At 70.9% G+C, this 115,343-nt stretch carries 103 protein-coding genes and 1 tRNA gene (1 of these 104 running past the window's edge); 68 read left to right on the top strand and 36 right to left on the bottom strand.

The window, feature by feature from the left end; genetic code table 11:
• Positions 1-1,974 carry the 3' portion of an endopeptidase La gene (gene lon, locus ABIA33_RS28970; protein WP_370085611.1) on the top strand. The gene continues 510 nt to the left of window position 1, outside the view, so 1,974 of the gene's 2,484 nt are visible here — the last part of the coding sequence; its start codon lies off the left edge, out of view; the stop codon is at positions 1,972-1,974.
• A gap of 152 nt (positions 1,975-2,126) precedes the next feature.
• A complete protein-coding gene (locus ABIA33_RS28965) occupies positions 2,127-3,584 on the top strand; it encodes an FtsW/RodA/SpoVE family cell cycle protein (RefSeq protein ID WP_370085610.1) in 1,458 nt (485 codons plus the stop codon).
• A gap of 41 nt (positions 3,585-3,625) precedes the next feature.
• On the opposite strand, the gene ABIA33_RS28960 is transcribed toward ABIA33_RS28965, so the two are convergent.
• Positions 3,626-4,882 carry a YncE family protein gene (locus ABIA33_RS28960; RefSeq protein ID WP_370085609.1) on the bottom strand — a complete coding sequence of 419 codons (1,257 nt, stop codon included), beginning with the start codon at positions 4,880-4,882 and terminating at the stop codon, positions 3,626-3,628.
• Complete coding sequence (locus tag ABIA33_RS28955) at positions 4,882-5,688, bottom strand: polysaccharide deacetylase family protein (RefSeq protein ID WP_370085608.1); 807 nt, start codon at positions 5,686-5,688, stop codon at positions 4,882-4,884. Before ABIA33_RS28955 ends, ABIA33_RS28960 begins: the two co-directional genes overlap by 1 nt.
• 121 nt (positions 5,689-5,809) lie before the next feature.
• On the opposite strand from ABIA33_RS28955, the gene ABIA33_RS28950 reads away from it, so the two are divergent.
• Positions 5,810-6,604 carry an enoyl-CoA hydratase/isomerase family protein gene (locus ABIA33_RS28950; RefSeq protein ID WP_370085607.1) on the top strand — a complete coding sequence of 265 codons (795 nt, stop codon included), beginning with the start codon at positions 5,810-5,812 and terminating at the stop codon, positions 6,602-6,604.
• Between the two features lie 141 nt (positions 6,605-6,745).
• Here ABIA33_RS28950 and xylA read toward each other — a convergent pair whose 3' ends face one another.
• Positions 6,746-7,915, bottom strand: coding sequence for a xylose isomerase (gene xylA, locus ABIA33_RS28945; RefSeq protein WP_370085606.1), 1,170 nt, complete (start codon positions 7,913-7,915; stop codon positions 6,746-6,748).
• A gap of 111 nt (positions 7,916-8,026) precedes the next feature.
• On the opposite strand from xylA, the gene xylB reads away from it, so the two are divergent.
• The 3 genes from xylB (at position 8,027) to ABIA33_RS28930 (ending at position 12,625) form a co-directional block, all read left to right on the top strand.
• Entirely contained in the window at positions 8,027-9,433 is a 1,407-nt protein-coding gene (gene xylB, locus ABIA33_RS28940; protein WP_370085605.1) for a xylulokinase, read from the top strand.
• Positions 9,434-9,474: 41 nt separating this feature from the next.
• Positions 9,475-10,656: an ROK family protein gene (locus tag ABIA33_RS28935; RefSeq protein ID WP_370085604.1), complete on the top strand. Its 1,182-nt coding sequence runs from the start codon at positions 9,475-9,477 to the stop codon at positions 10,654-10,656.
• 346 nt (positions 10,657-11,002) lie between these two features.
• Entirely contained in the window at positions 11,003-12,625 is a 1,623-nt protein-coding gene (locus ABIA33_RS28930) for an MFS transporter (protein ID WP_370085603.1), read from the top strand.
• A 113-nt stretch (positions 12,626-12,738) separates the two neighbouring features.
• Here ABIA33_RS28930 and ABIA33_RS28925 read toward each other — a convergent pair whose 3' ends face one another.
• Both ABIA33_RS28925 and ABIA33_RS28920 read right to left on the bottom strand, forming a co-directional pair.
• Positions 12,739-12,978: a hypothetical protein gene (locus ABIA33_RS28925; RefSeq protein ID WP_370085602.1), complete on the bottom strand. Its 240-nt coding sequence runs from the start codon at positions 12,976-12,978 to the stop codon at positions 12,739-12,741.
• Positions 12,979-13,003: 25 nt separating this feature from the next.
• Positions 13,004-14,173, bottom strand: a complete 1,170-nt coding sequence (locus ABIA33_RS28920) for an anion permease (protein ID WP_370085601.1) — start codon at positions 14,171-14,173, stop codon at positions 13,004-13,006.
• 312 nt (positions 14,174-14,485) lie between these two features.
• Here ABIA33_RS28920 and ABIA33_RS28915 point away from each other — a divergent pair, with 312 nt between their 5' ends.
• A complete protein-coding gene (locus ABIA33_RS28915) occupies positions 14,486-15,997 on the top strand; it encodes an NlpC/P60 family protein (RefSeq protein ID WP_370085600.1) in 1,512 nt (503 codons plus the stop codon).
• 49 nt (positions 15,998-16,046) lie between these two features.
• Here the strand turns inward: ABIA33_RS28915 and ABIA33_RS28910 are convergent, their stop codons facing one another.
• From ABIA33_RS28910 to ABIA33_RS28900, 3 genes are all read right to left on the bottom strand, one after another.
• The gene (locus tag ABIA33_RS28910) at positions 16,047-18,359 is read right to left on the bottom strand and encodes an FdhF/YdeP family oxidoreductase (RefSeq protein ID WP_370085599.1); all 2,313 of its coding nucleotides are present in this window, start codon (positions 18,357-18,359) and stop codon (positions 16,047-16,049) included.
• A 66-nt stretch (positions 18,360-18,425) separates the two neighbouring features.
• The gene (locus ABIA33_RS28905) at positions 18,426-19,139 is read right to left on the bottom strand and encodes an HAD family hydrolase (protein ID WP_370085598.1); all 714 of its coding nucleotides are present in this window, start codon (positions 19,137-19,139) and stop codon (positions 18,426-18,428) included.
• Between the two features lie 92 nt (positions 19,140-19,231).
• Complete coding sequence (locus ABIA33_RS28900; protein ID WP_370085597.1) at positions 19,232-19,594, bottom strand: PASTA domain-containing protein; 363 nt, start codon at positions 19,592-19,594, stop codon at positions 19,232-19,234.
• A gap of 578 nt (positions 19,595-20,172) precedes the next feature.
• Here ABIA33_RS28900 and ABIA33_RS28895 point away from each other — a divergent pair.
• From ABIA33_RS28895 to ABIA33_RS28855, 9 genes are all read left to right on the top strand, one after another.
• Complete coding sequence (locus tag ABIA33_RS28895; protein WP_370085624.1) at positions 20,173-20,370, top strand: hypothetical protein; 198 nt, start codon at positions 20,173-20,175, stop codon at positions 20,368-20,370.
• A 50-nt stretch (positions 20,371-20,420) separates the two neighbouring features.
• Complete coding sequence (locus ABIA33_RS28890; RefSeq protein WP_370085621.1) at positions 20,421-20,966, top strand: GNAT family N-acetyltransferase; 546 nt, start codon at positions 20,421-20,423, stop codon at positions 20,964-20,966.
• Positions 20,967-20,993: 27 nt separating this feature from the next.
• Positions 20,994-21,989 (top strand): amino acid ABC transporter permease, encoded by a 996-nt coding sequence (locus ABIA33_RS28885; RefSeq protein WP_370085596.1) that lies wholly within the window; start codon positions 20,994-20,996, stop codon positions 21,987-21,989.
• 65 nt (positions 21,990-22,054) lie between these two features.
• On the top strand, positions 22,055-22,807 hold the full coding sequence (locus tag ABIA33_RS28880; RefSeq protein ID WP_370085620.1) for an amino acid ABC transporter ATP-binding protein: 753 nt from the start codon (positions 22,055-22,057) through the stop codon (positions 22,805-22,807).
• Between the two features lie 122 nt (positions 22,808-22,929).
• Entirely contained in the window at positions 22,930-23,919 is a 990-nt protein-coding gene (locus tag ABIA33_RS28875) for an ABC transporter substrate-binding protein (RefSeq protein WP_370085595.1), read from the top strand.
• 329 nt (positions 23,920-24,248) lie between these two features.
• Complete coding sequence (locus tag ABIA33_RS28870) at positions 24,249-25,034, top strand: DUF1684 domain-containing protein (RefSeq protein ID WP_370085594.1); 786 nt, start codon at positions 24,249-24,251, stop codon at positions 25,032-25,034.
• A gap of 76 nt (positions 25,035-25,110) precedes the next feature.
• Positions 25,111-25,719, top strand: a complete 609-nt coding sequence (locus tag ABIA33_RS28865) for a GNAT family N-acetyltransferase (protein ID WP_370085593.1) — start codon at positions 25,111-25,113, stop codon at positions 25,717-25,719.
• Positions 25,720-25,778: 59 nt separating this feature from the next.
• Entirely contained in the window at positions 25,779-26,477 is a 699-nt protein-coding gene (locus ABIA33_RS28860) for a FadR/GntR family transcriptional regulator (protein WP_370085592.1), read from the top strand.
• Positions 26,478-26,623: 146 nt separating this feature from the next.
• On the top strand, positions 26,624-27,505 hold the full coding sequence (locus tag ABIA33_RS28855) for a fumarylacetoacetate hydrolase family protein (RefSeq protein WP_370085591.1): 882 nt from the start codon (positions 26,624-26,626) through the stop codon (positions 27,503-27,505).
• 152 nt (positions 27,506-27,657) lie between these two features.
• Here ABIA33_RS28855 and ABIA33_RS28850 read toward each other — a convergent pair whose 3' ends face one another.
• Positions 27,658-28,557, bottom strand: a complete 900-nt coding sequence (locus ABIA33_RS28850; protein WP_370085590.1) for a TetR/AcrR family transcriptional regulator — start codon at positions 28,555-28,557, stop codon at positions 27,658-27,660.
• Positions 28,558-28,789: 232 nt separating this feature from the next.
• Positions 28,790-29,701, bottom strand: a complete 912-nt coding sequence (locus ABIA33_RS28845) for a diiron oxygenase (protein ID WP_370085589.1) — start codon at positions 29,699-29,701, stop codon at positions 28,790-28,792.
• Between the two features lie 129 nt (positions 29,702-29,830).
• Between ABIA33_RS28845 and ABIA33_RS28840 the strand changes: the two genes are divergently transcribed.
• The 4 genes from ABIA33_RS28840 (at position 29,831) to ABIA33_RS28825 (ending at position 36,302) form a co-directional block, all read left to right on the top strand.
• Positions 29,831-30,571: a rhomboid-like protein gene (locus ABIA33_RS28840; RefSeq protein WP_370085588.1), complete on the top strand. Its 741-nt coding sequence runs from the start codon at positions 29,831-29,833 to the stop codon at positions 30,569-30,571.
• 4 nt (positions 30,572-30,575) lie between these two features.
• Complete coding sequence (locus tag ABIA33_RS28835) at positions 30,576-32,261, top strand: DUF885 domain-containing protein (RefSeq protein ID WP_370085587.1); 1,686 nt, start codon at positions 30,576-30,578, stop codon at positions 32,259-32,261.
• A 127-nt stretch (positions 32,262-32,388) separates the two neighbouring features.
• Positions 32,389-34,635: a DUF4139 domain-containing protein gene (locus tag ABIA33_RS28830; RefSeq protein WP_370085586.1), complete on the top strand. Its 2,247-nt coding sequence runs from the start codon at positions 32,389-32,391 to the stop codon at positions 34,633-34,635.
• Positions 34,636-34,637: 2 nt separating this feature from the next.
• Entirely contained in the window at positions 34,638-36,302 is a 1,665-nt protein-coding gene (locus ABIA33_RS28825; RefSeq protein WP_370085585.1) for a mucoidy inhibitor MuiA family protein, read from the top strand.
• A gap of 34 nt (positions 36,303-36,336) precedes the next feature.
• Here the strand turns inward: ABIA33_RS28825 and ABIA33_RS28820 are convergent, their stop codons facing one another.
• A complete protein-coding gene (locus tag ABIA33_RS28820; protein WP_370085583.1) occupies positions 36,337-36,732 on the bottom strand; it encodes a RidA family protein in 396 nt (131 codons plus the stop codon).
• 423 nt (positions 36,733-37,155) lie between these two features.
• Between ABIA33_RS28820 and ABIA33_RS28815 the strand changes: the two genes are divergently transcribed.
• The 3 genes from ABIA33_RS28815 (at position 37,156) to ABIA33_RS28805 (ending at position 41,322) form a co-directional block, all read left to right on the top strand.
• Positions 37,156-39,894 (top strand): ATP-binding protein, encoded by a 2,739-nt coding sequence (locus ABIA33_RS28815; RefSeq protein WP_370085619.1) that lies wholly within the window; start codon positions 37,156-37,158, stop codon positions 39,892-39,894.
• Positions 39,891-40,595 (top strand): response regulator, encoded by a 705-nt coding sequence (locus tag ABIA33_RS28810; RefSeq protein ID WP_370085582.1) that lies wholly within the window; start codon positions 39,891-39,893, stop codon positions 40,593-40,595. Before ABIA33_RS28815 ends, ABIA33_RS28810 begins: the two co-directional genes overlap by 4 nt.
• Before the next feature lie 604 nt (positions 40,596-41,199).
• The gene (locus ABIA33_RS28805) at positions 41,200-41,322 is read left to right on the top strand and encodes a hypothetical protein (protein ID WP_370085581.1); all 123 of its coding nucleotides are present in this window, start codon (positions 41,200-41,202) and stop codon (positions 41,320-41,322) included.
• 29 nt (positions 41,323-41,351) lie between these two features.
• Here the strand turns inward: ABIA33_RS28805 and ABIA33_RS28800 are convergent, their stop codons facing one another.
• From ABIA33_RS28800 to ABIA33_RS28790, 3 genes are all read right to left on the bottom strand, one after another.
• Positions 41,352-42,098, bottom strand: a complete 747-nt coding sequence (locus tag ABIA33_RS28800) for a protein phosphatase 2C domain-containing protein (RefSeq protein WP_370085580.1) — start codon at positions 42,096-42,098, stop codon at positions 41,352-41,354.
• A 12-nt stretch (positions 42,099-42,110) separates the two neighbouring features.
• Positions 42,111-42,257 carry a hypothetical protein gene (locus ABIA33_RS28795; RefSeq protein WP_370085623.1) on the bottom strand — a complete coding sequence of 49 codons (147 nt, stop codon included), beginning with the start codon at positions 42,255-42,257 and terminating at the stop codon, positions 42,111-42,113.
• A gap of 239 nt (positions 42,258-42,496) precedes the next feature.
• Positions 42,497-42,865: a VOC family protein gene (locus ABIA33_RS28790; RefSeq protein WP_370085579.1), complete on the bottom strand. Its 369-nt coding sequence runs from the start codon at positions 42,863-42,865 to the stop codon at positions 42,497-42,499.
• Positions 42,866-42,928: 63 nt separating this feature from the next.
• Between ABIA33_RS28790 and ABIA33_RS28785 the strand changes: the two genes are divergently transcribed.
• On the top strand, positions 42,929-43,387 hold the full coding sequence (locus ABIA33_RS28785; protein ID WP_370085577.1) for a MarR family winged helix-turn-helix transcriptional regulator: 459 nt from the start codon (positions 42,929-42,931) through the stop codon (positions 43,385-43,387).
• Positions 43,388-43,946: 559 nt separating this feature from the next.
• On the opposite strand, the gene ABIA33_RS28780 is transcribed toward ABIA33_RS28785, so the two are convergent.
• Positions 43,947-44,018: transfer RNA gene (locus ABIA33_RS28780), tRNA-Arg, on the bottom strand.
• 138 nt (positions 44,019-44,156) lie between these two features.
• On the opposite strand from ABIA33_RS28780, the gene ABIA33_RS28775 reads away from it, so the two are divergent.
• The 27 genes from ABIA33_RS28775 to murA all read left to right on the top strand — a co-directional run bounded on the left by ABIA33_RS28775 (position 44,157) and on the right by murA (position 73,282).
• A complete protein-coding gene (locus ABIA33_RS28775; protein WP_370085576.1) occupies positions 44,157-44,642 on the top strand; it encodes a PleD family two-component system response regulator in 486 nt (161 codons plus the stop codon).
• Between the two features lie 44 nt (positions 44,643-44,686).
• Entirely contained in the window at positions 44,687-46,348 is a 1,662-nt protein-coding gene (gene argS, locus ABIA33_RS28770) for an arginine--tRNA ligase (protein ID WP_370085575.1), read from the top strand.
• Between the two features lie 73 nt (positions 46,349-46,421).
• Positions 46,422-47,813, top strand: a complete 1,392-nt coding sequence (gene lysA, locus ABIA33_RS28765) for a diaminopimelate decarboxylase (RefSeq protein WP_370085574.1) — start codon at positions 46,422-46,424, stop codon at positions 47,811-47,813.
• 183 nt (positions 47,814-47,996) lie between these two features.
• On the top strand, positions 47,997-49,280 hold the full coding sequence (locus ABIA33_RS28760) for a homoserine dehydrogenase (RefSeq protein WP_370085573.1): 1,284 nt from the start codon (positions 47,997-47,999) through the stop codon (positions 49,278-49,280).
• A gap of 5 nt (positions 49,281-49,285) precedes the next feature.
• Complete coding sequence (thrC, locus tag ABIA33_RS28755; RefSeq protein ID WP_370085572.1) at positions 49,286-50,374, top strand: threonine synthase; 1,089 nt, start codon at positions 49,286-49,288, stop codon at positions 50,372-50,374.
• Positions 50,375-50,509: 135 nt separating this feature from the next.
• Positions 50,510-51,430, top strand: a complete 921-nt coding sequence (gene thrB, locus ABIA33_RS28750; RefSeq protein WP_370085571.1) for a homoserine kinase — start codon at positions 50,510-50,512, stop codon at positions 51,428-51,430.
• A gap of 522 nt (positions 51,431-51,952) precedes the next feature.
• Positions 51,953-54,166 (top strand): transcription termination factor Rho, encoded by a 2,214-nt coding sequence (gene rho / locus ABIA33_RS28745; RefSeq protein ID WP_370085570.1) that lies wholly within the window; start codon positions 51,953-51,955, stop codon positions 54,164-54,166.
• A 164-nt stretch (positions 54,167-54,330) separates the two neighbouring features.
• The gene (locus tag ABIA33_RS28740) at positions 54,331-55,464 is read left to right on the top strand and encodes an LCP family protein (protein ID WP_370085569.1); all 1,134 of its coding nucleotides are present in this window, start codon (positions 54,331-54,333) and stop codon (positions 55,462-55,464) included.
• A gap of 192 nt (positions 55,465-55,656) precedes the next feature.
• Positions 55,657-55,881 (top strand): 50S ribosomal protein L31, encoded by a 225-nt coding sequence (gene rpmE, locus ABIA33_RS28735; protein ID WP_370085568.1) that lies wholly within the window; start codon positions 55,657-55,659, stop codon positions 55,879-55,881.
• 161 nt (positions 55,882-56,042) lie between these two features.
• The gene (prfA, locus tag ABIA33_RS28730; protein ID WP_370085567.1) at positions 56,043-57,122 is read left to right on the top strand and encodes a peptide chain release factor 1; all 1,080 of its coding nucleotides are present in this window, start codon (positions 56,043-56,045) and stop codon (positions 57,120-57,122) included.
• 89 nt (positions 57,123-57,211) lie between these two features.
• On the top strand, positions 57,212-58,078 hold the full coding sequence (prmC, locus tag ABIA33_RS28725; RefSeq protein ID WP_370085565.1) for a peptide chain release factor N(5)-glutamine methyltransferase: 867 nt from the start codon (positions 57,212-57,214) through the stop codon (positions 58,076-58,078).
• Positions 58,079-58,121: 43 nt separating this feature from the next.
• The gene (locus tag ABIA33_RS28720; protein WP_370085564.1) at positions 58,122-58,769 is read left to right on the top strand and encodes an L-threonylcarbamoyladenylate synthase; all 648 of its coding nucleotides are present in this window, start codon (positions 58,122-58,124) and stop codon (positions 58,767-58,769) included.
• An 80-nt stretch (positions 58,770-58,849) separates the two neighbouring features.
• Entirely contained in the window at positions 58,850-59,548 is a 699-nt protein-coding gene (locus ABIA33_RS28715; protein WP_370085618.1) for a protein-tyrosine-phosphatase, read from the top strand.
• A gap of 86 nt (positions 59,549-59,634) precedes the next feature.
• The gene (glyA, locus tag ABIA33_RS28710; RefSeq protein ID WP_370085562.1) at positions 59,635-60,951 is read left to right on the top strand and encodes a serine hydroxymethyltransferase; all 1,317 of its coding nucleotides are present in this window, start codon (positions 59,635-59,637) and stop codon (positions 60,949-60,951) included.
• Positions 60,952-61,123: 172 nt separating this feature from the next.
• A complete protein-coding gene (locus tag ABIA33_RS28705) occupies positions 61,124-62,476 on the top strand; it encodes a glycosyltransferase family 4 protein (protein ID WP_370085561.1) in 1,353 nt (450 codons plus the stop codon).
• Positions 62,477-62,694: 218 nt separating this feature from the next.
• Complete coding sequence (locus ABIA33_RS28700) at positions 62,695-63,147, top strand: hypothetical protein (protein ID WP_370085560.1); 453 nt, start codon at positions 62,695-62,697, stop codon at positions 63,145-63,147.
• Positions 63,148-63,414: 267 nt separating this feature from the next.
• Complete coding sequence (gene atpB, locus ABIA33_RS28695; RefSeq protein WP_370085559.1) at positions 63,415-64,224, top strand: F0F1 ATP synthase subunit A; 810 nt, start codon at positions 63,415-63,417, stop codon at positions 64,222-64,224.
• A gap of 74 nt (positions 64,225-64,298) precedes the next feature.
• A complete protein-coding gene (atpE, locus tag ABIA33_RS28690) occupies positions 64,299-64,550 on the top strand; it encodes an ATP synthase F0 subunit C (protein WP_370085558.1) in 252 nt (83 codons plus the stop codon).
• 40 nt (positions 64,551-64,590) lie between these two features.
• A complete protein-coding gene (locus ABIA33_RS28685; protein WP_370085557.1) occupies positions 64,591-65,127 on the top strand; it encodes a F0F1 ATP synthase subunit B in 537 nt (178 codons plus the stop codon).
• Positions 65,124-65,939, top strand: a complete 816-nt coding sequence (locus ABIA33_RS28680; RefSeq protein ID WP_370085555.1) for a F0F1 ATP synthase subunit delta — start codon at positions 65,124-65,126, stop codon at positions 65,937-65,939. Before ABIA33_RS28685 ends, ABIA33_RS28680 begins: the two co-directional genes overlap by 4 nt.
• Before the next feature lie 158 nt (positions 65,940-66,097).
• Entirely contained in the window at positions 66,098-67,672 is a 1,575-nt protein-coding gene (gene atpA, locus ABIA33_RS28675) for a F0F1 ATP synthase subunit alpha (protein ID WP_370085554.1), read from the top strand.
• 28 nt (positions 67,673-67,700) lie between these two features.
• Complete coding sequence (locus ABIA33_RS28670; RefSeq protein WP_370085553.1) at positions 67,701-68,612, top strand: F0F1 ATP synthase subunit gamma; 912 nt, start codon at positions 67,701-67,703, stop codon at positions 68,610-68,612.
• A gap of 2 nt (positions 68,613-68,614) precedes the next feature.
• The gene (atpD, locus tag ABIA33_RS28665) at positions 68,615-70,060 is read left to right on the top strand and encodes a F0F1 ATP synthase subunit beta (RefSeq protein WP_370085552.1); all 1,446 of its coding nucleotides are present in this window, start codon (positions 68,615-68,617) and stop codon (positions 70,058-70,060) included.
• 164 nt (positions 70,061-70,224) lie between these two features.
• Positions 70,225-70,596, top strand: a complete 372-nt coding sequence (locus tag ABIA33_RS28660; RefSeq protein ID WP_370085551.1) for a F0F1 ATP synthase subunit epsilon — start codon at positions 70,225-70,227, stop codon at positions 70,594-70,596.
• Positions 70,597-70,795: 199 nt separating this feature from the next.
• Complete coding sequence (locus ABIA33_RS28655) at positions 70,796-71,317, top strand: DUF2550 domain-containing protein (protein ID WP_370085550.1); 522 nt, start codon at positions 70,796-70,798, stop codon at positions 71,315-71,317.
• A 15-nt stretch (positions 71,318-71,332) separates the two neighbouring features.
• Complete coding sequence (locus ABIA33_RS28650; RefSeq protein ID WP_370085549.1) at positions 71,333-71,905, top strand: cob(I)yrinic acid a,c-diamide adenosyltransferase; 573 nt, start codon at positions 71,333-71,335, stop codon at positions 71,903-71,905.
• A gap of 75 nt (positions 71,906-71,980) precedes the next feature.
• Positions 71,981-73,282, top strand: coding sequence for a UDP-N-acetylglucosamine 1-carboxyvinyltransferase (murA, locus tag ABIA33_RS28645; RefSeq protein ID WP_370085548.1), 1,302 nt, complete (start codon positions 71,981-71,983; stop codon positions 73,280-73,282).
• Between the two features lie 58 nt (positions 73,283-73,340).
• On the opposite strand, the gene ABIA33_RS28640 is transcribed toward murA, so the two are convergent.
• Entirely contained in the window at positions 73,341-73,667 is a 327-nt protein-coding gene (locus tag ABIA33_RS28640; RefSeq protein WP_370085547.1) for a hypothetical protein, read from the bottom strand.
• 180 nt (positions 73,668-73,847) lie between these two features.
• Between ABIA33_RS28640 and ABIA33_RS28635 the strand changes: the two genes are divergently transcribed.
• From ABIA33_RS28635 to ABIA33_RS28625, 3 genes are all read left to right on the top strand, one after another.
• Entirely contained in the window at positions 73,848-74,711 is an 864-nt protein-coding gene (locus ABIA33_RS28635; protein ID WP_370085546.1) for a 3-hydroxyacyl-CoA dehydrogenase family protein, read from the top strand.
• 224 nt (positions 74,712-74,935) lie between these two features.
• Entirely contained in the window at positions 74,936-75,271 is a 336-nt protein-coding gene (locus ABIA33_RS28630; protein ID WP_370085545.1) for an STAS domain-containing protein, read from the top strand.
• 202 nt (positions 75,272-75,473) lie between these two features.
• The gene (locus ABIA33_RS28625) at positions 75,474-78,092 is read left to right on the top strand and encodes an ATP-binding protein (RefSeq protein ID WP_370085544.1); all 2,619 of its coding nucleotides are present in this window, start codon (positions 75,474-75,476) and stop codon (positions 78,090-78,092) included.
• Between the two features lie 12 nt (positions 78,093-78,104).
• On the opposite strand, the gene nucS is transcribed toward ABIA33_RS28625, so the two are convergent.
• Positions 78,105-78,764 (bottom strand): endonuclease NucS, encoded by a 660-nt coding sequence (gene nucS / locus ABIA33_RS28620; RefSeq protein ID WP_370085543.1) that lies wholly within the window; start codon positions 78,762-78,764, stop codon positions 78,105-78,107.
• A 495-nt stretch (positions 78,765-79,259) separates the two neighbouring features.
• Between nucS and ABIA33_RS28615 the strand changes: the two genes are divergently transcribed.
• A complete protein-coding gene (locus ABIA33_RS28615) occupies positions 79,260-79,652 on the top strand; it encodes an SCO5389 family protein (protein ID WP_030257202.1) in 393 nt (130 codons plus the stop codon).
• 109 nt (positions 79,653-79,761) lie between these two features.
• Here the strand turns inward: ABIA33_RS28615 and ABIA33_RS28610 are convergent, their stop codons facing one another.
• Entirely contained in the window at positions 79,762-80,862 is a 1,101-nt protein-coding gene (locus tag ABIA33_RS28610; protein WP_370085617.1) for an LLM class flavin-dependent oxidoreductase, read from the bottom strand.
• 348 nt (positions 80,863-81,210) lie between these two features.
• On the opposite strand from ABIA33_RS28610, the gene ABIA33_RS28605 reads away from it, so the two are divergent.
• Positions 81,211-81,543 carry an ATP/GTP-binding protein gene (locus ABIA33_RS28605; RefSeq protein WP_370085542.1) on the top strand — a complete coding sequence of 111 codons (333 nt, stop codon included), beginning with the start codon at positions 81,211-81,213 and terminating at the stop codon, positions 81,541-81,543.
• 53 nt (positions 81,544-81,596) lie between these two features.
• Here ABIA33_RS28605 and ABIA33_RS28600 read toward each other — a convergent pair whose 3' ends face one another.
• Both ABIA33_RS28600 and ABIA33_RS28595 read right to left on the bottom strand, forming a co-directional pair.
• On the bottom strand, positions 81,597-82,364 hold the full coding sequence (locus ABIA33_RS28600; RefSeq protein WP_370085541.1) for an ABC transporter permease: 768 nt from the start codon (positions 82,362-82,364) through the stop codon (positions 81,597-81,599).
• 1 nt (position 82,365) lies between these two features.
• Positions 82,366-83,358 (bottom strand): ABC transporter ATP-binding protein, encoded by a 993-nt coding sequence (locus ABIA33_RS28595; RefSeq protein WP_370085540.1) that lies wholly within the window; start codon positions 83,356-83,358, stop codon positions 82,366-82,368.
• Positions 83,359-83,455: 97 nt separating this feature from the next.
• Between ABIA33_RS28595 and ABIA33_RS28590 the strand changes: the two genes are divergently transcribed.
• Positions 83,456-84,253: an alpha/beta fold hydrolase gene (locus ABIA33_RS28590; RefSeq protein ID WP_370085539.1), complete on the top strand. Its 798-nt coding sequence runs from the start codon at positions 83,456-83,458 to the stop codon at positions 84,251-84,253.
• 141 nt (positions 84,254-84,394) lie between these two features.
• On the opposite strand, the gene ABIA33_RS28585 is transcribed toward ABIA33_RS28590, so the two are convergent.
• From ABIA33_RS28585 to mce, 3 genes are all read right to left on the bottom strand, one after another.
• Positions 84,395-85,330 carry a cellulose-binding protein gene (locus tag ABIA33_RS28585; RefSeq protein ID WP_370085538.1) on the bottom strand — a complete coding sequence of 312 codons (936 nt, stop codon included), beginning with the start codon at positions 85,328-85,330 and terminating at the stop codon, positions 84,395-84,397.
• Between the two features lie 111 nt (positions 85,331-85,441).
• Positions 85,442-89,557 (bottom strand): hypothetical protein, encoded by a 4,116-nt coding sequence (locus ABIA33_RS28580; RefSeq protein ID WP_370085537.1) that lies wholly within the window; start codon positions 89,555-89,557, stop codon positions 85,442-85,444.
• 227 nt (positions 89,558-89,784) lie between these two features.
• Entirely contained in the window at positions 89,785-90,240 is a 456-nt protein-coding gene (gene mce / locus ABIA33_RS28575) for a methylmalonyl-CoA epimerase (RefSeq protein ID WP_370085536.1), read from the bottom strand.
• Positions 90,241-90,604: 364 nt separating this feature from the next.
• Between mce and ABIA33_RS28570 the strand changes: the two genes are divergently transcribed.
• Positions 90,605-91,798 (top strand): acetyl-CoA C-acetyltransferase, encoded by a 1,194-nt coding sequence (locus tag ABIA33_RS28570; RefSeq protein WP_370085535.1) that lies wholly within the window; start codon positions 90,605-90,607, stop codon positions 91,796-91,798.
• 83 nt (positions 91,799-91,881) lie between these two features.
• Positions 91,882-92,835 carry a methylmalonyl Co-A mutase-associated GTPase MeaB gene (gene meaB, locus ABIA33_RS28565; protein ID WP_370085534.1) on the top strand — a complete coding sequence of 318 codons (954 nt, stop codon included), beginning with the start codon at positions 91,882-91,884 and terminating at the stop codon, positions 92,833-92,835.
• Positions 92,836-92,943: 108 nt separating this feature from the next.
• On the opposite strand, the gene ABIA33_RS28560 is transcribed toward meaB, so the two are convergent.
• From ABIA33_RS28560 to ABIA33_RS28540, 5 genes are read right to left on the bottom strand one after another with little or no spacing between them, the layout of a single operon-like run.
• Positions 92,944-93,456, bottom strand: a complete 513-nt coding sequence (locus ABIA33_RS28560; protein ID WP_370085533.1) for a MarR family winged helix-turn-helix transcriptional regulator — start codon at positions 93,454-93,456, stop codon at positions 92,944-92,946.
• Between the two features lie 40 nt (positions 93,457-93,496).
• Positions 93,497-94,306 carry an AIM24 family protein gene (locus tag ABIA33_RS28555; protein WP_370085532.1) on the bottom strand — a complete coding sequence of 270 codons (810 nt, stop codon included), beginning with the start codon at positions 94,304-94,306 and terminating at the stop codon, positions 93,497-93,499.
• A complete protein-coding gene (locus ABIA33_RS28550; protein WP_370085530.1) occupies positions 94,303-94,953 on the bottom strand; it encodes an AIM24 family protein in 651 nt (216 codons plus the stop codon). Before ABIA33_RS28550 ends, ABIA33_RS28555 begins: the two co-directional genes overlap by 4 nt.
• The gene (locus tag ABIA33_RS28545; protein ID WP_370085529.1) at positions 94,953-95,591 is read right to left on the bottom strand and encodes an AIM24 family protein; all 639 of its coding nucleotides are present in this window, start codon (positions 95,589-95,591) and stop codon (positions 94,953-94,955) included. Before ABIA33_RS28545 ends, ABIA33_RS28550 begins: the two co-directional genes overlap by 1 nt.
• Before the next feature lie 44 nt (positions 95,592-95,635).
• Positions 95,636-96,412, bottom strand: coding sequence for a DUF2127 domain-containing protein (locus ABIA33_RS28540; RefSeq protein WP_370085528.1), 777 nt, complete (start codon positions 96,410-96,412; stop codon positions 95,636-95,638).
• Between the two features lie 149 nt (positions 96,413-96,561).
• Here ABIA33_RS28540 and ABIA33_RS28535 point away from each other — a divergent pair, with 149 nt between their 5' ends.
• The 4 genes from ABIA33_RS28535 to ABIA33_RS28520 all read left to right on the top strand — a co-directional run bounded on the left by ABIA33_RS28535 (position 96,562) and on the right by ABIA33_RS28520 (position 99,650).
• Complete coding sequence (locus ABIA33_RS28535) at positions 96,562-96,870, top strand: DUF3817 domain-containing protein (protein WP_370085527.1); 309 nt, start codon at positions 96,562-96,564, stop codon at positions 96,868-96,870.
• Between the two features lie 21 nt (positions 96,871-96,891).
• Positions 96,892-97,422 (top strand): MarR family winged helix-turn-helix transcriptional regulator, encoded by a 531-nt coding sequence (locus tag ABIA33_RS28530; RefSeq protein WP_370085525.1) that lies wholly within the window; start codon positions 96,892-96,894, stop codon positions 97,420-97,422.
• Positions 97,423-97,509: 87 nt separating this feature from the next.
• On the top strand, positions 97,510-97,851 hold the full coding sequence (locus ABIA33_RS28525) for a DUF3817 domain-containing protein (RefSeq protein ID WP_370085524.1): 342 nt from the start codon (positions 97,510-97,512) through the stop codon (positions 97,849-97,851).
• A 140-nt stretch (positions 97,852-97,991) separates the two neighbouring features.
• On the top strand, positions 97,992-99,650 hold the full coding sequence (locus ABIA33_RS28520; RefSeq protein ID WP_370085523.1) for a methylmalonyl-CoA mutase: 1,659 nt from the start codon (positions 97,992-97,994) through the stop codon (positions 99,648-99,650).
• 33 nt (positions 99,651-99,683) lie between these two features.
• On the opposite strand, the gene ABIA33_RS28515 is transcribed toward ABIA33_RS28520, so the two are convergent.
• Positions 99,684-100,304 (bottom strand): TetR/AcrR family transcriptional regulator, encoded by a 621-nt coding sequence (locus tag ABIA33_RS28515; RefSeq protein WP_370085521.1) that lies wholly within the window; start codon positions 100,302-100,304, stop codon positions 99,684-99,686.
• Positions 100,305-100,590: 286 nt separating this feature from the next.
• Here ABIA33_RS28515 and ABIA33_RS28510 point away from each other — a divergent pair, with 286 nt between their 5' ends.
• The 4 genes from ABIA33_RS28510 (at position 100,591) to ABIA33_RS28495 (ending at position 104,803) form a co-directional block, all read left to right on the top strand.
• The gene (locus ABIA33_RS28510) at positions 100,591-101,574 is read left to right on the top strand and encodes a tetratricopeptide repeat protein (RefSeq protein ID WP_370085519.1); all 984 of its coding nucleotides are present in this window, start codon (positions 100,591-100,593) and stop codon (positions 101,572-101,574) included.
• Positions 101,575-102,132: 558 nt separating this feature from the next.
• Complete coding sequence (locus tag ABIA33_RS28505; RefSeq protein WP_370085518.1) at positions 102,133-102,759, top strand: DUF6230 family protein; 627 nt, start codon at positions 102,133-102,135, stop codon at positions 102,757-102,759.
• Between the two features lie 135 nt (positions 102,760-102,894).
• Complete coding sequence (locus ABIA33_RS28500) at positions 102,895-103,434, top strand: DUF6114 domain-containing protein (protein ID WP_370085517.1); 540 nt, start codon at positions 102,895-102,897, stop codon at positions 103,432-103,434.
• Positions 103,424-104,803: a hypothetical protein gene (locus ABIA33_RS28495; protein WP_370085516.1), complete on the top strand. Its 1,380-nt coding sequence runs from the start codon at positions 103,424-103,426 to the stop codon at positions 104,801-104,803. The genes ABIA33_RS28500 and ABIA33_RS28495 overlap by 11 nt, the downstream gene beginning before the upstream one ends.
• A gap of 96 nt (positions 104,804-104,899) precedes the next feature.
• Here ABIA33_RS28495 and pyk read toward each other — a convergent pair whose 3' ends face one another.
• The 5 genes from pyk to ABIA33_RS28470 form a co-directional block, all read right to left on the bottom strand.
• On the bottom strand, positions 104,900-106,339 hold the full coding sequence (gene pyk / locus ABIA33_RS28490; protein ID WP_370085515.1) for a pyruvate kinase: 1,440 nt from the start codon (positions 106,337-106,339) through the stop codon (positions 104,900-104,902).
• Between the two features lie 41 nt (positions 106,340-106,380).
• Positions 106,381-107,550, bottom strand: coding sequence for an acetate kinase (locus ABIA33_RS28485; RefSeq protein WP_370085514.1), 1,170 nt, complete (start codon positions 107,548-107,550; stop codon positions 106,381-106,383).
• Positions 107,547-109,673: a phosphate acetyltransferase gene (gene pta / locus ABIA33_RS28480; protein ID WP_370085513.1), complete on the bottom strand. Its 2,127-nt coding sequence runs from the start codon at positions 109,671-109,673 to the stop codon at positions 107,547-107,549. The genes ABIA33_RS28485 and pta overlap by 4 nt, the downstream gene beginning before the upstream one ends.
• Before the next feature lie 204 nt (positions 109,674-109,877).
• Positions 109,878-110,849 (bottom strand): hypothetical protein, encoded by a 972-nt coding sequence (locus ABIA33_RS28475; RefSeq protein WP_370085512.1) that lies wholly within the window; start codon positions 110,847-110,849, stop codon positions 109,878-109,880.
• Between the two features lie 239 nt (positions 110,850-111,088).
• Positions 111,089-112,591: an APC family permease gene (locus ABIA33_RS28470; RefSeq protein WP_370085510.1), complete on the bottom strand. Its 1,503-nt coding sequence runs from the start codon at positions 112,589-112,591 to the stop codon at positions 111,089-111,091.
• A gap of 394 nt (positions 112,592-112,985) precedes the next feature.
• Here ABIA33_RS28470 and ABIA33_RS28465 point away from each other — a divergent pair, with 394 nt between their 5' ends.
• Positions 112,986-113,606: a pyridoxamine 5'-phosphate oxidase family protein gene (locus ABIA33_RS28465; RefSeq protein WP_370085616.1), complete on the top strand. Its 621-nt coding sequence runs from the start codon at positions 112,986-112,988 to the stop codon at positions 113,604-113,606.
• Positions 113,607-113,618: 12 nt separating this feature from the next.
• Here ABIA33_RS28465 and aroA read toward each other — a convergent pair whose 3' ends face one another.
• Positions 113,619-114,860, bottom strand: a complete 1,242-nt coding sequence (gene aroA / locus ABIA33_RS28460) for a 3-phosphoshikimate 1-carboxyvinyltransferase (protein WP_370085509.1) — start codon at positions 114,858-114,860, stop codon at positions 113,619-113,621.
• An 80-nt stretch (positions 114,861-114,940) separates the two neighbouring features.
• Positions 114,941-115,343, bottom strand: a 403-nt coding sequence (locus tag ABIA33_RS28455) for an alpha amylase C-terminal domain-containing protein (RefSeq protein WP_370085507.1), incomplete at its 5' end; no start/stop codon positions are given.

Below are 115,343 nucleotides of genomic sequence, written 5' to 3'. Positions count from 1 at the left end.
GTCGCGCAGATCGAGGACGTCTCCGACCTGGCCGACAACGTCGGCTACGCGCCCTTCCTGACCGGCGAGCAGAAGGTCCAGGTGCTGGAGGAGCTGGACCCGGTCGCCCGGCTCAAGCTCTCGCTGCAGCTGCTGCGCGACCACCTCGCCGAAGAGGACGTAGCGGAGACCATCCGCAAGGACGTCCAGGAGGGCATGGAGAAGCAGCAGAAGGAGTTCCTGCTGCGCCGCCAGCTCGACGCGGTGAAGAAGGAGCTCGCCGACCTCAACGGCGACCCCGACTCCGAGGAGGAGGACTACCGCGCCCGGGTCGAGGCCGCCGACCTGCCCGAAAAGGTGCGCGACGCCGCGCTCAAGGAGGTTGACAAGCTGGAGCGGTCCTCCGACGCCTCCCCCGAGGGCAGCTGGATCCGCACCTGGCTGGACACCGTCCTGGAACTGCCCTGGAACGAGCGCTCCGAGGACGCCTACGACATCGCTGGAGCGCGGGCCGTGCTGGACGCCGACCACTTCGGGCTCGACGACGTCAAGGACCGGATCGTGGAGTACCTGGCCGTGCGCAAGCGGCGGTCCGACCGCGGCCTCGGCCTGGTCGGCGGCCGTCGCGGCGGAGCCGTGCTCGCCCTGGTCGGCCCGCCCGGCGTCGGCAAGACCTCGCTCGGCGAGTCCGTGGCCCGTGCCATGGGGCGCTCGTTCGTCCGGGTGGCGCTCGGCGGAGTCCGCGACGAGGCGGAGATCCGCGGTCACCGGCGCACCTACGTCGGCGCGCTCCCGGGGCGCATCGTCCGCGCCATCAAGGAGGCCGGGTCGATGAACCCGGTGGTGCTGCTCGACGAGATCGACAAGGTCGGCTCCGACTACCGGGGCGACCCGGCCGCCGCCCTGCTGGAGGTGCTCGACCCAGCCCAGAACCACACCTTCCGGGACCACTACCTGGAGGTCGAGCTCGACCTCTCCGACGTGGTCTTCCTGGCCACCGCCAACGTGCTGGAGGCCATCCCGGAGGCGCTGCTGGACCGGATGGAGCTGGTCCGCCTCGACGGCTACACCGAGGACGAGAAGGTCGTCATCGCCCGCGACCACCTGCTGCCCCGGCAGCTGGAGCGGGCCGGGCTCGGCGTCGACGAGGTGACGGTGGACGAGGCGGCCCTGCGCAGCCTGGCCGGCGAGTACACCCGCGAGGCGGGCGTGCGCAGTCTGGAGCGCGCCGTCGCCCGGATCCTGCGCAAGGTCGCGGCTCAGCAGGAGCTGGGCGAGACCGAGCTGCCCCGCACGGTCTCCGCAGGTGACCTGCGCGGCCTGATCGGACGACCGCACCACACCCCCGAGGCCGCACAGGAGCCCGGCGAGCGCCGTACCGCGGTGCCCGGCGTGGCGACCGGGCTGGCGGTCACCGGCGCCGGCGGCGACGTCCTCTACATCGAGGCTTCGCTGGCCGACCCGGAGACCGGCTCGACCGGACTGGCCCTGACCGGCCAGCTGGGCGATGTGATGAAGGAGTCCGCGCAGATCGCGCTGTCCTTCCTGCGCTCGCACGGCGCGGAACTGGAACTGCCGGTCACCGACCTTCGGGACCGCGGCGTCCACCTGCACGTTCCCGCAGGCGCGGTGCCCAAGGACGGCCCCAGCGCGGGCGTCACCATGACGACCGCCCTGGCCTCGCTGCTCTCCGGCCGCAAGGTCCGGCCCGAGGTCGCCATGACCGGTGAGGTGTCCCTGACCGGACGGGTGCTGCCGATCGGCGGCGTCAAGCAGAAGCTGCTCGCGGCGGACCGGGCCGGGATCACCACGGTGCTCATCCCCTCCCGCAACGAGGCCGACCTGGACGACGTCCCGGCCGAGGTGCTGGCGCGGCTGACCGTGCACCCCGTCTCCGATGTCCGGCAGGTGCTGGAGCTGGCGCTCGAATCGGCCATCTCGCTGACCAAGGCGGACCTGTCCAGCCCGGCGGGGGAGGCCTCGCTCGCCGCCTGACAGCAGTCGCCGTGGAACCGTCGCACAGAGGGGGCCGTCCCTGTTCGGGACGAGACCTGCGAGAATGCGACGGTTCTGACGGCGACTGGGTTGGGTGGTTTCGGGCGATGGGCGCACGACGAGGAGCGGGGGCCAGGTCCACCAGGGGCTCCGTGTCCGGTGGGGCCCCCGGTTCTGCCGGGGGCACCGGGTCCAACCGGGATTCCGGGCGACGGCGCAACCTGGAGCTGGTGCTGCTGCTCTTCGCGATCGCCGCCTGCGGCCTGGGCGACGCCGACGCCGAGTTCGCCCTGCACGGCTCGCTGCCGGGCGGCTTCGCACTCCAGGTCGGCAGCATGGCCGCGCTCGCGCTGGTGGCGCACCTGGTCGTACGGCGCTGGGCGGCCTACGCGGACCCGCTGATCCTGCCGATCACGGTGCTCCTCAGCGGGGTCGGACTGCTGATGATCCATCGGCTGGACTACTCCTACACGCGGATCTACGGGAAGAACGCCGTCGTCTTCGGGCCCGGCCAGATCCAGTGGCTGGTCATCGGAACTGCCGCCTTCATCGGCTGCGTGATAGCGATCAAGCACCACCGGGTGCTGCAGCGCTACACCTACGTACTGATGGCAGGCGCGCTGGTGCTGCTCATGGCCCCGGCCTTCTTCACCGGCGACGTCAACGGAGCCAAGCGGTGGATCCGGCTCGGCGGCCTCTCCGTCGAACCCGACGAGTTCACCAAGATCGCCATCATTGTCTTCTTCGCCAGCTACCTCATGGCCAACCGGGATGCGCTCGCCCTGGTGGGGCGGAAGGTGTGGGGCGTCAGCCTGCCCAGGGGGCGCAACCTCGGACCGATCATCGCGATCTGGGCGGTCAGCATGATGGTGCTGATCTTCGAGGTGGACCTCGGTACCTCGCTGATCGTTTTCGGCATCTTCATCGTGATGCTCTACATGGCCACCGAGCGCACCGGGTGGGTCGTCGTCGGCACGCTGATGGCGGCGGGCGGCGCCTTCGTCGTCGGGTCACTGTCGCCGCACGTCGGCGGCCGCGTCGCAGCCTGGCTGCACCCCATGGACATCTTCCTGCCGGCGAACCAGCGCCCGCCGGGTGTCATCTCCGACCAGCCGGCGCAGGCGCTCTTCGCGCTCGGCCACGGCGGCTTCCTCGGCACCGGGCTCGGGCAGGGCCAGCCGTGGCTGATCGGGTCCGCGGGCCGCAGTGACTGGATTCTCGCCACGTTCGGCGAGGAGCTCGGCACCGCCGGGATCATGGTGCTGCTGCTGCTCTACATCGTGCTCGCCGAGCGCAGCATGCGCGCCGCGATCCGGCTCTCCGACCCCTTCGGCAAGCTGCTGGCGGGCGGCCTCGGTGCGGCGCTGATCCTGCAGGTGTTCGTCGTCGCCGGCGGCGTGGTCGGACTCATCCCCGAGACCGGCAAGGCGCTGCCGTTCCTGGCCCAGGGCGGTTCGTCGATGGTGGCCAACTGGCTGATGGTCGCTCTGATGATCAAGCTCAGCGACGCGGCGGGACGAGCGGACCTGGAGCCCGCCCCGGACCCGGCGGAGACGCTGACGATCTCGGCGGAGGAGATCGCGCAGGCGCGGGCGGAGATGGAGCTGTAGCGAGGAGGGGGCTCGGCCGCCCGCGGCCCTGCCACCTGCGGTCAGCGGAAGATGCCGGTGTGGCCGAGTGAGTAGCGGCCGGGTTGGGGGTAGACGCACAGGCCGTGGGGTCCTTCGCCGACCGGGATGCGGGCGATGAGGTGGCCGTCGGCTGTGGAGATCGCGTAGACCTCGGCGTTGTAGCGGCCGGACAGCCACAGCACGGTGCCGTCTGCGGAGACGCCGCCCATGTCGGGGCTGCCGCCGCCGGGGATCTGCCATTTGTGGACCAGGGCGCCGGTGGTGAAGTCCAGGACGGAGATCGAGCCCTCGCCGCGGTTGGAGATGTACAGGTTTTTGGAGTCGCGGCTGACGTAGAGTCCGTGCGCGCCGGCACCGGTTCTGAGCAGTGTCGGGGTGGAGAAGGCGTCGCCGTTCAGTTCCCAGACGCCGTTCGCCATCATGTCGGCGACGTACCAGATCTTGCCGTCGGGGGAGATCTTGACGTCCTGTGGCATGGAGCCGTTGAAGGGGAGTCGCTGTTTGGCGATGACCTCCATCTTGGCGGTGTCGACCTTGAGCAGGTCTCCGGAGAACTCGCAGGAGACGATGAAGTACTTGCCGTCGGGTGAGAAGTCGGCGTGGTTCACTCCGGCGCACTGGGACGGTACGGACTTGACGACCTGCATGGTGTGGGCGTCGCGGAACACCAGGGCCCGGTCGTTGGAGGCCATCACCACCGCGTACTTGCCGTCCGGGGTGAAGTAGAGGTTGTAGGGGTCGTGGACGTCGACCGGTTGTCCCTGTTTGCCGGTGGCCGGGTCGATGGGGGTGAGGCTGTTGCCGAGGTCGTTGTTGACCCACAGCGTCTTCAGGTCCCAGGAGGGGACGACGTGTTGGGGTTGGTGGCCGACCTGGAGCGTCTGGACGACTTGGTAGGTGGCCGGGTCGATGACGCTGACCGTGTCGGAGAGCGTGTTGGGGACGTAGATCCGGGTGGGGAAGTTGCGGACCACGGGGGAGAGCGCGCCGGGGCGGTCGGCGGCGTAGACGTCCGTGGGTGACAGCGGCGGCGGCATACCGGGCAGGTAGGCGTCCGCGCTCGCGGGCCAGGCGCTCGGGGGCCAGGCGGTCGTGGAGCCGGCCGAGGCGCCGGCGCCCGGCGCGGAGCCCTTCGCGAGCGCCCGGTTCTGGTCGCCGCCGGTGGTGGAGCAGGCCGAGGCGATCAGCAGGGCGCAGGCGGACAGCGCGGCGGCCGCGGACAGCGGCAGCAGCCGACGGCGGGAGAGAAGCGGCGGCGGGGAGGTCGAGGGTGGCATCAGCTGAGCAGCTCCGAGGTTGTGACCGCGCGGAGACCGCGCTGGTGCAGGCCGTCGAGGATCGCGGGCAGCGCGGTGACCGTTCCGGTGTGCCCGAAGTGCAGACTGACCACGGATCCCGGCTGCACGGCGGCGAGTACGGTACGGCTCACGGCGGGCGCGCCGGGGTCGGTGTAGTCGAGCGAGTCCAGGTCGTAGCCGAGGCAGTGCCCGTAGCCCGCGCGCCGGGCCTGCGCGGCGACGGTGGGCGTGCAGTCCTGCGCCTGGGAGGGCCGGAACCAGCGGCCGACCGATCCGGTGAGCTGTTTGAGCCGGTCGGCGCAACGGGCGATCTCGGCGTAGGCCTGGTCCGCGCTCAAGGTGGAGATGGCGAGGTGGTTCTGGGTGTGGTTGCCGAGCTCGTGCCCGCCGTCCAGGACGCGCCGGGCCATCGCGGGCTGTGCGTCCAGCCAGCTGCCGACCGCCATCACGGTGACCCGGGCCCCGGCCCGTTCGGCCTCGGCGAGCAGGGCGGAGGCGATCTTCGGGTCGCCCTGGCCGTGGAAGGTGAGGGCGACCAGCGGTCTGCTCCGCGGGCCGGTGCTGATCTCGAAGGGGAGCCCGGCGGCGAGCGGGGGAGCCGCGTCGGCGTTCGCCGGCGCGGATGCGGCACCGGCCGCGCCGGTGGCCGCGCCGGCTGTCGCGGACGCGGTGGGGGCGTGCGGCGCGGTTGCGGGCGCTGCGCTGTCCGAGCAGGCGGAGGCCAGCGAGCCGGCAGCTCCGATGGCCGCCATGCGCAGCAGTCCGCGACGGTCGAAGGGGGTCACTGCATGAACTCTAGGGTCGCCTGCCTGCTCCCGCGCGGCGAACGCATCCGCCCGGAACGTACAGTCCGGAACGTACAGTGGCGGACGGTCGGTGGGAGCTGGATCGGCGAAAGGCGGAGCGGTGCAGCTGGGGCGTGCGGAACTGTCGTACGGGGTGCCGGGACTGAGGGTCGCCCTGGGCGACGACGGCATCGCGGTGCTGACGCTCGACCGCGCCGAGAAGCGCAACGCGCTGACCCGCGAGATGTGGGCGGCGCTGCCGGGGCTGCTGCGGCGGCTCGCGACGGAGCCGGGTCTGCGGGTGCTGCTGGTCACCGGCGCGGGCGGGACCTTCAGCGCGGGCGCGGACATCGCGGAACTGCAGGGCGTGTACGCGGATCCGGACTCGGCGGACGCCTACCACGCCGTCAACGTGGTCGCCGAGGAGGCGCTCGCGGCCTTTCCGCACCCGACGATCGCGGTGGTGCGGGGTGCCTGCGTGGGCGGCGGCTGCCAGCTCGCCGTGGCCTGCGACCTGCGCTTCGCCGCGCCCGACGCACGGCTGGGGATCACCCCCGCGAAGCTCGGCATCGTCTATCCGGCGGTGCCGACGGTGCGGTTGGCACGGCTGCTGGGCCCGGCGCGGGCGAAGTACCTGCTGTACTCGGGCGAGCTGGTGACGGCGGATCAGGCGCTGGGGTACGGGCTGGTGGAGGTGGTGGCCGCGGACGTGGAAACCCGGGCACTGGAGTACGCCCGCACCCTGGCCTCCCGCTCCGCGCAGACCCAGGGCGCGGTGAAGGCGGTGGTCACGGCGGAGACCGAGGGCGGCGACCCGCAGGCGGCGGTGGCGTCGTGGGAACGGGCGTCCCGTACGGCGCCGGACGTGGCGGAGGGGCTGGCGGCGTTCCTGGAGCGCCGCACGCCGCAGTTCTGACGCTCCGCCATTCGGGGCCTGCGTCCGGCTCGGCCGGCCCGGGCCTGCGCCCGGAGTGATCAAACGGGCGTGCGCACCTCGAAGATCGCGAGGTGCGCACGCCCGTTTGCGTCGGATGTCGGTGTGCCGGATGCCGGTGTGTCAGATGCCGAGCAGGTGGTCCAGGGCCAGCTGGTCCAGCTGTTCGAAGGCCATGCCGCGCTCGGCCGCCGCGTCCGCGTCGAACTGCTCGAAGGCGGTGGGGTCGGCGAGGAGGTCGGCGAGGCTCTCGCCGGCGGCGAGGGTGGGCTGCGCCAGCTCGTCCAGCCGGGAGGCGCGCAGGGCCTGCTGGACCGCCGGGTCGGCCCGGAAGGCCGCCGCCTTCGCCTTGAGGGCCAGGTAGTTGCGCATGTTCCCGGCGGCGGAGGCCCAGACGCCGTCCATGTCCTCGGTACGCGGGGGCTTGAAGTCGAAGTGCCGCGGGCCGGAGTAGTCGGACGACTCGAGCAGGTCGACCAGCCAGAACGCCTGGCGCAGGTCGCCCGCGCCGAAGCGCAGGTCCTGGTCGTACTTGATGCCCGACTGGCCGTTGAGGTCGATGTGGAACAGCTTGCCGTGCCACAGGGCCTGGGCGATGCCGTGCGGGAAGTTGAGGCCCGCCATCTGCTCGTGGCCGACCTCCGGGTTGAGCCCGACCCGGTCCGCGTGCTCCAGGGAGTTGATGAACGCGAGCGCGTGGCCGATGGTGGGCAGCAGGATGTCGCCGCGCGGCTCGTTGGGCTTGGGCTCGATGGCGAAGCGAATGTCGTACCCCTGCGATACAACGTAGTCACCGAGGAGGTCGAATGCCTCCTTGAGGCGGTCGAGTGCGGTCCGGACGTCCTTGGCGGCGCCGGACTCGGAGCCCTCACGCCCGCCCCAGGCGACATAGGTGGTGGCGCCTAGCTCGGCGGCGAGGTCGATGTTGCGGACGGTCTTGCGCAGCGCGTAGCGGCGGACGTCCCGGTCGTTGGCGGTGAAGGCGCCGTCCTTGAAGACCGGGTGGGTGAAGAGGTTGGTCGTCGCCATCGGCACCTTCATGCCGGTGGCGTCCAGGGCCTGGCGGAAGCGCTTGATGTGGCTCTCGCGGTCGCCGGCGGAGGAGCCGAACGGGATCAGGTCGTCGTCGTGGAAGGTCACGCCGTGGGCGCCGAGCTCGGCCAGGCGGTGCACGGACTCGACTGGGTCGAGGGCCGGGCGGGTGGCGTCGCCGAAGGGGTCGCGGCCCTGCCAGCCGACGGTCCAGAGGCCGAAGGTGAAGCGGTCGGCGGGGGTGGGGGTGAGGTCGGTCATCAGAGCGGCTCCAGGGCGGGAGAAATCTGCAGGGCTATTCGTCATGGCACTAAACAAATTAGTATCAGGAAGCCGGGAGGGGAAGACCCCGGCCACACGAAGGAGGAATCCGTGCAGGTCGTCATCGGGATCGACAGCTCCACACAGTCGACCAAGGCGCTCGCCGTGGACGCGGACACGGGCGCCGTGCTGGGCGAGGGCCGCGCCGCGCACACCGTCAGCGGAGGCGCGGGGCGGGAGAGCGATCCCCGCGAGTGGTGGCGGGCGCTCGGCGAGGCCGCGGCGCTGACCGGGTACGCCGGGCAGGCGGCGGCCGTGTCCGTCGGCGGGCAGCAGCACGGCCTGGTGACCCTCGACTCGGCGGGTGAGTCGATCCGCCCCGCGCTGTTGTGGAACGACGTCCGTTCGGCCCCGCAGGCGGCGGCCCTGGTCGCCGCCCGGGGCCGGGAGACCTGGGCGCGGCGGGCCGGGAGCGTCCCCGGGGCTTCGTTCACCGCGCCCAAGTGGGCCTGGCTTCGCGAGAACGAGCCGGAGGCCGCGGCGCGGACCGCCGCCGTGCGGCTGCCGCACGACTACCTGACGGAGCGGCTGACCGGGGTGGCCGCGACGGATCGCGGAGACGCCTCCGGGACGGGCTGGTGGACGCCCGAGGGCTACGACCTGGAGCTGCTGCACGGACTGGGACTGGACACCGCGATGCTGCCGGTGGTCGTGGAACCGGGGAAGGCGGTCGGAGAGGTCCTGCCCGGCACGGTGTTTCGAGCTGGGGCGCTGGTCGCCTCCGGGACGGGCGACAACATGGCGGCGGCGCTGGGACTGGGGCTCGTGCCCGGCATACCGGTGCTCAGCCTGGGGACCTCGGGCACCGTCTACGCCGTGACCCGCGGGCGCCCCGCCGACGCCAGCGGCACCGTCTGCGGATTCGCCGACGCCCTGGACCAGTGGCTGCCGCTCGCCTGCACGCTCAACTGCACCCAGGCCGTGGACCGGGTGGCCACCCTGCTGGGCCGGGACCGGGAGGCGGTGGAGCCAGGCGGCAGCGCGGTGGTGCTGCCGTACTTCGACGGCGAGCGCACGCCCGACCTGCCCTACGCCTCCGGCCTGCTGCACGGGCTGCGGCACGACACGACACCCGGCCAACTGCTCCAGGCCGCCTACGACGGGGCGGCGTACTCGCTGCTCGCGGCGTTGGAGCAGGTGCTCCAGGCGGGTGGGGAGAGCCTGGCGGCGGACGCCGAACTGCTGCTGATCGGCGGTGGTGCGCAGGGGGCGGCATGGCAGAACACCATGCGGCGGCTGTCCGGGCGGCCGGTGCGGATGCCGGCGGCACGGGAACTGGTCGCACTCGGGGCGGCGGCCCAGGCGGCCGCCCTGCTCACGGGTGAGCGTGCGGACGAGATCGCCCGGCGCTGGGGCGGCGCCCAGGGCCCGCTGCTGGAGCCTCTGGTGAGGGACGACGACACGCTGGTTCGAATCGCAGATACCCTGCAGCGATCCGAGAAGCTGTTCGAGTCCTGAGACACCGCCCAGCCACACCGCCCTGAGACCACGGGGGTCCCATGCCGAGTCCGAGTGAAGAGCGTCGCCCCGCGTCCCAGCAGGGCATGCGCCGCCAGAACCTGTCGGTGGTGCTCGGCACCGTGGCCGAGTACGGGCCGTTGTCGCGGGCGGACGTCGCGGCCCGTACCGGGCTGACCCGGGCAGCGGTGTCCAGCCTGGTGGTGGCGCTGCACAGGTCGGCGCTGGTGGTCGAGCTGGGCCCGGCCCCGAGCGGCCGGGTCGGGCGGCCCGGCAACGCCCTGGTCCTCAGCACCCAGGGCCCGGCCGGGCTCGGTCTCGAGGTCGGCGTGGAGCACCTGGCCGCGTGCGTGGTCGACCTCACCGGGCAGATACGGGCTCAGGCGCGCGTCGCCGCCGCCAACCGGGGGCGACCCGCCGCCGAGGCTCTGGCCGAGCTCGCCGTGCTCGCGGACGGGGTGGTCCAGCAGGCGGTAGCGCTGGGGCTGCGTCCGGCCGGGGCCGTGCTCGCCGTACCCGGGCTGGTCGACTCGGCGTCAGGAGTGGTCGTGCGCGCCGCCAACCTGGGCTGGCGCGACCTGCGGCTGCCCGAGAGCCTGCTCGGCCTGAGGCTGGAGGCGGAGAACGAAGCGAATCTCGGCGCGCTGGCCGAGCTGTGGAAGGGCGGCCCCGGGGATTTCGTGCACGTCTCGGCGGAGGCCGGAATCGGCGCGGCCCTGGTGGTCGGCGGGCGGCTGTTCCGGGGTGCGCGCGGCTTCGCCGGAGAGCTGGGGCATGTACCGGTGCATCCGGAAGGCCCCGTCTGCGCCTGCGGCGCGCGCGGCTGCCTCGAACAGTACGCGGGGGAGGAGGCGGTACTCGCCGCGGCGGGGCTCCCCGACGCGTCGGGGGACTGGGTCGCCCTGCTCGCCAAGCGCGCGGTCGAAGGGGCGGCCCCGGTGCGGGAGGCGCTGGACCAGGCGGGCTCCGCCCTGGGCACGGCGCTCGCCGGCGCCGTCAATCTGGTCGATCCGGAGGCGGTGGTGCTCGGCGGCGCCTATGCCGAACTGGGCGAGTGGTTGCTGCCGAGCATGCGCAGGGAGCTCGCGGCCCGGGTCACCGTACGCCCGTGGGACACGGACGCGCTCTCGGTGTCGACCCTCGGGCGGGGCGGGCCGCTGCTGGGTGCGGCACTGGTGACGGTCCGTCGGATCCTGGACGACCCCAGCACGGTGGGGGCCTGAGCCCACCGCGTGGGCGGGTACGGCGTCGTGTGACCGTCTTCACGCGTCCTTGCTGCCAGGAACGTGCGGGTTCGGGGGCGAGCTCGGAGACGCCGTGACCGGGCGGGCGGCGCTGGTGGCATGGGCCCGGGCTGTGGTGCGCGTGATGGTGTCCGTGGCGGTCACCAGGATCACCGCGCTAGGCGGCAGGTCCGGGGTGACGGAGCTCGCTGCGGCGGGCTGTGCGGGGTGGGGCGGCGGCGTGGGCCGATTAAGTTGTCTGTAGCAACCACCTATATTATGGTTGGCTTATTCAACGAAGTGCCGCGTCTGCGTATCGGCGCGTCCGGCAGGAAGGGGCGAAGCGATGGCCGCACAGACAGCGGAGGCAGCCCGGACGGAGAGCCCAGCGGGAGCGATGAGCCACCGCGAGATCATGGAGGCTCTGTCGGGGCTGATCCTCGGGCTGTTCGTGGCCATGCTGTCCTCCACGATCGTCACCAACGCGCTGCCGCGGATCCTCAACGACCTGCACGGCGGAGAGTCCGCGTACACCTGGATCATCGCCGGGTCGCTGCTCTCGGTCACCGCGACCACCCCGCTCTGGGGCAAGCTCGCCGACCTGGTCAGTAAGAAACTGCTGGTCCAGATATCCCTGGTGATCTACATCGGGGCATCCGCGCTGGCCGGTCTCTCTCAGAACACCGGCGAGCTGATCGCATGCCGGGTGGTGCAGGGCATCGGCGTCGGCGGGGTGGCCGCGCTGGCGCAGGTCTGCATGGCGGCGATGATCTCCCCCCGCCAGCGCGGGCGTTACAGCGGCTACCTCGGCATGGCCTTCGCCCTCGCCACGGTCAGCGGTCCGCTGATCGGCGGCGCGATCGTCGACACCTCCTGGCTCGGCTGGCGCTGGTGCTTCTACGTCTGCGTCCCCTTCGCCCTGGTGGCGATCGTCATTCTGCAGAAGACGCTGCACCTCCCCTCGGTGAAGCGGGACGTCAAGGTCGACTACCTCGGCGCGACGGTGATCGCGGCGAGCGTCACCCTGCTGCTGGTGTGGGTGACCCTGGCCGGACACAGCTACGGCTGGCTGTCCTGGCAGACTGCGGCGATGCTCGGCGGCAGCCTGGTGCTCGGGCTGCTCGCGATCCGGGTGGAGAGCCGGGCGGCGGAGCCGGTGATCCCGCTGGGCCTGTTCCGGCACCGCACGGTGACGCTCGCGATGATCGCCTCGGTGATGGTCGGGGTCGGGATGTATGGCGCGACGACTTTCCTCAGCCAGTACTTCCAGCTGGCCCGGGACAAGTCCCCGACGATGTCCGGCATCTACACCATGCCGATGGTGCTGGGCCTGGCCCTGGCCTCGACCGTCGCCGGGAAGCTGATCACCAGGACCGGCAAGTGGAGGATCTACCTGATCCTCGGCGGCGCCGCCCTCGCGGTGGGCTTCGCGTCCCTCGGTGTGCTCCGGGCCGACACCCCGTACTGGCTGATCGCGATCGGCATGACCATCGCCGGCATCGGCATCGGGACGGTCATGCAGAACCTGGTGCTCGCCGTCCAGAACACGGTCCCCGTCGCGGAGTTGGGGGCGGCCAGCTCGCTGGTCACCTTCTTCCGCACGATGGGCGGCGCGATCGGCGTGTCCGCGTTGGGGGCGCTGCTCGGCAGCCGGGTCAGCCACTACGCCACCCAGGGGCTGGCCGCAGCGCACGTACCCGCGGCTGCGGCGAGCGGGTTGAGCGGGTCCTCGATCCCGGACCTCTCGCTGGTTCCGGCACCGATCCGGCCGCTGGTGGAGAGCGCGTTCGCGCACGGCATCGCCGAGGTGTTCCTGGTCTGCGCTCCGTTCGGTCTGGCGGCGATGGTTGCCGTTTGGCTGATCAAGGAGGTGCCGCTGCACGACCGGTCGGGGGCGCAGCGCTCGGCCGCCCCGTCACCCTCCTCCGCTTCCACGTCCCCCGCCGCGGCGGCCCGGTCCGCCGTCTAGGAGGGTGCTGCCGACGCACGAAGGCCGCCCCGGCGAGAATCCGGGGCGGCCTTCGTGCGCCTGCGGGTCAGCAGCCTGCAGGGTCAGCAACCTGCAGAGTTAGCAAATAGGTGTCAGGCGCCGGCGATGAGGTACAGCCCGTAGCCGACCGCTGCGGCGCAGGCGCCGAAGCAGACCACCGCGACCGCGGTGGAGACGGCGGCGCCGCCACGGCCGGCGGCGGTGCCGCCGGCGAGGGCGGTCTCGCGGCGCGAGAGCGACGAGATGCCGAAGCTGAACGCCGCGACCACGCCGAGCGTGATGAGCAGGCTGACGCCGAAGGTGCTGCCGAGCGCGGCCCAGTTGATCTTCATGGTGGGAACTCCTGGTCGTGCGGGTTCAGGCCGCGGCGGTGGCGGCGGAGGCCGGGGCGGGCTCCAGCGGGGCGGAGAGGACGTCGACGGTGGGCTCGGCCACGACGTTGGTCGCGTCGATCGGGCGGCGGCGGGAGATCAGGTAGATCCAGCCGGACACCCCGATGCCGATGAGGGCCAGCGCGCCGACGCCCCAACTGCCCTGGTCCGCGAGCATGGTGCCGATGCCGCCCAGCGCGGCGGCGGCGGGGAGGGTGAGGCCCCAGGCGTAGGTCATCCGCCGCGCGGTGGACCAGTTGACCTGCCCGGTCGGGCCGCCCTTGCCCGCGCCCATGATGCCGCCGGAGCAGACATGGGTCGTGGACAGGCCGAAGCCCATGTGGGACGAGGTCAGGATGACGGCCGCCGAGGCGGTCTGGGCGGCGAGCCCCTGCGGGGCGGCGATCTCGGTGATGCCGCGGCCCAGCGTCCTGATGATGCGCCAGCCGCCCAGGTAAGTACCCGCTGCGATGGCCACGCCGGAGCTGAGGATCACCCAGGTGGGAGGGTTGGATCCGGGAGCCAGCACGCCGGAGGTGACCAGGGTGAGGGTGATGATGCCCATCGTCTTCTGGGCGTCGTTGGTGCCGTGTGCGAGCGAGACCAGCGAGGCGGAGGCGATCTGGCCGGCCGTGAAGCCCTTGGCGTTGACCTTCTCGTCGCCCTTGCGGGTGATCCGGTAGGCCAGCCTGGTCGCTCCCCACGCGGCGACACCGGCCACGATCGGCGAGGCGACCGCCGGAATCAGGATCTTGGTGACCACGATGTTGAAGTGCACTCCGTGCATCCCGACCGCGACCAGGGTCGCGCCGATCAGCCCGCCGTACAGGGCGTGTGAGGAGCTCGAGGGGATGCCGCGGAGCCAGGTGACCAGGTTCCAGAGGATCGCCCCGATCAGCGCCGCGAAGATCACCTGGGGCTTGATGCCCGCCTTCTCGTCGATGATCCCACCGGAGATCGTCTTGGCGACCGCCACCGACAGGAAGGCTCCTGCCAGGTTGAGCACTCCCGAGATCGCGACGGCGACCTTGGGGCGTAGCGCGCCTGTGGCGATGGAGGTGGCCATCGCGTTGGCGGTGTCATGGAAGCCGTTGGTGAAGTCGAAGGCGAGGGCCGTGATGATCACGACGGTCACCAGGAACGTGATGTGTTCCATTACCAAACAATCGTCTCAGCGGAATCGTCGTGGCTGACCGTAGGGACACTGGGTGAACGGAAAGTGAACTGACGGCCTATCTGAAGTGGCCCAGACGTGCGAAGCCGGACGAATCGGCGCTCATTGCCCTGTGGCGACTGGGTTCCGGACCGGCGGCGCTGTTCAGCAGGGCTTCCAAAGAGAGCTGTGTCACATTCATCCGGGCCTGCTTGGCTGAGAGCGCCGTGAGAATCCGCCGGGCCCCCTGCCGCTCGCAGGGAGCGCATGGAAGGATCTCCGAGGCAGGGCACGGGGTAGCGAGGGGGATTGTCGGTGCGGGGCACAGTGGCACGCGGGGTTCTGGTGGACGGACACCTGGGGACGGCGACGCGGCCGTGGTTGCGCGGGGTGTTGCGTTGCGGACTGCTGCTTGCGGCGGCGTCGCTGGCGGTACTCCCGACCGCGGGCCTGGCCGCCGCGGCGGGCAGCTCCGGCGGCTCCGGGACCGGCACGGCGGGAACGGTGCAGTCGCTCACCCAGGCCGAGGCGACCCTGCAGCCGATCCTGAACCAGCTTCACGCGACCTACCAGCAGGCCGAGGCGGCGACGCAGAAGTACGACGCGCTCGCCGAGCAACTCGTCCAGGCCCAGACCGACGACGCCGAACTGCAGGTCCTGGTCGACAACGCGCAGTCCAGCGTCGACGCGGGCACGGTGCTCGCCGGGCAGCTCGCCGCCGCCCAGTACCGCAACGGCAACCTGTCGCAGCTGGGCGAACTCCTCTTCGCCGACGACCCGCAGAAGGCGCTGCACGCCAGCGAACTGCTGTCCATGGTCGGGAAGTCGCAGGCGCTCTTCCTGGAGCAGCTCAAGTCCGACCGGGTGAACCTGGTGGCGGCGAAGAGCGCTGCCGCCGTCGCCAGGCAGCACGCCGGCGCGCTGGTAGCCGCCCAGGCCGTCCAGCGCGACGCCATCAACAAGCAGCTGGCGTCCGTCAGGCAGCTGGTCTCCTCGCTCACCGGGGTTCAGCAGCAGCAGCTGTCGCTGCTGGAGCAGAAGGACGCCAACGCCGCCCAGCTCGCGCTCCTCGCCTCCGGCATTCTCGGCAAGGACGGACTCAAGCCCTCGGCGGCGGGCGCGGCGGCGGTCGCGTACGCCTTCCAGCAGCTCGGCGCGGCCTATGTGTGGGGTGGCGTGGGGCCGTACGCGCAGGGCTTCGACTGCTCCGGCCTGACCTCGCAGGCCTGGCAGCACGCCGGGCAGCTGATCCCGCGAACCAGCGAGGAGCAGTGGGCTCAGCTGACGCATGTTCCGCTCAACGCGCTGCGCCCCGGCGACCTGATCGTCTACTTCTCCGGGGCCAGCCATGTGGCGATCTACATCGGCGGCGGCCTGGTGATCGAGGCGCCGCACACCGGTGCGTTCGTGTATGTCGCGCCGATGGCCACGGATCCGATCCTCGGCGCGGTGCGGCCGGACCCGAGCAGCCCGTCGCTGGGCTCCTACCAGCCGCCCGCGATCCCCGTCGGCGCCCAGGGACCGCAGCCGATCGGTCCCGGTCCTGCCCCGTCTCCCACGCCGACGCCCAAGCCGACGCCGACACCGACGCCCAAGCCGACCCCGAAGCCGACGCCGACCCCCACACCGAAGCCGACGCCCACGCCCGGCGGCAGCCCGACCCCCACGCCGACGCCGACTCCCTCCGGCGGGCCGAGTGCGACGCCGAGTGTCACGCCGTCCGCGGCGGCGAGCACGGCAGTCACCGCATCCGGCTCGGCCACCGCGTCCGGCTCCGCCATCGCGTCCGGCTCGGCCACCGCGGTGCCGAGCGCGGGCACGCACTGAGCCCGGGCACGCACTGAGCCCGGGTCGGCGCTGACTCGGGGCGCCCGGATCAGGCGCGAACGGCCTCGGCGCCCGAGTCCGGCGCGAAGCGGATGACCACCGACTTGGACGTGGGGGTGTTGCTGGTGTCGGCGGTGCTGTCGAGCGGCACCAGCACATTGGTCTCCGGGTAGTACGCCGCCGCGCAGCCGCGCGTGGTCGGGTAGTGCACCACCCGGAAGTGCGGCGCGCGCCGCTCCACACCGTCCGCCCACTCGCTCACCAGATCCGTGAACGCGCCCTCGGCCAGGCCGTGTTCCGCCGCGTCCTCGGGGTGCAGCAGGACGACCCTGCGGCCGTCGGTGATACCCCGGTAGCGGTCGTCCAGGCCGTAGATCGTGGTGTTGTACTGGTCGTGCGAGCGCAGCGTCTGCAGCAGCAGGCGACCCTCCGGGACCTCGGGCGCGGTCAGCTCGTTGACGGTGAAGTTGGCCTTGCCGGTCGCGGTGGGGAACGCCCGGCGGTCACGCGGGCCGTGCGGCAGGGCGAAGCCGCCCGGCTGCTTGATCTTCTCGTTGAAGTTCTCGAAGCCGGGGACGACACGGGCGATCCGGTCGCGGATGGTGCTGTAGTCGGCGGCGAAGTCCTCCCAGGGAACCGGGTTCTGCGCGCCGAGGGTGCGCCTCGCGAGCCGGCAGACGATCGCCGTCTCGGAGAGCAGGTCCTCGGCGGGCGGCTTCAGCGCGCCGCGCGAGGCGTGCACCATGCCCATCGAGTCCTCGACGGTGACCTGCTGCGGTCCGCCGGACCGCAGGTCCCGGTCGGTACGTCCGAGGGTCGGCAGGATCAGCGCCCGCGCCCCGGTGACCACATGCGAGCGGTTGAGCTTGGTCGAGACGTGGACGGTGAGGCGGCAGCGCCGCATCGCGTCCTCGGTCACCTCGGTGTCGGGGGAGGCGGAGACGAAGTTGCCGCCCATGGCGAAGAAGACCTCGACCTTGCCGTCGCGCATGCCGCGGATCGTGTCCACGACGTCCAGACCGTGCCGACGCGGCGGCTCGAAGCGGAACTCCTTCCCAAGGGCGTCGAGGAAGGCGCTGCTGGGCCGTTCGAAGATCCCCATGGTCCGGTCGCCCTGCACGTTGCTGTGCCCACGCACCGGGCAGACGCCGGCGCCCGGCTTGCCCACGTTGCCGCGCAGCAGCAGGAAGTTGACGACCTCGCGGATGGTCGGCACGGCGTGCTTGTGCTGGGTCAGGCCCATCGCCCAGCAGACGATGACCTTCTCCGAGCCCAGCACCAGCGCGGCGAGCTCGCGGATCTGAGCCTCCGGCAGGCCGGTGGCCGCACGGACGGCGTCCCAGTCGGTGCTCCGGGCGTCCTTGGCCCACTCCTCGTAGCCATGGCAGTGCTCCTCGATGAACGCCTGGTCCAGGACCGTGCCGGGAGACGCGTCCTCGGCCTCCAGCAGGAGCAGGTTCAGGGCCCGGAACAGGGCGAGGTCGCCACCCAGACGGATCTGCAGGAACAGGTCGGTGAGCTTGGTGCCGTTGCCGACCAGCCCGCGCGCGTTCTGCGGGTTCTTGAAGCGCTCCAGGCCGGCCTCGGGCAGCGGGTTGACGCTGACGATCTTCGCGCCCGCGCGCTTGGCGCGCTCCAGTGCGGACAGCATCCGGGGGTGGTTGGTGCCCGGGTTCTGGCCGGCGACGATGATCAGGTCGGCCTGGTAGAGGTCCTTGAGGTGGACGCTGCCCTTGCCGATGCCGATGGTCTCGGTGAGCGCGGACCCCGACGACTCGTGGCACATGTTGGAGCAGTCCGGCAGGTTGTTGGTGCCGAGCTGGCGGGCGAACAGCTGGTACGCGAACGCGGCCTCGTTGCTGGTCCGGCCCGAGGTGTAGAAGGCGGCGGCGTCCGGGGTGTCGAGGCTCCTGAGCTCCGCGGCGACCAGGTCCAGGGCCGCGTCCCAGCCTATGGGCGTGTAGTGCGTCGCCCCCTCGTCCAGCAGCATCGGGGTGGTGAGCCGTCCCTGCTGGCCGAGCCAGTAGCCCGATCGTCCGGCGAGGTCGGCGACCGAGTGCTCGGCGAAGAACGCGGGGCCCACCCGGCGCAGCGTCGCCTCCTCGGCGACGGCCTTCGCACCGTTCTCGCAGAACTCGGCGGTGTGGGTGTGGTCCGGCTCGGGCCAGGCGCAGCCCGGGCAGTCGAAGCCGTCCGGCTGGTTGAGCTTCAGCAGGGTGCGCACCGAGCGGGTCGCACCCATCTGCGCGGCGGCGATCTTCGTGGTGTGGAACAGCGCGGGGAGCCCGGCCGCGGCGTGCTTGGGCGCGCCCACCTGCGGGCCGTCCTGCGCGGGGTCCTCTGCGGGAGCCTGCCTGGCCATGTCCTCACACCTCCGGTCGTGGGGGCCCGCCGGCCTCGTCGCCGGGTGCGCCTGCCTCCCATCCTTTCACCGCTGCCGCGGCATGAGGAGATCGAGGGCGGGGATGAGCTGGTCCGGGCGCTCGGCCACGGGCAGCGGCTGGACCTGGCGGAAGGCGCACCCCAGCGCGCGAGCGCCGCCGTCGGCGCGGAGGTCGTCGCCGACCATGAGTACCTCGGCGGGCGTCAGGCCGAGCTGATCGCAGGCGAACCGGAAGATGCGCGGGTCCGGCTTCTGGACCTGCAGCTCGAAGGACAGCACATAGGTGTCGACGTAGGCGTCGAGGCCGTGCCGGACGAACACCGGGCGCAGGTCCCAGCCGATGTTGCTGACGACGGCGACCGGCGCACGGCGCCGGCGCAGTTCCTTGAGGACCTGCTCGGCGTCGGGGTACGGCTGCCAGGCGTCGGGGTTCATGTGGCGTTCGTAGAGAGCGGTCGCCAGTGTGTCGGCCCGGTCCGGTCCGACGGTCGGCAGGAGGGCGGCGCGGGTCTGCGCGGTGTACGCGGCGCGATGGCGCGGGGCGTCCACGTCGCGCTGGTCCCAACCGGCGGGGGCGAGCTGCGGCTGCGGCCCGCCGGGCTGGGCCCCGGCGAGGGTCAGCTGTTCCACGCAGGCGGTGCGTTCGGCCTGGTCGAGGCCGTCGAGTCCGCCGTCCGAGCCGAGGGTGAGGAACCACTCCTCGACCGACTCGATGCGGAACAGGGTGCCGGAGAAGTCGAACATCACGCCGCTGATCATGCGAGCGATCGTGCCCCATCGGCTCAGCCGGGGGCAAGGCGGGCAGCCGCATGACGCCGCTCCCTGATCCGGCCTAGACCTCCAGCACCCTCCTAGTCCCCCTCCTCCAGCGTCGTCGCGACCTCGCCCTCCGGTTCGGGGACGGGTACCGGCTCCGGATCATGGACGCTGACGGCCAGCGGCGGCGGGCTGGGGATCCTGGGTTCGCGCACACCGGCGTCGCCCGGGCCGCCCCGGGTGGTCCAGATGGTCACGATCGACCATCTGGCGGCGAGCGCTCCCGGCGGTGGATCCTGCCGCGTCACGGTTCCGATGATGGTCGGTCCGAGGTCCGGGTCGGGGCCGACTGCCACCAGTTGCGCGCGGTGCGCGAAGTCTCGTGCCTGCTGGGCGCGCAGGCCGACGAGGTCGGGAACGGTCACCAGGATGGGCTGCCGCCCGGGGCTCGACGCCATGGGGAACAGCCTAGGACGATCTCCGGTCCGGACGGGACGATTCGGACCGGACGGTTCGGACGGGACGGTTCGGCCGCGGTTTCGGACGGGACGGTTCGGATGGATGGATGGAGACCAAGCCGGACCGGGGCCTCCGTATCCCGCTGGCCGGACGCATGTTGACTATCCGCTGGTCCGCTGTTCAACTGTCTCTGTGAATACCGAGCAGCGCCTGGTCATCCGGGGCCACATCGACTTCGGTCGCGTGTGGTCCGCGGCGTGTCGCCGCCAGCCCTAGCTCGGTAGCGGGCCGCTCCGCTCGGCCCCTCCCTCCCTCGGTGTCCCTTCCGGCGCTGTCCGTCGTGGACCGAGACTTCCGCCGTACCCGCTGATCCCGGCCGCCGATGCGCGGCCAGTCGCAGGGGTATCCGGATCCAGGGGCGCACGCTGCCGCCAACCCCGACGTCGCCGCGCTGCCGTGCGGGCATACTGCCGCGCCGCGACGTCATCACGCCGCCAGCCCCGCCGTCCACAACCCCGCCGAGCGCACGCCGCCGCCGGGCGATGGCGCACGCCCCCGCACACGGAAAGGCACCACCATGCCCGTCGAGTTCCTCGGCATCGCCGCCGCCACCAGCCGGCTGCGGATCCTGCTCGCCCATCGCCCGAACATCCCCTACCCCACGTACGCGGCACAGGAGTTCGCCGTCCTCGACCAGAGGGGCGACTTCCCCACCAAGGAGAAGACCAGGGCCGAGCTCAAGCCCGTCGCCGCGGCCGAAGGCGTGGCGCTGTGACGTCGCTCACCGCCTCCGCCGAAGTCCGCCTCGACGTACGCGCGGTCACCATGGACGACCCGCTGGTGCAACCCCTGCTCGAGGAGTTGGAACGCGAGTACAGCACCCGCTACCCCTCGCCGGCCGGCGCGCGCAGCGAGCTCGAACGCTACCCCGCCGACGAGTTCGCACCACCGCACGGCCTGCTGCTCCTACTGCTGGAGCAGGGCAGCCCCGTCGCCGGTGGCGCGTACCGGCGCTACGACGAGCGCACCGCCGAGCTCAAGCGGATCTGGACGCACTCGGCGCACCGCCGGCGCGGGCTGGCCCGACGGGTCGTCAGCGAGCTGGAGCGGGAGGCGGCTGAGCGCGGCTACTCCCGGATCTACCTCACCACCGGTCCGCGCCAGCCGGAGGCGCGCGGTCTCTACCTGGTCACCGGCTACACGCCGCTCTTCGACACCGCCGCCGACCCGGAGACCATCGGCCCGCTGCCCTTCGCCAAATCGCTGACCGGCGCGGAAACCCTCAGCCCGACGGACTTCCGCGCACCGCGGCGGGTCGACTTCGGGCCTCGTCCCCTCGGGCCTGCCGACCCGCCCGAGCCGAAGAACTGACGGATCGTCCCCTCCCGGAGGCCCCCCATGAGCATCGCCGCCAACTCCCTCATCCAGTCGAGTCAGCCAAGCCCCGCCCCCGACCCACCGCTGCCCGCGGCGGAAAGCCCCGACCGCGCCGCGCTCCGGCTCGTACCCGCCCGGCACCCCGGCCGCTGGTTCGCCAGCCTCGCCGCACTCGTCCTCGTCGCCCAGTTCGGACACGCGCTGGTCACCAACCCGGGCCTGGACTGGAGCACCTTCGGCCACTACTTCTTCTCCGACAGCGTCCTCCAGGGCGTCTGGCTGACCCTGCAACTCACCTTCCTGTCCGCCCTCGCCGGATTCGCGCTCGGCATCGTGCTCGCCTTCATGCGCCTCTCCCGCAGCCCCCTGCTGCAGATCACCGCGTACGGCTACATCTGGCTGGTCCGCTCGGTTCCGCTGCTGGTCCAGGTGCTGTTCTGGTTCAACATCTCCTACCTGTACGCGAGGCTGCAGATCGGCGTGCCGTTCGGCCCCGGCTTCTTCTCCTTCAGCACCACCAGCCTGCTCGGCGCGATGAGCGCCGCCGTACTGGCGCTGTCGCTGAACGAGGCCGCGTACGCGGCCGAAATCGTCCGCTCCGGCGTCATCGCGGTCGACCAGGGGCAGTTGGAGGCCGCCGCCGCCCTGGGCATCCCCCGGCTGAGGCAGCTCCAGCGGATCATCCTGCCCCAGGCCATGCGCTCGATCCTGCCCAACGCGGCCAACCAGCTGATCTCCCTCTTCAAGGGCACGTCCATCGTCTCGGTGATGGCGATCAGCGAACTCTTCTACACGGTGCAGGTGATCTACGGCCGGACCACGCGGGTCGTCCCCATGCTGCTCGTCGCGACGGTCTGGTACATCCTGCTGACCACTGTCCTCTCGATCTTCCAGTACTACGTGGAGCGCCACTTCTCGAAGGGGGCGACCCGCAGCCTGCCGCCGACGCCGCTGCAGAAGATCCGCGGCTCCCTGCGGAATCTGCGGGCCGCTGCCGCGGAAGGAGCCCTGCGATGACCACCCCCTCCGGCACCCCCTCCGGCACCCCCGGCGGTGTATCCGATGACGCCCCCGCCCGCGTCATGGTCGACGTGCGCGGCCTGCACAAGAGCTTCGGCCTGGTCGAGGTCCTGCGCGGAGTCGACCTCCAGGTCAGGGCCGGTGAGGTCACCGTGGTCCTGGGGCCGTCCGGCTCGGGCAAGTCCACGCTGCTGCGCACCATCAACCACCTGGAGAAGGTGAGCAGCGGCTCGGTCTCCGTCGACGGCGAGCTGATCGGCTACCGCCGCGCCGGCGACCGGCTGCACGAGCTCAGGGAACGTGACGTCCTCAAGCAGCGCACGCACATCGGCTTCGTGTTCCAGAACTTCAACCTCTTCCCGCACCTCACCGTGCTGGAGAACATCACCGAGGCACCCGTCTCCGCGCTCGGCCGCTCCCGGGCCGAGGCGCAGGTGACGGCCCGGCGGCTGCTGGACCGGGTCGGCCTCAGCGACAAGGCGGACGCCTACCCGCGCCAGCTCTCCGGCGGCCAGCAGCAGCGCATCGCCATCGCCCGCGCGCTCGCCCTGGAACCGAAGCTGCTGCTGTTCGACGAGCCCACCTCGGCGCTCGACCCCGAACTGGTCGGCGAGGTCCTGGACGTGATCAAGGACCTGGCCCGCAGCGGTACCACCATGATCGTCGTCACCCATGAGATCGGCTTCGCCCGCGAGGTCGCGGACACGGTGGTCTTCATGGACGACGGGCGGATCGTCGAACAGGGCCCACCGGCCCAGCTCCTCGACGACCCACAGCACGAGCGCACCCGCGCCTTCCTCTCCAAGGTCCTCTGACCAGCCACCGGTTGCCAATTGCCGGTTACCAACAACCAGTTACCCACCGCCAGTTACCAAGCGCCAATTGCCCAGCACCAGCGACCGACCAACGGTTCGTCCCCGTTCCGAAAGGCCCCACCATGACCACTCTCGCCCGCCCCACCCTGGCCGCCGCCGCCCTCGCCACTGCTGCCGCGCTGTCCCTCACGGCCTGCAGCAGTTCGGCCAGGACCGCCGCTGCCTCGGACGCGCAGGCGACCCCGGTCGCCAACGGGGTCAGCATCAACCTGTCGCCCGACCAGAACCGGTTCAGCACGCCCGCGGTCGCCGCGATCGCGTCCGAACTGCCGCAGGCGATACGCCAGAGAGGCACCCTGGAGATCGCCGACTCCTCCGGCGGCGCCGCTCCGCTGGTCTTCTACGCGACGGACAACAAGACGCAGATCGGCGTGGAGACCGACATCGCCTCCGCCGTCGCCGACGTCCTGGGCCTCAAACCGCACTACAACGCGGTCGCCTGGGCACAGATCTTCGTCGGCCTCGACAGCGGCAAGTACGACGTCGCGTTCTCCAACGTCACCGACACCGAACTGCGCAAGCAGAAGTACGACTTCGCCACCTACCGCTTCGACAACATCGCCTTCGAGGCGAAGAAGGGCAGCACCTGGAAGGTCGCCGGACCGGACGACGTGGCGGGTCGGACCATCGGCGTCGACTCGGGCACCAACCAGGAGAAGATCCTGCTCGACTGGAGCGCCCAGGATGTGAAGAAGGGGCTCAAGCCGGTGACGGTAAAGTACTTCACCACTCCCTCCGACTACTACCTGGCGCTGGCCTCCGGCCGCATCGACGCCTACTTCGGCCCCAACCCGACCGCCCAGTACCACGCCAACGTCTCCGGCCAGACCCAGGTGGTCGGGGTCTTCTCCGGAGCGGGCTCCACCCTCCAGGGCAAGATCGCGGCCACCACCAGGAAGGGCGACGGCCTGGTCAAGCCGCTGAACGAAGCCCTCAACGAGCTGATCAGGAACGGCACCTACGGCAAGATCCTGGCGCGCTGGGGCCTGTCCAGCGAGGCCGTCGCCAGCTCCCAGATCAACCCGCCCGGTCTGCCCAACACCGGTAGCTGACGCGCCGTCGGCCGTACGGGGAGGTGGGATCGGGCGGGAACAATCCGCCTCCCCGTACGGCTGCACTCGGCGTCGCGTTCACCGAGCAGGTGTGGGGCCGGGATCTCTCCGGGTAGGACCCGGTAAGACCCGATAGGACCCCATCCCACTCGCCATCGCGGCGAGGTGGCGTGCCCTGGCCGAGGAGAAGGAGCTGCCGTGGCGGGACCGGTGATCAGGGTGACCGGACGTCGGTCGTCCACGGGAACCCCGGCCGCAGTCGCCGACGAGATCATGAGACCGTGCTCCGCCCGCCCGTTTCGCATCCCTCACGTACCGGAGGTACCGCAGTGAGCAGCAGTCTGGACGATTGGAAGCACTGGCGTGACGACCGTGTGGTGACGGCTCGCGCTCCGCACGGTCCGCTGGCCCTCACCGGTACGTACTGGCTCGCCGACCTGCGCGAAGGGCTGCCGGGAGTGCCGGGCCGCTGGGAGCTCCAGGGCAGCTGCGTAATCCTCACCGCCGCACGCCACGACGGCCTCGAAGTCGACAATATTGCGCTGGACGGCTCGGTCCGGCTCTGTCCGGACACGGCGCCGACACCCTCGCTGATCACTCACGGCGGCCGCCTGCTGGTGCTGATCCTGCGCGAGGGTGAGTACGCGGTCCGCATCTACGACCCCGCCTCGGCCGGTCGCACCGCCTTCGCCGGCATCGACGCGCACCCCTACGACGCCGACTGGGAGCGCCCCGCGCGCTTCACCCCGTTCGACGCCGCGCGCAGCATAGTGGTCCCCAACGCGGACGGCCGGGAACGCGGCCTCGCCCTCGCCGGTACCGTCGCCTTCTCCGTACCGGGATCGGCTGCCGAGCACACGCTGCAGGTCAGCCAGGCCGGGAACGGCTCACTGAGCGCGGTCTTCGCGGATGCGTCGAGCGGTCGGCAGACCTTCCGCTTCCGCTTCGTCGCCCTTCCCGCGCCGGATGCCGCCGGGGCGACCGTGCTCGACTTCAACCGGGCCTACCTGCCGCCCTGCGCCTTCGCCGATCACTTCATCTGCCCCTTCCCGCCGCCGGGCAACTCCCTGGCCCTCGCCGTCCCCGCGGGAGAGAAGCAGGTGCTCCAGCACTGACCGCCTCGCGGGCGGTGCCCTGGGCCGGTCGGTCCGAGGAGGGGCGGGACGGGGCCGGAGTGGGCAGGATGCGGGGGTGAACGATCAACGAGAGACCTCGGCGCGACCCGACTTCCTCACCAAGCCCACGCTCGGCGGCGACCTGGTGACCCTGCGGCCCGTCACCGCGCTCGACCTGCCCGCCCTGGAGCCGATCCTGTCGGACCGGGAGGTCGCACGGCTGACGGGCAGCCAGAGTGAACTGCCGGATCCGGCGCGGCTGCACGCCTGGTACGCCACCAGAATCGGCCAGGACGACCGGCTGGACCTGGCGGTGCTGGAGCGTGCCACCGGGACCTGCGTCGGCGAGGTCGTGCTGAACCGATGGGACGGTCCCAACGAGAGCTGCAACTTCCGGATCGCCCTGGCTCCGGCGGTCCACGGCCGTGGCCTGGGCACCGAGGCGACCCGCCTGATCTGCGGCTACGGCTTCGAGAAGCTCGGCCTGCACCGGATCTCGTTGGAGGTGTACGCGTTCAATCCGCGGGCCCGCCGCGCCTACGAGAAGGCGGGATTCATCGCCGAGGGTGTGTTGCGTGACGCGCTGCTGTGGGACGGCGAGTGGGTCGACGCTGCGGTGATGTCGATCCTCGCGGGGGAGTGGGAGCTGCACCACGGGCATCCGAGGCTGCCCGGTCCCGCATAATGGGTGCGCTCCACAGCCCGGGAAGTCCGGGAACACCAGCTGCCAGGGAGGCGGGCCGCGTGTCGGTCACGGACGAGGCGATCGCCCGCATCAGGGAGATGATCGCCGAAGGGCGGCTGAAGCCGGGCGACCGGTTGCCGAAGGAGGCCGACCTGGCCGCGTTGCTGGGGCTGTCCCGCAACTCGCTGCGGGAGGCGGTCCGGGCGCTGTCGCTGATCCATGTCCTCGACGTCCGCCAGGGCGACGGGACGTATGTCACCAGCCTTGAGCCCGAGCGGCTGCTCGAAGCGGTCGGCTTCATGGTGGAACTCCGGCACAACTCCTCCCTGCTGGAGGTGTTCGAGGTGCGCCGGATGCTGGAACCGGCGGCCACCGCGCGTGCCGCCGAGCTGGTCACCCCCGAGCAGCTCGCGGAGCTGGAGCGGGAGATGGAGCGGGCGGAGGCGGCCGAGAGCCTGGAGGAGCTGGTCGAGCACGACCTGCAGTTCCACCGGATGATCGTGGCGGCCGCCGGAAACCAGGTGCTGGCCGCGCTGCTGGTGCAGCTCAACTCGCCGACCGTACGGGCACGGGTCTGGCGCGGCCTCACCCAGGACGGCGCGCAGGCCCGGACACTCGCCGAGCACCGGAGCATCGTGGCGGCGCTGAGCGCCGGGCGCCCAGACCTGGCGCACGCCTGCGCACTGGTGCACATCGCGGGCGTGGAGGAATGGCTGCGCGCCTCCGTCGCCTCGGTCGCGTCCACCGAGTCCGACTGACCCGCGGTTCGAACGGACCGGGGCTGCCCGCTGCGGTCCGGATAGCGGTCACCACTGGACGAGGCGCTCTCAGGGTTGATATACATCGGATCTCTTGGCGACGGTGGGCGACCGGACCGTCCCGATCGCAAAGGTGGTGATGGCAGGTGCGATTCCTGCGCATAGGTCCCTCAGGGGCAGAGCGACCCGCCCTGCTGGGGAGCGACGAGACGACGGCCTACGACCTCTCCGGTCTCACCGGGGACATCGACGGCGCCTTCCTGGCCCGCCTTCTCGACGAGGGGGCGGGCGAGGGCCGGAGCGCTGCGGAGATCGCGGCCCTGGCCGAGCGGGGCGAGCTGCCCGTCATCGACCTCGCCGGGCAGCGCCTCGGCGCACCCCTGGCGCGACCGGGGAAGGTCGTCTGCATCGGGCTCAACTACCGGGACCACGCGGCCGAGACCGGCGCGGAGATCCCGGCCGAGCCGGTGGTGTTCATGAAGGCGAGCAACACCGTCGTCGGCCCGTACGACGAGGTGCTGGTCCCGCGCGGCAGCAGCAAGACCGACTACGAGGTGGAGCTCGCGATCGTGATCGGTCGCACCGCCCGCTACCTGGAGTCCCCGGCGGACGCGGACGCGGTGATCGCCGGCTATGCGATCAGCAACGACGTGTCCGAGCGCGAGTTCCAGCTGGAGCGAGGCGGCACCTGGGACAAGGGCAAGTCCTGCGAGACCTTCAATCCGCTCGGCCCCTGGCTGGTCACGGCGGACGAGGTCGAGGACCCGCAGCGGCTCGGGCTCCGGCTCGGCGTGAACGGCGAGTCCCGGCAGGACGGCAGCACCGCCGACATGATCTTCGGCGTGCGCCACGTGGTCTGGTACCTGAGCCAGTTCCTGGTGCTGGAGCCCGGGGACGTCATCAACACCGGCACTCCGGCCGGGGTGGCGATGGGCCGCAAGGACACCGCGTACCTGCAGCCGGGTGACGTGATGGAGCTGGAGATCGACGGTCTGGGCCGCCAGCGCCAGGTGCTCGGCAAGGCCTGACGAGCCTGACGAAGTCGACGGTGTCGACCGCTTCGACCGGCGGCCCTCGCCCCTGAGCCTTCGGGCTCGCGGGGTGAGGGCCTTCGTCGTCCCCGGTGCTGTCCATTGGAGGATCAACCAGGAACGGCCGATAGATCCGATGTCTGGCTTGGTCAGCGTGGTGACTCGGCGGTAGTGTTGAGCAGCAGGTCACCCAGTCGCGCCACCAGGTGCGCCCCAGGGCCGGGGCCGCCCGCAACGGCGGCGGCACCCGAGAGCATCGCCCGCAGTACCCGCTCCGACTGCGGATCGTGGAGTGCGGAGACGGCGAACATGACGACGAACTCGTCGACGAGCCAGTCCCGCAGCTCCGCGGCCGAGCCGACGCCCGCAGAGCCGACCCCCGCAGAGCCGACACCCGCGGCCGGGCCGTCCTCGCGGTGCCTGTCGTCCAGCCAGGTCAGCGCGGCGGTCTCGACCACCGAGATCCAGGAGCGCACCAGCAGGCTCAACCGCGGCCCGGGGCGCTCGACTCGCAACTGCTCGATGATGCTCCGGTGCGCCGCCCGGCGCACCTCGTCCACGATCGCGGTGGTTCGCTCCGTCTCGGCGACGGAGCCTCCGCGCAGCAGCGCCCCGTACCCCGCCGCGTGATCGCCGACGAAGCCGAAGTACTGGTCCAGGACGTGGCCCAGCCGCTCGGTCGGGCCGCCGTGAGTGGGTGCGACGAAGCGCGCTGCCAGCTCGTCCGCCGCGGTGCGCAGCGCGGCCTCGTACAACTGCTGCTTACCGCCGGGGAAGTAGCGGTAGACCAGCGGCCGGGATGCCTCTGCGGCGGTTGCCACGTCGTCGAGGGAGACCTCCTCCGGCGCGTGCCGGCTGAACAGCTCCAGCGCCACCGCGATCAGTTGCTCCCGCCGCCGCTCCACCGGCAGCCGCCGGTACGGCCCGCGCCGGGCCCGGGGTGCGCGAGGCGCGGCAGGAGCGCGAGCGGCGACAGCATCGGCGGCGACCGGAGGGGCGGCGACCGAAGGGACGTCGGGCTCGGGGCCGAGGGCAGCAGGAGCGTCCATTCGCCCCAGCCTAGGCCCTGCCCGGGGTTGAGACCGACCGGCACATGGGGGGCGGCGTCGCGGGCCGATGGCTCTCGCCTGACCGGGTTGTCGTCAGTCGCCAGTGCTCCGCAATGGCTCCTTCCTCCGCCCCGCCCAGACTCGGCCCTCGACCCCCTCCTTCGCCCACACCCCATGTGCCGGTCGGTCTAAGACCGACGCGCATATGCGAGGCGGAGTCAGGGACGGAGATTCACAGCAGGAGCCCGGACCGGCGCCAGGCGGCCCGGTCCAGCCGGCTCCGGATCACACCGATCTCCTCCAGGAACGAGGTCAGCCGCTCCGCCGACCAGCGCATCGTCTCCCGGCGGTGCTCGCTCCGCCGTGCCTGGAGCAGCGCCTCGTTCACATCGAGGCCGACCGCCGCGTACACCGCCGGGTTGACCAGGGCCCGCGCCACCACGACCGACGCCTCACCGGACACCGTCCGGGTCAGCTGCCGTTCCCAGGCGGGACAGCTCGCCATCTGCCGCCGCAGCTCCTCGCGCGCGTAGCGGACGTGCCGCGCCTCCTCGACCACGTGGATCCGGGTGATGCCGCGGATCAGCGGCTGGACGGTCCCGTCGGGGAAGGTCTGCCGCTGGATGCGGTCGAGTATCTCCTCGACCAGCAGCGTCGCGGTGAACGCCCCCGGCGTGGTCGCGGTGGTCTTCAGCACCCGGCCGAGGAAGCGGGTGGTGCCGCCGGGCCGGTAGTAAGGGGTTTCCAGCTTGGTCACCATGCGGGCGAACATCCGCGAGTGGCGGCACTCGTCCGCCATCTCGGTGAGCGCGTAGGCGACATGGCTGCTGCGCGGGTCGAGGTCGTAGATGTGCCGGGCGAGCAGCTGTATCAGGATGATCTCGAACCAGACCCCGGCCGACGCCAGGCTGGCCGACTCGTGCCGGGAGAGCTCGATCCGGCGCTCCTCGGACATCCGGTTCCAGATCGGCGTTCCGTAGAGGGAGACCATGCGCTCCGGCAGGAACCACAGGCCCGGTTCCAGGGGCGCGTCCCAGTCGAGCTCGGTGTCGGGGTCGTACGAGTGCTTCGCCGACGCCTCAAGCAGGCGTTCGGCCACGTGTTCACGGTCCGTCAGCAGCGCTGTTCCGGCTCTGGGTTCCACGGGTCCGCCCTCCCTCGATCGACTCGCCTCCTGTTATGAGACTGCATGTCAGCAACGTCGTCAATCCCTCGTTCCCACCCCGGGCGCGTCACCTCCCCGGCCCCCGGCGAGAACCACGACAATGGCCCCATGACGACGGCAGGCCCGGCCCCTCGACTGCGACGCTGGGCCGCGTGGCTCGCGGCATACGTGAGGGCCGCCCCCGGCACCTACATCTGGCTGCTCATCCTGGGGGTGAACACCTTCGCCCTGGTGCGTATGTCACCCAGGGTCAGGAAGTACTTCCTCGTCAGCCACAGCACCAACCTGGACGAACTGCGCCACCACCCGATCAAGGTGCTGATCAGCAGCGCCTTCTGGACCGAGAACCCGAGATTCGGCATCTGGTTCGTGATCTTCAACCTGTTCCTCGTCCCGGTGGAACGCTGGCTCGGGACCCTGCGCTGGCTGGCGGTCGTCGTGGTCGCGCACGTCGTCGCCACCCTCGTCAGCGAGGGCATGGTCAGCATCCTCATCAACGAGGGCGCACTCCCGCGGAAGACCTCACACACCATCGACATCGGCGTCAGCTACGCCGTGGCAGGGGCGGTCGGCGTGCTGACCTGGTTTTTCGCCCGCCCGCTGCGCTGGTACTACCTGGGCGCGACGACCGCCTTCTTCCTCCTGCTCCTCGGCTACTACCAGGACTTCACCAACCTCGGCCATCTGACGGCCTTTCTGATCGGCCTCGCCTGCCGGCCGATCACGCGCGGCGTTCCCGGCGGCGACTGGCGCCCGCACAGACCCGGCGGCCGACCCGGGTGGCCGTTCCGGCGACGCGGAGCGGCGGGCGGAAACCTGTCACCACTGCGCAGTGGTGCGACAGGATGACCTCATGGCTGACACAGTGACTCCCCAGACCCCACGGCAGCTCGCCGACGCCTATCTCGACGCGCTCGTCGCCCTCGACCCCGGCCTGGCCGCCAGTCTCGGCGTCAACCTCGACGACGACCGCCAGCCCGACCTGTCGCCCGAGGGCTTCGAAGCCGAGGCCGCTCTCGCCCGCCGGGCCCTCGCCGACCTTCGGGCGCTCCCGGCCGCGAGCAGGGACGATCCCGCCGAGGCGTCCTGCGCACGCCTGCTGGACGAGCGCCTCACCGCCCAGCTGGCGGTCCACGACGCTGGAGACCATCACCGCTCGCTCAGCAACATCGCCTCGCCCGTGCACCAGGTCCGGCAGATCTTCACCATCATGCCGACCGCCACTGACCAGGACTGGTCCGTCGTGGCCGGGCGGCTGCGCCACGTCCCCGCCGCGCTCCAGGGCTACCAGGCCACGCTGCGCGAAGGGTTGCAGCGCGGACTGCTCTCGGGCCCGCGCCAGGTGGAGACCGTGATCGGGCAGCTCGGCAGTTGGCTGGGACCGAGCGGCGGCGCCAGTTGGTTCGCGGACTTCGCGGCGGGCGGCCCGGACCCGCTGCGGAGCGAGCTCGACAGCGCCGCGGCGCAGGCCACCGCCGCGGCGGCGGCGTTCCGCGACTGGCTGCGGGAGGACTACGCCCCGGCCGCCGCCGGCGCGCCCGACATCGTCGGCCGCGAGCGCTACCTCCGCTCCGCGCGCTACAGCACCGGTGCCGACCTGGACCTGGACGAGGCCTACGGCTGGGCCTGGACCGAGTTCCACCGCCTGCACACCGAGATGCGCACGGAGGCCGACCAGGTCCTCTCCGGCGCCGGCCCGCTGCAGGCGATCGAACACCTGGAGCTGCAGGGGCACGCCGTCAAGGGCGTCGAGGAGATCCGCGTCTGGCTGCAGCAGATCATGGACGAGGCGATCGAGGCCCTCGACGGCACGCACTTCGACCTCGACGGGCCGCTGCGCGAGGTCGAGGCGATGATCGCCCCCGTGGGCAGCGCCGCCGCCCCGTACTACACCCGCCCCAGCCTGGACTTCTCCCGCCCGGGCCGCACCTGGCTGCCCACCCTCGGCCGGGAGTCCTTCCCGACCTGGCAGCTCGTCAGCACCTGGTACCACGAAGGCGTCCCCGGCCACCACCTGCAGCTCACCCAGCGGATGCGCTGCGCCGACCAGCTCTCCCGCTACCAGACGACCATCGGCGGCGTCAGCGCCGAGATCGAGGGCTGGGCGCTGTACTCCGAGCGCTTCATGGACGACCTGGGCTTCTTCGGCGACCCCGGTCGCCGCCTCGGCTTCCTCGACGAGCAGATGCTGCGCACGATCCGGGTCATCATCGACATCGGCATGCACCTGGAGCTGCGGATCCCCGCCGACTCCCCGTTCCGTCCGGGCGAACGGTGGACGCCGCAACTCGCGACGGACTTCTTCGCCGCCTACAACGGCTGCCCCGCCGAGATGCGCGAGAGCGAGATCGTCCGCTACCTGGGCTGGCCCGGGCAGGCCATCGGCTACAAGCTCGGCGAGCGGGCCTGGCTGCGCGGCCGGGAGGAGGCCCGCCGCAGGCACGGCGCGGCCTTCGACCTCAAGGCGTGGCACATGAAGGCGCTCTCGCAGGGCGCGTTCGGGCTGGACGACCTGACAGCGCAGCTCGCCACGCTCTGAGCGGATCGGCGGGATCGGCGGGATCGGCGGGATCGACCGGGATCGGCGGGATCGGCGCGGAAGCGCGACCGTTGTCAGTGCGGTCAACTAACGTGGCCCACACGCACGACCAGGCGAGGGAGGGGCCATGGCCGACATCAGCCGACCCGCGATTCCGACACCCGAGAACACCGCCGACGCAGCCGGCGCCGCACGCCCTGCGGATGCTGTCGTCAGTGCGGACAGCGTGCTCCACTCCGTGGTGGTGTACGCCTCCGGCGCGCTCTGCCGTCGCCGCGCCCGGGTCGCACTGCCCGGGAGCGGCGGCCCGATCCGGGTCAGGCTCGGCGGCCTGCCGCTGGCGCTCGACGCGCACAGCCTGCGTGGCCGGCTCCTGGCCGGTCCCGCAGGGCTGCGCGTGCTCGACGTACGGCGCGAGGTGGCGGCCGCGCTCCCGGCAGCCGAGGACCTCTCGCCGCTCCAGCACGCCGCGGACGCGGCAGAGGTGACGGCGGACTCCGCCAGGGCCGCGCGGGCGGCCCTGGCGGCCCAGATCGACCATGTGGCCGCGCTGCGTGCGGTGCCTCCCACACCGCGCCGCGGCGATCCCCCGCGCAAGGCGCCCACCGACGCGCTGCTGGCGCTCGCCGACTTCGTCGACGGGCGGCTCACGGAGCTCCAGCAGCGGCTGCTGGCCGCGGAGGACGCCCTGCGCGAGGCCGAGCAGCAGGCCGAGACCGCGCGGCGGAGGCTGCGCGCGGCCTCGGCGGCGCTGCCCGTGAACCGGGTCGAGAGCACCACCAGCGTGCTGCTGACCCTTGCTCAGGGGTCCTCCTCCGAGGCTGAGGCCGGGAGCGGGGCACCGGCCGAAGCCGAGTTGGAGCTCGAGTACGGCGTGCCCGGCGCGACCTGGACCCCGACGTACCACCTCCGCCTCGACGGCATCCACGGCGACGAGCCCGGCGGCAGCCTGACCATGCGCGCCTGCGTCGCCCAACGCACCGGCGAGGACTGGACCGGCGTCCGGCTCGGCCTGTCCACGGCGGACCTGCGTCGACGCACCGACGCGCCGGAACTGCGCTCGTTGCGGATCGGCCGCAGGCAGGCCGAGCCCGCCCCACCGCTGTGGCGTGAGCCGCCGAGCGGACTCACCGACCTGTTCTCGGGCTATGACACCTTCGTCCGCCCGGTGCCCGCGCCGGACGTCCGGCGGCCGATGGCAGCGCAGCACCGATTCCGGGCGGCCTCGAAGGTCGCCGCCGAGCCGGACTGGATGGATCAGGAGGGCAGCAGAGGGGTTCCACTGCCTCCTGATCTTTCCGTCGGCTACGGTGCAGCGCCTCCGCCGCCGCATGCGCCTGCGCCCGCCCCCGGGCCTCCGCCCGCGGAGATGCCGCGCTCCGTGCCCGCCCCCGGCGCCGCGCGTACACCCATCGCCGCTTCCTACACCTCAGCGCAGGCACCGTCGGGTGCGGCAGCCGGCTTCCAGGTCCGGACAGCGCTCTCCGCCGCGTGGCCAGAGGCTGCCGACCGTCCAGCACAGGCAACCGCACCCGCGCCGGGCGAAGCCCTGCGCGACTACGCGCAGCTCGTCCTCGCCGGGGCCGACGAACCCGAGCCGGAGCGCGGCCAGTTGCAGGCTGCCGCGCCGAATCCCGGGGCGCTCGCCGCCGAACTCCGGCGACAGGCGGAAGGGGTGGCGCAGCTCGCACTCCCGCCGCGCTGCCTACCCGTCAGGCATTCGGCAGGCTCCTTCGACCACCGCTACGACACCGTCGCACCCGTCGACGTCCCCGCCGACGGGGTCTGGCACACCGTCCCCGTACTGGAGTTCCCGGTCGACCTGGCGGCCGAGCACGTCTGCGTCCCCGCCGTCGACGCCCGGGTCTACGCGGCCGTGCGGCTCGGCAACACCAGCAGCCACGCGCTGCTCGCGGGGGCCGCCGAGGTGAGCGTGGACGGCGCGTACCTGATGACGGTCCAACTGCCCACCCTCGCCCCCGGCCAGCACCGCCGCGTCGGCATCGGCGTGGTCGAGAGCGTCCAGGTCGCCCGGCGGATCCAGATGCGCGAGTCCACGGCCGGACTGCGGTCCGGGACCACCGTGATCGACCACGGCATCGAGATCGAGCTCGCCAACCGGCTCGGCCGACCCGTCACGGTCGAGGTACGCGAGCGCGTCCCGGTCAGCGGCGACAAGGACGTGCGGGTTGAGGAGCACCAGGCGAGCCCGCCCTGGACCGTCGTCCGCCCGGAGGAGGACGAGAAGCACCAGCGCGGGATGCGGGTGTGGCGGGTCACCCTCGCCCCCGGTGCCCGCACCGTGCTCACCGGCGGGTACGAGATCCGCGTCCCGGCGGCCAAGGCTCTCTTCGACGGCAACAGGAGGCTCTGACCATGGAAGAGACCCCGCTGACTCCTTCCTCGTCGGCTGCCCCGTCGGCCCCTTCGCCGGTCGCCCCCGCCGCACCGACTCCCTGTCCCGTCACTGCCGTAACGCTGCTTGAGGACCGGGCCGAGGTGGAGCGCCACGCCGAGCTCGACCTCGCCGCCGGCACGCAGCGGCTGCGCCTCGGCCCGGTCACCCCGCTGGCCGTCGACCGCTCCCTGCGCGCCGAGCTGGACGCGGGCGCCGACGCCACCGTTCTCGACGTTCGCCTGGTGCGGCTCTACACCCCGCCCCGCGAGGGCGCTCCAGGCCCGGACGCCTCGGCACTCCAGCGCCGCGTCCACGAGCTCACTGAGCGGATCCGCCGGCTCGAAGCGCACGGCGAACGCGCCGCGAGCCGGGTGGCCATCCTCGACCAGCTCCTGACGGATCTGCACCGCGACATCGCCGAGAGCTCCGGAGCGGGCCAGGCCGATCCGGACCGCTGGCGGACTGACCTCGACCGGGCCTACGACGAGCACACCCGCCGGGCGGACGAGCAGCGCGTGGTCCACCGCCGCCTCGCCGAACTCCGCAAGGAGCTGGCCCAGGCAGAGGCCGCCCGCGAGGAGGCGGAGGAGCGGCCGCTCGTCCTGTCCGCGTTCGTCGACGTGGTGATCGAGGCGGCAGCGCCGGTACCGGCCGCCACCCTCCGACTGCTCCACCTCACCCCGTGCGCGCTCTGGCGCCCGACCTACCGGGCGGAACTGTCGGCTGACGGCTCGTCGCTCCAGCTGCAGTGCGACGCCGTCGCCTGGCAGCGCACCGGCGAGGACTGGTCCGGCGTCCGCCTGGCCCTGTCCACGGCCCGCACCACCCTGGCCGCCGAACCGCCCAGCCTCGGCGAGGATCTGCTGTTGCTGGTCGACCGCACTCCCGAGGAGCGCCGGACGATCGAGGTGGATCTCCGCGAAGTGGACATCCAGACCGTCGGCCCCACCGACGACACCTCCCAGCGCGACCAGGGGGGAGCAGACGCACTGGCCGCCGCACTGACCCTGCCCGGCGTGGACGACGGCGGCACGGCCCGGCTGCTTTCCGCGCCCTTCCCGGTGACGCTCCCCAGCGACGGCCGCCCGCACCGGGTTCGCCTCAGCGCGGCGACGCTGCCCAGCCGGGCCGAGCACAGCTCCGCTCCGGAACTGTCGCCCCTGGTCAGCTATGTCGCGCGGTTCACCAACGGCACCGGCCAGGTGCTGCTGTCAGGACCGGTGGACCTGGTCCGGGGGAGCGGCTTCGTCGGCCGCGGAGAGCTGCGCTTCACGGCCGAGGGTGCGCCTGCGGAGCTGTCCTTCGGAAGCGACGACACCTTCCGGGTCACCAGGACCGTCGAGGAGTCCCGGGACACCACCGCGATCACCGGGCGTACGGTGATCAGTCGCACGGTCCGGCTGTCGCTGTCGCGCTTCGCGCCGTCCGGGGCGCCGCCGCTGGTCGTCGCCGTCCGCGAGCGCGTCCCGGTCTCGGAGACGGCGGCCGTCGAGGTCCGCCTCGACAAGGAGCGCTGCACGCCGCCGCCCGATGCGACGGACGCCGACGGCATCGTCCGCTACGACGTCACCCTCGGCCCCGACGACCGCCGCTCGGTCATCCTCGGATACGAGATCTCGGCCGCCCGGGCGGTGGCGATGTAAGGCGCGCGGCCGGCCGGCCGGTTGGTCGGTCGGTCTAGGACGCGGGGAGCGGGCGTCGTGCGTAGACCTCGATCTCGATCTTCATCCGCGGGTCGGCGAGCCCGCACACCAGCATCGTCGCGGCGGGTCGGACCTCACCGAAGCAGCGGCGCAGGGTCGGCCAGCACGGTTCGAAGTCCGCGCGCTCCGGCAGCAGGTAGCGCACCCGGACGACGTCGGCGAAGGTGCAGCCCGCCTCGTCCAGCGCCGACGCGATGTTGCGCAGGCACTGCTCGGCCTGCTCGACCACGTCGTCGGAGATCGACATGGTCGCGTAGTCGAAGCCGGTCGTGCCCGACACGTGGACGGAGTCCCCGTCGACCACCGCCCGTGCGTAGCCGATCTCCTCCTCGAAGGTGGAACCACTCAGGATCGCGTATCGCTCAGTCATGATCCGAACCTAGGCAACCGGCGGTGATCCGTCCAACGGCTGCGCACCGGCTCTCACATGTCACCAGCAGCGGTTCTCCAGCATCGCCTCCAGCGTGGCCCGGCGTCCTCCTGAGGGACCACCATCACGAAGCGGTTCCGGAAGCGGATCGGCCACCTGACGGTGCGTCAGGGACGTTCCGAAGGGCCAGATACCGGACAGCATCCGGTGCTCGCGCGCTGCGGGCGGCCGTTTGCCGAGGTCCCGCTGCGGGGACTGACCGGCCCGCCCCGGAGGGGTTGCCCGTCAAGAAAGCGTCAAGGTTCAGCGGAACGGCGCAAGGGAGTCGTCAATACCAGCCTTAGCGCCCTTGACGTGGGCTTTCCTGGCGAGAAACGGTCCGCTCTGGGAAGGAACCCCGTGGTACGGCAGGACGAGCAGCAGCTGCCCTACCCGAGCCGCTCCTACCCGAGCCCCAGCGGAAGCCGGGGCAGGCTGAAGGTCTTCCTGGGCGCGGCCCCGGGAGTCGGCAAGACCTTCCGGATGCTGGACGAGGCTCGGCGACGGGCCGTGCGCGGCGCCGACGTGGTGGTGGCCTTCGTGGAGTGCCACGGACGCCTGAGCACCGAGGAGAAGCTCGCGGGGCTCGAAATCCTTCCGCGCGCCGTCCGCAGCTACCGCGGGACGGAGTTCACCGAGCTGGACACGGACGCGGTGCTGGCCCGCCAACCGCAGGTGGCCCTGGTGGACGAGTTGGCCCACACCAACGTTCCCGGCGGCAGGCACGCCAAGCGCTGGCAGGACGTGCTGGAGCTGCTGGACGCGGGTATCGACGTGATCACCACCGTCAATGTGCAGCACCTGGAGTCGCTCAACGACGTGGTCGAGAAGATCACCGGTGTGCCGCAGCGGGAGACCGTGCCGGACGAGGTCGTGCGGCGCGCCGACCAGATCGAGCTGGTCGACATGGCGCCGGAGGGTCTGCGCCGGCGGATGGCGCACGGCAACGTCTACGCGGCCGAGAAGGTCGACGCGGCGCTGTCGCACTACTTCCGGGTCGGCAATCTGACCGCGCTGCGCGAGCTCGCCCTGTTCTGGCTGGCCGGACGGGTGGACGAGGGCCTGCAGAAGTACCGCGCCGAGCACGGCATAGGGAGCATCTGGGAGACCCGCGAACGCGTCGTGGTCGCGCTCACCGGAGGCCCGGAGGGCGAGACACTGATCCGCCGCGCCGCCCGCATCGCCCGCCCGTCATCCCGCGCTGCCCTGGACGGGGACCCCTCCCGGCGCACCCCCGACGGCACGGCGGGGGGCGACCTGCTCGCCGTCCACGTCGCCCGCAGCGACGGCCTCGCCGACGCCTCACCGGCCGCGCTCGCCGCCCAACGCCACTTGGTGGAGAGCCTCGGCGGCAGCTACCACTCCATTGTCGGGGACCATGTCCCCACCGCCCTGCTCGACTTCGCCCGCGCCGAGAACGCCACCCAGCTGGTGCTCGGCACCAGTCGGCGCGGCACCCTGCTGCGCTCGCTCACCGGGCGCGGCATAGGCGAGACCACGGTCGAACTTTCCGGCGACATCGACGTCCACATGGTCACCCACGAGCAGTCCGGACGCGGCCGGCGCCTGCCCGTACCCGGCCGGCTGCACTCCCCGGTGCGGCGCATCGCCGGACCGCTCGCCGGGCTCGTGGCGCCCGTCCTGCTGACGGCGGTGCTCTGCCAGACCCGGGGCGCGGTCAACCTCACCAGCGACATCCTGCTCTTCCTGGCCACGGTGGTCGGCGTGGCTCTGCTCGGCGGCGTGGTCTCCGCACTGCTCGCCTCGGTGACCGCCTCGCTGCTGTTGAACTACTACTTCATCCCGCCCATCCATCAGTTCACCATCGCCGACCCCAACAACCTGCTCGCGCTGGTCGTCTTCGCGGCCGTGGCGCTCACCGTCGCGGCGGTCGTCGACCGGGCCACCCGGCTCTCCCGCCGGGCGGCCCGCGCCACGGCCGAGGCCGAGACCCTGTCCGCGCTCGCGGGCAGCATTCTCGGCGGCGAGAGTGCGGTGGAGGCACTGCTGGCGCGGCTGCGGGAGACCTTCGGGATGGAGTCCGTCACCCTGCGGCAGCACGGTTCGGACGTCGGCACGTCCGTGGCCGACCCGGGTGAGACGGCCGAGGCCGCCGACGACTTGTCGCCGTCTCCCACGTCGCCGTCTCCCAGGTCGTCGACCCCGCCCTCGCCCTCGCTGCCCCCGCCCTTGCCGCCCTCTCCCTCGCTGCCCCCGCCCCTGCCGTCTCCGCCCTCGCCATCTCCGGCCGAGGTCCAGTCCGTGGAGGAGGTCCCCGTCGGCGAAGACGCCGTCCTGGTGCTCCGCGGACGCCCACTCCCCGCCGCCGACCGCAGGGTCCTCGCCGCCTTCGCCGCCCATGTTGCGGTGGCTCTGGACCGCGCCCACCTGGCCGAGGTCGCCGCCGAGGTGGAGCCCGTGAAGGCGGCCGACCGGATGCGCACCGCGCTGCTGGCCGCGGTCAGCCACGACCTGCGCACCCCGCTCGCCGTCGCCCTCGCCTCGGTCAGCTCGCTGCGCAGCGACGACGTCCAGTTCTCGCCCGAGGACCAGGCCGAACTGCTGCTCACCGCCGAGGAGTCGCTGGGGCGGCTCACCCGCCTGGTGGACAACCTGCTCGACATGAGCCGCCTGCAGGCCGGCGCCCTCTCCCTCGACCTGCAGCCCACCGCACTGGAGGACGTGCTCTCCGCCGCAGTGGACTCCCTGGCGGACACCCGGCCTCCGGTCCGGACACAAGGCCTGGAACAGGCCCCGGCCGTGCTCGCCGACCCGCCGCTGCTGGAACGCGTCATCGCCAACCTCGTCGGCAACGCCCTGCGCCACGCAGGCGACCTGCCGGTACTGGTCAGCGCGAGCGCGCTCGGCGACCGGGTCGAGATCAGGGTCGTCGACCGGGGCCCCGGCCTGCCGTCCGCCGACCGCGAACGGGTGTTCCAGCCTTTCCAGCGCCTGGGCGACACCGACAACGCCTCCGGTGTCGGCCTCGGCCTGGCCCTGTCCCGAGGCCTGGCCGAGGCCATGGACGGCACCCTCACCACCGAGGACACCCCGGGCGGCGGTCTGACCATGGTCCTCTCACTCCCCGCCGACACCGCTCCGGACGGAGAAGCACGCCCGTGACCCGAGTCCTGATCGTGGACGACGAGCCGCAGATGCTGCGAGCGCTGCAGATCAACCTCCAGGCCCGCGAGTACACCGTGGCCACCGCGGCGGACGGCGCCGGCGCGGTGGAAGAAGCTGCCCGGACGCCACCCGACGCGATCATCCTCGACCTCGGACTGCCGGGGCTGGACGGCACCGACGTCATCCGCGCCCTGCGCGCATGGAGCACCGTGCCCGTCATCGTGCTGTCCGGCCGCTCCGGCGCGGCCGACAAGGTCGCCGCGCTGGACGCGGGCGCCGACGACTACGTCACCAAGCCCTTCTCGATGAACGAACTCCTGGCCCGGCTGCGCGCCGTGCTGCGCCGGCCGGCGACGGAGGAGGCGTCCGGCGGCAGCGCCGTCATCGGCGACTTCATCGTCGACCTGGACAGTTGCACGGTCCGGCCGACCCGAGGCGATGTTCCAGCGACCGGAGAGGAACCGACAGTCCGGCTCACGCCCACGGAGTGGCGCATACTGACGCTCCTGATCCACCACCCGGGAAGGCTGGTGACGGGACGTCATCTCCTACTGGACGTCTGGGGTCCCGGGCACGAGCGCAAGACCAACTACCTGCGCGTCTACCTGGCCGGGCTGCGCCGGAAGCTGGAGCGCGACCCGGCCCATCCCCGCCACCTGATCACCGAGCCGGGCATGGGCTACCGCTTCGAACCCTGACCGCGGCCGACCGCTACTCGTCGTCCCTTACTCGTCGTCGACCACCACGTCCGCCAAGGCCTCCCGCAAGGCGTCCCGGCACGTGGAGCAGATATCGCTCCGAGTCTCCCAGTCAGGCGTGATCGGCGTCTGACCGTAGTCGGCGATCTTGCCGCAGAGCGCATCAGCGGACCCGTCGGGCGTGATGTGCCACGGGGCCGGGGACGTACCTGGCGTTGCGGCCTCGCTGCTCTGGCGCAACACAAGCGAATCAAGGTCCATGCCTCCACATTCGCACCGCCTGATCTGGGCTGCCATTCGTCGACCCGACCGTGCTCACCCAGGTGGTCGAGCGGGCTCGGGCCCGCGCCTCACGGCCGGGACCGGACGGCCTCGGATGTGACGGGTCTCGGGCGCGGTGCGGGATCGGCTGCGTTCGGCCCACCGCACCGCCGGGCCCATCGCGCAGCCGGCCGCCAGGAAGCGACCGCCCAGCAGGACGATGCCGGAGCGGCGTACCACGCGCTACGCGGAACGCAGGTCGGTGATGGCGGGTGCCGTGGCTCAGCGCGAGACCGCCGATGACGGCGCCAACGGCGCACCGGGCGTTGAGAGTTGACTGGAGATGAGCGAGCACGCCGGTGCGCACCGACGGTTCGATGAGGCCGCCGAGCAGCGCCTGGCGCGACGCCGCGAGCCCGGACTGCGCCGTGGCATACAGGCAGGCGGCGATCAGGGCATCATCTGAACCTGGGCGACGCGAAGCTGTACCGCTCGCTATCCCATCAAGCCGAATACCGCTGTCGCGTCGTCGTGGCGCTTACCCCGGAAGGTGCCCGGCTCGGTGGCGATCTCGGCTTCGCGTACTGCGTGGGCGGCGGATGCTGGGCCGTGCTGCTCCAGCGTGTCCAGGATCTGGAGCCAGCTCCAGCCGTAACGCTCGACGAGTCGGGACACGCCGTCGGTGACCATTGCGAAGCGGCGCACGTCAGCAACAGGGACGCTGCCGATCACGGCCCGGTCGGCTGCCTCGGGCTTGGTGCTGGCGACCCAGAAGCCTTCGTCGGTGTTGCGGAGCTGCATGAGCGAGTCGCGGTCGTACGCCGGGAGGTGGGACGTTCGGTCGTCGTTGACCTCGATCAGCTCACCGCTGTGGGTCTCGACAACGACGGGTGAGTCGGCCAGGGCGAGGCAGTCAAGCGTGCCGCCGTGCTCGCGGACGATGGCGACCGTGCTGGAGGGGCTGTTCGGGTTCGTCAGGTCGCACGCGGGGTGCAGAGCTCCGGTGTTGGTGATCCCCTGCCGGAGCACCTCGCGCAAGGGTAGGCCGGGCCGTTCGATCAGCGCAGCTGCGAGCTGTCCCCCGAGTCGGCTGGCGAGCCAGGCAACATCATGGACGCAGCCGTTCGGGAGCCCACTGGCGGTAGCGCCGTCCAGCACGATGACGAACCGTTCCGACGCGACGACGAAGTCTTCGTTCGCGGCCGAGTCCGGGCTGGCCTGGCATACATAGCTGATCTGCACGGAGTTCCTTCGCTACTCGGGTGCCGGGAACTCGTAGGCGAGGACGGCACGGTCGGGGTCGAGTCGTTGGCCGGTGACCTCGAGTCCGAGTTCGTCGAGTCGGCACAAGGTGGTCGGATCAGCGCAGGTGACGCCCGCGCCGACGGTAGCGTCGGACACGTCGAGGTCTTCCGGATGGGCGGCGTAGGAACCTCCATCCTCGGCAGACCTCAACCTCTATCCGGCTCTCGACGCGCTGAACCGCGAGCGCCCGGCTGGACGTCACACTCCGTCCACGACAGGTGTGAAGAGCCGGACAGGTGATCACCCCGGGGTAAGGAAACGTCGCCCGGATTCTCGAGTTTCGGGTGCGACCGCGGTCTGCGGGGGCCGGTGATCGTCCGGTGGCGTTGGGCGTATCAGGCGCGGTCGTGGAGAGTGACCTGGTAGCCGTCGGGGTCGGCGAAGGTGAATGTCCGGCCGAAGGGGCCGTCGATCGGTGCGGAGACGATGGTGTGACCGTCGGCGGCGAGAGCATCGTGGATGGCCTGGACGTCTGTGGCGTGGAGCCAGATCGCGGCACCGATGCCGGGCTGGGCAACGGATGCGAGATCGGTGCCGGGAACGACGTCGCGCAGTGCGAACGCGATCGGCTTCGTCTCGAAGACGACGGCGTGCGGAGGTCCGGCCTGCGAGCGGACGAGGCCGAGGTACTGCTCGTAGAACGCCTGCGAAGCGTCGAGGTCGCGCGCCTGGAGCGAGATGAAGTCGGGGCCGGTGGCGGGCATGATGATGCTCCTTCTCTTCGTGTCAGATTCCTGACACAGACCAAGGTATGTCAGAATGCTGACATGAGTCAAAACAGCGTCGGCGTCGACCTGGACAAATCACTGGGCTACCTGCTGAAAGAGGCTTCGAGCGCCCTGCGCGCAGCCATGGAGGAGGTGCTGCGGCCACTCGGGATGAGCGTGACGCACTACTCCTGCCTCGAGCTGCTGGCTCAACGGCCGGGCTTGTCGAACTCCGAGCTCGCGCGTGGTGCGTTCGTGACACGGCAGTCGATGAACGTGCTGCTCCAGGCCCTGGAACGAGAGGGCTACGTGACCAGGCCTGCGGAGGCACCCGTCGGGAAGGTTCTTCCCACGCGGCTCACGCCTCGCGGCCGACGGAGGCTCGAGAAGGCGACCGTAGCGGTTCGGTCCGTCGAGGTCAGAATGCTGGCCGGCATGACCGAGACCGAGCAGTCAGGCGCGTTCCGGATCCTGCAAAGCATGATCCACTCCCTGCGCGATGGCAACGACGGTGCATAGCTCGTTCCACGGCGCACGTCTCGTCGCGCCCGGGCAGGAGTGCAGCCGAGCATGAAAATCCGTGCAGGCGACCTCGAAACCGACAGACCCCGACTACACCCTCTTCTGGGATGAGCCGGAATGCCTGGAGCGGAATGACCTTCAGGTCGGATGCCGCCTCCGCTGCCATTGCTGCCAACCAGCAGGCGGCGGCAGATGCTCAAGCCCTGGCAGCAGTCCAGGCCCAGACCCAGGCCGGTGCCCAGGAGAGGAGCGCGGCGCAGACGCAGGCCCTGGAAGCCGAACGGGACGCCTTGGCCCTCGCCATGGCCTTCCAGGTCAAAGGTCACGAGGTGAGAGTCGGCGAAGTCCTGCGCGTCTTCGCCTACGTACTCGGGTGCGTTCATGCACGCGGAGCAGGCCGGTGCGCCGGGTTCGTCCGTCTGATTCGTGGTGCCCATGCCCGACGGCGAATCTGGCACGGAAGGGGCACGCGGCTGATCGACCGTCAGATATGACGAAGGCCCAGGTTCACGGGAACATCCCGCTGACCTGGGCCTTTGTGGCGCTTCGTGCGAAGTGCCCCCGGTAGGATTCGAACCTACGCACCCGCCTCCGGAGGGCGGTGCTCTATCCCCTGAGCTACGGGGGCCTGCCTTGCGACATGCAGAACAGTACCAGTCCTCACCTGGTCCTCGTGCACGGGTTTTGTCCGTGGCGGGGCCGTCGGATCGGGTGGAAACGGTGAAAGCACGGACAGGGCGTAGGTGGTCCGCCTACCCTCGGTAATGTGTCCGGCTCGTCGGGACGGGTCCTCGTCGTGGATGACAGCGAGGTGATCCGCCAGCTGATCAGGGTCAACCTGGAACTTGAGGGGTTCGAGGTCGTGACCGCCGCTGACGGTGCCGAATGCCTGGACGTGGTGCACGCGGTCCAGCCCGATGTGATCACCCTCGATGTCGTCATGCCGCGCCTGGACGGCCTGCGGACGGCGGCGCGGCTTCGCGCGGACCCGCGGACGAGTCATCTGCGGATCGCCATCGTCAGCGCCTGCACCCAGCTCGATCTGGAGCGCGGCGAGTCGGTCGGCGTCGACGCCTATCTGGGCAAGCCGTTCGAGCCGATGGAGCTGATCGCTCTGGTGCACCGCCTGGTGCGGTTGCCCGCGACACCGGCCCAGATGCTGGGTGCGCCCGCAGAGCAGGCGTTGCGCTCTGCGCGAACGCTGCAGCCGCCCTCCTTTGGACATGTTGGACATGACCGTCTCAGCCCCTAAACGCGGTGGCGGACGATCCCCCCTTCTCGCCTAGGCTTGCCCCCGTGACACCCGCAGAGCTTTCCCAGGCAGTCCAGTCCGCGGTTCGTGCCGCCGTCGAGGCGGGCGAGCTGACCGTCGCCGTGCCCGAGACGGTGACCGTCGAGCGGCCCAAGAACAGGGACCACGGCGACTACGCCACCAACGTGGCCCTCCAACTGGCGAAGGCGGCGTCCATGCCCCCGCGCCAGGTGGCCGAGCTGGTCGCCGCCCGCCTGCGAACGCTGCCCGGGGTCGCCAAGGTCGACATCGCCGGGCCCGGCTTCCTCAACGTCACGTTCGACGCCGCCACGCAGGGCGAGCTCGCGCGCAGCATCGTCGCCGCAGGCGCGGTGTACGGGCACAACGACGCCTTCGCCGGCCAGCGGATCAACTTGGAGTTCGTCTCCGCGAACCCGACCGGGCCGATCCACATCGGCGGGGTCCGCTGGGCCGCCGTCGGCGACTCGCTGGGCCGGATCCTGCGTGCCTCCGGTGCGGAGGTCACCACCGAGTACTACATCAACGACGCCGGCGTGCAGATCTCCAAGTTCGGCGGCTCGCTCTATGCCTCCGCCAACAACCGGCCGGTGCCCGAGGACGGCTACGTCGGCGAGTACATCAACGACATCGCCGCGCAGATCCTCTCCGACAACCCCGGCATCCTCGACCTTCCCGAGGACGAGCAGCGGGAGCGGTTCCGCACCGAGGGCCTGCGGCTGATGGTCGCCGAGATCAAGCGCTCCATGGAGGAGTTCGGCGCGCACTTCGACGTCTGGTTCTCCGAGAAGTCGCTGCACGACTCCGGCGCCGTCGAGAAGGCCGTCGAGCGGCTGCGGGAGCAGGGCCACGTCTTCGAGCTGGACGGCGCGACCTGGCTGCGCACCACCGACTTCGGCGACGACAAGGACCGCGTCCTGATCAAGGCCGACGGTGAGACCACCTACTTCGCGTCCGACGCCGCGTACTACCTGAGCAAGCGCGACCGGGGCCACGACGTCAACGTCTACATGCTGGGCGCGGACCACCACGGCTACGTGAACCGGCTGAAGGCCATCGCGGCGTGCGCGGGCGACGACCCGAACCGCAACATCGAGGTCCTGATCGGCCAGTTCGTCAAGATGCTGAAGGACGGCCAGGAAGTCCGCATGTCCAAGCGTGCGGGCAACATCATCACCATCGACGACGTCATCGACTGGATCGGCGTGGACGCCGCGCGGTACACCCTCTCCCGCTCGTCCACGGACTCCACGATCACTCTCGACATCGACGTGCTCACCAGCACGTCGAAGGAGAACCCGGTCTACTACGTCCAGTACGCGCACACCCGGATGTGCGGTGTCGCTCGCAATGCCGGTGACCTCGGCATCGACAAGGGCGCGGCGGAGGAGTTCAAACCGGAACTGCTCAGCACCGAGTGGGAGACCAACCTGCTCGGCAAACTCGGAGAGTTCCCCCGGATCGTCGCCAAGGCCGGTGAGCTGCGGCAGCCCCACCACGTGGCTCGCTACCTGGAGGAGCTGGCGGGCGTCTACCACCGCTTCTACGACGAGTGCCGCATCCTCCCCATGGGTGACGACGACGTCACCGACCTGAACCGCGCCCGCCTCTGGCTGGCCGAGGCGACCCGCACCGTGATCGCCAACGGCCTGGCCCTGCTGGGCGTTTCAGCCCCCGAACGCATGTGAGCAGCGCGAGGGGCGTGAGAGTGGGAGACCACACTCGCGCCCCTCGGCACACAGAGACCGTGGAGACACCCGCATGAGCCGCTCCGCCCACCCCGCAGGCCCGCGCCACGGGGACGTCATGCCGGAGGGTCACTTCACCGCCCCTCCCGCCGACCTGAACGCTCTCGACCCCAAGGTCTGGTCCCGGACGGTCACCCGCGACAGCCGCGGAACGGTCACGGTCGGCGGCATCGACGTGCAGACCCTCGCCGAGGACTTCGGCACCCCCGCTTACTTCCTCGACGAGCAGGACTTCCGCGCCCGCTGCCGCGCCTGGCGCGACGCCTTCGGCGCCGAGGCCGACGTCTACTACGCGGGCAAGGCGTTCCTGTCCCGCGCCGTCGTCCGCTGGCTGCACGAGGAGGACCTCAACGTCGACGTGTGCAGTGGTGGCGAGCTCACTGTCGCGCTCTCGGCCGGGATGCCGGCGCAGCGCATCGCCTTCCACGGCAACAACAAGTCCAAGGGCGAGCTCGAGTACGCGGTGAAGTCCGGCGTCGGCCACATCGTGGTGGACTCGTACGAGGAACTGGCCCGGCTCTCCTGGATCGCCCAGGACCAGGGCGTCCGGCAGAAGATCCTGATCCGGGTCACCGTCGGCGTCGAGGCCCACACCCACGAGTTCATCGCCACCGCGCACGAGGACCAGAAGTTCGGGCTCTCGCTCTCCGGCGGCCACGCCGCCGAGGCGGTGCGCCGCGCGCTGATGCTCGACGGCCTGGAACTGGTCGGCATCCACTCGCACATCGGCTCGCAGATCTTCGACACCGCCGGGTTCGAGGTCGCCGCCCGCCGCGTGGTCGGCCTGCTCGCCGAGATCAAGGCCGAGCACGGCGTCGAGCTGCCCGAGATCGACCTCGGCGGCGGCCTCGGCATCGCCTACACCAGCGAGGACGACCCCGCCGAGCCGGCCGAGATCGCCAGGGCGCTCGCCGGCATCGTCCGCCGCGAGTGCGAGGCGGCGGGACTGCGCACCCCCCGGCTGTCCGTCGAACCCGGCCGGGCGATCGTCGGTCCCACCGCCTTCACCCTCTACGAGGTCGGCACGGTCAAGCACCTCGAAGGGCTGCGCACCTACGTCAGCGTCGACGGCGGCATGTCGGACAACATCCGCACCGCCCTCTACGACGCCGACTACTCCGTGGCCCTGGTTTCCCGCACGTCCACCGCCGAGCCGATGCTGTCGCGGGTGGTCGGCAAGCACTGCGAGTCCGGCGACATCGTGGTCCGCGACGCGTTCCTGCCGGCCGACCTGGCCCCGGGCGATCTGATCGCAGTCCCGGCCACCGGCGCGTACTGCCGCTCCATGGCGAGCAACTACAACCACGCTCTGAAGCCCCCGGTGGTGGCGGTGTCCGGCGGCGAGGCACGGGTGATCGTCCGGCGCGAGACGGAGGAGGATCTCCTGCGTCTCGATATCGGCTGACGAAATACCGATCTCAAACTCTGGAACAGGTGAAGATTTATCCGCCGCGTCCCTGAGACTGGGAGGCAGAGCACGAGAACCGCGGTGCAGAAGAACAGTGCAGAACAGTGCAGTGCGGAAGAACCACGCAGTGCAGAAGAACGCAGCACACATCCCAAGCTGACAGCAGAGTGGAGTCGGACGATGCGCACACTGAAGGTAGCGCTCCTCGGTTGTGGAGTAGTAGGCACCGAAGTGGCCCGCATCATGACGACGCACGCTGCCGACCTCGCCGCGCGCATCGGCGCCCCGGTGGAGCTCGCCGGGGTCGCCGTGCGGCGCGCCAACCGTCCGCGGCCGGGGATCCCGGAGCAGCTGCTCACCACCGACGCGACCGAGCTGGTCAAACGCGACGACATCGACGTCGTGATCGAGGTCATCGGCGGCATCGAGCCGGCCCGCAGCCTCATCCTCACCGCCTTCGACCACGGCGCCTCCGTGGTCAGCGCCAACAAGGCGCTGCTCGCCGCCGACGGCGCGGCCCTGCACGGCGCGGCCCTGAAGGCTGGTGTCGACCTCTACTACGAGGCAGCCGTCGCCGCCGCCATCCCGCTGGTCCGCCCGCTGCGCGAGTCACTGGCCGGCGACAAGGTGAACCGGGTCCTCGGCATCGTCAACGGCACGACCAACTTCATCCTCGACAAGATGGACTCGACCGGCGCGGGCTACTCCGAGGCGCTGGAGGAGGCCACCGCGCTCGGCTACGCCGAGGCGGACCCGACCGCCGACGTGGAGGGCTTCGACGCCGCCGCCAAGGCGGCCATCCTCGCCGGGATCGCCTTCCACACCCGGGTCACCGCCGCCGACGTGTTCCGCGAGGGCATCACCGAGGTCACCGCGGCCGACATCGCCAGCGCCAAGGCCATGGGCTGCGTCGTCAAGCTCCTGGCCATCTGCGAGCGCAGCGCCGACGGCCGCTCCGTCACGGCCCGGGTCCACCCGGCGATGATCCCGCTCACCCACCCCCTGGCCTCGGTGCGCGGCGCCTACAACGCCGTCTTCGTGGAGGCCGACGCCGCCGGGCAGCTGATGTTCTACGGCCCCGGCGCCGGGGGCTCGCCCACTGCCAGCGCCGTCCTCGGCGACCTGGTCGCCGTCTGCCGCAACAAGCTGGCCGGTTCCACGGGACCGGGCGAGTCGGCGTACGCTCAGCTCACCGTGAGCCCCATGGACGACGTGGTCACCCGCTACCACGTCAGCCTCGACGTCGCCGACAAAGCAGGCGTCCTCGCCCAGGTCGCCACCGTCTTCGCCGAGCACGGCGTGTCCATCGACACCGTCCGCCAGCAGGGCCGGGAGGGCGACGCCTCACTCGTCGTAGTGACTCACCGCGCCACCGACGCCGCACTGTCCGCTACGGTCGCCGAACTGCGCAGCCTGGACAACGTCCGCGATGTGGCCAGCATCATGCGTGTCGAAGGGGAATGACCACAATGAGCACGACCATTGAGACCCGGGGCGCCCACACCCACCAGTGGCGCGGCCTGATCGAGGAATACCGCGACCGGCTCCCGGTGACCGCCTCCACCCCCGTGGTCACCCTGCTGGAGGGCGGTACACCGCTGGTCCCCGCCCAGCTCCTCTCCGAGCGCACCGGCTGCGAGGTCTACCTCAAGGTCGAGGGCGCCAACCCGACCGGGTCCTTCAAGGACCGCGGCATGACCATGGCGATCTCCCGCGCCAAGGAGGACGGCGCCCAGGCCGTCATCTGCGCCTCCACCGGGAACACCTCCGCCTCCGCCGCCGCGTACGCGGTCCGCGCCGGGATGGTCTGCGCGGTGCTGGTGCCGCAGGGCAAGATCGCGCTCGGCAAGATGGGCCAGGCGCTGATCCACGGCGCCAAGATCCTGCAGGTGGACGGCAACTTCGACGACTGCCTCACGCTGGCCCGCGACCTCTCCGCGAAGTACCCGGTCGCCCTCGTCAACTCGGTGAACCCGGTCCGCATCGAGGGCCAGAAGACCGCGGCCTTCGAGATCGTCGACATGCTCGGGGACGCGCCCGACATCCACGTCCTGCCGGTGGGCAACGCGGGCAACATCACCGCGTACTGGAAGGGGTACCGGGAGTACGCCAAGGACGGGTTGGCCACGCGGACCCCTCGAATGTGGGGCTTCCAGGCCTCAGGTTCCGCTCCCATCGTGGATGGTGCGCCCGTCCTCAAGCCGCAGACGATCGCCACCGCGATCCGCATCGGCAACCCCGCCTCCTGGGACTTCGCGATCGCGGCCCGGGACGAGTCCGGCGGCCTGATCGACAAGGTCACCGACCGTCAGATCCTGTCCGCGTACCGCCTGCTGGCCGCTCGCGAGGGTGTGTTCGTCGAGCCGGCCTCCGCCGCCAGCGTCGCCGGTCTGCTGCAGGCCGTCGACCAGGGTCTGGTCGATCCGGGCCAGCGGATCGTCTGCACGGTGACCGGCAACGGCCTCAAGGACCCCGACTGGGCCGTGGCCGGCGCTCCCCAGCCCACCACCATCCCGATCGACGCCGCGGCCGCGGCCGAGCGGCTCGGCCTCGTCTGACGGATCCGGTCGGACCAGCCTCATCTGACAGCTCGCCCCCGGCGGGGCCGTGCGCGGGTGTACCGCGCCAGAACCCATCTTCGATACGCTGAAGACCCCCGCCGTAGGCGAGAACACTCCAGGAGCGACAGCGACATGCCCGCCCCCGCCTTCCGTGCCGCCGCGACCCGCGTCCGCGTCCCCGCGACCAGTGCCAACCTGGGCCCCGGCTTCGACGCCTTCGGCCTCGCGCTGGGTCTGTACGACGACGTCGTCGTCCGGGTCGCCGAGTCCGGGCTGCACGTCGACATCGCGGGGGAGGGGGCCGAGACCCTGGCCCGCGACGAGCGCCACCTCGTCGTTCGCGCCATGCGCGCCGCCTTCGACCGCCTCGGCGGGCAGCCGCGCGGCCTGGAGGTCGTCTGCGCCAACCGGATACCGCACGGCCGCGGACTGGGCTCCTCCTCGGCCGCGATCGTCGCAGGGATCGTCGCAGCCCGCGCGGTGACCGTCGGCGGCGCCGAACTCATGGACCAGGCGGCCGTACTGGCGCTGGCCTCGGAGATCGAGGGCCACCCCGACAACGTGGCCGCCTGCATCCTCGGCGGCTTCACGATCGCGTGGACGGACGAGGGCCACGAGGCCCACGCCGTCACCCTCGCGCCCTCCCAGGAAACGGTCCCTGTGGTCTTCATCCCGGCGAACCCGGTGCTCACCGAGGTCGCCCGCGGCCTGCTACCGGCGACGGTCCCGCACGCGGACGCGGCGGCGAACGTCGGCCGGGCGGCGCTGCTGGTGGAGGCCCTCACCCGCCGTCCCGAGCTGCTGCTCCCGGCCACCGAGGACCGACTCCACCAGGACTACCGGACCCCGGCGATGCCCGAGAGCGCGGCTCTGGTCGCGGTGCTGCGGGCGCAGGGGGTCGCCGCCGTCATCTCCGGCGCCGGACCGACCGTCCTCGCCCTCACGGACGAGGGAACGGCGGAGAAGGTGCTCGCCGAGGCGGACCCCGCGTGGGCTGCCCACCGTCTGGAACTCGACCTCGAAGGCGCCTCGGTACTGCCGCTCTCGGGTTGAGCGGGGACCGGAACCGGGTGTATCGAAGGGTGAGATCGGGGACACGATTGACAGACACACAGTGGGGGAATGTTTGTTGGGTCCAGTAGTGTTAATCTCATGTCTGCACCAGGCGCCCTACGGGGCCCGGTGCGCCGCGTCCCGTTCCTGGTCCCCTCCGTTCCGCGGAGTGCCCGTTCCGGGACAGCAATTCTCCGGGAGCCCGCCACAGCGCGTACGCAGCCTGCCTGCGCAAGTGTGACCGCATCCCGAAGCCGTGTCGGTGCCTCAGTCCCGCATGTGACGCACATGGCCTGCAGAAACCAAGCAGCCGTGCTGAGACTGCAGTTTGGGGAGGGGAAACCATGACACGCGACGGGGGCCCGGGAAGCGGTGTGCGTCAGCACACAGGACACCGCACTTTCGTATGACCGCCATCCGGCGGACCACCGCCCCGTACCTGCGAAAACGAGCGCAGGGACGGACAGCACAACCGGTCGCCGAGCCAGACAGGCCGACGTCCGCTCCAGGGAAGGACCCTTCGTGAGCGACACCACCGATCTGATGGGCGCGCGCCCGGACGCTGACGCGTCAGACGCAACCACGGCCCCTGCGCCGAAGCGCCGTCGGACCACGGGCACCGGGCTCAACGCCATGGTGCTCGCAGAGCTCCAGCAGCTCGCCACCGGCCTTGGCATCAGCGGCACCGGCCGGATGCGCAAGAGCGACCTGATCGACGCCATCAAGGCGAAGAGCGGCGGAGACCCGCTGCTCGCCGCTGCCGATGCGCCGGCCGCGAAGCGTGCGACCCGTACCGCCAAGGCGAGCACGGCTCTCGCCGAGCCCGCCGTCGAGGCACAGGACGCGGCCGTCGCCGCTCCCGCGCGCCGTACCGCCCGCTCGCGTGCCGCCGAGCAGCAGCAGATCGACATCCCGGTGCAGACCGCCGGTGACGCGCCTGCCGCCGAGCGTGCGCCCCGCCGCGCCCGCCGGGCCACCGCGCCCGTGACCTCGCTCACAGGGGCCGCTGAGGGCACCCAGCAGGACGCGCCGGTCGCCGTCGAGCCCGCCGCGGCGTCGACCGCGACCGCCACCGAGGTCCGTGAGCGCCCCGCGCAGGACCGCCCGGCCCAGGACCGCCCCGCGCAGGACCAGGGCCGTTCCGACGGCGCGGAGTCCCGCGAGGGCCGCCGGGACCGTCGCGAGCGCCGTGAGCGCACCCAGGACGGCACCGTCGGCACCATCGAGACCGAGGGCGGCGACCGCGGCGAGAACCGTCGCGACCGCGCGACCGACCGGGTCGGTGACCGCACCGAGCGTGCCGGTGACCGCAGCGACCGCGGTGGCAACGACCGCAGCGAGCGCCGCAACCGGCGCGACCGCGGCAACCAGGGCCAGGACGGCGGCGGCCAGGGCAACCAGGGCCGTCAGCAGAACGGCGGCCAGGGTGGTCAGGGCGGCCAGAGCCAGAGCCAGGGTCAGGGCGGCCAGGGCGCGCCCCAGGGCGGCTTCCCGGACGACGACGAGTTCGGTGGCGGCCGCCGCCGTGGCCGCTACCGCGACCGCAACCGCCGCAACCGCCGCGACGGCTTCGAGGGCCCGGCCGAGCCGCAGGTCAACGACGATGACGTGCTCATCCCCGTCGCCGGCATCCTGGACATCCTGGACAACTACGCCTTCGTGCGGACCTCGGGCTACCTGTCCGGTCCCAACGACGTGTACGTGTCCCTGGCCCAGGTCCGCAAGAACGGCCTGCGCAAGGGTGACGCGATCACCGGCGCGGTGCGCCAGCCCAAGGACGGCGAGCGCCGCGAGAAGTTCAACGCGCTGGTCCGTCTGGACTCGGTCAACGGCAGCGAGCCCGACAACGGCCGCAACCGTCCCGAGTTCAACAAGCTCACCCCGCTGTACCCGCAGGACCGGCTGCGCCTGGAGACCGACCCGGGCGTGCTGACGACCCGGATCATCGACCTGGTCGCGCCGATCGGCAAGGGCCAGCGTGGTCTGATCGTCGCCCAGCCGAAGACCGGCAAGACGATGATCATGCAGGCGATCGCCAACGCGATCACCCACAACAACCCCGAGTGCCACCTGATGGTCGTCCTGGTCGACGAGCGTCCGGAAGAGGTCACCGACATGCAGCGCTCGGTCAAGGGCGAGGTCATCTCCTCGACCTTCGACCGCCCCGCCGAGGACCACACCACCGTCGCCGAGCTCGCCATCGAGCGTGCCAAGCGCCTGGTGGAGCTGGGTCACGACGTGGTCGTGCTGCTGGACTCGATCACCCGTCTGGGCCGCGCCTACAACCTCGCGGCCCCGACCTCCGGACGCATCCTGTCCGGTGGTGTCGACTCGACCGCGCTCTACCCGCCGAAGAAGTTCTTCGGCGCGGCGCGCAACATCGAGAACGGCGGCTCGCTGACCATCATCGCCACCGCGCTGGTCGACACCGGCTCGCGGATGGACGACGTGATCTTCGAGGAGTTCAAGGGCACCGGCAACATGGAGCTCAAGCTCGACCGCAAGCTCGCGGACAAGCGCATCTTCCCGGCGGTGGACGTGGACGCGTCCAGCACCCGCAAGGAGGAGATCCTGCTCGGCTCCGAGGAGCTGGCGATCACCTGGAAGCTCCGCCGGGTGCTACATGCGCTGGACTCGCAGCAGGCCATCGAGCTGCTGCTGGACAAGATGAAGCAGACCAAGAGCAACGCCGAGTTCCTCATGCAGATCGCGAAGACGACGCCGGGCCAGGACTGACCCCGACGCCTCTCCGCAACGCCGCCGCCCCGGGCCCTCCAGCCCGGGGCGGCGGCGTTTCCCGTCCGTCGCGTACGCTCAATGAAGTCCCCCCAATCCGGACCAAAGCCACATTTCTACACCAGGCATACGCACCGGAGCAGCGAAGGACGGTCTCACCCGCCATGACGGACGAGTCGAACGAGCAGCGAGAGCAGGGCGACGAACGGCGGCCGCGCAGCCGTCGTCGGCGCCTCCTGGCCATCGCGGCCTGGTCGACGGCCGTGGTCGTAGCGCTGCTCGGGGCGGGCGGCGGCTACCTGTTCTGGAAGTTGAACCACAACATCAAGTCGGTCGACATCAACGCCAGCCTGGGCAGCGACCGCCCGGCGGCGTCCGGCAGCGGGGTGATGAACATCCTGGTGCTGGGCTCGGACTCGCGCTCGGGGGACAACGGCAAGCTGGCCGGCGGAACCGCCGACGGCACGGCCCGCTCCGACACGGCGATGGTCGTCCACGTGAACCAGCGGCACGACCACGCCGACGTGGTGAGCCTTCCCCGCGACACCCTGGTCAGCAGGCCCTCCTGCACCTCCACGACGGGCACCGGCAGGGGCCGCACGCTCCCGCCCGCCGACGGCGTCATGTTCAACACGGCATACGAGGTGGGCGGTCCGGCCTGCGCGGTGAAAACCGTGGAGTCGATGACCGGCATGCGGATGAACCACTTCATCGAGCTCGACTTCGCCGGGTTCGCCAAGCTGATCGACGCCCTCGGCGGCGTCACCGTCACGACCACCGTCGACATAAACGACACCGACAGCGGCCTGCACCTCAAAGCCGGGACGACGCATCTGAACGGCACCCAGGCCCTCGCCTTCGTCCGTACCAGGCACGGCGTGGGTGACGGCAGCGACCTCGGGCGGATACAGCTGCAGCAGCAGATGATCAAGTCGATCCTGCAGCAGGCCGACAGCGTCGACCTGCTGACCAGCCCCGGCAAGCTGTACGACATCGCCGACACCGCCACCAGCGCGCTCACCACGGACAGCGACCTGGGCTCGGTCACCTCGCTGATCTCCTTCGCGCAGAGCTTGAAGGGCATCGGGGCCAAGGACGTCACCGCGGTGACCATGCCGACGGCCACCGCGCCCAGCGACCCCAACCGCCTGGTCGCGCTGGACCCGCAGGCCACCGACCTGTGGACGGCGCTGAAGCGCGACCAGGCGGTCCCCGAGTCCGTGCTCAGGCTGCAGCAGGCGAACCCGGCCACCGTCGCCACCGCGAGTGGCACCGCGCAGGCCGGCACCGTGCGGTAGCGCTGCGCCCTCGGGGCAACGTCAGGGCGACCTCGGCGTCAGGGCGACCTCGGGTAGTGCACCCGGAATAAGCGATGCCGTCCCTCAGTTTGGGCAGATGCGGCCAGTGCTGGCAGACTGGTACGTCGGTCCCGGTTCACGAACGGCATCCCGCCGTCCGACCCGGAACCCTCCCGAACCTAGGAGCACCCCTTGAAGCCCGAGATCCACCCGACCTACGTGGTCACCCAGGTCACCTGCACCTGCGGCGCCGAGTTCACGACCCGTAGCACCGAGCAGTCCGGCGTCATCCGCGCCGAGGTCTGCTCGCAGTGCCACCCCTTCTACACCGGCAAGCAGAAGATCCTCGACACGGGTGGCCGCGTCGCCCGCTTCGAGGCTCGCTTCGGCAAGAAGCACGCCGCCAAGCAGAGCTAGCGACCTGTCGGCGCCGACCGGGCGTCCCCAGCCGTACACGGCAGGGGCGTACCCGGTCGGCGCCGTTCGCGTTGCACTATCGTTCCCGCGCGGTCCCCTCACCGGGTTCTCGCGTGGTTCCCCACTCGGTCGCACAGGCAGTCGGAAGAAGGCGCGGTCCCATGTTCGAGGCAGTCGAGGAGCTCCTGAGCGAGCACGCGGTTCTCGAGGAGCGGCTGGCAGACCCTTCCGTCCACGCCGACCAGGCCGAGGCCCGCAGGCTCTCCAAGCGCTACGCCGAGCTGACGCCGATCACCGCGACCTACCGGGCCTGGCGGCAGACCGGCGACGACATCGAGACCGCGCGCGAGCTCGCCGACGACGACCCGGACTTCTACGCCGAGATCAAGCAGTTGGAGCATCGCCGCGTCGAGCTGACCGAGGAGCTGCGGCTGCTGCTGGTCCCGCGCGACCCCAACGACGACAAGGACGTGCTGCTGGAGGTCAAGGCCGGCGAGGGCGGCGAGGAGTCGGCGCTGTTCGCGGGCGACCTGCTGCGGATGTACCTGCGCTACGCCGAGAAGATCGGCTGGAAGACCGAGATCATCGACGCCAACGAGTCGGACCTCGGCGGCTACAAGGACGTCCAGGTATCGGTGAAGGCCCGCGCCAACGCGGAGCCCGGCCAGGGCGTCTGGGCCCGGCTGAAGTACGAGGGTGGCGTGCACCGCGTGCAGCGCGTGCCGGCGACCGAGTCGCAGGGCCGGATCCACACCTCCGCGGCCGGCGTGCTGGTCACGCCCGAGGCCGAGGACGTCGAGATCGAGATCCACGCCAACGACCTGCGCATCGATGTCTACCGCTCCTCGGGCCCCGGCGGCCAGTCGGTCAACACCACCGACTCGGCGGTCCGGATCACCCACCTGCCGACCGGTATCGTCGCCTCCTGCCAGAACCAGAAGAGCCAGCTCCAGAACAAGGAGGCGGCCATGCGCATCCTGCGCTCGCGGGTGCTCGCCGCCGCCCAGGAGGAGGCCGACCAGGAGGCGAGCGACGCACGCCGCAGCCAGGTGCGAACCGTGGACCGCTCGGAGCGGATCCGGACCTACAACTACCCGGAGAACCGCATCTCGGACCACCGGACCGGCTTCAAGGCGTACAACTTGGACCAGGTACTCGGCGGCGAGCTCGACGCGCTGATCCAGTCGGCGGTCGACGCCGACGCCGCAGCACGTCTCGAAGCCGCAGCCCAGAACGGCTGACCCGAGCCACAGGCGTACGAGCGCCCCAGTAGCACCGCCAGCAGCACCCCGAGCAGCACCCCGTGGAACAAGACGACAGGAGGCACGCAGTGAACCTGCTGCTCGCCGAGGTGGCCCAGGCCACCCAGCGATTGGCCGCCGCCGGCGTGCCCTCGCCGCGTTTCGACGCCGAAGAGCTCGCCGCGTTCGTCCACGAGGTCAAGCGGGGCGAGCTGCACAACGTGGCCGACAGCGACTTCGACGCCCGTTACTGGGAGGTCATCTCCCGCCGCGAGGCCCGCGAACCCCTGCAGCACATCACCGGGCGGGCCTTCTTCCGCTATCTGGAGCTGCAGGTCGGCCCGGGGGTGTTCGTGCCCCGTCCGGAGACCGAGTCGGTCGTCGGCTGGGCCATAGACGCGCTGCGCTCCATGGACGTCGCCGAGCCACTGGTGGTGGACCTCTGCACGGGCTCCGGAGCGATCGCGCTGGCGCTGGCGCAGGAGGTTCCGCGCAGCAGGGTCCACGCCGTGGAGCTGTCCGACCAGGCGTACGCGTGGGCCCGGCGCAACGTCGACGCCAGCCCGGACGCCCCCCGGATCAGCCTGGTCCAGGGCGACGCCACCACCGCCTTCGACGACCAGCCGGAGCTGCACGGCCGCTTCGACCTGGTGATCAGCAATCCGCCGTACATCCCGCTCACCGAGTGGGAGTATGTCGCCCCCGAGGCCCGCGACCACGATCCGGAGCTGGCGTTGTTCTCCGGCGAGGACGGTCTGGACACCATCAGGGGCATCGAGAAGGTTGCCGCGCGGCTGCTGAGGCCCGGCGGGGTCGTCGTCATCGAGCACGCCGACACCCAGGGCGGCCTGGTCCCGTGGATCTTCCGCGAGGAGTCCGGCTGGACCGACGCGGCCGACCATCGCGACCTCAACAACCGTCCGCGCTTCGCCACGGCCCGCAGAGCCGCGCTGTGAGCGCCGCACCCGTTCAGCCAGCCCAGGGAAGGGGCCTGCACCGATGAGCCGCCGCTACGACTGTGCCGATCCGAGTGACCGTGCCGCCGGCCTGCGCGAGGCCGCGTCGGCGATCCGCCGAGGCGAACTGGTCGTGCTGCCCACGGACACCCTGTACGGCATCGGCGCAGACGCCTTCAAGCCGGAGGCGGTCGCCGCGCTGCTGGCGGCCAAGGGCCGCGGCCGCAACATGCCCACCCCCGTTCTGGTCGGCTCGCCGACCACGCTGCACGGCCTGGTCAGCGACTTCTCCGAGTCGGCCTGGGAGCTGGTCGACGCCTTCTGGCCCGGCGGCCTGACCCTGGTCACCCGGCACCAGCCGTCGCTGCGCTGGGACCTCGGCGACACGCGGGGCAGCGTCGCGGTGCGGATGCCGCTGCACCCCGTCGCCATCGAGCTGCTGAACACCACCGGGCCGCTCGCCGTCTCCAGCGCCAACCTGACCGGCGGCACGCCCCCGGCGGACTGCGACGAGGCGCAGGGCCAGCTGGGCGACAGCGTCTCCGTCTACCTGGACGGCGGCCGGGCGGACCACGCGGTCGCCTCCACCATCGTCGACGTCACCGGCAAGATCCCGGTACTGCTCCGCGAGGGCGCGGTCACCGCCGCGCAGCTCCGCGAGGTGGTACCCGACCTGGAGGCCGGCAGTTGACCGACCACCGTAAGGGAGTGAACGGCGCCGGGCCCCATCGTGGGGCCACGGCGGGCGCCGTCATTCCCTTGGGCGGTTCGCTGAACCCAGGTCTCGGCGCGGGCCTCGGGACCGGGCGGCACGCCCGTCCGGTCCAGCGCCCCTACTACGGCGGCGCGGAACCCCGCCACGGCGCGTTCAAGATCCTTTACGTCTGCACCGGCAACGTCTGCCGCTCGCCCATCGCCGAGCGGCTGACCCGGCACGAGCTGGCGCACCGCCTCGGCGAGCGGGCCGGCGACATCCTGGTCGAGAGCGCGGGGACCTGGGGCCACGAGGGGGCCCCGATGGAGTCCAACGCCGCAGAGATCCTCGGCGAGTTCGGTGCCGATCCGCAGGGCTTCATCGGCAGGGAGCTGCTGGACGAGCATGTGATCGGCGCCGACCTGGTGCTCACCGCGACCCTTGACCACCGGGCCCAGGTGATCTCGATGGGGCATGCGGCCGGTCTGCGGACCTTCACCCTCAAGGAGTTCACCCGGCTGGTGCGCGCCATAGACCCGGCGACGCTGCCCGAGGCCGCGGAGCATCCCGGCGAGGTCGCCGAGCGCGCGCGGGTCCTGGTCCGCGCCGCCGCGGCGCTGCGCGGCTGGCTGCTCGCGGCCACGCCCGAGGCCGACGAGGTCGACGACCCCTATGGCGCACCGCTCGGCATGTTCCGCAACTGCGGCGAGGAGATCTTCGACGCGCTCGACCCGATCGTCACGGCGCTGACCGGGGTGGCCCGGGTGCCCGCCTAGCCCGGTTCAACGCGCTCAGGCCAGGCGTAACGATTCCTCCCGCCCTACAGTGAGGCTAGAGCTCACACGGCGTAGGGAGCGAAGCGATGTCAGTGGTCATCGAGCGCCCGGGTCGTCCCGCCTCGCTGCAGGAACAGGACCCGGAACTGGCGGCCGTCCTGGACGCCGAGCGGCAGCGCAGGGCCACCCAGATCGACCTGCTCGCGGGGGAGAACTTCACCTCGACCGCCGTGCGCGACATCCTCGCCGGGCCGTTCGCCGACAAGTACGCCGAGGGCTACCCCGGGCGGCGGCACCACACCGGCTGCGCGCACGCCGACGCCGCCGAACGGCTGGCGGTCGACCGTGCGAAAGCGCTGTTCGGGGCGGAGCACGCCAACGTGCAGCCGTACTCCGGAACCTCGGCGGTGCTGGCCGCGTATGCCGCGCTGCTGCGCCCGGGCGACACGGTGCTGGCGATGTCGCTGGCGCACGGCGGCCATCTGACGCACGGCTCGGGCGCGAACTTCTCCGGTCGCTGGTTCAACTTCACCGGCTACGGCGTGCGCGAGCGCGACGGCATGATCGACCTGGACCAGGTGCGCGACCTGGCCCGCGCGGTGCGCCCCAAGGCGATCATGGCGGGGGCCATCTCCTACCCCCGGGCCATCGACTGGGCCGCTTTCCGAGCCATCGCCGACGAGGTCGGGGCTTATCTGATCGCCGACGCCGCGCAGACGATCGGCCTGGTCGCAGGGGGTGTACTGGCCTCGCCGGTGCCCCATGCGGACGTGGTGTGCGGGGTGACGCACAAGCTGCTGGGCGGCCCGAGGGGCGGTCTGCTGCTGTGCACGGCGGAGCTGGCCGGCCGGGTGGACCGGGGCGTGTTCCCGTTCACCCAGGGCGGTCCCGCGGTGAACCAGGTCGCCGCGAAGGCGCTGGTGCTCGGCCTGGCGGCGACCCCCGCGTTCGGGACCTACACGCGGCAGACGGTGGCAAACGCGAAGGTCCTGGCCGAGGCACTGGAGGCGGAGGGTCTGCGTCCGCTGACCGGGGGCACGGACACGCACCTGGTCACGGCCGACGCCCGGGCCGTGCGCCTGGCCGAAGGAGTGGGCCTGACCGGTCGCGCCGTCGAGCAGCGCTGCGAGGCGGTGGGGCTGCTGCTCGGGAAGTGCGCGGTACCGTTCGACGACGTGCCCCCCTCAGCGGCCTCCGGAGTACGTCTCGGCACGGCCTGCGTCACCACCCAGGGGATGCGGGGAAAGGAGATGACGGAGCTCGCCACCCTTGTGGGAAGGGCGATCCGGGTGCCCGACGACGCCCGGGGCGAGGCATCCGGACAGCGGAAAGCCGTGGCCAGGGAGGTGCTCGCGCTCGCGCGGCGCTTCCCGGTGGACGACGAACCTGCGGCCCCTTCCTGACCGTCGGATCGGTAAGACGACCTGTAGACAAAACCGCAATGGTGGCTACTGGCGTCCCTCTGCATAGGGTGGTGCGCTGTGACGCAGCACCAACACCATCCAACCCACGCGACTCGGCCGCTATGCTCAGCCGGAGTCACGGGGGTGCCGACCGCAACAATGGAGGGCGCTGGTGCGTGAGTTCCTGCTGACGCTGTGCGTCGCCGCTGCGGTCACCTACCTGCTCACGGGACCGGTCCGGAAGTTCGCGATCATCGCCGGTGCGATGCCGCAGATCCGTGACCGGGACGTGCACAAGGAGCCGACGCCGCGACTCGGCGGCATCGCCATGTTCGGCGGCCTGTGCGCGGGACTGCTGGTCGCGGCCCACCTCTCCACCCTGGCCAGCGTCTTCAATGGCCCTGGGGACGTCCCCGCACTGCTCTCCGGCGCCGGGATCATGTGGATCATCGGCGTGCTCGACGACAAGTGGGGCGTCGACGCACTGGTGAAGCTGGGCGGCCAGATGGTCGCCGCGGGCGTCATGGTGCTCCAGGGCGTCACGGTCCTCTGGCTGCCGGTGCCCGGGGTCGGGACCGTGGTCCTGCCGCAGATGTGGGGCACCTTCATCGCCGTGGCGCTGGTCGTGATCAGCGTCAACGCGGTCAACTTCATCGACGGCCTGGACGGCCTGGCCGCCGGCATGGTCTGCATCGCGGCGCTGGCCTTCTTCGTCTACTCGTACCGGCTCTCCTACGGCTACGGCATCTCCGACGCCCTGCCCGCGACGCTGTTCAGCGCGATCCTGGTGGGCATGTGCCTGGGCTTCCTGCCGCACAACCTGCACCCGGCCCGGATCTTCATGGGGGACTCCGGTGCGCTGCTGCTCGGTCTGGTCCTCTCGGTCTCGATGATCTCGCTGACCGGCCGCGTCGACCCGAGCGTGATCACGGCGCAGACCAACGGCTCGCAGACGGACGCCGTGCACACGATGGTTCCCATCTACATCCCGCTGCTGCTGCCGCTCACCGTGATCGCGATTCCGCTGGCGGACCTGATCCTCGCCGTGGTGCGGCGCACCTGGGCCGGAAAGTCGCCGTTCGCCGCCGACAAGCGGCATCTGCACCACCGACTGCTGGAGATCGGGCACTCGCACAGCCGGGCAGTGATGATCATGTACTTCTGGGCCTCGCTGATCGCCTTCGCCACGGTCGCGTTCTCGGTCAACAACGCACCGGGGCTGGCGATCAAGATCGCCATGGCTGCCTGTGTGATCGGGATCATCGTGCTGCTGATGCCCCGCTTCAAACCGAATGCCCCCCGGATGGCGGAGCGCTTCCTGCCGCCGCGCTACCGCCGAACGGCTGTGGTCGAACCCGTCAAGGTAAGGGAAGTTCTTACTGAGGCGAGCGTCGCCGCTCGGCCGAGCCGACTGGATCAGGTGGCTTCCCTGTCCCACGAGGACGAGGAACTGCTCCGCAAGATCGGGACCGGTGCCCACGCCTCCGGCCGCCATTCGGGCGCATCGGGACGTAACGGCAGGTAACTCCCCTGGGTGACGCTCATGTGGCACGGAGCACACGTCTAGGGTAAAGACCTCACCAAATAGCTTGTGATACCGTTCACGACATCAGGAGATGAGCCGAAGGACCTTATGGGAGAGGGTCGTTCGGTCGCGATCCGCCTCGCGGGTCTGTGATCCAGTGCTCGATCTCCGCCTTCCCTTGATCATTTTTTCCACCCATCGCGCCGGAGTTGACGACGATGCTGTCCAACGACGCCCGGATTCTCCGGGGTGCGGCCCTCGTGGCCGCTCCCGTGGGGATCGTCGCCGCTGTGGTCAGTGTGCTTGTCGCCGGCCAGAAGGGCCTGGTCGGTGCGCTGGTCGGGCTGGCTGTGGTCGTCGGCTTCTTCGGACTCGGCTTCTGGGCGCTGATGCGCATCACCCAGAACAGGCCGCAGCTGGTGATGATGGCCGGGCTGCTGGTCTACGCGGTGCAGATGCTGCTCGTCGGCGTCTTCATCGTCGTCTTCAAGAACACCACGCTGTTCAACGGCAGGGCCTTCGCCTTCACCCTGCTGGCCACCGCGCTGGCCTGGGTGGGCGGTCAGGTCCTCTACACCCTCAGAAGCAAGACGCTCTACGTCGACCCCGAACCGTCCGTGCCTCCCAGGGAAGCTCGGCCGGCGAAGACGGAGCCTCGCGATGGGCTGTAAGGGCGGACTAAAGTCGCTTCATCCCGATCTGCTATCGTCCGGAATCGCATCCGGCCGGGACAGGCAAAGCCTCCTCGGCCTGCGACTTGCCCGGATCAGCAGCTGTAGAAACGGTGCAGATCCCGGAGGTGCCTGGTCCTCGGACAGAGAGCCGAGTCGACTGCGGCGGCACCACCACCCCACGTCCCCCGTGCCGACCCGTGGCCATGACGGCCGCGCCGACACACAAGGTTGCAGTTCTTATGCGTCACGACGAAGGAGTCACGGGTGAGTGCCCAAACGCTGCTCGCTGAGAGCGGATGCCACATCCAGCCGTCCGGCTGTGGTTTCCCCGCCCCGGGTCTCAACTCGTTCAACTTCCAGCCGATCTTCTCCATCGGCAGCTTCCACTTCACCAAGCCGATGCTCCTGGCGATCCTCTGCATGCTGATCGTGGTGGGGTTCTTCTGGGCTGCCTTCAGCAAGCCGAAGCTGGTCCCCGGCAAGCTGCAGCTGATCGGCGAGATCGGCTACAACTTCATCGCCCGCGGCATCGCCCGTGATGTGATCGGCAAGAAGGGCGACAAGTACGTCCCCTTCCTGACCTCGATCTTCTTCTTCGTGTGGATCATGAACATCATGTCCATCATCCCGCTGGCCCAGTTCCCTGTGGCCTCGCGCTTCGCCTACCCGGTGGCGCTGGCGGCGCTGGTGTGGATCACCTACATGTACCTGACGTTCAAGACCCACGGCTTCAAGGGCGGCGTCAAGAACCTGGTCTGGATGGAGGGGCTGCCCAAGCCGCTCATCCCGCTGATCGTGTTCCTGGAGTTCCTGCAGAACGTGATCACCCGTCCGTTCACCCTCGCGGTGCGGCTCTGGGCCAACATGTTCGCCGGCCACATGCTGATCGTGATGTTCAGCGTCGCCACTTGGTACCTGCTGACCCCCTCGATCATGGCGGCCTTCGCGGGCGGATCGTTCATCCTGGCCGTCGGCATGACCGCCTTCGAGGTGCTGATCCAGTTCCTGCAGGCCTACATCTTCACGCTGCTGACCTCGCTCTACATCAGCGGAGCGCTTGAAGAGGGTCACTGACCCGCACCGCAGTACCCAACAGACTTCCGCTGGGAAGCCCCCCATCGGATCGCATCAAAGGAAGACAGGGAAAAATGTCTGCCGCTCTCGAGACCATCAACCTCGCTGCCTCCACCGGCGTCAGGGGCAACCTCGGCGCTGTGGCCTACGGTCTGGCCGCCATCGGCCCCGGCGTGGGCATCGGTCTGGTCTTCGGCCACTCCATCGAGGCCATGGCCCGTCAGCCCGAGGCCATGCCGATCATCCGTCAGAACATGTTCCTGGGCTTCGCGCTCTGTGAGGTTCTCGCGCTCCTCGGCCTGGTCGTCCCCTTCATCTTCAGCTAAGCCGACCGGCCAGTAGCCACACTCGACGAAAGGTTCAGACATGCTGAACTTGATTGCGGAGGGGGCCCCGCAGAATCCGCTGATCCCCGATACCGCGGAACTGATCATCGGCCTGCTCTGCTTCTTCATCGTCTTCGGCGTCCTCGGCAAGATGCTCCTGCCCAACATCCAGAAGACCTTGGAAGAGCGGCACGACGCGATCGAGGGTGGCCTGGAGCGGGCGGCAGAGGCGCAGGCCGAAGCCACCCGGACGCTTGAGGAGTACCGGGCCCAGCTCGCTGAGGCCCGTCACGAGGCCGCTCGGATCACCGAGCACGCTCGTGAGCAGGGTTCCGCGATCATCGCGGAGATGCGCGAGGAGGGACAGCGTCAGCGCGAGTCCATCATCGTCGCAGGTCACGCCCAGATCGAGGCGGACCGCCGCCAGGTGACGACCGCCCTCCGTCAGGACGTCGGCCGCATCGCCACCGACCTGGCCGGCCGCGTCGTCGGCGAGTCCCTCGAGGACGCCGCACGGCAGAGCCGGATCATCGACCGCTTCCTCGACGAGCTCGAGTCCCAGGCGGCCCGGTCGTGAGCAGTGCCACGCGTCAGTCGAACGCCGCAGCCCGCGAGCGCCTGGAGGCGCTGACCGACAGCACGTCGGTCGACACCTCCGCACTCGCCGCGGACCTGCTGGCCGTGACCGCTGTGCTCGATCGCGAGATCGGGCTGCGCCGGACTCTCACCGACCCGGCGACCGCGGGGCAGCGCAAGGCCGACCTGGTCACCGCGCTGTTCAGCGGCAAGATCAGCGCGATTGCGGTCGACCTGGTCTCCGGCATGGTGCGGTCCCGCTGGTCCGCTCCGCGCGACCTGGTCGACTCCGTCGAGCAGCAGGCCGCCTACGCCGAGATCATCGGTGCGGACAAGGCCGGCGCGCTGGACGAGGTCGAGGACGAGCTGTTCCGCTTCGGACGGGTCGTCGCCGGCAGCACCGAGCTGCGCGCCGCGCTCACCGACAACGCCGCGAGCAACGCCGCCAAGGCCGCGCTCGTGCAGCGACTGCTCGGTGGCAAGGCAAAGCCCGCGACCCTGCAGCTGGTCACCGCGCTGGTGACCCAGCCGCGTGGACGTAGCCTGGAAGGCGGCCTGGAGGAGTACTCCCGGCTGGCCGCAGGTCGGCGTGGCCGAGTGGTCGCCCTGGTGACCACGGCGGTTCCGCTGTCGGACAGCCAGAAGGAGCGCCTCGGCGCGTCCCTGGCCCGGCTTGTGGGTCGTCCGGTCCACCTGAACATCGACGTGGACCCCTCGGTCCTCGGCGGTGTCCGCGTCCAGATCGGCGACGAGATCATCGAGGGCACCATCGCGAACCGTCTGGACGGCGCGCGACAGGGCCTGGCCGGCTGAGCAATCAGGCGGGCAACAGCACAGCGGGCTCGAAGCCCAAGCAGCATCCGACCCTCGGTCGGTAAACACGGTCAGTACCTACGGCTGACCGAGAGTCGAATACTTGCGGCCCTCCACGGGCGGGCCGAGGATCGCAACTAGGAGAGCAGGGAACCCAGATGGCGGAGCTCACGATCCGGCCGGAGGAGATCCGGGACGCGCTGGACAACTTCGTCCAGTCGTACCAGCCGGACGCCGCCTCGCGTGAAGAGGTCGGCACGGTCGTTTACACGGCGGACGGCATCGCCCGAGTCGAGGGTCTGCCCTCGGTCATGGCGAACGAGCTGCTGAAGTTCGAGGACGGCACTCTCGGCCTCGCACTGAACCTCGACACCCGCGAGATCGGTGTCGTCGTCCTCGGCGAGTACAGCGCAATCGAGGAGGGCCAGACGGTCCGCCGCACCGGCGAGGTCCTGTCGGTCCCCGTGGGCGAGGGCTACCTCGGCCGCGTTGTGGACCCGCTGGGCCAGCCGATCGACGGCCTCGGCGAGATCGCGTCCCACGGCCGCCGCGCCCTGGAGCTGCAGGCTCCCGGCGTCATGTTCCGTCAGTCGGTGCACGAGCCGATGCAGACCGGAATCAAGGCCATCGACGCGATGACCCCGATCGGCCGCGGCCAGCGTCAGCTGATCATCGGCGACCGCCAGACCGGCAAGACCGCGGTGGCGATCGACACGATCATCAACCAGCGTGACAACTGGCGCTCCGGCGACCCGAAGAAGCAGGTCCGCTGCATCTACGTCGCCATCGGCCAGAAGGGCTCCACCATCGCCTCCGTGCGCAGCGCGCTGGAGGAGGCGGGCGCGCTGGAGTACACCACCATCGTGGCCGCCCCGGCGTCCGACCCGGCCGGCTTCAAGTACCTCGCCCCGTACACCGGCTCGGCCATCGGCCAGGAGTGGATGTACGACGGCAAGCACGTCCTCATCATCTTCGACGACCTGAGCAAGCAGGCCGAGGCCTACCGCGCCGTGTCGCTGCTGCTGCGCCGCCCGCCGGGGCGCGAGGCCTACCCGGGTGACGTCTTCTACCTGCACTCCCGCCTGCTGGAGCGTTGCGCCAAGCTGTCGGACGAGCTGGGCGCGGGCTCGATGACCGGTCTGCCGATCATCGAGACCAAGGCCAACGACGTCTCGGCGTACATCCCCACCAACGTCATCTCCATCACCGACGGCCAGTGCTTCCTGGAGTCCGACCTGTTCAACGCCGGCATCCGCCCGGCCGTGAACGTCGGTATCTCGGTCTCCCGCGTCGGTGGCTCCGCGCAGATCAAGGCCATGAAGTCGGTGGCCGGCCGACTGCGTCTGGACCTGGCCCAGTACCGCGAGCTGGAGGCCTTCGCCGCCTTCGGTTCCGACCTGGACTCGGCCTCCAAGGCACAGCTGGAGCGCGGCGCCCGCATGGTGGAGCTGCTCAAGCAGGGCCAGTACCAGCCGTTCCCGGTGGAGGAGCAGGTCGTCTCGATCTGGGCCGGCACCACGGGCCAGCTGGACAACGTCCCGGTCGCCGACATCCGCAAGTTCGAGCGCGAGTTCCTCGACTACCTGCGCCGCGAGCACAAGGGCGTCCTGACCACGATCGTCGAGACCAGCAAGCTCGAGGACGGCACGATCACCTCCCTGACCGAGGCCATCACCTCGTTCAAGCAGGAGTTCACCACCTCCCAGGGCGCGCTGCTCGGCGACTCGGCCTGACGAGAGACGGAAAGGACGGTAACGACCCATGGGAGCACAGCTTCGGGTCTACAAGCGCCGGATCCGCTCTGTCACCGCGACGAAGAAGATCACCAAGGCGATGGAGATGATCTCCGCGTCGCGCATCATGAAGGCGCAGCGCGCGGTGGCCGCCTCCTCCCCGTACGCGATCGAGCTCACCCGTGCGGTGACCGCGGTCGCGACGAGGTCGAACGCCAAGCACCCGCTGACGCAGGAGCCGGTTGACGCGGTCCGTGCGGCGGTGCTGGTGGTCACGGCCGACCGCGGTCTGGCCGGCGGCTACTCCTCCAACGCCATCAAGGCGTCGGAGCAGCTGTCGGAGCGTCTGCGGGCCGAGGGCAAGCAGGTCGAGACGTACATCGTCGGTCGCAAGGGCGTGGGTTACTTCGCCTTCCGCGAGCGGCCGGTGGCCGGTTCGTGGACCGGCTTCTCGGACAAGCCGACCTACCAGGACGCCAAGGCTGTCTCGGCCGCGTTGATCGACGCGTTCGTTGCGGACACGGCTGAGGGTGGCGTGGACGAGCTGCACCTGGTCTCGACCGAGTTCGTCTCGATGCTCACCCAGAACCCGGTGGAGGTGCGTCTGCTCCCGCTCAAGCTGGAGGAGACGCAGGCGGCGGCGCAGGAGCACGGCCCCTTCCCGCTGTACGACTTCGAGCCGTCGGCCGAAGGCGTCCTCGACGCCCTGCTGCCGCGGTACGTGGAGAGCAGGATCTACAACGCCCTGCTGCAGTCGGCCGCTTCGGAGCACGCCGCCCGGCGTCGTGCGATGAAGAGCGCGACCGACAACGCGGGCGACCTCATCAAGTCGCTTTCGCGACGTGCCAACTCGGCCCGACAGGCCGAGATCACCCAGGAAATCAGCGAGATCGTCGGTGGCGCCACCGCCCTGGCCGACGCGAACGCGGGGAGAGACTGACAATGACTGCCACTGTTGAGACGCCGACGGCCACGGGCCGCGTCGCGCGGGTCATCGGGCCGGTCGTCGACGTGGAGTTCCCCGTCGACGCAATGCCGGAGATGTTCAACGCGCTCAAGGTCGAGATCGACGCACCGGACGGCACCGGTCGCAAGGTGCTGACCCTCGAGGTCGCCCAGCACCTCGGTGACGGCCTGGTCCGCGCCATCTCGATGCAGCCCACCGACGGCCTGCCCCGCGGTACCGGTGTGGTCAACACCGGCTCGGCGATCACGGTCCCGGTCGGCGACATCACCAAGGGCAAGGTGTTCAACACCCTTGGCGAGGTCCTGAACGTCGACCGTGCGGAGTTCGACGCGCAGGTCGAGACCCGCTGGCCGATCCACCGCACCGCGCCCCGCTTCGACCAGCTCGAGTCGAAGACCGAGATGTTCGAGACCGGCATCAAGGTCATCGACCTGCTCACCCCGTACGTCCAGGGTGGCAAGATCGGCCTGTTCGGTGGTGCCGGTGTCGGCAAGACCGTCCTCATCCAGGAGATGATCTACCGCGTCGCCGAGAACTTCGGTGGTGTGTCGGTCTTCGCCGGTGTCGGTGAGCGTACCCGCGAGGGCAACGACCTCATCGAGGAGATGAAGGACTCGGGCGTTCTGGACAAGACCGCCCTGGTCTTCGGTCAGATGGACGAGCCGCCGGGCACCCGTCTTCGCGTCGCGCTCTCGGCCCTGACCATGGCCGAGTACTTCCGTGACGTGCAGGGCCAGGACGTGCTCCTGTTCATCGACAACATCTTCCGGTTCACCCAGGCCGGTTCCGAGGTGTCGACCCTGCTCGGCCGCATGCCCTCCGCGGTGGGTTACCAGCCGAACCTGGCCGACGAGATGGGCCTCCTGCAGGAGCGCATCACCTCGACCCGCGGTCACTCGATCACCTCGATGCAGGCGATCTACGTCCCCGCGGACGACCTGACCGACCCGGCCCCGGCCACCACCTTCGCCCACCTCGATGCGACGACCGTGCTCTCGCGGCCGATCTCGGAGAAGGGCATCTACCCGGCCGTGGACCCGCTGGACTCGACGTCCCGCATCCTGGACCCGCGCTACATCGCGCAGGACCACTACGACACGGCCGTCCGTATCAAGGGGATCCTGCAGAAGTACAAGGACCTCCAGGACATCATCGCGATCCTCGGTATCGACGAGCTGAGCGAGGAAGACAAGATCACCGTCTACCGCGCCCGCCGCATCGAGCGCTTCCTCTCGCAGAACACCTACGTGGCGAAGCAGTTCACCGGTGTCGAGGGCTCGACCGTCCCGCTCGACGAGACCATCCACGCGTTCAACGCCATTGCCGACGGCAAGTACGACTCCACTCCGGAGCAGGCGTTCTTCATGTGCGGTGGCATCGAGGACCTGGAGCGCAACGCCGCCGAGCTCGCCAAGAAGTAACCCTTCCTGGCTGGGCCTGGTGCTGAGGGGCGGCCCCGTACGGGACCGCCCCTCGTCACACTCCACCCACTTCCGCCACCCCGGTTAGGGGTGAAGGCGGTGGACCGATATTCTTTCCGTAACCCGGGCTTCACGGCACGGGCATCAAGACCTAGGAGCCCACGGTGGCTGAGCTGCACGTCGAGCTGGTCGCGGCCGACCGCAAGGTCTGGTCGGGCGAGGCCACGATCGTCCTTGCCCGTACCAAGTCCGGTGACATCGGCATCCAGCCGGGGCACACGCCCGTGCTGGGTGTGCTGGAGTCCGACCCGGTGACCATCCGCCAGGCGGACGGCACCACGGTGGTCGCGGCGGTGCACGGCGGCTTCCTGTCCTTCGCGGACAACAAGCTGTCGGTACTGGCCGAGGTCGCCGAACTCGCCGACGAGATCGACGTCGAGCGGGCGGAGCGAGCCCTGTCGTCGGCCAAGGCCGACGCCGAGGCCGGCGCGGCGCGCCGCGCCGAGGTCCGGCTGCAGGCGGCGACCGGCCGTTAGGCGCACTCGCTGTATCTGCTTGACCTGTACCACCGGTCCCGGGGCACGCGAGTGACCCCGGGACCGCTGTATCCGCAGTACCGCACCACCGGAAGTACCCGGCCGGACCGCACGGGAATACGAGAGTTACCCCCGGGGCGGAACGGCAGTTGACAGGACAGCATCCGCCGACAGGCGACAGGCGAGGAGGTGGCAGGGCATGGTCCTCGTGGTGGTGGTCGTCATCGCGGTACTGCTGGCCGCCCTGCTCGGCCTCGGCGCGTTCGCACTGCGCCGGCGTCTTATCCAGCGTCCCGGCGGCACCTTCGACTGTTCGGCCCGGTTGCGGATGCCCGACCTGCTGCTTCCCGCACCCGACGCCGTCCCGGACGTCGACGCGCCGCTGCCCTCCGGCTCCGCCCCCGGCCCGGCCGTGACCGACAACGGCGGCAAGGGATGGGTCTTCGGCATCGCCCGCTACAACCACGACTCCGTCGAGTGGTTCCGGGTGTTCAGCTACGCCCCCCGGGCCCGCCGGGTGCTGCAGCGCTCCCGGATCGAGGTGCTGCACCGCCGCACGCCGCAGGGGCAGGAGGAGCTGGCCCTGCTCTCCGGCGCGGTCGTGCTCACCTGCCTCCACGCCGGTGAGCCGGTGGAGCTGGCGATGAGCGAGGACGCCCTGACCGGCTTCCTCGCCTGGCTCGAGGCCGCCCCGCCCGGCCAGCGCGTGAACGTCGCCTGACGCTACGCTCGCATTATGGTCAACCTCACGCGTATCTACACCCGCACCGGCGACGACGGGACCACCGCGCTCGGCGACATGAGCCGCACCCGCAAGACGGACCCCAGGCTCGCCGCCTACGCGGACAGCAACGAGGCCAATGCCGCGATCGGCGTGGCCATCGCCTGCGGGGGCCTGGACGAGGACGTGAAGGCCGTCCTGACGCGGATTCAGAACGACCTCTTCGACGTGGGCGCGGACCTGGCGACGCCGGTGGTCGAGGACCCGAAGTACCCCCCGCTGCGGGTGCTGCAGACCTACGTGGACCGGCTGGAGCAGGACTGCGACCGCTTCCTGGAGGACCTGGAGAAGCTGCGCAGCTTCATCCTCCCCGGCGGCACCCCGGGCGCGGCCTACCTGCACGTCGCGTGCACGGTCGTGCGTCGCGCGGAGCGCAGCACCTGGGCGGCGATCGAGGCGCACGGCGACAGCGTCAACCCGCTGACCGCGACCTACCTCAACCGGCTCTCCGACCTGCTGTTCATCCTGGCCCGCACGGCCAACAAGGCGGTCGGCGACGTGCTCTGGGTCCCGGGCGAGAACCGCTAGAAGCCGCCCAGTACTCGCCCGTCCACGCGTGGGGGACGCGGCCGGACCCGATCGCGGGCCCCGTACGATGCCGGGATGGAACGGTTGCGGGTGGTGGGTGGCGCGAGGCTCGCGGGGCGGGTGCGGGTACCAGGAGCGAAGAACAGCGCGCTGAAGCTGATGGCTGCATCGCTGCTGGCGCCGGGCGAGACCCGGCTCGGCAACCTGCCGCGGATCCTCGACGTGGAGATCATGGCCGACCTGCTGCGGCGGATGGGCTGCACGGTGACCCTGGAGTGGTCGCGGCAGCCCGGACACCACAGCGGTACGGCGGTCATCGACGTGCCGGTCGAGCCGGGCCACGAGGCCGACTACGACCTGGTGCGGCGGATGCGCGCCTCGATCGCCGTGCTCGGCCCGCTGCTGGCGCGTTGCGGCCGGGTGCGGGTGGCCCGGCCGGGTGGGGACGCCATCGGTTCGCGCGGCCTGGACATGCACATCGACGGCCTGACCCGGCTCGGTGCAGTGATCACCAACGAGCACGGGTTCCTGGTCGCCTCCGCGCCCGGCGGCCTGACCGGGGCGACGGTCGAGCTCGACTTCCCCAGCGTGGGTGCCACCGAGAACGTCCTCATGGCGGCGGTCCTGGCCGAGGGCGCCACGGTCATCGACAACGCCGCGCGGGAGCCCGAGATCGTCGACCTGTGCCTGATGTTGCAGGCGATGGGCGCGAAGATCGGCGGTGCGGGCAGCTCCACCATCGAGGTGCAGGGCGTGTCCCGCCTCTCGCCGGTGACCTACGAGACCGTCCCGGACCGCATCGTCGCCGGGACCTTCGCGGTCGCGGCGGTGATGACCCAGGGCGACGTCATCGTCGAGCACGCCCGTACCGAGCACCTGCGGATCGCCCTGGACAAGCTGTCCGCGAGCGGGGCCGACATCAGCGCGGTTCCCGACGGCTTCCGGGTGGTGATGGACCGTCGTCCGCGTGCCGTCGACGTGGTGACACTGCCGTTCCCCGGCTTCGCCACGGACCTGCAACCGCAGTTCGCCGCGCTCAACGCGGTCGCCGAGGGTGTCTCGATGATCACCGAGAACATCTTCGAGGCACGCTTCGTGTTCCTGCAGGAGCTCGCCAGGCTGGGCGGACAGATTCGCACGGACGGTCACCACGCGGTGCTGCGCGGCGTTCCCCGGCTGTCCGGCGCGCCGGTGGAGGCCACCGATGTGCGGGCGGGCGCCGGTCTGGTGCTGGCCGGCCTGGTCGCCGAGGGTGTGACCCTGGTCTCCGAGATACACCACATCGACCGCGGCTACGCGGGCCTCGTCGAGCAGCTGACCGAGCTGGGCGCGGAGGTCACCAGGGAGCCCGTCCCCGGGCCGGTGCCCGTCGGCTAGGCAGGGCCGAACCGGGCGGGGTGCGCGGCCGGCCGGGGTGCTCAGCCGGCCGGGGTGCTCAGCCGGGCGGGGTGCCGACGACCCGGCGGGCTTTGCCCGCCTCCTCGGGCCAGACCATCAGCCGGGGACCCTGGGTGGTGTCCACCAGCGTGCTGCGGATGCCCGCCGCGTCCAGGCGGGCGATCAGGAGCAGGGTCTCGGCCGGGTCGGCGGGCGCGGCGATCGGGATGAGCAGTCCGTAGTCGCCGGGGGCGCCCCGCCGGGGCGTGCGCGAGGCGAACGAGCGTCCGCGGCGAGGGCTCCAGGTCCAGCGCAGCAGCAGCACCAGCACGCCCACGACGGCGAAGGGGAGGACGAGTTCGAGGAGTGGATCAAGTCTGCTCATCGTGCCGCCTCCGCTCATCTCCTCCCAGTATCGAGGGTGAGCTTCGCCACGGGAAGACGAGCCCCCGTCGCTGGCGCGCCGGCGTGGGCGTTAGATTCTGCTCTCAGGCACCGGCGCCGTGTGGGAGACCCCTGACGTACCGGTCGGCCTTGAACGACTCAACGACGAGAGGACACCACCGTGGCCAAGCAGATCGCCGTCATCGGGGCCGGGCTCATGGGCTCCGGCATCGCGCAGGTCTCCGCCCAGGCTGGGTACGAGGTCGTGCTGCGCGATGTGACGGACGCGGCGCTGGAGCGGGGGCTCGCGGGGATCAGGGCCTCGTACGAGCGTTTCGTCGCCAAGGGCAGGCTCACCGCCGAGGATGCCGAGGCAGCGCTGGCGCGGATCACGCCCACCACGGACCTGGACGCGGCGGGCAGCGCCGACCTGGTCGTGGAGGCGGTGTTCGAGCAGTTGGAGATCAAGCAGGAGTTGTTCCGCGCGCTGGACCGGATCGCCAAGGACGGCGCGGTGCTCGCCACCAACACCTCGGCGATCCCGATCACCCACATCGCGGCCGTCACGGGCCGTCCGGAGTCGGTGGTCGGGGCGCACTTCTTCTCGCCCGTTCCGATGATGCAGCTCTGCGAGTTGGTGCGCGGCTACAAGACCAGCGACGCCACCCTGGCCGCCGCGCGGGAGTTCGCCGAGGGCGTGGGCAAGACCTGCGTGGTGGTGAACCGCGACGTGGCCGGGTTCGTCACAACGCGGCTGATCTCGGCGCTGGTCGTCGAGGCCGTGAAGCTCTACGAGTCCGGCGTCGCCTCGGCCGAGGACATCGACACGGCCTGCCGGCTGGGCTTTGGCCACGCCATGGGGCCGCTCGCCACCGCGGACCTGACCGGCGTGGACATCCTGCTGCACGCGACCAGGAACATCTACACCGAGACGCAGGACGAGAAGTTCGCGCCGCCGGAGATCATGGCGCGCATGGTCACCGCGGGGGATCTCGGCCGAAAGAGCGGCCAGGGTTTCTACACGTACCCTGACGGGTCGTCGTGAGCTTGCTCACCTGGGGCTGGTGCGGTGCGTGAGGTGGACGATAATCGTCCACAGTTGCGAATCGGGACGAGAAGTTCTCACTCGTAGGAGTGAATTCGCATCAGGTTTCGCCGTGGCCAGCAACCCTGACACCTGGTTCCGCGTCAGATGAGAGAAGCATCAGTTCAACAGCTATTACCGGGTCCCGGGTTGCTGCCGGTTGTCGTCGTCGCGGAGGAGCGCACATGCGGATCAGGGGTGACCAAGCCCACCTGGCCATCGAGGGACGCCTTGATGTGCGCTCCGCCGCCGACGCGCGCTCCGTCCTGCACCAGGCCGTCGACTACGGGCACGGCGATCTGGTGCTCGACCTCTCCCGGCTGGACTCCTGGGACGCCACCGGGCTCGGCGTGATCATGGGGACCCACCGCCGGGCCGGACGCGGCGGGCGTCGCCTGGTGCTGCGCGGCGTACCCGCGCAACTGCAGCGGCTGCTGGTCGCGACCAAGCTGCACCGTATCCTCGCCATCGAGGGATACGTGCCCGAGGCGGCCGCCGAGGCCGCGGTCCCCGCCGGCTGAGCAGCGGATGAGTCGGGCCCCCAGGTCGTAAGGTGACTTTCCCGTAACGGTGTCCGGTCTGGATCTACCCGGACGGGACTGGTGGGTGAAGAGTGTGCGAAGGTCCGGGGGCTGGTGTCGGAAAGCTGCCCTGGGACGGGAGAATGTCCCGGCACTGCGCTGAGAGCTCTGTTGCGGAGCGCGTTTCCTGGGGCGAAAGAGGATGATGAACCCACACACGGTGGGCGGCGGCAGCGGCTCGGAGAGCCGGCCCCCGCACGACACCGACTCGCCGACCCTGGCGCGGATACCCGCGGACCAGATACCCGTCGGCCCGGCACCCGTAGGCCAGACCGCCGCCGGCCGGATACCCGCTGGCCAGGCGCCTGCTGACCAGACGCCGGTTCAGCACGCGGCCGCGGAGACCTCGCCGCACCTCCCCGTCCGGCAGCGTGACGCCGCCTCCGCCGAACTGGTCCGGACCACCGCGCCCGCTGTGGACGCGGCCGCCGAGACCGTCGCCGACGGGAGCGCCCGCACCGGCGTCGTCGTCACCGGTGAGCTGTGGCTCACCGTCAACGCACCCGACGGCAGCACCGTCGTCGACTGCCCGCCAGGACTGCGTCCGCAGCCGGTCCAGGCCCCCGCCGATCCCCTCGTGCGCCCCCGGTCCGCCAGCGGCCTGCTGGAGCGTGACGCGCTCTGCGAGCGCCTCCGCGCCCTGCTGCTCCAGGGCCGCTCGGTCCGCCTGGTCGGCCCCGCCGGCTCGGGACGCAGCGCGATCCTGGACGCCGTCGCCGGCGCCTGCTCCGGCCTCGCCCCGGCCGGGGTGGTCCAGCTCAGCGGCTACTCCCGGACGTCCGGCGACCTGCTCCAGGACCTCTTCGCGGCGACCCACCACGCGCCCGGTCACCGGCCGGGACGGGCCCTGATGCCGGACCTGCTGCGTGACCTCTGCGCCATCGTGGTTGTCGACGACGTCGAGTTCAGCGGTGAGGCCCTGGAGGACCTGCTCGCGGCAGCCCCGGAGTGCTCCTTCCTGCTCTCGTCGACCCCCGAGGTCGCCACCCCGCTCACGGGCTCCCGGCTCGAGGAGTCGCGGCTGCCGGGTCTGTCCCGGCAGTCCTCGCTCGCCCTGCTGGCCCGGCTCGCCGGGCGCACCCTCGACGAGACCGAGCGCGCCTGGGCCGTGGACCTCTGGTTCGAGTCCGAGGGCCTGCCGCTGCGCTTCGTCCAGGCCGCCGCGCTGCTGCGGCACCGCGAAGCCGCCATCGAGGCGATGGCTGCCGGACTGCCGGGGCCCGAGTGGCTCGGTCCGGCCACCGCCGAGACCAGTGTGGACCTGCTCAGCCCGCAGCGGACGTCGGGTGCGCCGGTGGACCCGGCCGTGGTGCCCGTACGGCCGTCCAACGGGTCCGACGGGCCCGGCCCGGCGGGTCGTGGCGACGGGGAAGCGGCCAGGCCGACCCCCGGGGGTTTCGAGGCGTACCTGAGCCAGCACGGCAAGGACGACGTTCCGCTGCCCGACCCGGTTCCGCTGCCCTCGGTCGCGGAGAGTGCCGCCCCTGCCGTGCGCATCGCCCGCGGCCTCAGCGTGTCCGCACGCCGCACCCTGCGCCTCGCCACCGCTCTCGGCGGGGAGTGCCCCAGCGCACCGCACCTGCCCGCGCTGATCGACGTCGGCCACGGCGAGGCAGCGCTCGACGAACTGGTCGAGGCCGGGCTCGCGACCGCGGCCGGTACGCACCACCGGCTGGTCGAAGGAGTGGCGGCGCTGCTCGCCGAGGAGTGGCCCGACGAGGAGGCCGCACGCGCGGCGGCCCAGCACTTCGCCTGGTGGACCGGCCACGCCTCGGTGACGGAGCAGCAGATCGCCGACGAGGCCGAGGTGCTGCTCGCCACCATGCACGCCGACCGCGAGGCCGGCCGGCACCAGCAGGTCGTCCTGCTCGCTCGCGCTTCGGCGCCGGCCTTCGCGCTGGCGCTGCGCTGGGGGGCGTGGGAGCGGGCGCTGCGCTTCGGCCTGGAGTCCGCGCGGGCGACGGCAGCGGTGGCCGAGGAAGCCTGGTTCCACCACGAACTGGGCGTCCTGGCCCTCTGTGTGGGCGCGTACGACCGCTCCCGCGCGGAGCTGGAGGCGTCGGTGGCGCTGCGCGGGGCGCTCGGTGACGCGCGGGGCACCGCCACGGGTCGGCAGGCGCTGGAGCGCCTGGACCGGGCGGGCACGACGGTCGCCGGGGGCACGGTCGTGATCGGCGTTCGGGCGACGCCCGGGATGCCGGGGTTCCGGCGGATTCTGCCGTTCGCCCGGCAGAGCACGGACGACGGCAGGGTGACGCGGCGTCAGGTGATGCTGGCGGTCGCGAGTGTGGTGCTGATGGGCGCCCTCGGTGCGGGCGTCGCGGTCGCTGTGGGGGCCTTCACAAAGGTGGGGGCAGGCACCGGGGTGACCGTGCCGCAGGTGGTGACCAGCACGGATCCGGCAGCGCCGTCCCCTACGGACACCGGCGGTGCGCTGCCGGCGGCGTCTGCCTCCAGCGGGACGCCCAAGGCCACCGCGAGTTCGAGCAGTTCGGTGCCGCCGAGCTCGTCGAGCAGCCCGAACACCTCGCCGAGCTCCAGCCCCTCGGACACCCCCAGCCCGACTCTCAGCCCGAGCACGCCTCCGCAGAGTCCGACGACGAAGCCGAGCCCCTCACCGTCGCCGACCCACACGTCGCCTTCGCCGTCAGCCAGTGCGTCGTCCTCACCCAGCGCGTCACCGAGCCCTAGCACCTCCACGCCGACGGGTGCCCCAGCGGGGTCGGCGCCGGTGGCGCCGCCCCCCTCGGTCTCCGGCTGATGATGCGCCCGATCAGAACAGCTTGAGCTTGTCGTCCTCGATGCCGCGCAGTCCGTCGTAGTCGAGGACGACACAGCCGATGCCGCGGTCGGCGGCGAGGACCCGGGCCTGCGGCTTGATCTGCTGTGCCGCGAAGATGCCCTTCACCGGAGCCAGTAGCGGATCGCGGTTGAGCAGTTCCAGGTAGCGGGTGAGTTGCTCGACGCCGTCTATCTCGCCGCGGCGCTTGATCTCCACGGCGACGGTCGCCCCGGAGTCGTCGCGGCAGAGGATGTCGACCGGACCGATGGCGGTCGGATACTCCCGCCGGATCAGCGTCCAGCCCGCGCCGAGGACCTCCATCCGGTCCGCGAGCAGTTCCTGAAGGTGCGCTTCCACGCCATCCTTGATCAGTCCGGGGTCGACCCCCAGCTCGTGCGAGGAGTCGAGCATGACCTCCTCCAGCGTGATGATCAGCTTCTCTCCGGCCTTGTTCTCCACGGTCCACTTCCCGTCGCCCTCCTTGAGGGTGCAGGGCGGGGACATCCAGTTGAGAGGCTTGTAGGCGCGGTCATCGGAGTGGATCGCGACGCTTCCGTCGGACTTGACCAGGATGAGCCGCGGGGCGGACGGCAGGTGGGCGGTGAGCCGGCCTGCGTAGTCGACTGAGCAACGGGCAATTACGAGACGCACGGCCGACCACGCTAGCCCACCGAGGCCATTCGGAGCGATTCGGCGAGAGATCCGGCCGAGCCGAAACCGACCGCGTGCGCGGGCGCGTTGTGGAGAGACGATGGGCCGCGAGCCTGAAGCGCGCGCCGCGACGTGCACCGGTTGCAACAGGAGTGGCTTGATCCGTACGCGGCAATCTGGTGCCTCTGGGCACGGTGCTTTACGGTGAGTCACGGGGTGTTGCGGAGAGGAGGATCGGATGAGATGTCCGGTCGACCTCGTCATGATCGGCCCCCTCTGGGTCGACTTGGGGCGGAGTGTGGTGTTCCGCCCCCTGCGCGTACGTTCCCTGGCACGCTGTTCTGAACGTCTTCCAGTTCTCGGAAGCTGTACAGGTCAGGCACGCGTGTGAATCAGGCCGACCTAGTCGGCCGTGCCATTGGTCCGCAGCACCTTCGCGCCGCAGCACCACCTCGGGGGCCGCCCGGCTCTGCGAGGTTCGCGAGAGGAGAACCCATGTCGCTCGACGTCTCACCGGCCCTGCTCGAGAAGGCCGAGCGAGGCGAGGTCGACGAGAGGGAATTCGTCGACTGCGTCCGCAACTCCCTGCCCTACGCCTGGGCCCTGATCAGCTCCTTGGTCGCCCAGCAGAAGGTCGACGGCAGCGAGTTCGCCGACAACCAGGTCCCGCCGCCGTCGGAGCAGGCCCGTGGCCAGTTGCTCCGTGCGTTGGCGAGTGATGCGATCCGGGGTTCGCTGGAGCGGCACTTCGGTGTCCGCCTGGCGTTCCAGAACTGCCACCGGGTCGCCGTGTTCCCGCCCGGGCCGGGGTCGGAGGCCCGGTACGCCTTGTTCACCTCGGTACGTGCCCAACTGCTCAACCAGTCCGAGGAACTCAGGGACTGCTGAACTTCCCGGCAGTAACCCCCCGGTGCCGCACTTGAAGTCACCCGAACCCGCCGACGCCACCCCTCTACGTCGGCGGGACGGTGCGGCCGGCCAGGCACCGCCCGTACGTTCAGACCAGCAGCGGGAGCACCTCAGCGCCGAGCCGCTCCACGTTGCGCAGCGTCAACTCCCGGTCGCCGGAGCCCTCCACCAGCAGCGCGAACCGGCGCACCCCGGTCCGCTCGGCCGTCGCACTGATCCGGTCGGCGCACAACTGCGGCGTCCCGACGGCGTGCAGGTCGCACAACAGCTCGGTGTACTCCTGCGGGTCGCGCATCCGCCGCTCCCGACCGTCCACGGTGCGGTGCGCCGACAGGCCGTAGCTGAGCCATCCCGGCATCGACTTCAGCAGCACCCTGCGGGCCTCGGCGCCGGAGTCCTCGATCTGGACGACGCCCGCGGTCATGTGTTCCGCCTCGATCCGGGCGATCTGGTCCGGAGTCCGGCCGGCCTCGCGGGCCGCGACGCGGTAGGCGGCGACCATGGCCGCCTTGTCCTCGTCGTTCGAGTGCATGCCCAGCAGCATCGGCACGCCCTTCTCGGCAGCCAGTCGGACGGTGCCCATGGAGGTGCAGGCGACCATGACCGGCGGCCCGCCGGCGGCGGCGCGGGGTGCGAGGCCACCGCCCGCGTACTCGGGCCCCTTGCTCCCGCCGGGGAAGGGGTGGAGCAGCGGCTGTTCGGTCGCTCGTGGGACCACGGCGACCTCGGGGAAGGAGTACCGGGGCCCGGACGCGCCGACCCGCGAGGAGCGGAGCCAGCGCAGCAGCAGGTCGAGCGATTCCGGGAAGCCGCTCTCGAAGGCGTCCACGCCCGTGCCGAAGACGTCCAGGTCAACCCAGGGGCCGCCCCTGCCCACGCCGAGCGTGAACCGGCCGCCCGAGGTGAGGTGCAGCAACGCGGCCTGCTCGCCCAGCGCCACCGGGTGCTGCGTCGGCAGCACGCTGACCGCGGTGCCGATCCGGATCCGCCGGGTACGGCCCAGCAGCAGCGCGGCCAGCGTCGCCGCGGAGGGGCAGACGCCGTAGGGGACGAAGTGGTGCTCGGCCAGCCAGACGCTGTCGAGGCCCGCCTGCTCGGCGGCGACGGCGGCGGACACGGCCCGGTCCAGCGCCTCCGCATGGCCCTGTCCTGGGAACTGCGCGGCGATCAGGAAGGCTCCGGTGCGGATCGGCGGCGGAGCGCCGGCAGCGGCGCCGGGCGCGGGCCTCTGCTTGGGTACCCTGACAGCGGTGACGGTGCCTGTGCTTCTGGCTGACATGGGGAATCAACTCCTCGGTCCCGCGGGGAACTTCGGTCCCGCATCTCCCTCTGGAGTAACTCATGTCATGTGCCCCTGGCACGCCGATTCGGTCCCATGGGCCCGATAACGGGTGGAATTGGGGTCGCCCTCTCGACCAAATAGCGATCTTGTGCTAGGAGATTTCGACACGCTTTGATCGTGAACGGGTGAGCCGGACGGCGGCCGACTCCTCGTACCCTGGAGTAGTCCAGCATCCCCGCCCGCCAAGGGAGTACCGTGTCGCCGCGCCGCAGTCGCCCCCGAGGGAGTGAACCCGAGAACCCGCGTTCGGGTGGTGGTGGAGGCTGGGGTCTGGAGCAGACCGAGAGCTATCGGGGCGAGGAGTGGACGGTCCGCACTGTCGCCGGTGACACCGGCAAGTTCTACCGCTGCCCGGGCTGTGACCAGGAGATCCCGCCCGGCGTCGGACATGTCGTCGCCTGGCCCGGGTCCGGAATCGGGGCCGTCGGCGGAGTGGACGACCGCCGCCACTGGCACCGCGCCTGCTGGAACGCCAGGGAGCGCCGTAGTTCGGTCATCCAGCGCGGCCGCAACGCGCCCCGCTACTGAGCCCTGCTGCGAACCCGGCTGCTGAGCCCGGCAGGCAGCGGGCGGGCGGGCGGTCAGGCGTCGCGGCGCTTCAGCAGGACGTAGCCGCCGGCAAGAGTCGCGAGGACCCAGGCCAGGCAGATCATGAACCCGGCCAGCGGCCCGTAAGGAATCGACGAGTTGGTCACCACGTGCACCATCTGCGATCCCGCGACGTCCGGGAAGTACCGGGCGACGTTCTTGACCTTGGGCACGTTGGACAGGATCGGCGAGATCAGGAAGAAGAAGGGCATCAGCAGCCCCAGCGACAGCACCGGTTTGCGCAGCATGAAGCCGACGCCCAGCGAGAGCAGCGCGATGAAGGTCATGTAGACGGCCATGCCGAGGACCGCGCGCAGCACATGGTCCGCGCCCAGCGTGGTCCGGTGGCTGCCCAGCAGGGCCTGGCCCAGGAAGAATGTGGTGAAGCTGGTCACCAGGGCCACCGGCAGCACCAGTCCGACCACGACGGCGGCCTTGCACAGCAGCAGCATGGTGCGCTGCGGCACTGCGGCCAGGGTCACCCGGATCATTCCGCTGCTGTACTCGTTGCCGACCACCAGGACGGCGAAGACGATCAGCGCCAGCTGGCCCAGGTAGACGCCGGAGAAGCTGGTGGAGGTGGCGTCGAAGGTCAGCTTCTCGCTCTCCGACATGCTCTTGAACTGGTTGTTGGTGACCAGGCAGATCACCGCACCGAGCCCTACCGTCACCACGAAGGCGACCAGCAGGGTGATGACGGTGGACCGCACCGTCCTGACCTTGGTCCATTCGGAGAGCAGGACCGCTCCGGGGCTCGCCATCTCAGTTCTCCCGTCGTCGCTTGCCGGCCTTCCAGGCCGCGCCCCAGGCTGGAACCGCGGCGGGCTCGGCGGTCGGCTGCTGGAGGTCGCCGCCACCGGTCCGGTACTCCACCGAGTCCGCCGTCATCCGCATGAACGCCTCCTCCAGCGAGGCCCGCTGCGGACTGAGCTCGTGCAGCGCGATGCCGTGCTCCCTGGCGAGGTCGCCGATGTGCGCCGAATCGCCGTCCATCACCTCGAACCCGCCCCCGGGCACCGCTGTGGAGGCGACCCCGGCGGCGGCGAGGGCGTCGAGCAGGGCCTCCGGCTCCGGAGTCCGGACGCGGACGAAGCTGTGCGAGTTCTGGTCGATGAAGTCGTTCATCGAGAGGTTGGCCAGCAGCCTGCCCCGCCCGATCACCACCAGGTGGTCCGCGGTCAGCGCCATCTCGCTCATCAGGTGCGAGGAGACGAAGACCGTGCGGCCCTCCGCGGCGAGCGACTTCATCAGGTTGCGGACCCAGAGGATGCCCTCGGGGTCGAGGCCGTTGACCGGCTCGTCGAACATCATGATCTGGGGGTCGCCCAGCAGCGCCGCCGCGATGCCGAGGCGCTGCCCCATGCCCAGCGAGAAGCCGCCCGCCCTGCGTCTGGCCACCTCGCTCAGCCCGACCAGGGCCAGCATCTCGTCCACCCGGCGGGTGGGGATGCGGTTGCTCTGGGCCAGCCACAGCAGGTGGTTGTAGGCGCTGCGCCCCGGATGGACGGCCGCGGCCTCCAGCAGCGCGCCGATGTACTTCAGCGGTTCGGTGAGCTGGCTGTAGTGCCTGCCGTCGATGGTCACCGAACCGGAGGTGGGGCGGTCCAGGTCGAGCATCATCCGCATGGTGGTGGACTTGCCGGCGCCGTTGGGACCGAGGAAGCCGGTGACCGCACCCTGAGGTACCTGGAAGCTGAGCCGGTCAACGGCGAGAGTCTCGCCGTACCGCTTCGTCAGCTCGTGGACCTCGATCATCGCCGCTCCCTCTGCGTGTGGTCACTGTGCGTCAGACTAGGACAAAGGGGACGCATTCGCCCGGCGGATGAGCCCGCGTGGCGCATACCCTGCTGCCATGACCGATCGAATCTCCGTACGCGAGGCCGGGTCCGGCACCCCGCTGGTGCTGCTGCACGCCTTTCCGCTGTCCGCCCGGATGTGGCAGAACCAGCTGGACGAGCTCCCGGGCTCGGACGGCAGCGAGGCCCGCGTCCTCGCGGTGGACCTGCGCGGCTTCGGCGGTACTGATCTGGGCACCGACGAGCCGTCGCTGGACCTGCTCGCCGACGACGTGGCGCTGCTGCTGGAGCGCGCCGGCGTCGAGCAGGCCGTCGTGGTCGGCCTCTCCATGGGCGGGTACGTCGCCATGGCGCTGGCGCGGCGTCATCCGCACTGCCTGGCCGGACTGATGCTCGCCGACACCAAGGCGACCGCCGACACCCCAGCGGCACGGGCCAACCGCGAGCGGATCGCGGCGGCGGTGCTGGCCCGCGACAGCGTGCGGCTGCTGGTGGACGAGCAGGTGCCGATCCCGCTGCTCGGGGTCACCTCCAGCACCGAGCGGCCCCGATTGGTCGAACGGCTGCGCGGGATGATCGAGTCGGCCTCCCCGCAGGCGGTCGCCTGGGCGCAGCGGGCCATGGCCCGACGTCCTGACTCGATGGACGTCCTCGCCGGGCTGAACGTCCCCGCGCTGGTGCTGGTCGGCGAGGAGGACGCCATCACCCCCGTCTCCGACGCCCAGGCGATGGCCGAGGTGCTGCCCGACGCCGATCTCACCGTGCTGCCGGGGGTGGGCCACCTCTCGGCGCTGGAGTCGCCGAACGCGTTCAACTGGGCGCTGCGCGGGCTGCTGGCGCGGGTGACGGCCTGAGAGGGTGCTGAAGGTCCAGGCCGGGCTTGCACCGGCCTAGACCTTCAGCACCCTCCTAGGGCCGGTCGGCCCGGAAAAGCCCTGGGCCCCGACCGCCGTGACGGCGGCCGGGGCCCAGTGGTGCGTGCGCGAAGGCGCGGGTCAGCGCGACTGCTGTGCCGGAACGCCACGCGTCAGCGCGTCGTCCTCCGGCATGGACGCCGCGGCGACGGCCGCACCGGTGAGGGTGGCGAGCATCTCGCGGACGTTGGTCAGCTGGGCGTTGATGCTGTCCCGACGGTTCGTCAGGGCCGCCAGCTCCCGCTCGGACTCGCTGCGAATCCGGTCGGCCTTGGCGTTCGCGTCCGCGACGATGTCCTCGGACTGGCGCTGAGCGGTCTCCACCGTCTGGCGGGCGCGACGCTCGGCGTCCGTGCGCAGCTTCTCCGCCTCCAGACGAAGCTGCTCCGCGCGGTGCTCGATCTCCGCGAGGCGCTTCTCCGCCTTGGCCTGACGGGCGGCCAGGTCGCGCTCGGACTGCTCGCGGCGCTTCGCCAGGTTGGTCTCGAAGTCCGCAGCGGCCTGCGCGGCCTTGGCGCGGGTCTCCTCGAAGAGGGCGTCGGCCTCCTCGCGCTTGTTCTGCGCGTCCTTGGTGGCCTCGGCGCGGAGCTGGGTGGAGTCGGTCTTCGCCTTGTCGACGATGCGCTGGCCCTCGTCCTCGGCCTTGGCCTTGCGGTCCTTGGCGTAGGACTCGGCCTCGCTGCGGACCTGCTGCGCGGCGGCCTCGGCGAGCTCGCGGTGCTGCTCGGCGGCGCGACGGGCCTCCTCGCGCAGGTCCTTCGCCTCCTCCTCGGCCAGGCGCAGGATCTTCTCGACGCGCGCGCCGAGGCCCGCGTACGAGGGCTCCGAATCGGTTACCTGGGCCTGCGCGTTCTGGGTTTCGAGGTGCAGCTCCTCGATACGCTTCTCAAGCGCGGTGATACGGGCGAGGGCGCTGTCCCGGTCCGCGACCAGCTTGCTGATGCGCTCGTCGACCTGAGCACGCTCGTACCCGCGGCGTACGGTGTCGAAGCCGTGCGGAGAGTGTGGATCGCTCATGGGGTGGAGTTCCTGTCGTATGCCCGGTGAGGTGTGAGGTGATTAGGCGAATCCTGGCACGGATTCGGAGTGTCATCGGCCGAAAGCCGATGACGAGTGGAGAATGTCCGCTCAATCGGGTGGTGTGGCGTCACCACGTTTGCCCCCCGAACGGGTTGCGCCCGCGCCGACGCCTGCTGTGGCGCCGCCCCGTCCGCTGCCGGTCCTGCTTCCCCCGTTGGCACCGCCGTTGGTGCCGTTGCCCCCGTTGCCTTTGCCCGGCGCTGACCCTGACGGAGCCTCGAAGGACTCCAGGGCCTGCAGTACGTCCTGTACCCGGGCGATCTCGGTGTTGATGTCCTTCCGGCGGTTGACGAGCTCGTCGAGTTGCTGACGACCTTCGTCGGTGATCCGCTGTGCATCCGCCAGCGCCTCGTCGGTGAGCTGCTCGGCCTCCTCGCGGGCCCGCGTCAACTCGTCCTCCGCAGCCTGGACGGCTTCCTTGCGGATCCGTTCCGCGGCGTCGGCGGAAGCGGCGCGAAGCTGCTCCGCCTCGGCCCTGGCCGTGGACAGGTGCTCCTCGGCCTCCGCCTCGCGGGCCTCCGCCTTGGCGGTGGAACCGCTCAGCTTCTGCTCGGCCTCCTTCAGCAGGGCCTCCGCCTTGCGGACGGCGGCGAGGCGGACCTTGCTCGCCTCCGTCGAAGCATCGGACTGCGTCTCCGCAGCCTCCCGCTCGGCGGCGGCGACCAGCTCCCCTGCCTTCTCCTCCGCGGCGGCAACCATCGCCGCCGCGCGCTCCTGGGCGTCCGCAAGGGCCTGCGCGGCCTCCCGCTGCGCCTCCTCGACCTGCTCGGTCGCGGCGGTCACCAGCTTGTCGACGCGCTCCCCGGCGGACTTCATGGCCTCGGCGGACTCCTTGCGGGCCCGCTCGTGCAGCGCCAAGGTCTCGACGTCGGTTCGCTCCCGCAGCTCCTCGGCCCGCTCGCGTATGGCGGTGGCGTCCCTGCGGGCCTCCACCAGCATCACGTCGGCGTCCGAACGGGCCTGCTCGACCAGCGCCGCGCCCTCGGCCGCGCCCTCGGCGGCCAGGCGCTCCGCCTCCTTGCGGGCGGCGGACACCATGGCGTCGGCCTGCTCCTCGGCGGCGGCGGTGGTGGCCAGCGCGGCGGTCTCCGCATCGCCGATGACCGACTCGGCGAGCGCCTGGGCCTCGGCGAGCACGCGTGCCGCCTCCTCGCCCCCGGCCACCCGCACCGCCTCGGCTTCGGCGCGCAGCCGCGCGGCCTCGTCCTGGGCCCGCGCGAGCTCGGCCTCGGCCTCGGCGCGCATGCGCGCCGCCTCGGCCGACGACAGCTCCCGTACCTGGGCAGCCTCATGGGCGACGCTCTCGCGCAGGGCGGCGGCATCGGCCTCGGCCTGCGCCCGCAGCGCCGCGGTCTCCGCCGCGGCCTCCTCGCGGGCTTGTGCGGCATCCGCGACTGCGCTCTCGCGCATCGCGGCGGCCTCCCGCTCGGTCGTGGCGCGCAGCTGGGTGGTCTGGTTCTCGGCGGCCTCGTACATCCCGGCGACGGACTGCCGTACCTGCGCCGACTCGTCCTCGGCGGCGGCCACCGCGGCGGCCGCCGCCTGCTCGGCCTCGGCCCGCTGCCTGGCCGCCTCGCGGGTGGCCAACTCCCGTACCTGGCCGGCCTCCTGCTCGGCTCCGGCCAGCACCTGCGCGGCCTCCGTGCGCAGCCGCTCGGCCTCGGCCTCGGCAGCCGCGCGGACACTCTCGCCCTCCGCCTGGGCGGACGACAGCAGCTCTGCTCGCTCGCGCTCGGCCTCCGCCCGGAGACCGGCGACGGACGCCACCGTGTCGGCGGCCTGCTCCCGCAGCACCTCGGCCTGGGCCGACGCCTCGGCGAGGACGCTCTCGGCCTGTGCCTGCGCCGCCCCCTGGGCCTGCGCGGCCTCCTCGCGCAGCCGGTCCGCCTCGGCCTGAGCGGCCGTCAGGGCCTCCGCCGCATCGCCGCGATAGCGCTGCGCCTCGGCGTACTCCGCGTCGATCGCCCCGGCCGACTCGGCACGCAGCGCTGTGACCTCGGTACGGAGTTCCGCACGGGTTCGCTCCGCCTCCTCCGCGAGCTGCTCGCGCAGCTCCGCGGCGAACGCTTCGGCGGCAGCGAGAGCCTCGGCCGCGGCGGCCTCGTCCGTCTCGGCCTGGACCCGACGGCGCTCCAGTTCCTCCCTGGCGTCCGTGTACGCCTGCCGGGACTCCTCGGCGAGGCGCTGCGCGTCCTCCGTCGCCCGGGCCCGCTCCTCGCGGGCCTGCTCCTGCAGGACGGCGGCAGCGGCGGTCGCCTCCTCCACGCGTTCCCGCGCCAGCTGCTCGGCGGCCTGCAGCACCTGGTCGCGCTCCTGCGCGCCCTCCGCCCGCCGCCGGTCCGCATCGGCCCTGGCCTGCTCCTGCAGCGCGGCAGCGGCCGCAGCCGCCTCCTCCGCGCGCTCCGCCGCCGAGCGCTCGGCGGCCTCGATGATCTCGGCACGCTCGGCGTCGGCCGCCGCAGCGGCCTCGTCCCGAGCCTGCTCCGCCGCCACCCGCAGCCGCTCGGCCTCGGTGCGCGCCCGGGTCAGCACTGCCTCGGCCCGGCCCTGCACCTCCGTGGCCTGCTCGTTCGCCCGCTCGCGCAGCTTCGTCAGCTCGACCGCCGCGCCGCCGCGAAGCTCGTCCGCGTCGGCCTTCGCCCGGACCAGCAGCTCCTCGGCCGTGCGGGCGGCCTCCTCGATCTGGGTTATGGCCTGGCGCCGGGCCTCGCCGCGGACCCGCTCCGCCTCGGCCGCCGCCTCGGCGCGCTGCGCCTCCGCCTCGGCCCGCAACCGGGCCGCCTCGTCCTGGTGCCCCTGGATCTCGTCCAGGGCGGTGCCCTGCGCCTGCTCGGCCGCGGCGCGGCTCTCCGCGCGCAGCCGCTCGACCTCGGCCCTGGCTCCGGCGCGGATCCGCTCCGCCTCCTCGGCTGCCGCCGCCCGCGTCTCCTCGGCCTCCCGGGTGGCCCGGCTGAGCACGTCCTCCGCCGTACGGGCCGCCTTGGCCAGATGCACGGTGGCACTGGCCGCGCCCTCGGTACGGCCGGACTCCTCGGCCTCCCGGCGCAGCGACTCGGCGGACTCCTCGGCCTCCGCCCGCAGTCGCTCGGCCTCGGCCTGTGCCTCCTCGAGCAGGCTCTGCGCCTCGGCCCTGAGCTGCTCGGCCTCCCTGGTGGCCGTCGCCACCATCCGCGCGACCTCGGTCTTCGCCGTTGCCGTGCGCTGCTCGCTGGACGTCTCGACCTCGGTGAGCCGCCGCTCCGCCGCGGCCTCCGCGTCGGCCTGCAACTGCTCGGCCGCAGCCTCGGCGGCAGCCCTGAGCTCCTCCGCCTCGCGGCGGTACCGCTCCGCCTCCGCGACCCGCTCTGCCCGTGCCAGCTCGGCGGCGGCCTTCTGCTCCGCGGCCACCCGGCGCAGCGCGGCCATCTCCGCCTGCGCCTGTTGCAGCTGCTCCCCGGCCTCGCTGTGCGCGGACAGCTTCACCCGCTCGGCCCGCTCGGTGGCGTCGTGGGCCTGGGCGGCAGCAGCGGTCAGCAGCCGCTCGGCCTCGGCCCTGGCCCGCTGCAACACCTGGTCGGCCTCGGCCCTGGTCGACTCGACATCCGCCGCGACCTGCGAGGTCGCCTGCTCGGACACGGCCATCGCCTCGGCCCTGGCGGCCGCGAGCAGCCGGTCCGCCTCGGCCCTGGACTCGTCCAGGACCCGCCGGGCCTGCTCCTCCGTTCCCACCCGGGTCTGTTCCGCCCAGGAGACGTTCTCGTTGACGTGGCGTTCGGCGTTCCGGCGCAGCTCGGCGAGCTCGGCCTCGAGCTGCCGGCGGCGGTTCTCGGACTCGGCCTGCCACTCGGCCTGCAACCGGGCGCTGCGCTCCGCGGCCTCCTGCATGAGGCGCTGGGTGGCGGTCTGCGCCTCCAGGCGCATCCGCTCGGCGTCCGCCCGCAGCTGCTCCGCCTGCATCTCGGCACTGCGGAGGATCTGCTCGGCCTGACCGGAGACGGAGTCGAACGCGCGCGGCTGAGCGAGCTGCCGGCGTGATTCGTGCAGCTTCGCCCGGAGGACCTCCACCTGGTAGGCGAGGTCCTCGGCATGTGTGACGGCCTTCTCCCGCTCCGTTCGTAGCCGATCCATCTCGGCCTCGAACTTGGAGAGGTGATCGTCAACCTCGTAGCCGTCGTAGCCCCGCACTCCGCGGTCCCATCCGTCTCCTGGTCGCGTCGCCACCCGGAGACCTGTTCGGCCGTCCGGGTGAGCTCCTTCGTCGTCGTGCCCTAGGGAGAATGGTGACAGATCCTGGAGAACCCGTTCGCCGTGGCCTTCCCTCAGCCCACCCGAAAACGCACGGTACCGGGGCACCGGCGCATTTTCTCACGTCACGGGGCTGATGCGCAGGGGGGTGGGGAGGCTTTCTCTGGTTACTCGTGAGTCTGCTCGGAAGAGTGCGCGGAAGTGTGCGCGGATGTCACCAACTCGGTCAGCACTCCGCCGCAGTCCTTGGGGTGCAGAAAGGTGATCCGCGACCCCATCGAACCGATCCGCGGCTCGTCGTAGAGCACCCGTACGCCCTTGCCACGGATGTCCGCCGCGTCGCCGTCCACATCCGCCGTGCCGAAGGCGATGTGGTGCACGCCCTCGCCGTTCTTCGCCAGCCACTTGCCCACCGCGGAGTCCTCCCGGGTGGGTTCGAGCAGCTGCAGGTACGAGGCGCCGCCGTCATCGGTCTCGTTGATCTTCAGCATGGCCTCGCGGACGCCCTGCTCCTCGTTGACCTCGCTGTGGAACACCTCGAAGCCGTAGGTGGCCCGGTAGAACTCCACGGTCTTGTCGAGATCGAAACAGGCGATACCGATGTGGTCGATACGGGTGAGCACGATTGCCTCCTCAGGCTGAGTACCCCAGTCCACCGCAATCCTGGCCGCCTGCGAAACCCAACCACACCGTGCCCGTGATCACACCAAGGCGCGGGTGACGGACACCGTTACGCGTCAGTACATTGGGGAGCGTGCCGCCGGGCTCCCGCCGGGCCTGCGACGCCTGGCACGCGCGCTCGCTGCGTTGCCGCAACGCCCAAGTAGCTCCGCTACGAGGGCGCTCCGGCGCCCTGCGATCACACGCACCAGACGCCGCGGGCCCATCCCGGCGGGAATCCGGCGGCACGCTCCCAAACCTTCCCTGGACCGCAGTGACCGTGGCAGCGCCGCGACCAGGCCCGTCGCAGCAAAGGGGCTCGACACCATGAGCAACACGGCAACCACGTCCGTGATCGTCGCAGGCGCGCGCACTCCCATGGGACGCCTCCTCGGCTCCCTCAAGGGCTTCTCCGGCGCCGACCTCGGCGGCGTCGCGATCAAGGCCGCGCTGGAGCGCGCGGGCGTCACCGGCGACCAGGTCCAGTACGTGATCATGGGCCAGGTGCTGCAGGCCGGCGCCGGCCAGATCCCCGCCCGCCAGGCCGCAGTCAAGGCCGGCATCCCGATGAACGTCCCCGCGCTGACCATCAACAAGGTCTGCCTGTCCGGACTGGACGCCATCGCCCTCGCCGACCAGCTGATCCGCGCCGGCGAGTTCGACATCGTCGTCGCCGGCGGCCAGGAGTCCATGACCAACGCCCCGCACCTGCTGCCCAAGTCCCGCGAGGGCTACAAGTACGGCGCGGTGGAGCTCCTCGACGCGATGGCCTACGACGGCCTGACCGACGCCTTCGAGGGCATCCCCATGGGCGAGTCCACCGAGACCCACAACGCCCGCCTCGGCATCGGCCGCGAGGAGCAGGACGTCATCGCGGCGCGCTCGCACCAGCTCGCCGCCGCCGCGCAGAAGAACGGCGTCTTCGACGCCGAGATCGTCCCGGTGGAGATCCCGCAGCGGAAGGGCGAGCCGCTGCTGTTCTCCTCGGACGAGGGCATCCGCCCGGAGACCACGGTCGAGTCCCTGGCCAAGCTGCGCCCCGCCTTCAAGCGCGACGGCACGATCACCGCGGGCACGTCCTCGCAGATCAGCGATGGTGCGGCAGCCGTCGTGGTGATGAGCAGGGCGAGGGCCGAGGAGCTCGGCCTGGAGTGGATCGCGGAGATCGGCGCGCACGGCAACGTCGCCGGTCCGGACAACTCGCTGCAGTCCCAGCCGTCCAACGCGATCCTCGCCGCGCTGGCGAAGGACGGTCTGACCGTCGACGACCTCGACCTGGTCGAGATCAACGAGGCGTTCGCGGCCGTGGCCGTGCAGTCCGTGCGGGACCTGGGCATTTCCCTCGACAAGGTGAACGTCAACGGCGGCGCGATCGCGCTGGGTCACCCGATCGGGATGTCCGGGGCACGCGTCGTCCTCACACTGGCCCTGGAGCTGAAGCGGCGCGGCGGCGGCGTCGGCGCGGCGGCGCTCTGCGGCGGCGGCGGGCAGGGCGACGCGCTGATCGTGCGCGTGAGCTGACAACACCGGCCCCCGGGGCCGGTCCGGCGGTGCGGGCGCGCTCCGGCGCGCGCTGGTTGGCGTAGACATGGGAGATTGCTGCGATGGACGTGGGCACGCTGGTCGAGCAGGCGCGAGAGGGGCGCCCTCGTGCCGTCGCGCGGTTGATCTCCCTGGTCGAGGGGGCCTCCCCGGAACTGCGGGAGGTGATGGCCGCGCTGGCTCCGCTGGCCGGCAACGCCTACACCGTCGGGCTGACCGGCTCGCCCGGTGTCGGCAAGTCGACGACCACGTCCGCGCTGGTGGGCGCCTATCGGCGGTTGGGGAAGCGGGTCGGCGTCCTGGCCGTCGACCCGTCCTCGCCGTTCTCCGGCGGTGCGCTGCTGGGGGACCGGGTGCGGATGCAGGAGCACGCGACCGACCCCGAGGTCTACATCCGCTCCATGGCCACCCGCGGCCACCTCGGCGGTCTGGCCTGGGCCGCTCCGCAGGCGATCCGGGTGCTGGACGCGGCCGGCTGCGACGTGGTGCTGGTGGAGACCGTGGGCGTGGGCCAGTCCGAGGTGGAGATCGCGGCGCAGGCCGACACCACGGTCGTGCTGATGGCGCCGGGAATGGGCGACGGGATCCAGGCCGCCAAGGCGGGCATCCTGGAGATCGGTGACGTCTATGTGGTCAACAAGGCCGACCGGGACGGCGCGGACGCCACTGCCCGCGAGCTCAACCACATGCTGGGTCTCGGCGAGTCGCGCGGGCCGGGCGACTGGCGTCCGCCGATCGTGAAGACCGTCGCGGCGCGGGGGGAGGGGATCGACGAACTCGTCGAGTCGCTGGAGAAGCACCGCGCCTGGATGGATGAGCACGGCGAGTTGACGATCCGTCGGCAGCGCAGGGCCGCCCAGGAGGTGGAGACCATCGCGGTCACCACGCTCCGGCAGCGCTTCGCCGACCTGCACGGCGACCAGCATCTCGAAGCCCTGGCCAAGCGGGTCGCCCTGGGCGAGCTCGACCCGTACACCGCGGCGGACGAGCTCGTCGCCGGCGTGACCACCACCTAGCAGGAGCACACCAGGGGCGCGGGGAACTGCGCGACCAGCCACCTACGTAGGTGCATGGTTGGCAGCGCAGTTCCCCGCGCCCCCGCTGTTGTTGCTCGCCCCGAGGGGCTACCCGCGGCCGCGCAGGCCGCGGAGGTGTTCGGCGATCGGAGCCAGCGCCGCGTACATCGCCGCGACCTGCTCGCCGTCGAGACGGTCGACGAAGTGCTCCCGCACGCCGCGGACATGATGCGGCGCGACCTCCCGCATCGTCGTCCAGCCCTGCTCGGTCAGCACCGCGTACAGCCCGCGCCGGTCGCCCGGACACCCCTCCCGGGTGACCAGGCCGGCCGTCTCCATCCGGGTGATCTGGTGCGAGAGGCGGCTCTTGGACTGGAGCGTCGCCGTGGCCAGGTCGGTCATCCGCATCCGGTGCTCGGGGGCCTCGGAGAGCTCGACCAGGATGGTGTAGTCGTTGGTCGCCAGGCCGAACGGCTGCAGCTCGCGTTCGAGCTGGTACATCAACAGCCGGCTGACCTCGAGGTGGGCACGCCACAGCCGCTGCTCCTCCGCGGTGAGCCAGAGGGCGTCCTCGTCGGTGGTGTCCTCGGCGAGCTCTGCGACGGCGGGGCTGGTGTCCATGCGAACCATGATACCCACTGAAGTTGAATGTTTGACGAGTTTACAAACCGAACTGGCGCCCGAGATTGCCCAAATTGCCCAGGTTGCCCAGGCCCGGGATGTTCACCTGGGGCTGCGGCGATCCGCCCTGGCGTGGCATGCCGCCGCCCGGGATGCCGGGTTCGTCCGCGACCATGCCGGTCGCCCGCTCGGCCATCAGCACCTCCGTGGACTGGAGCAGCACCTGGCCCGCCCCCACGAACTCGAACTGGTGCTCCTCACCGGAGGCCCCGCCGATGCCGGTGAGCCGGCGCAGCCCGCCGAGGACCCCGCGCATGTAGCTGTGGTCGTAGTGGTGGCAGGGAGAGGGGCAGTCCGCCCAGCCGACCAGGGCCTGCGGGTCCACCCGAACGGGTGGCTCCACGAAGTGGACGGGCCCGTTGGACGCGGCGACGAACTTGCCGGTGCCGATCAGGGTCAGAAAACCTGGGATGATCGACTGCTTGAGCGCGAGCGAGGGCGCGAACGCGAGGAGGTTGCCGGAGCGGACGGTGAGGTTTCCCTCCTCCAGGTCGTAGGAGTTCACGTCGTACGCACGGTCCGCCAGGATCATGTGGCCCTGTCCCTCGGCGACGACCCAGTCGGCGGCGTGGGTGGGGGAGTGGAAGCTGGTGGAGATGAGGGAGTCGAGCGCGCCGTAACCGATGGGGTGGAAGGCGATGTTGCCGTAGTAGGCAACCATCTTGCCCTTCTGGAGGAACCAGCGGCCGTTGAGGCGTACCGAGAAGGCGTAGGGATTGACGTTGTCGTCCACCGGCAGGGTGGAGGGGTCGTGGACGACGGGCCCCTGGGGCGGATAGGGCGTGCTCACAGCTTCTCCTCGCTGGCCTGGACGTACACCGTGCCGTTGCCGGTCAGTTCGAGCTGGAACGCCTCGCCGGATCCCCGGCCGATCACGTCGCGCCAGCCGATGGCCGCACTGACCTTGCTCTGGACCTCCCCGCGGTGCGCCACATAGGCCTGCGGGTCGACGTGGACCGGGTGCTGGGGGGTGATCGGCAGCTCGAAGACCCCGCCGTGGGCGAGGACGGCGGCCGAGCCGTGGCCGGTGAGGGTGGTGGTGAACAGCCCTTGTCCGGTGGCCTGGCCCCGGATGATGCCGCGGACGCCGCCCTGCGAGCCCATGAACATGGTCGACTGCTGGAGCGTGCCGTCGAAGACCAGGAGCCGGTCCGCCTCGACGTAGAGGGTCTCGCCGCTGAGGCTGATCAGGTGGGTGTGGTGGCCGCCGTGGCCGAACATCACGGTCCCGTTGCCCTCGATCGTCATCAGGGGCGTGTCCTCGTTGGCGAGGCGTCGGCCCAGCATGGAGCCGATGCCGCCCTGACCGCCCATCAGGTTGGGAGTGAAGGTCACCTCGCCGCGGTAGGCGAGCATCGCGCCGCGCTGGCTGAAGAGGCGCTGGCCCGGGAGGATCGGAGCCTCGATCATCTTGCCGTTGATCTGGGTGAAGGCCATCAGAAGTCCCCCGCGACGGTGACGCGCTCGGAGGGCTGGACGTAGACCAGGCCGTCCCCCTCGAACTCGATCTGGAAGCTCTCCCCGCCGCTCTCGCCAAGGGCCGCACGCCAGGTGACGTCGGTTCGGAACCGCTGCTGGAGGTTGCCGGTGTGGGCGACGTAGGCACCTGGGTCCACCCGCAGCGGCAGGCCGGGGGCGACCCTGAGGACGACCGCCGGGCCGGCGGAGGTGATCGCGGCCCAGCCGTTCCCCTCGACCTTGGTGGTGAAGAGGCCGTGCCCCTCGGAGGCGCCGCGCAGGCCGGTGAACTCGGTGCCGGTACGCAGCGTCGCCTCGGTGCAGAGCAGGTTGCTCGCTTCGACGTGCAGGCGCTCGCCGGCAAGGCGCACCAGGTTGATCTCGGCCGCCCGCTCGGCGAACCAGCAGGTGCCCTGCCCCTGAACCTCCATCACGGTCATCTTCTCGCCGGTGATCCGGCGGGTGACCATGCCGCGCAGGCCCTCACCACCACCCGACATCCGCTTGAAGGTCATCTGGCCGTCGTACGCGACCATCGAGCCGTTCCGGGCCTTCACGACGTCGCCGGAGAGATCCACCGCGAGCACTCGTGAGCCCTGCATTCGAAACTGAGCCACGCCCACAAGGTAGTGGGCGTGGCCGCGATGCGGAAAGTGCCCCCTCAGGTACGGGTCGGGGCGGGCGTCCCGGCGGAGGTCTCGACCTCGATGAGCGATGCGCTGTGGCCCTCGGCCTCGACGGCGGCCGCGCCGCCGCGCAGCCCGAACAGCCGCTTGGCGAGCAGGATGTAGAGCACCGCCAGGACGTTGAGGACCAGCGTGCCGATCTTGAAGTAGCTGATCTTGTGGGTCAGCTCGTAGACCTCGAGCGGGAGGAAGGCGGCGGTGGCGACGACGGTCAGGTACTCGGCCCAGCGCTTGGCGGCCCAGAGGCCGAACGCCTCGACGATCTCGATCAGCGCGTACGCGAGCAGTGCGGCGGCGGTGATGGCCAGCGTGGAGTGCTTGTAGCTGAAGGTCTTTTGGATGCTGCCCACGATCGGCGAGTTGTTCAGGTCGTAGTGGAAGTGCGCGGCGATCGGCTGGAAGAGCGTCAGATTGCTGTCGAAGAACTGCTGGACCGACGTCTGGCTGTTGCTGAACTTCCAGATGGCCACGGCCACCAGGATGATGAAGATGCCGCGGACCATCCGTTCGACGGCGAGGAAACGCAGGATGAAGAGGTCGCGCAGGGCCTTGCCGCGAGGGACATAAGGGGCGTTCTCCGCCTTGCCGCTGCCGTGCGGCTCGCCCAGGGCGAAATCGCCGCAGCGCAGGCAGCGCCAGGCCTCGCCGAGGGCGGTCTGCGCGCGCAGCCGCTCGTTCAGATGCGGCTCGGTCGGCGCGTAAGTGATGTGCCCGCGTCGCGAACAGGTGCGCCGGTCCCAGTCCCACTTCATTTGAGTCGCCCCCGGTGGCCTTCGTGATCGGTCGTCATGGTTGATGGCGTGCAGAATAGCGTTCCGGTTCCCGACCCCGTGTCGGTAAGTGCCTGCGGAGTCGGTGATACTGGGGTGTCGTCGTCGTTGCGTGCCATGAGGGGTTCTCCGTGAAGAACAGTGCCGTCCACCGCCTGCGTCTGGTGTCCATGCCGGAAGGAGTGTCCTTCGTCCTGCTGTTGGTCTGCTCGGTGCTGAAGCGCACGACGTCCTTCGACGCGGTGCCGGTGATGGGCATGGTGCACGGCATCCTCTTCATTCTGTACGTGATCTTCGCGCTGGACTCCTGGCGCAAGCAGCCGTGGACGGTGAAGCACGCGTCATGGGTCCTGCTGCTCTCGGTGATCCCCTTCGGCGGCTTCTACGCGGAGCGCCTGCTGGCCCGGGAGGAGCAGGAGGGCATCGCGGTACCGGCCTGACCCGGCCGGTACGGTAAGGCTGTGCCCAAGCCGCTGAGCCTCTCCTTCGACCCCATCGCGCGCGCCGACGAGCTGTGGACGCGGCGCTGGGGTGCTGTGCCCTCGATGGCGGCGATCACCTCGGTCATGCGGGCGCAGCAGATCCTGCTGGCGCAGGTGGACGCGGTGCTGAAGCCGTACGGGCTGACCTTCGCCCGCTATGAGGCGCTGGTGCTGCTCACCTTCAGCAAGGCGGGGGAGTTGCCGCTGTCGAAGATCGGCGAGCGGCTGATGGTGCATCCGACGAGCGTCACCAACACGGTGGACCGCCTGGAGCGGGCCGGTCTGGTGGCGCGGCGGCCGAATCCGCTGGACGGGCGGGGCGTGCTCGCGGCGATCACCGCGCAGGGGCGCAGGGTCGTCGAGGACGCGACCGGGGACCTGGTCGCCATGGATTTCGGCCTCGGCGGCTACGACGAGGCCGGCTGCCGCGAGCTGTTCGAGGTGCTGCGGCCGCTGCGGGTGGCGGCGGGCGACTTCGTCGAGGAACCCGGAACGGAACCCGAGGCCTGAGTCCGGTGCTCGAGTCCGGTGCTCGAGTCCGGTGCTCGAGTCCGGGGTGGTGTGAGTGATCCACATATGGGCGGCTAGTCTCGTGCCGTGAACAAGTCGAATCCTCTGCTGACCGCCTACCGGGTGCTGGCGTACGTGACCGGTGTCGGGCTCCTGCTGCTGTGCGCCTCGTGCATCGCCTGGTACGGCTTCGGCGTCGGCCAGGTCGCGGTGGCCGTGGTCGGTACGATCCACGGCTGGGCGTTCATGGCCTACGCGGTCGTGGCTTTCACGCTCGGCAACAAGCTGGGCTGGCCGATGGGCAAAATGGCCTGGGTGATCCTCGCCGGCACCATCCCGACCTGCTCCTTCATCGTCGAGCGCAAAGTGATGGCGGGTATCCGCGCCCAGCTCGCCGAGGACGAGGCGAAGGCGCTGGTCAGCGCCTGATTTCTGGCTTTCGAGGGGCGCGCTTCCTGGCGGAGGCGCGCCCCTTCGGCGTGCGCGTCGCCGTCGACATCTACTAGGACGTCCGAGTAAATTGGCAGGACATCCTGGTACTTCTCTCTCGTGGAACGCGGGGTCGACCGATGGACGCACGTGAGCGCTGGCAGCGACGGTACGACGCGGCGGGCAAGCGTGACGCGGACTTCACGACGCTCAGCGGCGACCCCGTCGAACCGGTGTACGGGCCCGCCCAGGGCGAGGCCCCGGAGCGGATCGGCTGGCCGGGGGAGTTCCCGTTCACCCGCGGCCTGTACTCCACCGGCTACCGGGGCCGGGCCTGGACCATCCGCCAGTTCGCGGGCTTCGGCAACGCCCGGCAGACCAACGAGCGCTACCGCATGATCCTGGGCGCCGGCGGGGGCGGCCTGTCGGTCGCCTTCGACATGCCGACCCTGATGGGACGCGACTCGGACGACCCCAGGGCACTCGGGGAGGTCGGCCACTGCGGCGTCGCCGTCGACTCGGCCGCCGACATGGAGGTGCTGTTCGGCGGACTGCCGCTGGGCGAGGTCACCACGTCGATGACCATCTCCGGACCGGCCGTGCCGGTGTTCTGCATGTACCTGGTCGCGGCGGAGCGGCAGGGCGTGGACCCGGGCACGCTGAACGGGACGCTGCAGACCGACATCTTCAAGGAGTACATCGCGCAGAAGGAGTGGCTGTTCGCTCCCGAGCCGCATCTGCGCCTGATCGGCGACCTGATGGAGTACTGCGCGGAGCACATCCCGGACTACAAGCCGCTGTCGGTGTCCGGCTACCACATCCGCGAGGCCGGTTCGACGGCCGCGCAGGAGTTGGCGTTCACCCTGGCGGACGGCTTCGCGTACGTGGAACTGGGGCTCTCCCGGGGCCTGGACGTGGACGTGTTCGCGCCGGGCCTCTCGTTCTTCTTCGACGCGCATCTGGACTTCTTCGAGGAGATCGCCAAGTTCCGCGCCGCGCGCCGGATCTGGGCGCGGTGGCTGCGCGACCGCTACGGCGCGCGGACGGAGAAGGCGCAGTCGCTGCGGTTCCACACCCAGACAGCCGGTGTCTCGCTCACTGCGCAGCAGCCCTACAACAACGTGGTACGCACCGCGGTCGAGGCACTGTCGGCGGTGCTCGGAGGCACCAACTCGCTGCACACCAACGCCCTGGACGAGACGCTGGCGCTGCCCTCGGCGCAGGCGGCGGAGATCGCCCTGCGCACGCAGCAGGTGCTGCTGGAGGAGACCGGCGTGGCGAGCGTCGCGGACCCGCTGGGCGGCTCCTGGTATGTGGAGGCGCTGACCGACCGGATCGAGGCGCAGGCGGAGGCGATCTTCGAGAAGATCGCCGGTATGGGCGCGCCGGGGCATCCGGTCGGTCCGATGACCGCGGGCATCCTGCGCGGGATCGAGAACGGCTGGTTCACCGGAGAGATCGCTGATGCGGCGTTCGCCTACCAGACGGCCGTGGAGAAGGGCGAGAAGCGGGTCGTCGGGGTCAACTGCCACACCGGCAGCGTCACCCCGGCGCTGGAGATCCTGCGGGTCAGCCACGAGGTCGAATGGGAGCAGGTGCAGGTCCTGGCGGCGCGCAGAGCGGGGCGTGACGAGGCGGCGGTGAAGGCGGGCCTCGACGCGATGCTGACGGCGGCGCGGGAGGGCGCGAACATGCTGCCCCCGATGCTGGACGCGGTACGCGCGGAGGCCACGCTCGGCGAGATCTGCGACGTCCTGCGGGCGGAGTGGGGCACCTATACGGAGCCCGCGGGGTTCTGACACCGACGCCCACCAGTGCCGGTCGTCCGAGTCCTACTGGATGTGAAGGGCTGTCAGCGGCGCCAGCAGCAGGGTGGTGAAGCGGCTGATCCACTCCGGGGACGCGGGCTCGCCGCTGATCAGCATCCGGTGCTCGACCGTCCCGGCGATGGTGTCGAAGATGATGTCGACGTCCGCGCGGGCCTCGGCCGGATCCAGGTCCGGGGGCAGCTCGCCGCGCGCCTGGGCAGCGGCCCGGCCCTGGTGCACCAGGCGCTTCTGCGGATCGATGATCGCGTCGCGGACCCGGCGCCGCAGCGCTGGATCGCGGCAGCTCTCGGCGAACAGCGCGAGCAGCGCGGCCTGGCTCTCCGGCTGTGCCAGCAGGTCCGCGAACTGGCTGACCACGGCCTCGATGTCGGCGCGGAGGCTGCCCAGGTCGGCGATCTCCAACTCGTCGAAGAGGATCGCCACGGCGTCCACGACGAGTTCGTTCTTGGAGGGCCAGCGCCTGTAGAGGGTGGTCTTGGCGACCCCGGCGCGGGTGGCGACGTCCCCCATGGTCAGCCCGCCCCACCCGTGCTCCGCCAGGGCCGCGCGGGTGGCGGCGAGGATCGCCTGGTCCGCGTCGGCGCTGCGCGGGCGGCCCTTGCGCGGGGCGGATATATCGGTCACTGAGGTCCCTGGTGTGTCGGAGAGGTTAACGGAGGTTACCCATGGCGGCCCGGAGCGCGTGAAGAGCGGTGACGCCAGGAGTGGCGCACTTCACGTCCTGGAACGTGTGCGAGCGGTGACTGCGGGCATATACGCTACGACTCGTAGCGAAAGAGTGACAACCACGCTGCCGCGCGGATGGGGATCCGCGCACCGCACCACACCGTCGGCCGAGGACTCCACGAACATGGGGACCGCGTTCCCGGCGGATTCACACCGGAGCGCGCGGACGGGGGAGGATAGAGCCATGCAGCCACGGAACATGTCCATGCGCGGCGCGGTCGACCTCGCCGCGGTGAAGGCGGCGGCGGAGGCCGCCCAGAAGGCGGAGCAGGCCCGTGCCGCCCGCGCCCGTCAGGCCCAGGCGTCGGGGGGCGACGGCGAGGCCGCGCCGTCCGCGGGCCCGCTGGTATTCGACGTCAGCGAGAGCGAGTTCGAGGACCAGGTGGTCCCGCTGTCGGCCGAGGTGCCGGTAGTGCTGAGCTTCTGGGCCGAGGGCTATGCCCCCGCCGAGGAGCTCAACCCGGTGCTGGAGAAGCTCGCCGAGGAGTACGACGGCCGCTTCGTCCTCGCCCGGGTCGACATCAGGAACAGCCAGACCCTGGCCCGCCAGCTCCAGATCCGCGACCTGCCGACCGTGCTCGCGGTCGTCGCCGGACAACTGGTTCCGCTGTTCGAGGGTCCGGCGGCGGAAGCCGAGGTCAGGCAGCTGCTCGACCAGTTGATCACCGTGGCCGAGCAGCGTTTCGGCATCGTCGGCGAGGTCGGCGTGCGCTCCGGTTCCGGAGCCCCGGCCGCGGCCGCTGCGCCCGAGCCTTCGGACCCGGCCCTGTCCGCCGCGCACGAGGCGCTGGACCGCGGCGATCTCGGCGGTGCGGTGCAGGCATACCGCAACGTGCTCGCCGACCGGCCCGGCAACGTCGAGGCGAAGCTCGGCCTCGCCCAGGCGGAGCTGTTGCAGCGAGTGAAGGGACTGGACCCGCAGGCCGTGCGAGCGGCGGCCGCGGAACAGCCCACCGACGTGGCCGCGCAGCTGGCCGCGGCGGACCTGGACCTGGTCGGCGGCCATGTGGAGGACGCCTTCGCGCGCCTGGTCGACGCGGTCGGACGAACGGCGGGCGAGGCGAGGGACCAGGTGCGCACGCATCTGCTGGGTCTCTTCGACGTCATCGGAGCGGAGGATCCGCGCGTGGTCAAGGCACGCGGGGCGCTTGCTCGCAAGCTGTTCTGACCTGACGATTTGACGACAAAGGCACCGAGGGCTCCTGGATTTATCAAATCTTGACATTCGGCGAAGGTGGTCACCCTCGGTGGCCACCTTCGCCTGTTAATTCCATGTTTCGTCACCTATGCCCAGGTGCGCGACGGCCACATGGTCACTCGTAGTGAATCGCCCTTCGATCACGCGAGCGATTCAGTTCACCCGCTCCTTACTCGCCAGTAATGAAGTACTTGTGCAGCGCGCCGGTTTGGACCACGATCGGGCTCGCTCGGTCCGTTTCCGTAGCTCCGGCAGCCAGTCGGAGGGGCGGGCATGGAATCCCCACCGGGCAGGGGTCGGCAGTCCGGCTCCTTGAGGACAGGGGGGTCTTCGCCTTCCCCGGCGGAGCCTGTTCTCTCACGGCCGCGCACCCAGCACGGCCGGTGGTTGTCGCTCGGGGGTGATCGCCGATGCTGCTGCTCGCAGCCTGCGCTCCCCTTCCCGAGGACGTAGCTCTTCTCCCCATCCCAGGCCAGGGCCCAAGCGGGGCAGGCCGGAGATGCACGTCCGAGAAGGAGGATCTCGTTTATGTCTCAGACTTTCGGCAAGACCCGCTGGAAGCGGTTCGCCGTCGTCATGGTTCCAACCGTCGCCCTTACCGCGGCAGTCGGCGTCAGCGTTGCCCAGGGCGCCCTCGCGGCGTCGTTCAGCATCTCGGGCCAGCAGTTCAAGGTGTCGGCCGACAGCCTCCACGGTGACGGCTTCACCCAGTACGGCAGCGTGGACTTCCACGACTCGAAGGCTCACACCGGCGTGGTTCCGGTGGCGGTGTCCGGCTTCAACGCCGCCACCATCCACAACCTGTGCCAGTCGGTGGTCGTCCCGACGCCGCTCGGCAACTACACGCTGACCATCAACGCCGGCCAGGACCCGGCGCACCCGGTCACGGCCACCAAGCTGTTCATCGACATGACCGACCTGAAGGCCACCACGGCGACCTTCAACAACATCAACATCGGTGTCGCCACCGGCGGGATCACCAAGGGTCCGGTCAACCCGACCGACGCCGTCGGCGACGGCACCGGCTTCGCCCAGGAGGCCGACTCGGCCGACCTGACCGGGGTTCAGCAGACGGCGTGGGCCACCTCGGCCGGCACCTTCTCGCTCAACGGGATGCACCTGAACCTGGCGTCGGGCGTCCACGAGTGCTTCTGATCCCGACACGGTCGGCCCACCGCTGACCCTCGACGGATACAGATGGATCAACTGTTCCATCACCGCGGCGGGGAGGGGCCAAGGTCCCTCCCCGCTGTGTTCTCCACCCATTGATACCCCTCAGGGAGCTGCCACGTGACGAGCGCGACCGCGCAGGCGCGGCCCGAGCCCGGCAACGGCTTCAGCAAGGTCCGCCGAGCGTTCCGGAACTGGCGCCGCACCCGTCCCTTCTGGGGCGGTCTGCTGATCCTCCTGGCCGGACTGCCGATTCTGTACTTCCCGTACGCGGACCTCAACGTGGGTGCGCTGAGCATCCACCTGGCGACCACGGCCGGCGCCGGATCACTGGTCATCGGACTGCTGCTGATCGCCCTGGGGATCTCGGTCTGGTTCCAGCCGCTGATCCGGATCTTCGCGGGAATCGCGTCGATCGTGCTGGCGCTGGTGTCCATCCCGATGTCCAACCTCGGCGGCTTTGGCCTCGGCCTGCTTCCCGGACTGCTCGGTGGCGCGCTGGTGTGCTCCTGGGCGCCGTTGAAGCAGCCCAAGGCGGAGGCCGTCGCGGACACCGACGCGGAGCCGGAGACGGAGACGGCGGTGCAGGCCGATCCGGAGCCGGAGACGAAGCTGAACCAACTGCTGGATCCGCACGAGGGAGAGCACAGTGGCGAGTGACGCCAACGGCGCCCTGCCGGACGAGGAGCAGCCGCCCGCCCGGGGCGCCGGGGCCCGGCACGCGGCCCCGCGCCGTACCGTCCGGGGCCGGATGCAGCTCCCGGTCGGCCGGGTGCTCGCGCTGACGGCGATGCCGACGGCCCTGCTGATGGGGTCGATCGCACCCAAGTTCGCCTTCGCGGCGGACACCAGGGCGGTGCCGGTCTCGAGCGGCACCTCGGCCGCCGCCGCGCAGGGCAGCGACTGCACCAAGACGTCCGCGACTCCCACGGCGAGCACGAGCAGCGGCACCGGCAAGACAGGCACGGCCAAGTCCGGTACGAGCAAGGCGGGTTCGGCCAAGGCCGGCTCCGCCACGAGCGGGACGGTCGCGGCACCGCGATCGGTCGGATCGCCGCCCGCAGCCAGCACCCCCGCCTCCAGCAGCCCGGGCAACGGTGGGGCGTCGTCCTCCGCGCCCGCGCCGACCGCGAGCAGCGCGCCGACCACCCCCGCGCCCACCACCTCACCCACCCCGACGAATCCGCTCCAGGGCGTGCTGAACGGCCTCGGCGGCCTCCTCGGCATCGACGCCGCCACGGCCTCGCCGACCCCCACCGCCTCGCCGACCGCCAGCGCCTCGGCCAGTGCCACTCCGGCCGCTCACCGTGCGGCCGCGCTGGCCGTCCCGGCTGCCGCCACCACTGCGCCGAAGCCAAGCACAACCAAGGCACCGTCCGCCACGCCGACTCCTTCGGCTTCGTCGAGCGCCTCACCCAGCGCCACGCCGTCGCCGACCGCAACGGCCAAGACGCCGACGCCGACGGCGTCCTCCACGTCTCCCGCCGCCGCGGCGAACAAGACCTGCAACATCAGCCACCTGGCCGCCCCGCTCGACACCTCGGTGACCCCGGGTGAGATGCCCGCCGACCCATGGACGCTCAAGACCAGCCGGCTGGAGCTGATCAACACCGAGTTCCACGGCGTGGTCACCGTGCACACGGCCGGCGGCGACGTCCGGGTACTGAAGTTCACAGCCGAACAGGTCAACATCGACAACCTCGACATGTCGGTCAAGCAGAACGGCCAGCGACTGCACGTCCAGGGCGGCCCCAGTACCAGGTCGACGATGCGCGGCGGAACCGTGACGATGTACGTGACCAGCCTGTCCGGCACGCTCGCCGCGGCCGAGGGCATCCCGCTCGCCTGGCTGAACGTCAATCTGACGCTGACTCCGGACACGCTGCCGCAGTGGCTGTACAACCTGATCGGCGCGGTGCCGATCCCGCTGACCCTGGTGTTCAACGACGCGACCGCGGTGCAGACCGGACAGTTCGGCGGGAACCTGACCATCCCCGGCATGCACCTGTACTACACGCCGCTGGCCTGACCCGGGGCGGCACGGAGAAAGGGCCTGTCCGAACGAATCGGACAGGCCCTCCGTCGTGCTTCAGCTGGTGCGGCTTCCGCGGCTCCTGCGGACGGGTCAGCTCTGGCTTCCGTCGGTGATCTCGCCCAGGTGGTGCACCCGGAGCATGTTGGTGGTGCCGGCCACGCCGGGGGGCGACCCGGCGGTGACGATCAGCGTGTCACCGGTGGCGTAGCGGCCCAGCTGGTACACCGCGTCGTCGACCTGGTCGACCATCGCGTCGGTCGTGCCGACCTGCGGGGTCACATAGGCATCGACGCCCCAGCTCAGGGCCAACTGGTTGCGCGTGGCCGTGTCCGGGGTGAAGGCCAGCACCGGGATCGGCGAGCGGTAGCGGGACAGCCGCCGCGCGGTGTCACCGGACTTGGTGAAGGCCACCAGTGCCTTTGCACCCAGGAAGTCGCCCAGCTCGCAGGCGGCGCGGGCGACCGACCCGCCCTGGGTACGCGGCTTGCGGCCCGGGTTCAGCGGCTGCAGGCCCTGCGACAGCAGCTCCTCCTCGGCCGCCTCGATGATCCGCGACATGGTCTGCACGGTCTCGATCGGGTACTTGCCGACGCTGGACTCCGCGGACAGCATGACCGCGTCCGCGCCGTCCAGGATGGCGTTGGCGCAGTCGGACGCCTCGGCGCGGGTGGGGCGCGAGGCGGTGATCATCGACTCCATCATCTGGGTGGCGACGATGACCGGCTTGGCGTTCCGGCGGCAGAGCGTGATCAGACGCTTCTGCACCAGCGGCACCCGCTCCAGCGGGTACTCCACGGCGAGGTCACCACGGGCGACCATGACGGCGTCGAAGGCGAGGACGATCTCCTCCATGGCCTCGACCGCCTGCGGCTTCTCGACCTTGGCGATGACCGGGACGCGGATGCCCACCTCGTCCATCACCTGGTGCACGTCGTCGATGTCGGCGGCGTTGCGGACGAAGGACAGCGCGACCATGTCCACGCCGAGGAGCAGCGAGAAGCGCAGGTCCTCCTTGTCCTTCTCGGACAGGGCGGGGACGTTGACAGCGGCTCCGGGCAGGTTGATGCCCTTGTTGTTGGAGAGCACACCGCCCTCGACGACGCGGGTCACCACGCGGGGGCCGTCGACGCTGACGACCTCCAGGGCGATCACGCCGTCGTTGATCAGGATCGGGTCGCCCGGCTTCACGTCGCCGGGCAGGCCCTTGTAGGTGGTACCGCAGATGTGCTGGTCACCGGGGACGTTCTCGGTGGTGATGGTGAAGGTGTCACCGTTCTCCACGGTCACCGGTCCGTCGGCGAAGGTGGCCAGACGGATCTTGGGGCCTTGCAGGTCGGCGAGGACTCCGACGGCGCGTCCGGTCGCCTCCGAGGCGGCGCGCACATTGCGATAGCGCTCCTCGTGGTCGGCGTGGACGCCGTGACTCATGTTCAGACGGGCGACGTTCATTCCAGCTTCGATCAGAGCTTTCAACTGTTCGAAGTTGTCCGTCGCGGGACCCAGGGTGCAGACGATCTTGGCTCGGCGCATATGGGTCATTCTATCGGGTCGCCTTTCGGGTGCATTTTCGATCAAATCGCCCCGCTGAATGCCCGGCGAACAACGGTGAACGTCTGCTGGGCGATCTCCAGCTCCTCGTCGGTGGGGACCACGGCGACCGCGACGCGCGAGCCGGCGGACGAGATCAGCCGGGGCTCGGCGGAGGGCACCGCGTTGAGGGTCGGGTCGAGCTCGATGCCCAGGGCCTCCAACCCGGTGAGCGCGGCCTCGCGGACCGGTACGGCGTTCTCGCCGACCCCGGCCGTGAAGGCGATGGCGTCGACCCGGCCGAGCACGGCGTAGTACCCGCCCACGTACTTGCGCAGGCGGTGGATGTAGACGTCGAAGGCCAGTTTCGCGGTCTCGTCCCCCTCGCCGATACGGCGGACGATCTCGCGCATGTCGTTGTCGCCGGACAGGCCCTTCAGGCCGCTGCGGCGATTCAGCAGGTCGTCGATCTCGTCCATGGTGAGCCCGCCGACGCGGTGCAGGTGCAGCAGGATCGCCGGGTCGAGGTCGCCCGATCGGGTGCCCATGACCAGGCCCTCCAGCGGTGTCATGCCCATCGAGGTGTCCACGCAGCGCCCGCCGGCGACGGCCGAGGCGCTGGCGCCGTTGCCCAGGTGCAGCACGATCACATTCACCGATTCGGGTGACTTTCCCAGGAGTTGGGCGACGCGCCGGGAGACGTACTGATGGGATGTGCCGTGGAAGCCGTAACGGCGGATGGAGTAGCGGTCCGCTGTGGCCGTGTCGATGGCGTAGCGGGCGGCGCGCTCCGGCATGGTGGCGTGGAAGGCGGTGTCGAAGACCGCGACCTGCGGCAGGTCGGGCCGCAGTTTGCGGGTCGCTTCGATACCGGTGATGTTGGCGGGGTTGTGCAGCGGCGCGAGCGGGACGAGCTCGCGCATGGCGTCCACGACCTCGTCGGTGATGAGCGTGGGCGCGGTGAAACGGGTGCCGCCGTGGACGGCGCGATGGCCGATGGCGGCGAGCAGCGGGGAGTCGAGGCCGAGGCCGGCGGCGGCCAGCTGGTCGGCGACCGAGTTGATCGCGGCGGCATGGTCGGGGCAGTCCGCGCGCTCGCCGATGCGCTCCACCAGGCCGGCGGCGAGCCGCCGGCCGTCGGCCATGTCGATCAGCTGGAACTTGACCGAGGAGGAACCGGAGTTGAGGACGAGGATCCGGGTGGCGTCGGTCACGACGACTGCTCCTCGGCTGCGGCGGCCTGCTGGGCCTGGATGGCGGTGATGGCGACGGTGTTGACGATGTCCTGGACCAGGGCCCCGCGGGACAGGTCGTTGACGGGTTTGCGGAGACCCTGCAGCACGGGCCCCACGGCGATCGCGCCCGCCGAGCGCTGGACTGCCTTGTAGGTGTTGTTGCCGGTGTTCAGGTCGGGGAAGACCAGCACGGTCGCCCGCCCGGCCACCGACGAGCCCGGCAGCTTGGTCGCGGCAACCTCGGGCTCCACCGCCGCGTCGTACTGGATCGGGCCGTCGACCAGCAGGTCGGGACGGAGCTGGCGTACCAGCTCGGTGGCCTTGCGGACCTTGTCCACGTCCACGCCGCTGCCTGAGGTGCCGGTGGAGTACGAGAGCAGGGCGATCCGGGGTTCGACGCCGAACCGGGCGGCCGTGTCGGCCGACTGGATGGCGATGTCGGCGAGTTGCTCCGCGTCCGGATCGGGGTTGACGGCACAGTCCCCGTAGACCAGGACCCGGTCGGCGAGGCACATGAAGAAGACAGAGGAGACGATCGCGGCGCCCGGCGAGGTCTTGATGATCTCGAAGGCCGGGCGGATGGTCGCGGCCGTGGAGTGGACCGCGCCGCTGACCATGCCGTCCGCCAGGCCCTCCTGGACCATCAGGGTGCCGAAGTAGCTGACGTCGGTGACCACGTCGTGGGCGGCTTCCAGGGTCATGCCCCGGTGCCTGCGGATCTCGGCGTAGAGCTCGGCGAAGCGGTCGCGCAGCGGGGAGGTGGCCGGGTCGATGATGCGCGCCCGGGCGTGGCCGGACACCTCGGTCCGGTCCAGACCGAGGTCGAGGCCCAGCTCGGCGACGCGCTTGCGGACGGTGTCCTCGGGACCGAGCAGGGTGAGGTGGCAGACATTGCGGCGCAGCAGCACCTCGGCCGCCCGCAGTATCCGCTCCTCGGTGCCCTCGGGTAGCACGACCTCCCTCAGAGTTGAGCCTCGTGCCCGCTCCAGCAGCTCGTGCTCGAACATCATCGGGGTGACCCGCTCCGAGCGGCTGAGCTCGATCCGGCTGGTCAGTTCGGCGGTGTCCACGTGCAGCTCGAACAGGCCCAGCGCGGTCTCGGCCTTGCGGGGGCTGGCAGCGGTGAGCTTGCCTTCGAGGGTGGAGAGTCCGGTCGCGATCGGAAAGCTGCCCTCGGCGACGACGGCGACGGGGGTGCCGGGGGCGAGTCGCGAGGCCAGCCGCATCACGTCGTCACCCGGTGTCTGACCCATCGTCAGCAGCACTCCGGCGATCGGCGGGGAGCCCGCGGCGTGGGCCGCCAGGGAGCCGATGAGCAGGTCGGCACGGTCGCCGGGGGTGATCACCATGGAGCCCTCGGAGAGCGCGCCGAGGAAGTTGGGCAACATCGCTCCGCCGAAGACGAATCGGCGGACGTCCCGGGCCAGGCCCGAGGCGTCGCCGAGGAGTACCTCGGCACAGGTCGTCTCGACCACCTGGGCCACGGTGGGAGCGGACAGGGCCGGCTCGTCGGGAATGACGTACACGGGGACGTCCGGGCGTACTGCCAGGCGCCGGGACACCTCCTGCTTGTCCCTGCCTGCGACCCGGTTGGCGATCATGGCGAGGATGCTGCAGCCAAGGTCGGAGTAGGCCCGATGGGCGTTCCGTACCTCGGCGACGACGGCGTCGGCGGTCTCCTTGTGCCCGCCGACGACGGGCAGCACCAGGGCCCCGAACTCGTTGGCGAGACGGGCGTTGACCGCGAGCTCGTCGGGGATGTTGGTGCCGGCGAAGTCGGTGCCGAGCACCAGCACCGCCTGGCACTGGCGCTCCAGCTCCCGGAAGCGGTCCACGAGCATGCCCACCAGCTCGTCCTGGCCGCGCTCGGCCTGCAGAGCGGCTGCGTCGTCGTAGCTGAGGCCGTACATCTGCTCGCGCGGCAGGTCGATCCGGTACCGACCGCGGAGCAGCTCCACCACGTGGTCGGTGTGCGTGTGCATCAGCGGACGGAAGACCCCGACCCGGTCGACCTGGCGGGTCAGCAGCTCCATGACTCCCAGCTCGACCGCCTGTCGGCCGTCCCCCCGGCCTATCCCGGTCACGTACACGCTGCGCGCCACAGGGGCACTCCGTTCCTTGCCTGAGCCAGTGGAGACGGGCCCGGCGCGGATGTCGCGGACCAGACCCGCTCAACGACCCTACCTTCGCACCGCGGATGAACCGCTGCCTGCGGGCGAAGAAGCGCCCAGGAGTGACCAAGGTCCCTTCTTGGTCCCTTCCGGGTCGCTTCCGGCCCTCCCCGCGACCGGTCGGCCGGCGGGTGTTCAGCCGACGAGCTGGGCGCGCCAGTGGTCGAAGAGGCCTTCCGGGTCACCGGAGAAGGACCAGGGCACGCGGGTGGGGCGGTCGCCCAGCTGGCGGAACACGTCCCGGGCCTCGTTGTGGAGCCCGGCGAAGATGAGGCCGTGCAGCAGCATGTTGAGATCGGCGACGTCCTGGGCGTACTCGATGCCGCTGCGGTGGGCGATCCACTGCCGCATGGTGGTCTGCAGCGCCTGGACGGCGACCTCGTGGTTCCAGTGGTAGGTCAGGCCCACGGCGGAGGGGCCCTCGATGTCGACCCGCTGCCGGTAGTGCTCCGCCCGGGCGGCCTGGGTGAGCGCGGCGAGGGGCGAGCCGAGCGGCGCGAAGGCGGCGCTGTCGCGGGCGAAGTTGTACATCTCGCCGTGCGAGCCGTGCCAGCGGGCGGAGAGGTGCCGCAGCACCTGGTGGTGGCCCTCGCGGCTGTAGGGGTCGCGGGCCTGGAGCTCACGCCACCAGTGCCAGACATGCGGATGACTCTGGCCGTAGAGCCGGGCCAGAGTCATCAGCGAGACCCAGGGGATCGGGTCGGCGGGGTTCTTGTCCGCGGCCTGGAGGCAGATCCGGGCCGCGCGGTCGAGGTGTGCGCGGTCGAGGCTGTCCTCGGACGGCGGTGGTGCGCCTGCGGTGCGGTTGGCCTCGGCGACTGCTGAGAAGACCCGCATCACCTCGGTCTCGGCGCGGAGGACCAGGGCGTCCGGGTTGTCGGGATCGGCGGACTGCCAGGTCTCCACGGTGCGGATGCCGGCGGCGGTGTCCGCGAGCAGTCGCATCCGGTGGGTCCGCCGGTCCCAGTCGCGCCCGGTGTCGCGAAGCAGGTCCCGTGCGCCCTGCCAGCGGCCCACGATCAGGTCCTGACGGGCGGTCGCGAGGGCGTGGTCCCCGAACGTGGGGTCAAACCGTGGTGCGGTGGTGCGTCGTCTTGCTCTGGCCATGGGAGAGACCGCTTCTCGGCTGGGTCGATAGAGCTTCGGTCGAGTGGGGAACGGGGTCGGCGCTGACTTCGTCCCTGGTGGTGCCCCCGTGTGTCGCACATGGTGCTGGAGCAGGTTCCGCTCGCGAAAGGTCGCGGAACGCGGCCAGCGGATGCCGACTCCGGTGGTACCGGGTCGGCATCCGCGGATGCTGCTGGTGTCGCTAGGTTGTCCGGTGACGAGCCGCAGTTGTGACTGCGTCAGATGTCGGTGGCGAGGGTATCGCTCGGGCCGGAGCTGCTCGTCGCCAGGGTGCTCTCTCCGTAGAGGGCGTCGACCTCGTCCGAGGCGGTCGCGTCGAGTCGGACGGCGCCGGAGCGGTAGTACTCGCTGCCCTTGACCCAGTACCAGATCATCGGGATCAGTCCGAGGGCGAGCGCGCCGATGCCGATCTCGATGTCGGCGGCCTTCAAGGTCGTCAGGTTCTCCACGAAGGTGTAGCCCATGAACAGGGCACCTGCCAGCGGCCAGATGCCGATGAAGAACAGGTTCGACAAGGACTTGGTCAGCAGCTTGCGGTAGGCGACGACAACGGCGAGCCCGGCCAGCGAGTAGTAGAACGCAATCTGCAGCCCGATGGCGTTGAATCCGTGGGCGAGGATCTTGTTGACGTTGGAGAAGTTGTTGGACGCGACGAACAGGCCCAGCGAGACCACCACCACGGCGGCGATGGCGACCCAGGGCGTCTGCCAGCGGGAGTGGGACTTCCCAAAGGCGGCCGGGACGGTCTTGTCACGGCCCATGGCGAAAAGCGAACGGGTGACCTGGATGAGGGTGGTCTCCAGGGTGGCGATGGTCGACAGCATCACCGCGACGACCATGATCTTGCCGCCGACACCCGGCCAGACACTGTTGCCGAGGATGGTCAGCACCGGCGCCGAGTTCGGGTCGGCGATCGTGGTCTGCGACACCACGATGTTCACCGCGATGGTGATCACCTCGAACAGCGCGAAGACCGCGACCACGCCGATCAGACCACCGAAACCGGAGTTCTTACGGCTGTTGCTCGTCTCTTCGCTGAGGTTGGCGGTGACGTCCCAGCCCCAGAAGTAGAACGCGGCGATCAGCGCGGCGGCGGCGAATCCCGCGCTCCCGCCGAAGTGCCCCCAACCCCAGAGCCAGGACCAGGAGAACGTGGCGGCCGTGCCGCCGTGCACCAGCGCGGCGATGCCGAAGACGGTCAGGATGACCAGTTCGATGCCCGTCATGATCCACTGCGCGTGGGCGGTGATCCGTGCGCCGAGCAGGACCAGACCCGCCATCGCGAGGAACCACGCAGCACCGACCAGGATGCAGAGTGTCTTGTTGTTTGACGCGCTGTCGGAGAACAGGGAGAGCGTGTACTGGCCTGCGGGCAGCGAGCCGATGACCATGAAGATGGTGGCCGAGGCGACCACCGACCAGCCGGCCAGGAACCCGAGGGACGGGTGCAGTGCGCGGCCGACCCAGGAGTAGCTGGCCCCCGCGTTGACGTCGATCCGGCCCAGGTAGTTGAAGGCCCAGGCGATGCCCAGCATGGGTATCGCACACCAGAGGAGGGCGGCGGGGCCGATCAGTCCTGCCGTTCCCGCGAGGGTGACGGTTGTTGCGGCCAGCGAGTAGGCAGGAGCGCTCCCCGCGATGGCCATGACGACGGTGTCGAAGCCACTGAGAACATTGGCCCGCAGGCCGGTTCTGGTCTCGACTGGTGGGACGTTGCTCAAGGTGGTGCCTCTCCGGGGACCGCCTGCAGGGTGCCGAGCACGAGCGCGCGGCAGAGGAGCCCTCGGGGCGGGAAACGTGCTGGGGGATGCGTGCTGTGGTGCAGTGCTTGGCGGATTGGCGCGACAGCGAGTGACACGCGTGGGTTTCCGGAGGCAGGATCGCCGCCTCGGCACCACAGGGGTCAATGTGTGCCACATGGTGCCCGTCCACTCACGCTGCTGGCAATGCTTTGACGGAATTCGTTAGTTGATCTTTCCAAACTGCGAATTCCATGTCAGGATCCGCATATTGCGACCGATTTCGTTGATTTGGAGAGGTAACGTGACTGAAACATCAGCTCGGCATTCGCAGAGCGCAGACCTCCCGGTCACCGAGCGGACCCGGCTCCGGCGGATGCGCGAGAACGGGCGCACGGCCAGGTTCGACCTGGACGCGGTGCTCGCCGCGGGATTCCTGTGCCACCTCGGAGTGCTGGTCGACGGCGTGCCGATGGTGGTGCCCACGGTCTACGGCGCCACCGCCGACACCCTGTACCTGCACGGCTCGGCCGCCAGCCGCAGCCTGGTCGCCTCACCCGAGGCGACCGTGTGCGTCACGGTCACCCATGTCGACGGACTCGTGCTGGCCCGCTCCGTGTTCGAGCACAGCGTCAACTACCGCTGCGCCATGGTCTACGGAGTGCCCCGGGTGGTCACCGGCGAGGAGGAGAAGCTGGAGGGGCTGCGCGTCCTGAGCCAGCAGGCCGCCCCGGGCCAGTGGGAGTACGCCAGGCAGCCCAACCGCAAGGAGCTCGCCGCGACGACGCTGCTGGCGCTGGACCTGGACGAGGTCTCCGTCAAGATCAGCGCCGGACCGCCGGACGACGGCGAAGGCCCGGACGCCGCGCTCGGGCTCTGGGCCGGCGAGCTGCCGCTCACCGCGACGTGGGGCGTGCCCGTCCCCGACCCGGCCCTGGCGCCGGGGATCGCCGTACCGGCCCATGTCGCCGCGCGAGCGGGCACGGTCGCCGGATAGCGCGGGTCAGGGTCAGTCCAGGCCCCAGGTCGTGCGCATGTCGGCGAGGGCGTCGTGGAAGCCGGGAAAGGTTTTCCGGACGCAGCCCGGGTCGTCCAGCGTGACGCCGCCCTCCGTGCGCAGCGCGGTGATGCTGAAGGACATGGCGATGCGGTGGTCGCCGTGGCAGGCGATCGGTGCCGAGCGCGGCTGGGCGGGGTGGATCTCGATCCAGTCGCGTCCGGTCTCGACCCGGACACCGAGGGCCGTGAGGTTCTCGGCGCAGGCGGCGAGGCGGTCGCACTCCTTGACGCGGGTGTTGTAGACGTCCTCGATGCGGACCGGGCCGTCCGCGAAGGGCGCGATGGCGGCGAGGGTGGGGACGGTGTCGGAGATGTCCCGCATGTTCACGGTGATACCGCTGAGCCGTGCCGGGCCGGTGACGGTGACCGAGTCGGGGGTCAGGGTCACCTCCGCGCCCATCTCCCGCAGTACCTCCGCGAACCGGATGTCGCCCTGGAGCGATTCCGAGCCCAGGCCGGGGATGGTGACGCTGCGTCCAGTCAGGGCCGCGGCGGCCAGGAAGTAGCTCGCGGTGGAGGCGTCCGGCTCGATCAGGTAGTCCGTCGCCCGGTACCCCTGCGGCGGGACGTGGAAGGTGTCGCCGACGCGTCGGGCGTCGTTGCCGAAGCGCCGCATCATCGCCAGGGTCATCTCGACGTAGGGGACGGAGACCAGGTCCGAGACGGTGATGTCGAGTCCGTCGGAGGTCAGCGGCCCGGCGAGGAGCAGCGCGGTGAGGAACTGCGAGGACAGTCCCGCGTCCAGGGTGAGCGCGCCGCCCTTGATGCCGTCGGCGCGGAGGGTCAGCGGGTGGTGGCCCTCGGCCTGCTCGTGGGTGAGGTCGACGCCGAGTTCGCGCAGGGCGCGGGTGAGCGGGCCCAGCGGGCGGCGGCGCATCTGGGCGGAGGCGTCGAAGCGGAAGGTGCCCTGTCCGGCGGCGGCGAGGGTGGGCAGGAAGCGGGCGGTGGTCGCGCCGTCGCGGCAGTAGACGTCGGCCTCGCCGAGCGCGGGCCCGGCGGGGCGGCCTTCGACCGTCCAGGCGTCGGGCTGCTGGTCGAGGCGGTAGCCGAGGGTGCGCAGGCCCTCGGCGAAGCCCTCGCTGTCGTCGGAGCGGAGGGGGCGGCGCAGCACGGTGGTGCCCTCGGCGGCAGCGGCCAGGAACAGGGCGCGGGCGGTGATGGACTTCGACCCGGGGATCTCGACGACGGTCATGGCCCAGGAGTTTAGGCGGGGCGCCGGCCACCGCGGTGGCCCGTCCGCTGAGCGGACGGGCCACCGCGGTGCTGCTCGGCTCAGGCGGGCGTGAGCCAGATGGTGGCCAGCGGCGGCAGGATGAGCTCGGCGCTGGTGTCCCGGCCGTTCCAGGGGGTGGCGTCGGCCTTGACCGGGTCCGGGTTGCCCACGCCGCTGCCGCCGTAGACCTCGGCGTCGGTGTTGAGGATCTCGAGCCAGCGTGCGTCGCGGACGTCCGCGCGCACGGTGGGCAGGCCGACCCGGTAGTCGTGGCGGACCACGGGGGACAGGTTGCTGATCGCGACCAGTGGACGTCCTTCGCGGTCGTAGCGGACAAAGGAGAACACGTTGTCCTCGGCCGCGCCGCCGTCGATCCAGGCGAAGCCGGCCGGCTCGGTGTCGAGCTGCCACAGCGCCGGCGAGTCGACGTAGAGCCGGTTCAGGTCGCGGACCAGGTCCTTA

This window comes from Streptacidiphilus sp. MAP12-16 (genome assembly GCF_041262165.1).
GTDB lineage: Bacteria > Actinomycetota > Actinomycetes > Streptomycetales > Streptomycetaceae > Streptacidiphilus.
This window is presented reverse-complemented; position numbering and strand designations above follow the sequence as displayed.

Bases quoted from the DNA above. Each gene is read 5' to 3' on its own strand.
- ABIA33_RS28785 (WP_370085577.1), top strand. From the start codon at position 42,929: ATGAGTCAAAACAGCGTCGGCGTCGACCTGGACAAATCACTGGGCTAC.
- ABIA33_RS28900 (WP_370085597.1), bottom strand. From the start codon at position 19,594: ATGGCGTCGAGCCCCGGGCGGCAGCCCATCCTGGTGACCGTTCCCGAC.
- lysA (WP_370085574.1), top strand. From the start codon at position 46,422: ATGAGCCGCTCCGCCCACCCCGCAGGCCCGCGCCACGGGGACGTCATG.
- murA (WP_370085548.1), top strand. From the start codon at position 71,981: ATGGAACGGTTGCGGGTGGTGGGTGGCGCGAGGCTCGCGGGGCGGGTG.
- ABIA33_RS28585 (WP_370085538.1), bottom strand. From the start codon at position 85,330: ATGAGCGATCCACACTCTCCGCACGGCTTCGACACCGTACGCCGCGGG.
- glyA (WP_370085562.1), top strand. From the start codon at position 59,635: ATGTCAGTGGTCATCGAGCGCCCGGGTCGTCCCGCCTCGCTGCAGGAA.
- atpD (WP_370085552.1), top strand. From the start codon at position 68,615: ATGACTGCCACTGTTGAGACGCCGACGGCCACGGGCCGCGTCGCGCGG.
- ABIA33_RS28920 (WP_370085601.1), bottom strand. From the start codon at position 14,173: ATGGAACACATCACGTTCCTGGTGACCGTCGTGATCATCACGGCCCTC.
- ABIA33_RS28890 (WP_370085621.1), top strand. From the start codon at position 20,421: ATGGACGACCCGCTGGTGCAACCCCTGCTCGAGGAGTTGGAACGCGAG.
- ABIA33_RS28570 (WP_370085535.1), top strand. From the start codon at position 90,605: ATGAGCAACACGGCAACCACGTCCGTGATCGTCGCAGGCGCGCGCACT.
- ABIA33_RS28830 (WP_370085586.1), top strand. From the start codon at position 32,389: ATGGCCGACATCAGCCGACCCGCGATTCCGACACCCGAGAACACCGCC.
- ABIA33_RS28790 (WP_370085579.1), bottom strand. From the start codon at position 42,865: ATGCCCGCCACCGGCCCCGACTTCATCTCGCTCCAGGCGCGCGACCTC.
- ABIA33_RS28720 (WP_370085564.1), top strand. From the start codon at position 58,122: ATGAGCCGCCGCTACGACTGTGCCGATCCGAGTGACCGTGCCGCCGGC.
- ABIA33_RS28930 (WP_370085603.1), top strand. From the start codon at position 11,003: ATGGCCGCACAGACAGCGGAGGCAGCCCGGACGGAGAGCCCAGCGGGA.
- ABIA33_RS28825 (WP_370085585.1), top strand. From the start codon at position 34,638: ATGGAAGAGACCCCGCTGACTCCTTCCTCGTCGGCTGCCCCGTCGGCC.
- pyk (WP_370085515.1), bottom strand. From the start codon at position 106,339: ATGCGCCGAGCCAAGATCGTCTGCACCCTGGGTCCCGCGACGGACAAC.
- ABIA33_RS28935 (WP_370085604.1), top strand. From the start codon at position 9,475: ATGCCGAGTCCGAGTGAAGAGCGTCGCCCCGCGTCCCAGCAGGGCATG.
- ABIA33_RS28805 (WP_370085581.1), top strand. From the start codon at position 41,200: ATGAGCGAGCACGCCGGTGCGCACCGACGGTTCGATGAGGCCGCCGAG.
- atpE (WP_370085558.1), top strand. From the start codon at position 64,299: ATGTCTGCCGCTCTCGAGACCATCAACCTCGCTGCCTCCACCGGCGTC.
- xylA (WP_370085606.1), bottom strand. From the start codon at position 7,915: ATGACCGACCTCACCCCCACCCCCGCCGACCGCTTCACCTTCGGCCTC.
- ABIA33_RS28510 (WP_370085519.1), top strand. From the start codon at position 100,591: ATGCAGCCACGGAACATGTCCATGCGCGGCGCGGTCGACCTCGCCGCG.
- ABIA33_RS28875 (WP_370085595.1), top strand. From the start codon at position 22,930: ATGACCACTCTCGCCCGCCCCACCCTGGCCGCCGCCGCCCTCGCCACT.
- meaB (WP_370085534.1), top strand. From the start codon at position 91,882: ATGGACGTGGGCACGCTGGTCGAGCAGGCGCGAGAGGGGCGCCCTCGT.
- ABIA33_RS28960 (WP_370085609.1), bottom strand. From the start codon at position 4,882: ATGCCACCCTCGACCTCCCCGCCGCCGCTTCTCTCCCGCCGTCGGCTG.
- ABIA33_RS28560 (WP_370085533.1), bottom strand. From the start codon at position 93,456: ATGGACACCAGCCCCGCCGTCGCAGAGCTCGCCGAGGACACCACCGAC.
- ABIA33_RS28600 (WP_370085541.1), bottom strand. From the start codon at position 82,364: ATGGCGAGCCCCGGAGCGGTCCTGCTCTCCGAATGGACCAAGGTCAGG.
- ABIA33_RS28590 (WP_370085539.1), top strand. From the start codon at position 83,456: ATGACCGATCGAATCTCCGTACGCGAGGCCGGGTCCGGCACCCCGCTG.
- ABIA33_RS28670 (WP_370085553.1), top strand. From the start codon at position 67,701: ATGGGAGCACAGCTTCGGGTCTACAAGCGCCGGATCCGCTCTGTCACC.
- ABIA33_RS28615 (WP_030257202.1), top strand. From the start codon at position 79,260: ATGTCGCTCGACGTCTCACCGGCCCTGCTCGAGAAGGCCGAGCGAGGC.
- thrB (WP_370085571.1), top strand. From the start codon at position 50,510: ATGCCCGCCCCCGCCTTCCGTGCCGCCGCGACCCGCGTCCGCGTCCCC.
- ABIA33_RS28820 (WP_370085583.1), bottom strand. From the start codon at position 36,732: ATGACTGAGCGATACGCGATCCTGAGTGGTTCCACCTTCGAGGAGGAG.
- ABIA33_RS28540 (WP_370085528.1), bottom strand. From the start codon at position 96,412: ATGAAGTGGGACTGGGACCGGCGCACCTGTTCGCGACGCGGGCACATC.
- ABIA33_RS28895 (WP_370085624.1), top strand. From the start codon at position 20,173: ATGCCCGTCGAGTTCCTCGGCATCGCCGCCGCCACCAGCCGGCTGCGG.
- ABIA33_RS28910 (WP_370085599.1), bottom strand. From the start codon at position 18,359: ATGGCCAGGCAGGCTCCCGCAGAGGACCCCGCGCAGGACGGCCCGCAG.
- ABIA33_RS28885 (WP_370085596.1), top strand. From the start codon at position 20,994: ATGAGCATCGCCGCCAACTCCCTCATCCAGTCGAGTCAGCCAAGCCCC.
- ABIA33_RS28835 (WP_370085587.1), top strand. From the start codon at position 30,576: ATGGCTGACACAGTGACTCCCCAGACCCCACGGCAGCTCGCCGACGCC.
- ABIA33_RS28650 (WP_370085549.1), top strand. From the start codon at position 71,333: ATGGTCAACCTCACGCGTATCTACACCCGCACCGGCGACGACGGGACC.
- ABIA33_RS28595 (WP_370085540.1), bottom strand. From the start codon at position 83,358: ATGATCGAGGTCCACGAGCTGACGAAGCGGTACGGCGAGACTCTCGCC.
- ABIA33_RS28760 (WP_370085573.1), top strand. From the start codon at position 47,997: ATGCGCACACTGAAGGTAGCGCTCCTCGGTTGTGGAGTAGTAGGCACC.
- prfA (WP_370085567.1), top strand. From the start codon at position 56,043: ATGTTCGAGGCAGTCGAGGAGCTCCTGAGCGAGCACGCGGTTCTCGAG.
- ABIA33_RS28465 (WP_370085616.1), top strand. From the start codon at position 112,986: ATGCGCGAGAACGGGCGCACGGCCAGGTTCGACCTGGACGCGGTGCTC.
- ABIA33_RS28520 (WP_370085523.1), top strand. From the start codon at position 97,992: ATGGACGCACGTGAGCGCTGGCAGCGACGGTACGACGCGGCGGGCAAG.
- ABIA33_RS28880 (WP_370085620.1), top strand. From the start codon at position 22,055: ATGGTCGACGTGCGCGGCCTGCACAAGAGCTTCGGCCTGGTCGAGGTC.
- ABIA33_RS28905 (WP_370085598.1), bottom strand. From the start codon at position 19,139: ATGATCAGCGGCGTGATGTTCGACTTCTCCGGCACCCTGTTCCGCATC.
- ABIA33_RS28475 (WP_370085512.1), bottom strand. From the start codon at position 110,849: ATGGCCAGAGCAAGACGACGCACCACCGCACCACGGTTTGACCCCACG.
- ABIA33_RS28840 (WP_370085588.1), top strand. From the start codon at position 29,831: ATGACGACGGCAGGCCCGGCCCCTCGACTGCGACGCTGGGCCGCGTGG.
- thrC (WP_370085572.1), top strand. From the start codon at position 49,286: ATGAGCACGACCATTGAGACCCGGGGCGCCCACACCCACCAGTGGCGC.
- ABIA33_RS28655 (WP_370085550.1), top strand. From the start codon at position 70,796: ATGGTCCTCGTGGTGGTGGTCGTCATCGCGGTACTGCTGGCCGCCCTG.
- ABIA33_RS28505 (WP_370085518.1), top strand. From the start codon at position 102,133: ATGTCTCAGACTTTCGGCAAGACCCGCTGGAAGCGGTTCGCCGTCGTC.
- atpA (WP_370085554.1), top strand. From the start codon at position 66,098: ATGGCGGAGCTCACGATCCGGCCGGAGGAGATCCGGGACGCGCTGGAC.
- ABIA33_RS28640 (WP_370085547.1), bottom strand. From the start codon at position 73,667: ATGAGCAGACTTGATCCACTCCTCGAACTCGTCCTCCCCTTCGCCGTC.
- ABIA33_RS28740 (WP_370085569.1), top strand. From the start codon at position 54,331: ATGACGGACGAGTCGAACGAGCAGCGAGAGCAGGGCGACGAACGGCGG.
- ABIA33_RS28685 (WP_370085557.1), top strand. From the start codon at position 64,591: ATGCTGAACTTGATTGCGGAGGGGGCCCCGCAGAATCCGCTGATCCCC.
- ABIA33_RS28700 (WP_370085560.1), top strand. From the start codon at position 62,695: ATGCTGTCCAACGACGCCCGGATTCTCCGGGGTGCGGCCCTCGTGGCC.
- ABIA33_RS28925 (WP_370085602.1), bottom strand. From the start codon at position 12,978: ATGAAGATCAACTGGGCCGCGCTCGGCAGCACCTTCGGCGTCAGCCTG.
- ABIA33_RS28625 (WP_370085544.1), top strand. From the start codon at position 75,474: ATGATGAACCCACACACGGTGGGCGGCGGCAGCGGCTCGGAGAGCCGG.
- aroA (WP_370085509.1), bottom strand. From the start codon at position 114,860: ATGACCGTCGTCGAGATCCCCGGGTCGAAGTCCATCACCGCCCGCGCC.
- ABIA33_RS28850 (WP_370085590.1), bottom strand. From the start codon at position 28,557: ATGGACGCTCCTGCTGCCCTCGGCCCCGAGCCCGACGTCCCTTCGGTC.
- ABIA33_RS28550 (WP_370085530.1), bottom strand. From the start codon at position 94,953: ATGGCCTTCACCCAGATCAACGGCAAGATGATCGAGGCTCCGATCCTC.
- ABIA33_RS28630 (WP_370085545.1), top strand. From the start codon at position 74,936: ATGCGGATCAGGGGTGACCAAGCCCACCTGGCCATCGAGGGACGCCTT.